Raw genomic sequence first — 115,343 nt, 5'->3', positions numbered from 1 at the left:
GTAGGTAGTCAAGGCGCGAATAATCAAACAAATAATTATGTGGAAACTAAGGAGTATAACGGTAAAAAAGTTTCTCAAAATGAAGGAGTCGGCACTACAGGAAAAGTGTTTAAAACTCAAAGTGAGGCGCTAGAATTTGGTAATAAGGAAATAGAAAGATTGGTAAAAGAAGACAAAAAACCAAGACAGTTTTCTATCAGTAAGGTTACCGCCGAAGATGGTACTCTTCTTGGTTGGACTGTGGATATTTTCGAAGATACAAGTAAGAAAAAAGATAACTAGTAACTTAAAAGGGGTGATACCACGATGAAGTTTCTAAGAGAAATGGAGTTGCAGGCAGATCATCCCTTTATTATATAGATTTATAGATTGACAGTTTAGTTTAAGAATCTAGGTAAAGGAGGTAAGAGATGAGAATAGGAATAATCGCGGAGTTTAACCCTCTTCACAGCGGACATAAATATTTAATTGAGCAAGCGCAAAATTTAATAGCTGCAAACGGCTCTGGTGGGGAAATAGTTTGTGTTATGAGTGAATATTTTACCCAAAGAGGTGAAGTAGCGATTACAGATGGCTATACACGTGCCAAGGAAGCGGTAAGAAGTGGTTGTAGTCTAGTTATCGCCTTACCTTATTTGGGAAGTGTTGCTTATAGTGATGATTTTGCGAGAAAGAGTATTGAGATTCTTGATGGGGCTGGTATAACGCATTTGATTTTTGGCACAGAAGAAATGGATATTGAAGTTTTTGGAGAAATATACAAAAAACAACAGGAAATATCTCCTGAAAAATATCGAGAGTTACTTAAGCAAGGATATAGTTTTGCCAAAATCAATGGTGAGTTGTATGGAATTTCCAACAATAACCCCAATTTCAGTCTAGCGTATAGCTATTACAAGATGATAAAAGAATTTGCACCGCATATACAATTAGTGCCGGTAAAAAGAACTGGGCAAAATCTTAATAATGAAAATTTAGAAATGGCACAACACCTTAGCGCTACTGCTATTAGAAAAAATATTATGTCAGAAGAGATAACAAGTTATATATCAAAAGAACTACTTGAGGATATTAGAGCTAGTAAAATACCAACGGAAGAAGATTTTTTCGGATTATTAAAGTATAAAATTATTTCTTTAGGAAAAGATGGATTAAAAAACATCTATGACATGAGAGAAGGTTTGGAAAATAGAATTTTCGAAGCTGCTCTTAGTGCGAAAAACTATAGAGAATTGGTAGAGTTAGTCATTACAAAAAGATATAGTAAAAAGAAAATCCAACGCTTGCTAATCCATGTTTTAACAAATACTACTCGTGATGATTATGAAGAGCTCTTCGGAACGACGGTATTTCGCGTGCTTGCGGTAAAAAGTGAGAAATCAGGGTTGATACGCAAAATTAACAAAGAAGAAAAGATAGCTTTAGTTTCGGTGTTAAACAGCTCTAACAGCATGTACTTTGTACAAGATATTAAGGTGGCTCGTATTTATAGTTTAATATCAGGGAAACCAGATATATTTAGAAAAAAAATAGAATTGGTATAAAAAAAGTGATGAAAAAAATTCATCACTTTTTCTTTTTATCCGCAATCCCAATTGTAAAGGACATCCTCGAAATAAAGGTTTTTTAGGTTTTCTTCTGAGATAAAGAAGTTCCCTACTCCGCAGTCTCCCCACATAATCTCAACATCACGACCCTTACTCCAGTCGGTTTCTACTTGAAGAAGCATTATATCATAAGGTGACTGTTCTCCCTCTTCAGAATTGTAACTACGTGGATCGTACTGCGTGAAGTTTGGATATCCACCAATAGCGTGACTTAATCCTCTTAATGAATCATAAAAATATTCATAAACATCATCATCTAAATCACAATAAAGATTTGACACTTCTTCATCTGGATATAATTCGTGAATAGCGTTTATTACTATATCTTCAAATCTATAATCTTCAGTAGTAATAGAAGAAACACCTTTTTCGAAAGTTAGTCCAAATTCAGCGTTTGATGGATTAAATGGAGAATATTGATCATAGTCTTCTGGATCAAGCGGGGTGTATTTAGTAAGAACTTCTTCTCTAGTAATAGTATTATCGATATTTTCAAAGTAAACTACTTTATAATCGTCTTCAAGACCCATAAGATCATCGCGACCAATCCAAAACTGAAGGATTCCGGTTTTAGGGTATAGATTATTTTCTGGTAGATCAGTGCAGTTTATTTGCGCAAGTAGAGCTAATTGTCCATTATCGTCAGATGTTCCATATGGTACTTCAAAGTTTTTAGGCAAATAAGGAATACCTCCAAACTTGCTATCGAATATACTTAGGTTAACACTCTTTTCTGGATAAATATGAATGCACTCTTTTTGATTTTCTTTAGTAATCTTCTCGATAACTTTTTCAATCATTTCTTTAGTAATCATAGAGTCCCTCCTTAATATTAAAATTTGCTTTTATTGTAACATAATTAGAAGAATTAAGAAAGGTAAAATAAAAAACTAGCGTTATTTTTGCTAGTTTTTATAGGGAGTTGTTAATAAAACTCTTTGAATTTCTGTTTGTGATAGCGTACTGCGAAAAAATATACTCCAAGTAAGAAAACTGCGGTGATCAACCAGTTAACAGAATCAGCAAGGCAAATCGCTAGGAAACCAAGTGAATCGGTGAAAAGAATAACGATAATAACTCGGTTAATAAGTTCTACAATACCTGCCATCATCGCCGTGATAGGAAAACCATAACCTTGTAAGATATTTCTAAACAAGATAAGAATAGCTAATGGTATATAAGCAAGGGTAACATTATTAAAATACATCAAGGCAGATTCGGTTAATTCAGTATTAGGTTCGGCGGTAAAGATAGAAATAAAGTAGATGCCTCCTAATCTAATAACAACCATACTGAATATAGCGGTTAGAATCGAAGTTATAGTCATATAGCGAATAGCTTTAGAAATACGATACATTTTTTTAGCTCCGATATTTTGGCTAGTAAAGGTTGAAATTGCTGTTCCAAGCGCTACGAAAATATACGCTACGATATTTTGAATACGTATAGCAACACTATAACCCGCGATATAGTTTGTTCCAAAACCATTAAGGTATTTTTGAACGATAATAAGTCCGATACCTGTAAAAGAAAATTGCATCCCCATAGGAGCTCCTTGGACAAGTAATTCTTTCATATTTTTAATATCGAGGACAGTATCATTCTTTGTTAAGCGTATGTTGGGGTATTTATATTGGATATAAAAATAGCAACACAGAGCAGAAGTTGTTTGGGCGATAATAGTACCAAAAGCGCTTCCGACAACGCCTAAATTCAGAATAGCTACAAAGATAAAAACAACGATACCGTTAATTACTACAGAAAGAAGTAAAAATAAAACGGGGGTAAGACTATTACCTATACTACGTAGTGTAGCTGCAAATAGGTTGTAAATTAGTGTAGAAGCACAACCTAAGTACAAAATTAATAAAAACTTGTGAGCTTCATTAAAAAGCTCGCTAGGAGTATTAATCAATTTTAAAAGATACTCATTGGCGAAAAATAATACTACTGTAAAGATAAATCCTAAAATAAGAGATAGGATAATAGAATTGAAAAAATACCTTCTAAACTGATTGAAGTCTCCAGCACCGAAACTTCTTGCCATAATTACCCCGAAACCATAAGCCGCACCTATTAAGAACCCCATTATAATAAAATTAATAGGGTTAGCTATTCCGACAACAGCGATACCACTTTCTCCGATATAGTGACCAAGAATAATCGAATCAATAATAAGATAAAGATTTTGCAAAAGGCCACCGATAAAGATGAAAATGGAAAAATATAAAATTTTTGATAAAATAGGACCTTTGGTCATATCATTCATAAAAACACCTCGAAAACAATAAAAGGTAGATTAAGTAATCCACCAAAAACTAAAAAATAATAAAGATAATATTTGTATATTAAATAAGTTTAAACTAAACTTTCAATAAAATCAACAGAAAACTTAAAATAGAGAAAAATAGAGACAAGTTATCAATAAAACATAAAAAAAGAAAAATAACCACATTATTTTATTTTAAAAAATTATTATTATTTACATAAAAACAAAAATACAAGAAAGCAGAAAAAACAAAGAAACTTTATTTTGTTGAGGTATACATAAAGTAAAAATAATTGTTAATATTTTAATTTTAGTTTAAAGAACGAAATATAAAACTACAGACGGTTATATAATAAACGAAATATTTTAACAAATAATTGTTGATTTATTATAAAAACTTTGATACACTTAATATAGAGATAAGAGAAAAACAGTAAATTTAAAAATTTTGAGTATTTTCAAAAGTTAATTAGAAGCACTAACTTTTTTATAAAAAACACCTTAACAAATCCCTTTACCTAAAGATTCTTGGCCGCTAAGGCGGACTCTATTGAATTATAATCTTTCATCAACATAATGTAGGGTTAATAATTGGTGGTCAGGGACCTTTAGGGGGTAAATATTAAAAAAGAAAGATAGGTAAGAGTATCTTTCTTTTTTGTTTTACAGGTTTATATATGAATTATTGTAAAAATCGTCCCCAGTTGCTTATTCTTTTTCCATTTTTACAAGCGCCGGTAGCAATATAATGGCGTTCGCCTTTGTAAGAAATATAACTAATCCAAATTAGACCTTCGTTAATAACATAACTATCATAAAAAACTTTTTCTCCAGTAGTGTAAGAGTCGACTTTTTGAGAAAAAATACTAGGTTTTGTTCGAACGTTAATTTCTGTTACTTCAACTATAAATCTTCCTTGTTCGGGTATTCTTGTCCAGTTTTCTCCGTTGTCATAAGGCGGACGGATAAAACCGACAAGATAAGTATCGTCACGCGCCATAATTTTTGCTGCACCACCACGCTCTGGAGTACCATCAACATTTTGCTCAACAGAAGTAATAATATTACTACGCACATCGATAACGATTCCAACGTGACCATATTTGTCCCATGAGCCCCAGTGCCATATTGCAATGTCTCCAGGAGCGATAGTAGCTTCTCCTTTACGATATCGACGCCATCCATTAGGAAGGGAGTTTGTCAAGTAGTCAATAGCGTTGCCTGATACACGAAAGTTTGCGAAGTTTTTGACATAAGCCATAATTAAGTCAACGCACTGTGCTCCATAAGCGCCATCCATATCTATCCATTTATAAATTTGATCTTTTGCCCAATTAACCATTGTTTGTTGTGTTGCCATAATAAGCCTCCTTAATAAATAATCTATTTGAATGAACTAACTCTATAAATTGACTATGTGTAAGAGTAAAAATTAGTCTTTAGTGTTAAGTTTTATTTTGATAATTTCGGTCAAATCATTGACACTTTTTCCGATATTTTGCAGAGTTTTATCTAGTTTTAATAAGAAAAAAACAGCAACAAAAATAGGGAAACCTACAGTGTTGATAAAATTCAAAATATCCATAAAAGACCCTCCTTAAAATTTATGATTTTTTCTTTAATACTTCTCTAAATAATAATGTGCGCATAAAAAAGGTGCGATAGATATCGCACCTTTTTTGCTTAATTATAGAATCTCGTTTTCTTCACGAGTTACATAAGTTGCTTTTTTGAAAGCAACAAGAGTATGTTTATCACTGTTAAAGCATTGTGCATCAATAATTTTTTGAGCGACACCTTGGACAACTTCTTTAGTTAAGCCATCTTTAGGATGAGCTAAAGAAATATGATAAGTTTTTTTATTTTTAGTTGTAAAAAAAATATTTAATGTTTTTTCCATAATAATTCTCCTCTATTAAATTAGTGATTTTGTATTAATTGTAGTATTATCAATGTTTTTAGATACTAATTTCGCGATTTCATCGGCTACTTCTTTAAGTTTAGTATCGTCAGTATCAGCGTTAACATTGAATGAATAACTTTTAACAACTTGTTTGTCGCCTTTCGGCTCTGAATAGTTTAAATGTAATGTTTTTTTAAGTAATTTTATAATAAAAATCTCCTTTATATTTATTTGTTATTTGTCTTTGGCCTCTGACATTAAACATATCGAAAAAATAGAGAGATTTTCTCATGAAAAATAAATTTTTAGGAAGAGATTTTATAGGTTAGTTTTAAATTAAACTTAATGTAGAAGTGTTAGGATTATATTAAGAAAATGGCGAAAAAAATAGTAGAAAATTTTTCAAAAGAGTATTATAATATTAATATAAAAAAACAAAGGATTGATAAAAAATGAAAGATAATAGATTACTAAAAGTATTATGGGGAATTGTTCTAGCGATATTTCTATGTAGTGCTTTATTTTTAGCGATTAGCTATTTCTCAGGCGGAGATAATGCAAGTAAGAAAAAAGACAACAACACGACGTCAACATCTAAATCAAAAGATAAAGAAAAAGAAGATAATGATGATAATGAAGATTCAAAATCATCAACATCTAAAGCTAAAAGTGATGAAGAAAAATATCGTGAAAGTCAAAACTCTAACAACTCTAACTCATCTGCAAATAGATCATCTAACAATAACGCTACATCAAATAATAGACGTGCAAATAATAGTAACAATAACAATTCAAGCGATAAGAAAGATGATAAAACACCTTCTACAACAACATCTGGAACATTCAAAACTTCAGAAGAAGCTAAAAAATATGCAGATGCAGAAATTGCTCGTTTAATAAAAGAGAACAAAAAAGGTTATTCATACACACTAGGACGTAATAGTAAAGGTGAAATAACTGTAAATATTACAGAGAAAAAATAATATCTGAAAATATATAAAACAATCTTGAGTATCTTAACTAACTGACAAGTTTTGGAAAAAATCTTGTTGATAAAGTCACGTGATATTTGAGATTGTTTTTTATTTTGTTGTGGTGACTAAAGGAGCGAATAACTAAAGAAATATTGCTTATAGTTTCATTTATTACTTGACAAGTGAGTGTTTACTCACTATACTAAAAGTAGAAGATAGATATAAGTTTTGATAACAAATTTAATTATTATTGAGAAGATATTTAAAATGATTTGATTTTAGAGTTATTAAAAAACTAAAGTCAAAAATTTTTTAAAACAAAGGTGAGTGTTTACTCACTAAAAAAGTTTGAATATAAATAAAGAAAGGGTGATTAATATGGATAGATTTATAGATATAACTCAGCTAAGCAAAAGTTTTGGTCAACAAAAGGTTTTGGATAATATAGATTTTCAGCTAAAAAAATCTGAGATAATAGGTTTAATAGGGCCGAGTGGTTCGGGGAAATCTACATTAATAAAAACTATGTTAGGGATGGAAAAAGCAGATACGGGAAAAGCGCTCGTTTTAGATAAAATAATGCCGGAACGAAAGATATTAGGGAATATAGGTTATATGGCGCAAAGTGACGCACTATATGAAGCGCTGACCGGCTATGAAAATTTAGAGTTTTTTGGACAGATGAAAAACCTTAAAGGAGAAAAATTAAAAGAAGAAATAGGTTATGTCGCAGAAGTGGTAGATTTATCGGCGGACTTGAAAAAGCAAGTAGAAAATTATTCTGGTGGGATGAAACGTCGCTTATCTCTGGCGATTGCATTGTTAGGAAAACCAAAGTTATTAGTATTAGATGAGCCAACCGTAGGTATAGATCCTGCTTTGCGTAGAAAGGTTTGGAGAGAGCTTTATAAACAACGTGACAATGGTGTAGGTATTTTGATTACTACTCATGTTATGGATGAAGCGGAACTTTGTAATAAGGTAGGTCTTCTTTTAGGTGGGAAAATAATTGCCTTTGATACTCCTAACAACCTAAAAGAAAAGAATAATGTAAATACTATTGAAGATGTATTTTTAACAGTGGAGGTAAAATAAAATGAGAACGATAGCTATTGCTAAAAAAGTTTTTAAAGAGTTGTTTAGGGATAAGAGAACTTTTGCGTTAATGTTTATTGCTCCGATACTTATAATGTGGCTGTTAAATATAGTTTTTTCAGCTGATACAACAGAAAATGTCCGCATTGGTGCGGTAGATGTACCGACAAAAGTAGAAGAGGTTATGAAAAATGTAGATAATGTTAGTTTAGAAGGTATAACTACAAAAGAAGAAGCGGAGAAAAAATTAAAAGATGGACAGCTTGATACGGTAATATATTATAAAGACAACAAGTACGAAGTAACATATGCAAATACTGATTCTGTAAAAACTACTCAAGCTCGACAAGTCTTAAAAGCTAGTCTAACCGGCGCAGAGATAAAAGGATTTATAGAAACTATACAAAAAGTTAATCCCAGTCTAGCGCTAACTAAACAAAAACCAGAAATAACCGAAAGTTATAACTATGGAAGTGAAGATACGACATTCTTCAATAAGATTGCACCGATATTAATCGGTTATATATCATTTTTCTTTGTATTTTTAATTTCTGGTATAGCTTTGCTAAAAGAACGAACTAGTGGAACATTAGATAGATTATTAGCGACACCGGTAAAAAGAAGTGAGATTATTTTCGGTTACACTATCTCTTATGGATTTCTTGCGATAATTCAGACTATTGTCATTACATTATCCGCTATTTATCTGTTAAATATAGAAGTTGCGGGAAGTCTAGTTTATGTGATAATTGTTAATATGCTGCTTGCTCTTGGAGCATTGGCACTAGGTATGCTTCTATCAACAGCTGCGAAGTCAGAGTTTCAAGTTATGCAGTTTATACCGTTGGTAATTATACCACAGATGTTCTTTACAGGTATTGTCCCTGTTGAAAGTATGGGGAAAGTGGCGGTGTACATAAGTAAAGTTTTACCTGTAACTTATAGCGGAGATGGTTTAAGTAAAATCATTTTGGAAGGTAAAAATCTTTTAGATATAAAAGGAGATATTATCGCCTTAACAATCTTTTTTGTAGTTTTAATTACGTTAAATATAATAGGATTAAAACGTTATAGAAAAGTGTAAAGAAGTAGAGTTAGGAGAAGTCGAGAGGAGAAGAAAATGGTAGAAAACATATTAAAGTCGTCCTTGGATTTGATGGCTAAAGGAGATATGCCACCTGGTAAGAAAAAAACATTAGAAGCGGCAATAATATTATTTGGTAAAAAAGGATACAATGGCACTTCAACGTTAGAAATAGCGAAAGCTGCAGGAGTAAGCCAGGCGACGGTATTCAAATACTTTCGGACAAAAGAAGATTTGCTTATTTCAATAATTGCCCCGATTTTACCAAGATTATTTTCAAATTTTTTAGGTAGGGTAAAAAATATTAATACTATAACTATCAAAGAAATTATTCATTATATAGTGAGAGATCGTTTTAGATTTATGAAAGAAAATAAAGATATTATAAAGATTATTTTCTCGGAAGTATTAACTAATGAGCAGTTAAAACAAAAGATAATTATAGGTGCAGAAGAAGTCTTTAAAGAAAGGAGATTGGATGAGTTTTTCGAGTATTTAAAACAGAATAATCCAGAAATCAATAAAGAATTGACATTACCTGAAATAATGAGACCTATTGCGGGAGCGTTAATTACATATTTTATTCAGAGATTCATCGTCTTTGATGGAGTTATCTGCGAAACAGAAGAACATGATTTAGATGTGATAGAGCGCCAAATATATAACTGTTGGACAATATAGATATAACTAAAAGGTATAGGGTAAAAAACCTATACCTTTTGTCTTATCCTAATTTAATTATTTTATCACAAATTGATAAAGTAGATTTGTTGTGTGAGATAATGATAGTAATCTTATCTTCTTTTTCTGCTTCTAACGCTTTTAAGACTTCGATTTCACTAAAAATATCAATGTTTGCTGTTGCCTCATCTAGTATTAAAAGTTTACTTTCGTTATAGAATGAACGAGCAACTGAAAGACGTTGTTTTTGTCCAGAGCTGATATTAGAACTACGCTCACCAACAATCTCATTTTCACGACGGCGTAGGCTATCGACGAAGTTTTTAAGGTTAGTGTGTTTAAGTGAATCAGCTAAACGCTCTTTGTAAATATCTTTGTCAAAGAAGCTGATATTATTCTTAATTGAAGTGTTGAATAGATAGCTGTCTTGTAAGATTATAGAACTATTTTCTCTAAAGAAGCGGTTGTCGATATCGCGTAGATTTATGTTATCAATAGTGATGTTACCGTGCATATTCTCATCAGAGATGAATTTCATAATAAGTTTAGCAACTGTTGATTTACCACAACCACTTGGGCCGCTAATACCGATGATTTCACCACGTTTTGCAGAAAAACTTAGATTTTCGACAACGTTAGAATCATTATAACTATAAGTAAGATTGTCTACTTTTAACTCTTTAAAATCAACGATTTGTCCAGTGTTTTCTGGTTCTTCTGGTGTGTTCATAAGTTCTAAAAATCTCTTTCCACTCGCCATAGTTTGACTTAGAGTAGAAGCAAGATTCCCCATATACAAGATAGGAATAAATGATACGATAAACATTGCACTAAGGGCGATAGTTGTATTAGGATTACCAAGCGTTGTAGCGAAGTAAATAAAACCAAGCACTCCAAAATTGTAAGTAATAACGTTTAAAGTATTTAAGTCTATTAGGAACTTATTCTTGATGTAAGAACTATGAGTTAATTCCTCTGTTTCCATGTGGATATTAGCTTTTTCTTCTTTGATTTTATCATATTGAAGAGCTTCAAAAATACCATAAGCTTGCTCAGAAGAATTGTTATTAACCGCAGTTAGTTTACGACGATAACCTTCACCAACTTCTTGTCCTTTATTACGAAAAGCAAGTGGGTAAACTAGCCCGATAATTATATAAACAAACAAAGCAACAAGGCCAAGTTTCACGCTGAAGAATAGTAAAAATATGCTAACAACTAAACTTTGAGCGATATAGATTAGAAATGGTGTAATAGTATGAGCGTAAAACACCTCTAATAGTTCTATATCGGTTGTAATCATCGTCATGTAATCCCCAGATGTATTTTTCGTAAAGCTGTCGATAGAAATACGCTTGAATTTATCTAATACTTTAATACGTAATGTGTGTAAAACTTTAAAAGCTACATAGTGATTTAGTAGTTGTTCTGTATAGCTAAACAGACCTTTCAGTATCGCTAGAATAAATATTAAAATAAATAAAATAGCCGCTACTGTTGTAATTTTTGTTATAAAGAACAATGCTATAAAGTAGGTAAATACTACTAAAGTAAGATGTCCTAGACTTCCGAACAATGTCGCACGTAAAAGTGGTCGCTTAAACTCTTTCGCAATCGCTAAAAGTTGTTTTAATTGTTTTAGTGATGTCATTACTCTACCTCCTTAGCTAAAAACTTCTCTTTTAATTGTTGTTGATCGTTAAATAATTTTTTGTATAGAGAAGGTTGGTCTATAAGTTGTTCATGAGTACCTTCTTCGATTATTTGCTGATCTTTCAATACATAAATATTATCAGAATTAGTAATGGTTTCTAAATCGTGAGAAATAACAACGATAATCTTTCCATTTTTAATTGAATCAAATGCATCATGAACAATTTTTTTACTGTAATCATCAATGTTAGAAACAGCCTCATCTAATATATAGATATAACTATCTTTCAAAATAGCTTTTGCAGCAAGTAAACGTTGCTTTTGACCACCAGAAAGATTGCTAGCACCACAGCTAAGTTGATAGTCAAGACCACCATTTTCAATTACAAAGTCTTTTAGATTAACTTTTTCAAGAGCATTGTACATATCTTCTTCTGTAATATGTTTATTGACAGAAAGGTGAGAGCGGATTGAACCTTGAACAAGATAGCTATCATTAGTAATAAGAGTAGCTATTTTAGACATTTTATTCGCCGGAATAGTGTCTATATCAAAAGTATCGTATTTAATACTTCCTGCGTAGTTAGAATTTAACCCTAGTATTAGTTTTATAATAGTAGATTTTCCACTACCACTTTCTCCAACAAGAGCAGTTTTTGTGCTAGGTTTGAAAATCATGTTAATATCTTTAAGTGTCGGTTCTTCGTTATAAGAAAAACTTACATTGCTTAAAACGATATTTTTTCCAGATGTTAGAGTAATATTATTGTCTTTTTCTTGTTCAGGATAATCAAGAAGTTTGTAGATATTATCTAACTCAACATTTCCCTTCATAGAAATATGGAATAATCCACCTAAAGCACGAAGCGGTTTGAAACACTCAAGAGTAGCAACAATAACGAAGACGATAAGTTTTTGGTCTTTCACGATAAAAATCGCAATAATAGATAAAACAAAAATCGAAACGTAAGTTATCGCATCCATTACATTAATCGAATTAAGTTGGTGGCGTAACAGAGCCATTGTTGATTTTCTATAACGCGCACTACGATTATCAACATCGCCAGCTACGTTATCTTCTTTTCCATAAATTTTTGCAGTAGTGAAACCAGATAATCTATCATAGAAAACTTCTGATAAACTAAGGAAATCACTAAAGTTTTGTTTGTTGGCTTTTTTTGATTTTTTAATAATAACCATAATAGATATAGGTATTAATGGATAAAGAACCAGCATTGCGATAAATAGCAGAATATGAATTTTACCATAAACAATAAACGAACTTAAGACGATGAACAACGTCGCGAACATCTGAGGAACGAATTTGTTGAAATAAAACTCAATATTAACTATTGAAGAAGAGTTCATAACAAGAAGGCTACCTGTATTAACAGCCTCCGTATAATTAAGTGATAACTTTTCAACTTTGTTGTAAATCTCTTCACGCAAAGTATTTCTAACTTGTTTAGAAATTTTGTGACTAAAGAAATTATCTCCAGTAGTAGCTAAGTAGTAAATAACCAAACTTAATGTTGTTCTAAAAGCAAAAGTTAAGATAAAACCAGATTTAGAATGGTTATCTAATAAATAGAAAAGTAAATCTACAAAATTGTAGATGAAAAATAAAGAACACCAAAAAGCAACAAGTTTACACAAAGCAACAAGGTAAACTTCTTTTTTAATATTAAAGAGCGCCATGGCTCTACCGTCTATCTTCATAATATCTCCTTTTAAATATATTTAGATCTATAAAACAACGAAAAAGTTTAAACAAATATAGTAAAGCTTAGCTGACTTATATTGCAAAATATAGTTTAAAAATTATAAATACCAGTATTTAAAATTTTAATTACATAGAATAAACTTATTTCGTATAGGGGATCTATGCCCTTATTTGATATTCACTATCAATTAATATCTAATTTATTATACTATATAGAAAAAGTAAAAGATATATAAATGTTCATTGTTACGAAAAAGTTCAAAAATATAGTGATATTCAAGAAAACGTGTTAAATGTTGTGAGATAATACATATGTGACAAGAATATACAAAAAAAGAAAGGTTTCTGATATAATGTAAGCCAACCAAAATCACATTAAGGAGAAGCCTTTCATATGAGTGATATATCAGAAATATACCGTGTTCGTCAACGGGCAATTGAGTATGCAATAAAACATAATAATTCAAAGGCAGCAGTGAAGTATAAGACATCACGTCAGCAGATAAAACGTTGGAGAGACAGATACGACGGTACAGTCCAGTCTCTTCTGCCAAAAAGCAGAAGACCTAAGAGCCACCCAAACCAGCACACGCAAGAAGAAATAGAACTGGTTATGAAAAAATACAGGAAATGTGGCTATGAAGAGCTGGCAGAAGTTTATGTCAAAGCAAGAAAGGAAGGCTACAGCCGTACATACGATTCAATGTGCAAGATAATAAAGAAAATAAAGGGCAATGCCAAAGAAAAGCTTAAAAAGCAGCATAAAAGAAAAAAGAAGGTTGAACAGGCTAAGTACCCTGAGGATAGAGTACGGGACAACCCGTCCATATTCGCCATGGGAGAATGGAAAAGTGGAAAGAAGCCACAGGCTTGACAGCAAGTACTATGCAGACAAGAAATTTAAAAGCAAGGAAGAACTGTTAAGGTCAATAAAGAAATACAATACAAGATACAACAACATATCAAGAAAAGTACTAGGCTTTAAGAGTCCAAATGAAGTATTAAAAGAGTGCAAGCAAAATCATTAGGTTAAAGCTACATTAGGAAAGAAATATTTTTTTAATGTATTTTTGTAACAAATGTTTGACATCTATACAAAAAAATACTTGACAAAAAACGATTACTGTTGTAAACTGTATAATACAAAACGATTACAAACGTAAACATTAAAGGAGGTAAGAATGTGAAAGAAAATTGCAGAATCGATAAAAAACAGCATATAACCGATGCAGAATGGGAAGTAATGCGAGTTGTGTGGGCAAATAGCGAAGTTACGAGCAAGTTTGTGGCAGAGGTGCTTTGTGAGAAAATGAACTGGAAACAGGCTACAATAAAGGCGCTATTGAATCGGCTGCTGGAAAAGAATATTTTGAAAAAGAGGGAAATTGGGAACAAGTATATTTATTCGACAGATTTTACAGAAAAGGAAGTTGCTAACAGTTATATATTAGAAACTTTTGATAAAATTTGTAAAACGAAAGTTGGAGAAATGATAGGAAAAGTTATTGAGAACAGTGAACTGAGTTTTGATGATTTGGATTTGATTTTAAAGGCTGTTGAGAAAAAGAGGAAAACGGCTGTGAAAGAAGTTTTGTGTGATTGTGTGGAGGGGCAGTGTAATTGCGAACATAGCGGACATAAGCATATTTAAGATATAGTGTACTAAATGAAGGAGGAAAAGATTATGGCAGAAAAAAACTATACAGTAACTGGAATGAGCTGTGCATCTTGTGCCAATGCTGTGGAAAAGGCACTTAATAAAAATAATGATATTAATGCTTCAGTTAATTTTGCAACTGAAAAATTGAATATTGAATATGATGAGAAGAAGTACAATTTTGATAAAATTAGGGAAATAGTGGAGTCGGCTGGGTATGGACTGGTTGAGGATATGATAGAAGATAAAAAGATGGAACTTTATCAAGAGAAAATAAAAAGCTTGAAAAATCGATTAATTTTGGCAATTATTTTTGTTGTTCCACTTTTGTATATTTCGATGGGGCATATGCTTGGGGCAGTACTTCCTGAATTTTTGAATCCTAAGGTAAATCCGCTTAATTTTGCGTTGGCACAGTTTGTGTTGACTTTGCCTATTATTTATGCTGGGAGAGATTTTTTTTTACATGGATTTAAAAATTTAGTAAGAAAATCTCCAACAATGGATTCATTAATTGCTATTGGGGCAACAGCGGCGGTACTCTATGGAATTTACGCAACTTTTAGAATTGTAACTGTAGACCCTGAAGCACATATGGATTTATATTATGAGACGGCTGGTACAATTATTACGTTAATCTTGTTTGGAAAACTGCTGGAGGCAAAAACAAAAGGTCAAACTTCATCGGCAATAAAAAAACTTATCGGACTTCAACCTAAAAAGGCTAAAATTATTGAAAATGGAGCGGAAAAGGAGGTTCTGATTGAAAACTTGAAAGTTGGAGATATTGTTATTGTGAAGCCGGGAGAAAAAATTGCGGTGGATGGAAGGATTGTGGAAGGGGCGACTTCGATTGATGAGTCAATGTTGACAGGAGAAAGTTTGCCAGTAAGCAAAAAAGTTGGAGATAAGGTTGTTGGAGGAAGTATAAATAAAAATGGAAGTATCAGATTTGAGGCGACTGAAATTGGTAAAAATACAGTTTTGTCACAAATTATAAAGCTGGTTGAGGAGGCACAGGGGTCAAAGGCTCCTATTTCTAGAATGGCAGATATTGTGTCGGCGTATTTTGTGCCAATTGTTATTGGGATTGCGATAATTACAGGGATTGCTTGGTTTCTAAGTGGAAGTGGATTGGTTACTGCATTGTCGTTTTTTATCGCTGTACTTGTAATTGCGTGTCCGTGTGCATTGGGACTTGCAACACCTACATCAATAATGGTTGGAACTGGAAAAGGGGCTGAGAACGGTATTCTTATAAAAAGCGGGGAAGCCCTTGAAAGAGCACATAAAATTAAAACTGTTGTCTTTGACAAGACTGGTACGATTACGAAAGGAAAGCCTGTACTGACTGATTTGATTGCTTATGGGAAATATAATGAAAATGAATTGTTAAAAATCGCTGCAAGTGTGGAAAATGATTCAGAGCATCCATTGGCAGAAGCAATCGTAAACAAGGCAAAAGAGAAAAATATTGAAATTAAGCCGTATGAAAAATTTAGGGCAATGCCAGGTTACGGTATTCGTGCAATATTTGAAGGCAAGGAAGTTCAAATTGGAAATAGAAAATTGATGGAAAATCGAAAAATCAATGTGGAAATTTCTCAAAAAGATTATGATATTTTGTCGAATGAAGGAAAAACGCCAATGTACATTTCGATTGATAACGAATTGGTGGGACTTGTTGCAGTTGCAGACGTTATCAAGGAAACAAGCAAGGAAGCTATAGAAAAACTGAAAAAAATGGGAATCAAGACAATAATGTTAACTGGAGATAACGAAAAAACTGCCAAATTTATCGCAAAACAAGTGGGAATAGATGATGTAATTTCAGAAGTGCTGCCTTATCAGAAATCTCAAAAAGTAAAGGAACTTCAGGAAAAAGATGAATTTGTTGCAATGGTTGGAGACGGAATTAACGATTCACCAGCACTGGCTCAGGCAAACGTTGGAATTGCGATAGGAAATGGAACAGATGTTGCGATAGAATCAGCTGATATTGTCTTAATTAGAAACGATTTGAGAGATGTTGCGGGTGCAATATCATTAAGTAAAGCGACAATCACAAATATAAAGGAAAATCTATTTTGGGCATTATTTTATAACGTACTTGGAATACCATTTGCCGCTGGAATATTTTATGCATTTTTCAATGGACCAAAATTGGATCCGATGATAGCGGCTTTTGCAATGTCATTTAGTTCAGTATCAGTTTTGGGGAATGCTTTAAGATTGAAATTTTTTAAAGTTAAATAGAATTTTAAAAAATAGGTTGAAGTTTACAATATTATAATTTATAAATAGAAAATGACTTAATACCTTTTAATAAATAGCAATTTACAAACTTGTAGAAATGATATAAAAAATCCTTATTCTTAGATTGAATAAGGTATTTTTTATTAAAAAACTTAAAAAGTCTATTCTAAGAAATGTTGTGAGATAATACATATGTGACAAGAATATACAAAAAAAGAAAGGTTTCTGATATAATGTAAGCCAACCAAAATCACATTAAGGAGAAGCCTTTCATATGAGTGATATATCAGAAATATACCGTGTTCGTCAACGGGCAATTGAGTATGCAATAAAACATAATAATTCAAAGGCAGCAGTGAAGTATAAGACATCACGTCAGCAGATAAAACGTTGGAGAGACAGATACGACGGTACAGTCCAGTCTCTTCTGCCAAAAAGCAGAAGACCTAAGAGCCACCCAAACCAGCACACGCAAGAAGAAATAGAACTGGTTATGAAAAAATACAGGAAATGTGGCTATGAAGAGCTGGCAGAAGTTTATGTCAAAGCAAGAAAGGAAGGCTACAGCCGTACATACGATTCAATGTGCAAGATAACAAAGAAAATAAAGGGCAATGCCAAAGAAAAGCTTAAAAAGCAGCATAAAAGAAAAAAGAAGGTTGAACAGGCTAAGTACCCTGGGGATAGAGTACAGATAGACATAAAATATGTTCCGGAAGAATGCATACAGTTTGGCACACGTGACCAGAAGTATTATCAAATAACGGCATTAGATGAATATACAAGAAAAAGAGTGTTAAGAATAGCAGATGAAAAAAGCACCTATCAGACTGCAAAGTTTCTAGAGAACTTGGAAAAGGAGCTGGGATTTGACATAAAGAAAGTTCAGACAGACAATGGGAAAGAGTTCACAAATTCTGAAAGTGATAAGAAAACGCTGTTTGAGCTGAAACTGGAGGAGAAGGGGATAGAGTATGGGACAACCCGTCCATATTCGCCATGGGAGAATGGAAAAGTGGAAAGAAGCCACAGGCTTGACAGCAAGTACTATGCAGACAAGAAATTTAAAAGCAAGGAAGAACTGTTAAGGTCAATAAAGAAATACAATACAAGATACAACAACATATCAAGAAAAGTACTAGGCTTTAAGAGTCCAAATGAAGTATTAAAAGAGTGCAAGCAAAATCATTAGGTTAAAGCTACATTAGGAAAGAAATATTTTTTTTAATGTATTTTTGTAACAAATGTTTAACATCTATACAGATATTCAAATAGAAAATGTGTTAAAAATATTGATTAGTATTTATTTTAGGTGTATAATTTTAGCGAAGAGAGTAAATATGTCAAAGCTAGCAAAGCAAGTAGTAGAATTTATAAACTTTATTTTAAGTTTCGGATATATAATAAGCTCACTAAAGTAGATAAATGAAAAATTATAAGTGTAAAAGTTATGGCGAGGAGGAGTTTGCTATGATAGAGTCATTAAATAGAATGTGGAATAATTTCCTTGAATTTCTAGAAAAAAAACAAATATATAAAGTTTATAATGGTGCAATGATTGCCGGTGTATGCAATGGACTTGGTGAGAGATTCGGAATAAGTGTAAGTTTGTTAAGAGCGTTATTCTTAATTGCAAGTATCTTTTCTTTTGGAAGTCCGATATTACTATATTTTTTATTAGTAATAGTTATGCCAAGTAAACCGATAAAACAAAATTATAAAAAATCAAGCTACGTTGAAGGACGCGCTTGGGAAAAATAAATAAATATGAGACTTTATTCTTATCAGTTAAGAGTAAAGTCTTTTTTGTTTGGATATGCTATTAAAAAGGAAGATTTTAGATGAGGTGATTTTTCAGGTGATAAAATATTTCGAATAAACTAAGCTCTATTTTTATGCAAAAAGAAAAATAAAAAGTATGCTATAATAAGGTGGATGGGAAATAGAAAGGAAGAAAGTCGTGAAAAAGAATATATTAGTTATATTAAGTGCGTTAATAATTATAATATTAGTTGGATGCTAAAAGAAAGAAGAAGTAAGTACATATGAACAAGATAGGGTAGTGCAATATATATTGGATAATGTAGAGCTGGTAGAAGGAAGCGAGATAAAGAAGGTAAAATTTTTGAGTTTTGAAAAACCAAATACAGCAGCACAAACTTGGCGGATAACAGTCGAGATAAATGACACTATAACTATGCACCTTAGTGAAAATAAGTTAGGAGATAAACTACGTTTTGGATTTCATAGAGGGGATGTGAAATTTAGAGAAGTCAAAAAAGAAAAAAGAAAGATTGAAATAATATATTTGAAGGAAAAGTAGATGACAGATAGAGATTATAGTAAAATAATCTAATTAGGTAATATATATATTAAAAGGGAAAGTAAGGTTGGATATAAGAGGACAGTATAGCGAGAAAGATAAAACATGTTTTTATTCGGTTTTAATAGAAGAGGAGACTACAGCACTTTATTTTTCAGAAAAGGTAGTAGAAGAAAGGTAGTAGTTCCGAATAAGGTATCAGAAAGAATATCATCAGGGATAAACAAAGAAGATATCCAAAGGTCATTAGAAGTGTTAGATAAATACGAGGTAAATTTAAGAATGTTGAGTAGATTTTTCAAAGTAACATTATTACTATTTATGGTAGTCCTAATAATAGTCGTTTTGTATGATGTATTAGAAGCTCCAAAAGTCTTAACTAGAGAAAACAATAAAGGTAATGAATTTGAATAATTAGACAGGTTGATGAATATAACAAAATACGCTGAACAAATAAGAAAAGCAGGCTATCAAGTAGATGATTATGATTTAAAAATGATGGATAGGATTCCAAAACTGGGAACCAAAGGAGAAACAAAATTCATTATTCAATTGCCTACAGATAGTAAAAAATATATGTATATATAAATGGGTATCGCAATCTCATAATTTTCGATAGGGATATGAGTATAATAGACAGCGTTATAGATCAAGGTAGAGATAAGGGTAGTAGGCTCGCAACAGAAGAAGAAAAGAATAAGTATGAAAAAGAGATAAAACAAGAAATAAACAAACTATTGGATGATGTTTATAAAACCGGAGAAAAATAGATTAAAAGACTTTATTATTACAAGTAGAAAGTATTATTTAGATGATTATTTTAATGAATATACCAAAGTAGCTAAAAATGATATACAATTTTTTGTGACTGATATGTGGGATAGTTATATTGTGTTAGCTAAAAAACACTTTCCACAAGCTAAGATAATAGTAGATAGATTTCATTTAATTAAGTTAGTGTCAACAGCGATTAATGCAATTAGAAATGAAGTACAAAAGAAATATAGTATTAATAGCAGAGAATATAAACTACTATACAAATCAAGAAATTTATTAAGAAAAAATTATGATAAAGTAAATAGATTAGAATTCAAGTACAAAAAATATAGGGTATATATAGGAATTAATACAGACTTTGAAGCTTTAAAAGAATGTTTGTCATATTCAAAAGATTTAGAATTAATGTACTATTTGTATCAAGATGTATTAAATATATTTAATGATAATGATGTAGCAGCATTTAGAAAATTGTTAAATAATAAAGAATATAGAACTACCAAAAGAACAAAATCCATATTAAAAAACATATACAAAATATCAAGAGTATATTATTAATGCATTGTTATATCCACAATATAATAATGCTAAAGTAGAAGCAAATAATCGTACTATTCAGAAAATAAAAAATAATGGTCGTGGGTATAAAAATTTTTACAATCTAAGAACACGTTTATTTATGAGATTTAATTATTTAAATAATATTAATACAGTAACAAGACAAAATTATAAAGTTAAGAAAAAGGACTTATATAATAATGAAAATACACAAATAAGGGCAGGTTAAATATTTGAAATTAAATATTTAAAAAGCCTACAAAAGGTTATCATTAGTCAATAAAAGTCAAAAACGATAATGGGTAGGCTTATTTAGTTATGTAAAGATAAATAAAAAAGGTTGTAAATGGTTGTTTTATAGCCTTTTTTGTGTTTTTAAAGTGAAAAAATATTTTTTTATAAATTTTTTTATCCACATCTATTGACAAAGAGCTAATATAGTAATACTCTTATTTTAAAGTTTTTAAGTTTCCTATAACCGAACGCTACTTGTTTTATTAATTTTAATTTATTATTGATATCCTCTAAATAACCATTTGTATATTTAGGGTATGATATCGTATTTTCAATATAACTAGAATACTTTCTAGATGTATTAAGTGACTTTCTTATACATATAGGTAATGTTCTTTCCTCATGTACTATTTCTTTAAATTTATCATAATCTTTTTTCTTTATGTTTTTCCTTATATCCTACACAAGATATTTTTAATCTATAGTTTTTTTACTAGTTCTAGTATAAATTGTTTTTGTATTATCATTTATATATTATATCGACTGGTAGTTCATCTGTGTCTTTTAATAGTAGCCACCAATGTTTTTTATATCATTTACAACTCATATTTTAAATAAATAACTTTTTATAGTTCTACAGGTAATTATTGTTAATAACAATAATTATTTTTTGTAAACAAACAAAAAATAAGAACTCTCTATTAAGAAGTTGAGGGTTCTTTTAAATATAAATTTATTGAAAAATAATAACTATAGAACGTATATTAAAAGACTTGTTTTTCAAAAATATTGTAGTGATTATTGAGAAGAATATTGTATTAATGAAAAAAGATAAACATTTTACTCTTTTTTATTCCATTAATTTCAGTTGTAGGTAGATTTTTTTTCTAAAAATGTTATAATTTATAGTGGGAAGTAGTCATTTTTTAATACAGAAATTGGGTCAGTCCGTATTTAAAAATTTGTTTTTCCAACTATTATAAAAGTAACTTTAAGGAGGATATTATATTTAATGAAGAAAAAGATAAATATTTTACTCAAAATGTTTATGGCTTTGAGCATTATTGTTTGGAGTATTGTAAGTAGTCTTGCTACCAGCAATACAGCTAAGGCAAAAGATGCCCATGCCCAGCAAAACAGAATAGAAAGAGTAAAGACAGATTTAGATTTGTCAAAATTACAATTGTATCAATTCTCACTTAAACAAGAGAATATGCAAATTATTAATAGAGGTGATTCAGTTATACAAGGTATTGTTGAGCCAAACACTGATTCAAGTGGAAGAAAATGGACTAAATCAACTGTATTTCTAATGAAAATTGATAAATCAAAAGGAAGACAGGAACAGGTATTTAGTAATCCACTTAAATTAAAATTTTTTAATGCAGGAACAGTAAATGGTAAATAGGTAGATGTTTATATTGATATTTTAGAAGCAAGATTTATTCGTTCATCTAATGATAACGGTGGTGGTGATGCTGCATTTAAAGATTCTAGCAAAACTGCAGTTCCGTTCTTAACAGTTGATGAAAACTGGGGACAAAAGTCTATCCAAATTCAAGATTATATTTGGCCTAATCACCCGAACCTTAAATATAGCCTTGAGCGTGCATTTAATATTAGCGTAGCAACAAAAGTAACATATAAATATGCAGATGGTACTCCTATGGATCTTAAAGTTGTTATGCAACCATCGGATATTGATGTAACAAACAGTAATACAGGCGTAAAAGAAAAATTCTGGCTTAGTCAACCTGAGACTAAAATAGATAAATTAGTTATGAATAATGCTAATAAGTTGACAGAATTACAAGAAGGTGGATGGACATATTGGGAACACAGTAGGAACATTACTACAGAAGAAAAATGGAAAGAACACAACGAAACAGGTTTTGCAGTTAGGTCAATTGACAATACTATTCAGTTTTCTTATACAAGTGCTGCTGTAAGTGGCGGATTGTTTGGTTTCTATACAGAGTTACCAGAAAAAGCACCTAAAAAAACTGTTGATCAAGAAACTATACCAGCTGAAAAAGATCAAGAAATCACTTATACTGGTAAATTCACATCGCCAAGGCCCGGAATTGATGTAATAGGTGATCTTCGTAGTCTAAAAATGTCCGATACATTTGATGAAAGACTTGATTTCAAAAGTTTAGATGTTAAACTTGAGGGACGAACACTAACTTTTGAGAAAGATTACTCTATAAGTAAAAATGGTCAAACGGTAGTTGTAGAAATTATTAATAAAGAACTATTAGGTCGATCATCACAAGGGAAGGAATATGAAATCAAATATCATACAAAAACAAATGATAAGATTAAAAATTCTGGAAAAGATATCCAAAACCGCGTTACAATGATTGTTGATAATGTGGAATTACATTCGAATTATGTGAAAACGGAGTTATTGTACAAACAAACTCATGAATTTAAGAGCTTAGTTCCTAATAAAGATTTACCAAAAGAAGTAATTGACTTAACGCCAGGGGCAGTAAAAGGACTTAAAAATGGAACAGTAGCAAAACCGGTTATGCCTACAAAAACAAGTGTTGTAACAACAGATGGTATTTGGGAATTTAAAAATTATGACCAAAACCAAAAAGTAGTAAAAGGGGCGGATGTTCACTTTATAGGATATTGGAATTTTACACCACATACACAACCTAAGAAAGAAGTCTATACAGGAAACACAACAACAAATATAGACGGACAAGAAGTAAAAGCGGGACAAGAATTAACATACGCGATTACATACAAAAACACAACAGGTGAAGACAGAGATGTAACTGTAACAGATAAGATACCGGTATATACAACATTTGTATCAGCAGAAGACGGTGGAAGAAACGAAAATGGAACAGTAACATGGAATAGAAATGTTAAAAATGGAGAAAGTTTCACATTCAAATTCAAAGTCAAAGTAAACGGAGATGTGAATGGAAATAAAGTGGATAATGTAGCGAAAGTAAACAACGGTAAAAACGAGTATACAACAAACGAAACGCACAATCCAACAAATCCAGAGCCTAAGAAAGAAGTCTATACAGGAAACACAACAACAAATATAGACGGACAAGAAGTAAAAGCGGGACAAGAATTAACATACGCGATTACATACAAAAACACAACAGGTGAAGACAGAGATGTAACTGTAACAGATAAGATACCGGCATATACAACATTTGTATCAGCAGAAGACGGTGGAAGAAACGAAAATGGAACAGTAACATGGAATAGAAATGTTAAAAATGGAGAAAGTTTCACATTCAAATTCAAAGTCAAAGTAAACGGAGATGTGAATGGAAACAAAGTGGATAATGTAGCGAAAGTAAACAACGGTAAAAACGAGTATACAACAAACGAAACGCACAATCCAACAAATCCAGAGCCTAAGAAAGAAGTCTATACAGGAAACACAACAACAAATATAGACGGACAAGAAGTAAAAGCGGGACAAGAATTAACATACGCGATTACATACAAAAACACAACAGGTGAAGACAGAGATGTAACTGTAACAGATAAGATACCGGCATATACAACATTTGTATCAGCAGAAGACGGTGGAAGAAACGAAAATGGAACAGTAACATGGAATAGAAATGTTAAAAATGGAGAAAGTTTCACATTCAAATTCAAAGTCAAAGTAAACGGAGATGTGAATGGAAACAAAGTGGATAATGTAGCGAAAGTAAACAACGGTAAAAACGAGTATACAACAAACGAAACGCACAATCCAACAAATCCAGAGCCTAAGAAAGAAGTCTATACAGGAAACACAACAACAAATATAGACGGACAAGAAGTAAAAGCGGGACAAGAATTAACATACGCGATTACATACAAAAACACAACAGGTGAAGACAGAGATGTAACTGTAACAGATAAGATACCGGCATATACAACATTTGTATCAGCAGAAGACGGTGGAAGAAACGAAAATGGAACAGTAACATGGAATAGAAATGTTAAAAATGGAGAAAGTTTCACATTCAAATTCAAAGTCAAAGTAAACGGAGATGTGAATGGAAACAAAGTGGATAATGTAGCGAAAGTAAACAACGGTAAAAACGAGTATACAACAAACGAAACGCACAATCCAATAAATCCGGAACCTAAGAAAGAAGTCTATACAGGAAACACAACAACAAATATAGACGGACAAGAAGTAAAAGCGGGACAAGAATTAACATACGCGATTACATACAAAAACACAACAGGTGAAGACAGAGATGTAACTGTAACAGATAAGATACCGGCATATACAACATTTGTATCAGCAGAAGACGGTGGAAGAAACGAAAATGGAACAGTAACATGGAATAGAAATGTTAAAAATGGAGAAAGTTTCACATTCAAATTCAAAGTCAAAGTAAACGGAGATGTGAATGGAAACAAAGTGGATAATGTAGCGAAAGTAAACAACGGTAAAAACGAGTATACAACAAACGAAACGCACAATCCAACAAATCCAGAGCCTAAGAAAGAAGTCTATACAGGAAACACAACAACAAATATAGACGGACAAGAAGTAAAAGCGGGACAAGAATTAACATACGCAATTACATACCAAAACACAACAGGTGAAGACAGAGATGTAACTGTAACAGATAAGATACCGGCATATACAACATTTGTATCAGCAGAAGACGGTGGAAGAAACGAAAATGGAACAGTAACATGGAATAGAAATGTTAAAAACGGAGAAAGTTTCACATTCAAATTCAAAGTCAAAGTAAACGATGACGTTAATGGACAACGAATTGACAATGTAGCGAAAGTAAATAATGGTAAAAATGAGTACACAACAAACGAAACTCATAATCCTACACCACCAACACCACCAGTTACACCACCAGATAATCCTTCTGTACCAAATGAGCCAAATAATAATTCTCCACTACCGAATACAGGATTAGCTGGAATAGATGTTACAGGTTTAGGAGTTGTACTAGCAGCTTTAGGAACAGTGTTGTATTATCGTAAAAGAAAAAATTAAAATAAAATATAACAATTTATTTTAATAATTTTGGTTCTTTGTCAAATTCGGTTGATGAAGAAAAATGGTTCTTTGTCAAATTCGGTTGATGAAGAAAAATAAGGAAGGAGCTATGCTATGCTAAATAGTATAGCTTTTTTCTTATTCTTACGTTTTACTTTTAATTCTTTCCTTTTATCAAGAATAGCTAAACGTTCTTCTTTAGAATATCTAGGTTTTTTATCAGTATTAGAAGAAGAAAATAGACTAAAAACAAGAAGAATTTTACCTCTAAAGTTACAAAAAGATCTATATCCATAAGAAATACGTTTAATAACTTTAATCTTATTATTAATCCCCTCCAAAGGGCCATTTGATAATCCATTATAATACATAGTATTTTTAATCTGTCTTTTATATTTTCTAAGAGTTTTAATAGCCGTAAACATATATCCAGGTAAAGTAGATTTATCATTAACCAAAGTATTAAACTTATTAAAATCATCTTTTTCAAGAGCTTCTCTAAGCTCTTGAACAAGCCAATAACATTTATAAAGTGCAGAATCTTGTTTAATCAAATAGTTCACAATATTATCTTCTAAGTAGAGTTATCTAGATCATCGTATTTCATAAGAAGATTTTTCCAATAGTATTTTAATTGCCTGTATAAGTCTTTATCTTTATCTTTAATGCTATTCATGTATGATATTCTATATTTATTAAAAGCTCTATTAACTAGTTGAACAATATGGAATCTATCGACAATGATTTTAGCGTTAGGGAAAAGTTCCCTAATAAGACACTTATAACCTGAATTCATATCAATGACTATAGCTTTAACATCACAACGTTCTTTGTAAGAATAGTACAAAAAGTAATTTTTTATAATATTATTTGTTCTACCTTGAAGTATGTTTTGTATTTGATGGTTCAATGCATCAGAATAGACAAAACTCATATTACTCACACTATCAGAAGTAGATGAAAGCTCATCAAAGCACATGTATGCAGGTAATGATGTAGGTCTATCCAGAGTTTTAGAGAGTTCACATTGTACTCTCCATACAGTATTAGTAGAGATAGCGTAGGATTTGGCTATTTGTTTCATAGTTAACTGATTAGACAGTTTTTTAATTATATATACCAGCTCTTAAATTTTTAGAAGTATTAGAATATTTTCTAACTTCGGTAGTCTGAGTTGCAAAGGACTTATTACGGACTTTACATATAAAACGTTGCTTATCTAGGAAAAGAATGACAGGTTTATCAGAGATAAAAGGCATTTTAAGCTTTACTCTTCTATGACCATTTTTTCTTATAAGGCAGGGAGAATTTTGATTACAATGAGGACAAGTTTTAGGAGAATGTGACAGTACACCATAATAAATAAGATATATTTGGTTATTAATTTTTACTTGATTTATTTTATCTAGAATATTTATATTTTCATCGGTTATTTGTAGAGTTATTTTATGATATTTGTTATAATTAGGCATATGAATGTAAAGTTCCTTTCGATTTTGTATGCACTTAAATTATATAGGAATTTTACATTCTTTTCTATATTCTTATAAAATTTAAATACGGTTGATTTTTTTTATCAACCGTATTTATTATAGAACCAGATTTTTTCTTTATTCATAATTCATATAACCAAATCAACATTTATTTTCTTTTCTTAAAATCTATAGTCTTACATTATATTTTTCATCTGCGACTACAAGACCTTTTCTTTTTACTCTATTTACCTGTCCTGATTGCTTTAATACTCTAAATATACATATATTTGTAGGATTAAACATTTTTAGTTATAGGGAAAACCCTAAATTCAAGTATCCTTTTAATCTTTAATTGTTAAGCTGTAGTATTTATAGTTTATATAAATTTTCACATATTCAAAGATATTTCCGTCAGAAAAATAAGTATATCTGTCGAACTCGAAACAAGGCTCACCTTCTTTTGCGATGAAGTCAGCAACTTTTTTCGGTGGATCAACTACAACTTTCATGTATTTTTTAGATTTTTCTTGGTGAATATCGATACGATATTTTTTTCTAATCATTGTTGCCAATTCTTTGAATCCATCTATATCAGCTATATTGATATCTGGTAAATATTTAAGTGGAATATAGTTAGTTTGATGAGCCCAACTAACATTTCCGATATATTTGATACGTACAACTTTCAGTAATTTTTGATTTTTAATTTTTAATTTCGCACAAAGTTCTTTATCCTGAATAATTTCCGCTTCTATAACGTCAGAATGTTCAGAAACAGATTCTTTAAAGTGTTTGTGGAAGTTGTTGTTTTCTGTCACGTAGACTTTTTTATTAACTAATGTTTTATTAACAAAACTTCCTTTACCTTGGATTCTAAAAATATATCCTGCAGTTTCCAACTCATTCAGAACTCGCACAGCAGTCGTACTACTTACGTTGTAAATTTCTTTGATTTCTTTTTCTGTATAAAGTTGTTCTCCCTCTTTAAACATACCAGTTTGTATTTTTAAAATAATGTCATTAATAATCTTTTCGTATTTTTTCAAAAGTAAACCTCCTAGTTAATAATATAAATAAAATCCCCTAAAATTTAATGTGTTAATTTAATTTTATAATATCATTTAAAGGAAATTTTGTAAAGATAAAATAGAAATTTTTAATAAAAATTTTTTGAGAAGATATAAAGAAATGTTGGTGTATTTAACAAAAGATTATTTGAAATGAGAAAAAGAGGAAGCTATAAGTATAAAAAGAAACCTAAATCTAGGATTTAAGTTTCTTCTTCAATTAATTTATTTTTTAACAAATGGGCTTATAGCACCGTATAGAGCTGCGTCGTTTCCAAGTGCAGCAGCTAAGAATTTAGTTTTGTTAATTTTTATCGGGTGTAGTTCTCTTACTTTTGCTTCAAGTTTGTTAAGAAGATAATCTCCTTGAGCAGAAACCGCACCACCGATGATAATATATTTTGGATCTAAAATACAAAGAAGATTAACAATACCACGAGCTACTTCGTATAACCACTCATTAAGAATTTTTAGGGCGTTAGTGTCTTCACGTTTACAAAGATCGAAAAATTCGATAACGCTAAGACCGTCGTACATTTCGGCTTTAATTTTGCGGTCAAGCGCGATAGTAGACGCACGTTGTTCATATGTTGTATCAGTTTCAACATCATATACAGATTGCCCGATTTCTCCAACACCGAAGTTAGAACCGAATGGTAAGCTGTTTAAGTAGTAAGCTCCACCGATACCTGTTCCTAATGCCATACAAAATACTTCATCAAGACCTTTTGCTCCACCTAACCATTGCTCACCAAGAAGCGCGCAGTTTACGTCGTTATCAACATAAACATCTACTCCTAGTCGATCTCCGAAATCTTTTTTGAAGTTTGTACCTACATAGTTTTTAATAGTTGGAGCGGCACGAATAACTTCCATGTGTATATTATCGATTACCCCAGCGGCTGAGATTCCAGCTGCGTTGAAGTTATAGCTTTCACGGATTTTGCTAGCGATTCTAAACATTTCGTCAGTGATTTTTACTGTTACATTATCAGGTGTTTTACAAGTTTCGTAATGGATAATTTTGTAATTATCATCAAAAACAGCAAATTTAATACTTGTTCCACCAATATCTATTCCTAAATACATATAATACCTACTTTCTTAATTTCAGAGCCTAAATAAATTGTTTATAAATAAGGACTTATAGCCAAAGACTCTTTATTATGTTTATTTTTAAAATGTTTTTCATTGATATATTAACATAAAAATAAAAAAATAGAAATAGTTTCTTTAGTTTTTGATTAAGGAAAGAAAAATCACTGATATAGAAGCCTAAATAAATCGTTAAAATATTAGAAGTCGTGTGTTTTAGTAAATAAGGGTAGAGACAGAATAGCTAATATAGTTTTTTTATGGTATTATATCAATGTGATGAAATATAGAGAATATTTATGGTAAGGAGATAGTTATGGATACAATAATATTTTTAGAACCTGTATTTGCTGAAAGAATATGGGGAGGAAGAAACCTAGAGAAATTCAACTACGATATTCCTGAAGGAAATATAGGTGAGGCATGGGTAATTGCTGCTCATGAAAATGGTAGCTCTTTAATAAAAAATGGTGAGTTAAAAGGTTTAACATTAAAAGAAGCCTACGAGAAAAGACCGGAACTTTTTACTAAGAAAAAATACGATAAATTTCCATTGTTGGTAAAAATTTTAGATGCAAGTGATTACCTATCTGTGCAAGTTCACCCAGAAGATGACTATGCACGTGTAAATGAAAATGGTGAATTAGGGAAAACAGAATGTTGGTATGTTCTTGATGCGAAAGAAAATGCAGAATTAATCTATGGTCATATAGCGAAAACGAAAGAAGAGTTCACTCGTGGTATCGATGAAGAAAAATGGGATGATTTATTTATTAGAGAAAAGGTAAAAAAAGGTGATTTCTTCTATATCCCAGCGGGAACTTTACATGCAATAGGTGCAGGGAACTTAATTTATGAAGTGCAACAAAATTCTGATACAACGTATAGAGTTTATGATTATGACCGTACGGATAAAGATGGTAACAAACGTGAACTACATATAGAAAAAACAAAAGATGTAACTGCGGTTCCTTTTGAAAAAGTCCAACTAGAGCAAGAAGTTTACGAAGTTGGAAATATAAAAGTAACGCAACTTGCAGAAGAAAGATATTTTGGTGTTTATAAAATCGAAGTATCAGGAGAGGCAGAGTTAACAAAGAACGATACAGGGAATTTATTCACAGTGTTAGAAGGTCAAGGTCGTATTAAGGTAGAAGATACTGTGTATGATATTAAAAAAGGAGATAGTTTTATTCTAACAACTCAATGTAGCGATTGTCGGTTAGATGGGGATATGCTGCTTATAGGAAGTTACGATAGATAAGTACCCTTAATCATAGAATAGAGAAAAGTGATGGCAAAGAGATGTTTGTCATTGCTTTTTATTATGCCTAATTAACGTCAGAGGGGGGATAGCTAAAAAGTATTTAAAGAGTTAAAGTGTTTTAATGTGTTAAATAATTAACTTCTATATTGCGATGAGAGATAAATACCTAAAAGGCAATTTATGGAAGTGAAGTAATAGTGGATACTACTTTATCAATATAAGGTGCTAAAGGGTTTTAAAAAAAATAAAAAATTAGAATTTTTGGCTTGACAAACAAAAGTAAACGTTTTACAATATAATTGTATTAAAATTTAATGTGTTAAATAAAAAGCTAAAAAGCAAATAACGGAGGTTTTTATAATGAAAGATTTAAAAGGGCTGTATTCAGCATTGCTTATCCCATTTGACGAAAATGGTGAGGTAAAAGAAGAGGGATTACGTCAAGTAATCGAGCACAATATCAACGTTAGTAAGGTTGATGGATTATATGTTAATGGAAGTAGTGGGGAAAACTTCTTATTAAACACTGCTCAAAAGAAACAAATTTTTAAATTTGTAAAAGAAGTAGTAGGGGATAGAGTAAATCTTATCGCTCAAGTTGGATCGTTAGACTTAAACGAAGCGGTAGAACTTGCTAAATATGCAACAGAATTAGGCTATGACTCATTATCAGCAGTTACTCCATTCTACTATCCATTATCATTCAACGAAATCAAACATTACTACAAAACAATTATTGATGCAACAGACAACAGCATGATTCTTTACTACATTCCTTTCTTAACAGGGGTTAAAATTAGTTTAGATCAATTTGCTGAATTATTTGAAGATGAAAAAGTTATCGGTGTTAAATACACAGCGGCTGACTTCTATCAACTTGAAAGATTTAGAAGAAGATTCCCAGATAAACTTATTTGGTCTGGATTTGATGAAATGCTAGTTCAAGCGGCTATTACAGGAGTAGATGGAGCTATCGGTTCTACTTACAACGTAAATGGACAAACAAGTAAAAAAATCTTTGAACTTGCTAAAGAAGGTAAAGTTGCAGAAGCTTATGAACTTCAACATCAAGCTAACGATGTAATTGAAAAAGTTTTAGAACTAGGATTATACCAAACTCTAAAAGAAATCTTAAAAGTAAAAGGTATCGATGCTGGTTACTGTAAACAACCTATGAAAGTATTCGACCCAGCAAAAGTAGCAGAGGTAGAAAAATTAGTTAAAGATTACAATCTTTAATTATTAATGCAGGAGTAAATAGGTTAAGGGGAAAATATAAGGCGAAGAGCCTGGAAGTAAATATGTTTTAAAAAATAGGAGGAAGGTACCATGGATAAAGTAGGATTTGGTACGTTAAACAGTATAGTTTTAGCAATATATTTACTAGCTATGCTAGGAGTAGGTATGTATTTCACTAAAAAAGCCGGGGAGAGTACAGAGGCGTTTTTCAAAGCTGGAGGGAAGGTTCCTTCTTGGGCAGTAGGATTTTCAATTTATGCAACAACGCTATCTGCCATTACATTTATGGCGACGCCGGAAAAAGCATTTAATGGAGACTGGACATATGCAGCAGGGAACGTTGCGATTATCGCGATTATTCCGATATTAATTTATTACTATGTTCCGTTCTTTAGAAAATTAGATGTAACGACAGCGTATGAATATTTAGAAGAACGTTTCAACCCAAGTATGCGTGTTATTGGAAGTGTTTTGTTCTCATTATTCCACATTGGGCGTATTGCGATTGTAGTTTATTTACCAACAGTTGCAATTACTTCAGTGTCAACAGTTAACCCATATTTAGTATGTGCGGCAATCGGTATACTTTGTGTTATCTACTCGTTTATGGGAGGTATTGAAGGGGTTATTTGGACAGATGTTATTCAAGGAATTATTTTACTTGGAGGAGCTATTCTTGTTATTATTCTTGGGGTATACCAAGTAGGTGGTTTTGGAAATGTTGCAACAGATGCTCTTGCTAACGGTAAAATCGTTACAGCACAAAAATTCAGCTGGTCATTTACAGCGTCAACTATTCCAATTATCTTTATAGGATCAATCTTTAATAACTTACAACAATATACAGCTTCTCAAGACGTTGTTCAACGTTATAGTACTACAGAGTCTATTAAAGAAACTAACAAATCAATTTGGACAAACGGATTATTAGCATTTATCACTATTCCGATTTTCTACGGAATGGGGACAGTTCTATACAGTTTCTACAAAGGGGCAAATGCTGTAACAAAATTACCGGATTTCATGAACGCGGAAGTAGTAGGAAAAGCAGCTAACACAACAGCTTTAGTACCTTACTTCATCTTAACTGCATTACCAGCAGGTGTTGCTGGATTAGTTATCGCAGCTATTTTAGCGGCAGCTCAATCAACAATTTCTTCAAGCTTAAACTCAATTTCAGCTTGTATCACTGTTGATATTAAACAACGTTTCTTCGGTACTAGTAAAGACGCTAAACAAGACGTTCTTTTAGCTCGTGTTATTATTATCATAGCAGGGGTATTAGGAACAATCGCAGCATTGTACTTCGTAAATACTAACCAAAAAGAAACTTGGGATTTATTCCTTAAATATACAGGTTTACTAGGGGTGCCTCTAGCAGGAACATTTGCATTAGGTATCTTTACTAAACGTGCAAATGGAGCTGGTGCATTATTAGGACTTATCGTAGCAGGATTAGTTTGTTACTATATCCAAGACTACACAACTTATGCAAAACAAAGCCCATTCATCTTCTCTGGATTCTCATTCTTAAGTTCATTAGTATTCGGATATATTTGTAGTTTCTTCTTCAAATCTACAAAAAATATCACAGGACTTACTATTCATACTAAAGATCAAGAATACATAAAAGAAGCAAAATAATAAATTAATTTGATTAAATAACAAACTTACACAATAAAAGGCAGCCCTAAAATATTTAGGGCTGTTTTTTATAAATTAGATATTGTGATATTTGTAAGAAGCGGTTATAATTTAATTGCAGAACGAAATAGAAAGGAGTTTTTATGGATATTACTGAATATTTAGGAAGTTGGAGTAGACCTCTGGATTTTGACAGTTATTGGGATAAAAAGCTAGAATTTATAAATAGTGTGCCATTGGATTATGAGCTAACAGAGGTCGAGTTTTCAAACTTCGATAATGTAAAATACTACGATTTGTATTTTACAAGTTTTGATGGAGCGCGTATTTATGCAAAATTTATAAAACCTGTGAGTAATGGTGAAATTCCAGCCTTGTTATATTTCCACGGTTATCCAGGATGTAATCGAAACTGGTTTGAAAAAACAGCGTATGCTTCGTTAGGTTATGCGGTTTTTGCGATGGACTTTCGAGGTCAAGGTGGAAAAAGTCAAGATATAGGTGGTATTCTTGGAACCACTGTTGCAGGGCATATAGTTGCTGGTATTGATGATGAGTTGGATAATATGATTTATGTTAAAAATATTCTTGATATGTGCTTGCTTATTCGTATTGCGAAAGATATTGAAGGGATAGATGCTAATAATATAAATTGTGCTGGTGGCTCACAAGGTGGGGGCTTTGCGACAATGTGCGCAGGTTTGAACGACATAAAAAAATGTATAATTCTTTATCCGTTTTTATCTGATATGAAAAAAGTTTATGATCTTGATCTAGATTTAGTCGCCTATGAGAGTATCCGTTATTATACACGCTGGTTCAGTTCAACAGGGGAAAATGATGAGAAACTATTCAATAGATTAGCGTATATAGATGCGAAAAACTTTGCGCCGAGAGTAAAGTCGAAAGTACTATTTGGAGCTAGCAATATCGATGTTATTTGTCCGATAGAAACACAGCTTGCAGTGTATAACAATTTGAATTGTGAAAAAGAGTTGGTTTTGTATAAAAAATACGGTCACGAAAACATACCGGACTTTAATACAAAAACGGCAAGATTTTTATTAGAAGACTAGCAAAGAGAACAAGTCTGCATGCTAGATTGTAGAAAATCTAAGAGGAGGATAAGAACTAGTGAAATTAGAAAAAAATAGACAATTTGAATATAATTTTAACAAAATTGCCGATAATCATCCAAGGTTGGATTACTATGAATTAACCTATACAGCAGTAGATAATTCAAAAATTTACGCAGAAGTAATGGTTCCTAAAGGACAAGTGCGAGGTTTATTTATAGAAATACCAGATTACAAAGCTTCCCCAAAAGATTATCTTAACCTGGGGAGATACGCAATACTTGATTATGCAGTAGCTTCATTACATGTTCGAGGACAAGTAGGGCGAAGTGAAAATAGACAACCAGCTTCAATTTATTTCCCATTTTTAAACAATCAAAATGATGAATTATATTATAATTTTGTTTATCAAGATGCAATAGATTTAGTAGCGGCGTTAAAAAAAGAATTTCCTGAATTAGAGATTAATGTTTTAGGAATAGGACAAGGAGCTAGTATGGGCTTAGTTGCAGCTGCAGTAACAAAAGATATAGCGAGATTATTTATCTCAAACGCCCAAAATATAGATTTTGAAACTATTTTTAAAACAAATGCAGATATAGGGATTTACGAAGCTATTCGAGATTATAATCGTAATTTCCCACAAAAAGAAGACTATATGTTAGATTGTTTAAGTGAAATAGATATTCTTAATTATGCAAAAGAAGTAGAAGCACAAGTTTATTATGGTTACTCACATCTTAACGTAAGAACACCGAAAAAATGCCAAGATAAATTATTGGAATTATTACCGAATAAAGAGATTATTCATTACCGAAAATTTGAACATGAAGTGCTTCAAGAACACTTCTTCGATGAGTTTGTTTTGAAAAAATTGAGCGTATTGTAAATGGAGTATAGTAAAATAGGGGAAAAACTGAAAAATATTTAATATAATAATGTTAAAAAACAAAGGTACTATCAAAAGGAGGTAGTATCTTATTTTTTATGATTAAATAAATGATTAAGATAAAAGTAAGGTATAATAGATAAAAATAAAAAGGAAAATAGTCAAAATAATGAAAAAGATATTAGCCACAATAGCAATAATAGTGCTGATGATAGTTGGAATGATACAAATCGATAAATATAGAGTAAAAAGTATAACGCATGGAGAAGAAGGGAAAGCAGCTATAGAAAAAATGTTGAAGGGACTAGACGAAAAAGCTCTAACATCAAAGGGTAAAATAAAAAGTTACAAAATAGATGATAATTATACTCATAGGAATCCAATGGGAGGAGTTAGTGTAAAAATAGTGATTAATGGAGATGAAAGTCTATATTTAGGAACTATATTAAATAAATATCCATCTAGTAAAGAATATGACTTAGGTGTTCTTAGTTTTTCTCCTGAGTTACGTAAACTAATATATAAATAATGCGATTAAGAGTTATAAGAAGAAGTTAAATAAACACTGGATAACTCCAAAAATAGTAAGTCGATTGTAGTAGACATTTTAATAATATATAAAAACCGTGAATCTAAAATAGCTAGATTCACGGTTTAATGTTATTTCATTTTCCCAAGTTCTTCAGTAAGTTTTTCTTCAGTTAATGAACCTGAGAATCTATTTGCTATAGTACCATCACTATTGATAAAAATATGAGATGGGAATGAGCGGATTCCGTAATTTATTAAGAAACGATCGTTAACATCAAATAACACTGGGTAAGTAAGGTTAAGTTCTTTAGCTTTTGCTAGGATAACATCTTTACTTTTATCGCTAGGATTTTGATTTTTGAAGACTTCATCGTTAGGAGAAGTAATAGATAAAAAGACAATATCTTCTCTAGCTTTTACTTTTTGATAAACTTTTTCGAGTTCTGGAATTTCGCGAAGGCACGGTCCGCACCAAGAAGCCCAAACATTGATATAAACTTTTTTACCTTTAAAGTCGCTAAGTTTAACTTCTTTTCCATCTTTATCCATTACAGTAAAGTTATAAGCCTGAGTTGTTGTTTTCTCTTCTTTTTTTTCTTGAGAAGAGTTTGATGTATCTTCTTTTTTAGGTTCTTCTTTTGAACAAGCTGTTAAAAGAAGTGAGCTACTAAGTAAAGCAGCGCCTAATAGTGATAATTTTTTCATAAGTTAGTCTCCTTTTTAATTAAAATATCTCATAAGTGATACAAAAGAACCACTTAGTATTAATATACCAATTATAATTAATATTATTCCTGAAATTATTTGTGTATATTTTAAAATATTAGTATGTTTCTTGAATATTCTCAATAACGTAGATGCGAAAAATGCTACAAAAATAAATGGTAAGATAAATCCTAAACAATATACTAATACCAAAATTATACTCATAATACCCGTATGGCTAGAAGCGTATAAAAATACACTCGCTAGGATAGGGCCAATACATGGAGTCCATGAAAAACTAAATGTAAAGCCCATTAGAAAGGCTAAAACTGGAGTAGTTTTGTTACCTTTTCTTTTTACTTTATCTTTAATGGAAAACTCTTGTTTTAAAAAACCGATTTTGAAAACTCCAAGTTGAAGTAATCCCATAAAAACAATAAGTATTCCACTAACTATTTGCAAAGTTTTAATATTTTCGTTTAAGAAAATACTAATAAAGCTTGTTGCAAATGCTAAAATGAAAAATGTCGAGCAAATACCTAAGACAAAGAATAATGTATTTGTAATGGTATTGCGTTTATTAAAAACCAATTCACCGTGTTCATTTTGCTCTTTTTTACCAGCCAGTATTCCGATATAGATAGGTAAAATCGGGATAACGCAAGGTGATAAAAATGACAACAGTCCTTCTAAAAATAAAAAGGATAATTTCACGAGTGAAACTGATGTGCTTAAATCTGTCATAAAGCCTCCCTTATTGGTGTAGTAGTAAGTGATATTAATAATTTTTTTCATTAAAAAACTTACACGATAACTATATAATAAAATATTTATTAGTGCAATTTTTATGCCTCAAATATAACTCAAAAATTACGACAGTAAAGCTTTGTGACAGGTTTTTATCACTATTGTTACAAAACTGTTACAAGTATTGAAAAAACTTTTTCTACATCATATAATGGTATTACGTCAAAATTAAAACGAAACTTAAAGCTGTTTAAATGGAGTTAAAGACGTATAGATATTAAAGTTTTGAAATAACAATTTAGAAAAAATAGAAATTTAGAAAATATTATTAGAGAGCGTTTAGCTCGAAATCAGAGTTTAAGGAGAAATTATTTTAGATGAGTAAATTACATAAATTAGTAGCAACAACAGCAATCGTATCAACAGTAGCTTTTGGTTTAGCACAAGTAGCTGACGCTGATACTTATACAGTAAAAAAAGGTGATACACTTTGGGATATCGCTATTAACAATGGAACAACTGTTGACCAACTTATGCACGATAACAACTTAACAAGTTCATTAATCTTCCCTGGAGATAAATTAACTTATAACACAACTGTTAACCAAGTAGCTCAAGCAAAACAAGAAGGATACTACTCAGTAGTTTTAGGAGATACTTTAGCGAAAATCTCTAGTAGATTTGGTGTATCAGTAGATGAACTTGTTAAATTAAACAATATCTCTAATCCAAACTTAATCTACGTTGGTGAAGTTTTAAGAATTGATGCAGCTGCAGCGGCTAAAACTCAAACAACAGCGGCTACAGTAGCAAAAGCATCTGTAACTCAAACTACATCTGCACAAACTGTAGTAAAAGTTGATCCAACAGCAACAGTAGCAGCGAAACCAGCAGCTACACCAGCTCCAGCTCCAGCGGCAACTCCAGCTCCGGCAGCGAAACCAGCAGCTACACCAGCTCCAGCTCCAGCTCCAAAAGCTGAAGTTAAACCAGCGGCTACACCGGCACCAGCAGCTACAACTCAAGTGGCGTCTTCAAACAAAGCGGCAGCAATTTATCAAGCAGCTATGGCTCAATTAGGAAGAATCCAAGATTGTACAATGCTTGTAACTAACTCTCTTAAAGCAGTAGGAATTAATTTCCACGACTGGCCAGCAGGATATATGAGTTTAGGAACTGTTGTTCCAGCATCTCAAGCTCAACCAGGAGACTTAGTATACTATGCTAACGGTGGTTTAGGATTTGCTCATATTGCTGTTTATGCAGGTAACGGACAAGCTATCCACGGTGGATGGAATGGTAACCAAACAGTAGTTAACAGTGTTAACGTTGGAAGTGGACCAGTATTTATCCGCGTAAGATAATTCGATAAAAAATAAAGCACTTTGAACATTTGTTCAAGGTGCTTTTATACTTTACTGGGAATGCTGTATAAAAATAAGTCCTAAGGTTTTCCTTAGGACTTATTAAGGTTTGATTTAAGAAAGTTCAGTTTGTAGTAATTCTTTAAAACAAAGTCCAGCATCGTGTAAATCTTTTTGATCAGGATGTGATTTTGATTCTTTCACCATATCTACCAAATCTGGTGTAACTTTGTGAATAAAATTAGGGTCTTTCCATGACAATATTTTAAAGACAATAAGTACCTTAGGGTCTATTTTCCCTTGGCAAATAAATGTTTTAAGGACGTCGTTACCACGTTCTTTCATAAAGTCTATATAATTGTTTATTGAGTCATCTGCATGGTAATGCTCTCGTGGAACACCACAAGTTAAAAAAAGCGCTACTTTTTTGTCTTTTATCTCTTGAATGTTTACAAAATCTTGCATTTTTTTGTTGGCAGTTGTTTTATCTGTCCAAGCACCTAAGATATACAGGTCATATTGTTCTTGTAGTTTTGTTTTTTGTCTTTTTATATCTAGTAAAGTTACATCTGCTAGGCTTTTTATCTCATTATAGATAGCCTCTGCCACTTTTTTTGTGTTTTTAGTTTTACTTGAGTAGGCTAGTAATATTTTCATAATTTACCTCCGAATTGTAGTAAACTTATTATAACAAAAAATAAAAGAAATATATAGTAGATTTTATAAATAATCTCTCGAAAAATGTTACTGATTATATTGAGAGAAAATTGCTTCGTAGGGGGTGGTTTTTTAGTCTTATAAAACGAGATTTATTAAGGGGATTAAAGGTTAACAATTGCTAGATTACGGGAAGTATAGTATTATAAAAATTATGATATGGAGGTAGAATTGATGGCGAAAATTTTTGATTTGACGAGTAATGCATCCTTTATCGTCTATAGGATAGAGACATTGACAAAAATGAAGACTTCAAAGAAGATGATTTATAATTATATTGAATTGGATAAAAAAACGGGAAGCTTTCCATCAGAGCTTGAGTTTGTAACGAGTTTCTATGATGAAAAAACGGGAAGTAGTGGAAGCTTATTTAAAAATACTAAATTAGATAATTATATTTTAGCTTATACGGGAACGAATTATTATTTTGATCGAGAAAAGGATTTGTATGCTGATGTTGTAGGTGTTTGCCTTGGACAAGGAGAACATTATCCACCGTGTTATAGGTTTTATAAGAGAATGGTAAAAAAGTATGGTGAAAATATTATTTTAACTGGCCATTCTTTAGGTGGGAATATCGCCATGCGTGTTGCTTTAGAATATAATGTTAAAGAAACAATAGTTTATAATGCAGCGCCGTTATATTTAAAAGATGGTGTTGATATTTTTATGACGCCAGATATGGGTGAAGCTTTATATTATGAGAGATTAGCCAGATATAATAGGAAAGTTAAGAAGATTGCTAAGAAAAAATTAGAATTTACAGGGTCTGTGAAGAGAATTGTTTCTGAAAGTGATATTTTCACGCGTATTTCGGAATTGTTGGGCATAGGCTGTTATTTAGGAGATGTTTATATAATAAAAGATGCAGGGATACATGGTATAAAGGGATTTTTAGGAGATAATCAAGAAACGATGGTAGCTCTTTTGGCAAATGGAGATGTTAATCATAAAAATATTGTTGCAGAGTATAAAGAATTTTCATTAGAAGATATTAAATTGTTAGGTATGTTATCGAATGATATTCTGACATCTTTGAGTGATCAGATTAACTCAACTTTGCAGAGTGAAACTGTCTTGAATAGTTTAAATAAAAATTCTTATAGTGTAACATTTAACAACTTTATACAGAGTGTGTTAGATGAAATTGAGAAGAAGAAAAAAACAAATGCAAAGTAAATATTTCATAGAGTAGATGATAAGGTAGGGTAAAGACAAGAGAGCTTTAAAATAGTTAAGAGATTGTTAATATACTTAATTATACGAATCTTCTACATATTAGGTGCTGAAAAAAAGAAAAAAAAATGATATAATATAGAAGAGTCTATGCGAAAAAGTAGAAAAATTAGACTATGAAATAATTTATAATTAAGGAGGAGCTCGGATGGCTGAATACAAAATTTTAGTAGTTGATGATGAGGAGCCGATTGCGAAAATTCTAGACTTTAATTTGAAAAAAGAAGGTTATGATGTAATTATAGCGAATGATGGAGAACGTGCGGTTGAACTTGCATTTAGCGAAAATCCTGATTTGATTTTACTAGATTTGATGTTACCTAAAAAAGATGGTATGGAAGTTTGTCGTGAAGTTCGTGCGAAGAAAAATATACCTATAATAATGCTAACTGCAAAAAATAGTGAGATTGATAAGGTGCTTGGATTAGAATTTGGGGCAGATGATTATGTAACTAAACCATTTTCTACAAGAGAGCTTATGGCTCGTGTTAAAGTAAATCTTCGTCGTGTTTTAAAACAACAAGAAGATGTAGAAGAGGAAAAAACAAGCGAGCTGGCGATAAAAGATATAGTTATTTATCCGGATGCATATGTTATTAAGAAAAATGGTAAAGAAATCGATCTTACGCGTCGTGAATTTGATTTGTTTTATTATTTAGCTCAACACCCAGGGCAAGTTTTAACTCGTGAAAACTTATTACAGACTGTATGGGGATATGATTATTTTGGAGATGTGCGTACAGTTGACGTTACGGTAAGACGTTTAAGAGAAAAGGTTGAAACTGATTCTTCACAACCAGAATATATTATGACACGTCGTGGTGTAGGATATTTCATAGGTGAAGAGTAATGAATTTATTTAATTACAAGAATGTTAATAGACGTTGGTTTTCGTCTATAAGGGTTAAGTTCGTTGTTGTCTATGTTCTTGTAAATATAATAGCTCTACAACTGATAGGGCTATTTTTTACAGCGCAACTTAGGACGTCTAATATAAATAACTTTGAACAAAATATTATTGAACAAGAAAAAATTCTGAATTACCATATTCGTGAAGAGTTAGATAAAGATGGTAAAAAAACTGATAATGAAGAGCAAGCAGGTAATGCATCAACGGATGGAGAAAGTATCAAAATAGAAGGAGATGTTGCTTCTGCTAATTCTAAGAGTGGTATTGCAAAACTTATTAGTGAATTTAATATACAAAAATTATTATCTGTTAGTATTATTGATAATAACTCTAAAGTTGTAGCTTCATCATCTAAAAATGGAAATGACGAATATTTAGCTAAAAGGTCATTTGATCCATTAGTTAGCCAAGTGTTAAAAACAGGAGAAAGTGCGAAAAAAATTCAGAATAATGTCGAATTAGGAAAGAGGGTTTGGATTTATGTCAGCCCTATAAAGCAAGGGGATAAAATCGTAGGTGTAGTATCATTAATGGCTGATATAGAAAGTGTTTATCAGGATGTTAATGGTATTACTAGAATCTTTATTATAGGGACAGTACTATCTATTTTAATTACGACAATCATAGGTTTCGTTGCCTCGAAGACAGTTACAAGTTCTATTGAAAAAATGAGTTCTCAAGTTAAAAAAATGGCGTCTGGGAACTATGGCACGGTTGTTGGGATTGATACTAATGATGAAATAGGAGACTTGGCAAAAGTATTTAATAAAATTTCTAAAAGGATAGAAGAGGAACAAGCGGTAACTGAGACAGAACGTAGAAAGCTAGCGACTATTATCGAAAGTATGATGGATGGTATTATTACGACTGACAATAATGGTCGAATAATCTTGATTAATACTTCTGCAGAAGATATGATTGGTGCTCGTGATGAGGAGATTTTTATCGGGAAAGATGCGTTGAAAATTTTGAATATTACAGAATATGAACATATCGGAGATATTATCGAGGCAGAAGATAGTTTACTTGTTAATACTTCAAAAACTGATGAAAGTTTGTTATTGCGTGCAGAGTTTTCAAAAATAGTTAAGGAAGAAAAAGAAGACCTGACGCAGATGTCAACGGAGTTAGAAGGATATATTATAGTTCTTTATGATGTAACGGATCAAGAACGTCAAGAAAAAGAACGTCGCGAGTTTGTTTCAACAGTATCTCACGAATTGCGTACGCCTTTAACAACGATGAATAGTTATATTGAAGCGTTGGAAGAAGGGGTTATAAACGATAAAGAACTAGCTCCACAGTTTATCGATACTATCCACAAAGAAACAAATCGTATGATTAGGATGGTTAATGAGTTAATGCAACTAGGGAAAATGGATATTAAAGAAGAGCATTATGAAAAAGAGTTTATAGATATTAATAAGTTGATTGAACAAATATCTAATAGATTTGAATTAACTCATCCGGAGAAGAATTTTATAAAACACACTTCAAAAACTCCTATTTTTGTTGAGGGTGATCAAGATAAACTTACTCAGGTGTTCGATAATATAATGAATAATGCCATAAAATATTCTCCAAATGGTAAAAATATAACGATTCGTGTGAGACAAAATTATAACCATAACAGGGTTAATATCTCAATAAAAGATGAAGGTGTCGGAATACCGCTAGTACATATTGATAAAATATTCAATAGATTTTATCGTGTTGATAAGAGTCGACAAAGAAGTATGGGAGGAACAGGTCTTGGACTTGCACTTGCTAAAAATATTATTGAGGCACATAAAGGTCGTATTTGGGCACAAAGTAGAGAAGGTTATGGGACAATTATTTTTGTAACCTTGCCTTGTGAACGAATAGATGATGAATGGTTATAAGGGGGCTCATATGAAAGGTATAAAAAGAGAACGATTTAAATCTGTTTTATTAGTATGTTTGGTATTTTCTAGTTTATTATTATCGTATTTAATAATAACTTATAAACCGGATTATGAGCTGTTCACTCGACGAAGTCAACAAAAATTACCAGAAGCTGATAAAAATAATTTAGTTGGATTTTTAATTCCGGATTCTGTGGTAAAAACATATCCAGGTATGCGAGAAGAGGCAATAGTTCCTAATTCTATCACCAAAATAGCAACTGTCGAGGCGGTAAAAGATAAGAAAGTTCTAAAAGAGTTGTTAATAGAACTAGCTAACAGTCAAAGTATCGAAGTCCGCGTGCGTAATCGTAATATAGAAGATATTACAACGAATAGTACTTCTGAAAAAATATCGATAAATTACCAGGAAACATTGGATTCGTCACTTGTTAAATCTCTTTTCTTTTCAGAAGAAAATTCTAATGTTAGTTTGGAATTTGATACTTTGGTAATGTTAAAGGATAGACCGAACATGTTGTATCTTTATAAAAAAGATGATAAAAACTATCTTCAAGTTACATTAAAAGAAGCAGTTTATGATAAAATAAATGAGAAATTCAATGAGAATAAAAAAGATTATTCAAAGTATAGTTTAAATAATAGGTTTATTTATTTAAAAGATGCTGACGAAGAAAAGGTAATTGATGAATATAATGCAGAAGAAGTTAGTATAACACGCCTTGCGAAAGATGTCTTTGAGAAAAAAGATGATGTTCGAGTTGGTGCTGATAATGAAATAACAGATGGCTATGCTATTTTGAAATCACAAAATCATAGAATAGTTTATACGAACCCTTCTAATGAAGGTGGAAAAGAGGTAGGAGCTACAGTCGCGATAAATAACACTATTAATTTCTTAGAATTAGGCTATACTAGTGATACTAATTACCAATTGACAACGTCCTTTGATGGAATAACTATTTTCCAAGAAACATATAAGGAGTCTATTGTTTTTAGTAAGGAAGGACACGCGGATATTGTTTCGGAAGATAATAGTAATGGTATATATCGCCTTACCTCTCCTAAGAGGTTGACAAAAACCTATTTATCTTCAAAAGAAGTAGGTCTTTTTGAAGTAGAAAAAACGGAATATGTTATTAACTACCTTTATAACAATACTAATTTAAAGAATGTAACGGACATAGTCTTAGGGTATGAAAAAACTTATAATAAAGAGAACAATAGTTTTAGTTATACACCTGCATGGTATGTAAAATATAATAATCGATATATAAGCTTTAAGAAAATAAAAGAGTTGGTAGCTGGAGGAGGAAAACTATGAATTGGGGCAAGATGAAAAGTCTATTTATTTATTTGTTCATTGTCTTAAACGCCGTGCTACTAGGTTCTTATATCTATACAATCCAAAAATATAAAACAGAAATAGTTCAAGAAAAAGAAATTATTGAAAAAGCTATGAAGAATGATAATATAACTGTAGAAGAAAGTACGAGTAAAAAGGAAAACTTAGGTTATGTCAATGTTACAATAGCTAGTTTTAAGGATTTTAAAAAAGAGAACTTGGGCTTGAATTATGATGTTGAAATTTCTGATAATGCATCTGTTTTAAAAGTTAGTACAGATACAGCTATAACAAATGTGTCTAAAGGGAATTATCGTGCGGAGCTAGATGCCTTTTTATTAGAAAAGTTCAAATTTGGTTCAGAATACACGTTTTCTAGTTATAGCGCAAAGAGAAACGAGATAATTTATGAGCAACAAATCGATGGTATTCGAGTTTTTGCGAATAAAAACGCTAGAATAGTATTTGACGTTGATTCAAATGGAGATGTAAAAAAATTCTCTCTAACTAGTGTTACTAATATAAAGAAAGATAAAAGTGAAACATTGGTAGCTCAGATGCAGGCAGTTAATAGGTTGTATCATGAAGACTTGATTCCCAAAAACTGTAATGTGAAAGCAACGTTAGGATATTATACTTATATTTCTCAAATAGAAAACCAAGTATTAATACCTACGTGGAGTGTTATCTTAACGACAGCTGATGGGAAAATAACTACGTATTATGTAGACGCAATAAATCTTAATATCTTAAATAGGCAAGGTGCAAATACCAAAAGCTAACTAATTATAAATAAAAAACTAGGTGTTAATAGATAAATCATATCCGAGTGGATAGATTATTTATTAACACCTAGTCTTTAATTTTTATAATTTAATTATTCAGAAAGATATGCTTTAAGCATCCAAATATTTTTTTCTAATTGAGTTTTAACACCAAGGGCAAAATCAGAAGTTCCTTGGTCACCTTCTTCTTCAGAAAGTTCCATAAGTTTAGAAAGATCTGCTTTTAATAATTCGAAGTCGTGGAAAACTGCAGCAACCATTTCTGAAGTAGTTTCTTTTTCAGTTGCTTCTTCGATAGTAGCTAGTTCTAATGCACCTTTAAGTGTAGAAACTGGGCGTCCACCGATTGCTAATAGTCTTTCAGCAGCTTCATCTAAAGTTGCTGTAGTGTAATCATAGTAATTTTCAAATACAGTATGTAGAGTATAAAAATTACGTCCATTTACATACCAGTGGAAGCTGTGTAGTTTTGTATAAAGTACTGTAAGATTTGCTACAAGTTTATTTAATTCGTTTATATGTTTCATTTTAAAATCTCCTTTATTTAATAATTATATTTACATTATAACATTCTGAATATGAGGTGTAAAGATTATTGCTCTCTAATAATTATTGAGAATTGTTATCAGTAAAATAATAGTTTCGTAAGTAAGTGCTATTAATAATAGATTTTTTTGGTGAAAGATAATTTCTAAAAAGTAAGTACATTATTTGAATGCGGAGGGATAATTTTGTTACAATAAGAATAAAGAAAGGAAGAAAAATGGCTAAGATTTGTATATTTTTAATTAACTTATATAGAAAATATATCTCCCCTTATACAAAACCTCGTTGCAGATTTTCTCCGACTTGCTCGATGTACGCGGTAGAAAGTTATAAGAGGTTTGGGTTTTTCTTAGGAACTTATTTAACGGTTAAAAGATTATTAAAGTGTCATCCGCTATATAAAGGGGAGTATTTTGATAATGTTCCGTTATTTAAAAAGGATATTTTCAAATATAATAGAAAAAAAGAAGACTAACACACTGTTCAAATTAAATTAGGTGTTAGTCTTTGTTTTTTTAGAAAACCGACAAAATTTGTTGTTTTGTCGGTTTAAAGGCGGAATTTTTGTTCTGGATAAATGGAGACTATGCAATCGAGAATCGCCGAGGTGGTCAATTTGAAATTAAGTTGCCCAACGATAATAACGGAATGCCCCTAAACTATAAGAGTATTTGTGATTAAGTCCTCATTATTATCCACAAATTCTAACTATAAGTGTTATTTTTCGACGCTATTTCCCGCATCTACCCATGCGGCAATTCCGCCCGGGAATCTATAAACATTTTTAAAGCCTGCTTCTTTAGCTATAACAGCACCAACATGACTACGTTCGCAACCTACAAAGCCGCAGTAAAGAACGATTTTTTTGTCTTTATTATCACCTAAAGCTTTTAAGAATGCTTCTTTTTCTTCAGGTTTTACATCTTCTATTTTTACAGGTAAAACAGCATTTACTGCAGATTTAATATGAGATTTCTCGAAACTTTTTGCTGGCATTGTATCAACAAGTACCATTTCTTCTTTTCCGTCAAGAGCTTTTTTTAGTTCTTCAGCGCTCATAAGGTTGTAATCCCCAGTTTTCACTGCTTTTACAAGTTTAATAGCAGCTTTTTCTACATCTGCTTCTTTTCCGTCTTTATAAGTACGTACAACTCCGTCGCCGCTAGAACTACATCCTGCAAGAGATGCCGCTAATAGAACGCTTGATAATGCAAGTGTAATTTTATTTGTTTTTTTCATAAGTAATATCCTCCTAATATCTTTACACTTTTATTATAACACACAAAGATTGATAAATAAAATATTTTTAGTAAAAAATTTCGTAAACAAGGATTTTTATTTCTGGTTTTATTGTTGTTTTATAAGAAATTATAGCGCAGATTATACAATAAATAATAAAAAATAAATTTATTTATTAATGATATATTTTTGACAGAATAAATATAAAAAAGCAATGTAATCGAAAAGATATGTATAAAAAATAAAAATACAAAATAGAATAGCCCTTAAAAAATAGGATAAAGTTTTTAGGAACAAATAAGTGTAGGAAAAAAGCTTCTTAAAATAGTTGAAAAAAAATTTAAAAAGGTATATTATATAAGTTAACAAAAAACAATGGAGATAAGGGATGAAGGAAATCTCCAATTGATATTTTATTGTGAGTAAGGAGGCTTGTTTTATGAGAAAAAGAATACTAGGAGCTTTGACTTTTATCGCTGCTGTTGGCGGGGTTATTTATATGAAAAATAATCCAAAATATAAAGAAATAATTCAAACTGTTAAGACCGCTGATGCACGCGGATTGTATGAAAAAATTATTTTTGAAAAAGATAAGTTGGCATTTACTACAAAATCAAAAATTAAAGATTATAAAATTGATTATGAAAGTATAAAGCAGGTTGGGGAAAAAATTTTTGCGCGACTAATAGTTAATAATGATGAGAAGTTAAGTATTGATACAGTAATCAATGAAGGCGAACCGCTTGTAGAAGAAGTAAAACATTCTGAAGAATTGGATGAGTTATTAAAAGAAGAATAGGGACTCATCAATTTTATTATAGGGATTAGGTATGTAAATATTACTTTCAAAGGACTTATTACTATATTAGATTTTATATTGATGTATTTATTTAGATAAAAGTTGGAAATAGTTTTGGACGGCTTTTATCTTTTTTTCAGGAATTATATAGTATTAAGTTAAAGATAAGGGATATAATAACATAGCTAAATAGTTGAAGGAGTTTATAGCTGTTAATACAAGGAATTATGCAGTTATCTAAAGTAAGGTTAAGAAGATGATTGAAATAATAGTAAATTCAAAACATAAAAAATCATTATTAGAGTTAGAAAAAATTGAAAATATCTTGAATCGAGAAAAAATTGAATATAGAGTTTTAAAAACGAGTGAAACAAAAAACGCGCAAAAGTTAATGGATGAGGTTTCTTCAAAGCAAATTATTGTAATTGGTGGAGACGGAACAATAAATGAAGTTATTAATAACTATCATGAAGAAGATATTATATACTTGGCGCAAGGATCAGGAAATGATTTAGCACGCTCATTACAATTAGAGAGGAGTTCCTCTTGTATAATAAAGTTGATAAATTCTAGTGATTTTAATGTATACGATGTAGGAGATGTGAATGGTAAAAAGTTCTGCTCAGGGTTTGATATTGGTTTTAATGCAGATGTTATAGAGCGAGTAGAAAAATCAAGACTAAAGAAATATTTCGGAAGTTATATTTATTTAGTTGAAGGAGTTATAACGATTTTAAAATTAAAAAAATACTATGCCAAAATTCAAGTAGGGGACAGTATTTTAGAGACAGATAAGTTACGTTTGTTAAATGTAATGATTCAATCATATGAAGGTGGTGGAATTAGATTTTCTAATACAGCTACAGGACGAGATGGGCAGTTTCATATTATGATAATGGCTGATATGTCTTGGTTTAGATTTGTTTATAATTACATTTGTTTGTTGTTAAATAAACATAATAAATTAAAAGGTATCAAAGTTTTAAAGGCTGATAGTTTATCGGTAGAAACATCGCAACCATATTACCAAATTGATGGTGAGTTAGTCGCAGAAAATAAAAAGATGCAACTTAAATGTATTAAAGAATTTTATAAGATTAAAAAAGAAGGAAGAAAATAATTATAGTTTTAGGAAATTAAAATGCTATAATTTGCTGAGGTAGTAAGTCTTTTTAGATTTACTACTTTTCTCTTTGTATACAAGATATATTGTCTATAATCTTTGACAACGAAATTTGCTAAAAAGATATAATTATAGAGTGGTCGGTGATTAGAGCCAATATTTATGATATAATTTTAATAAAGAGATAGGATTCATTAAAATATGTAGTATTGTGAGTAAAATTTGATTTTTTCTAAGTAGCAGAAAGGGACTATAATTTTATGAAAGGTGATATAAAAAAACATTATTTATACAAATATAATCAATATGTTTTTAATAAAAAATGGGCGAAGTACGAAGTTTTTCAAAACTTAAGTCAAGATGAAGTGGATGAGACTTGTGCAGAAGTTGCTCGAAAAACAAAAACACTAGCGTTAGTTTTTGGAATTTTATATCTTGTTATTATGTTTATGTTAACGATGTGGGTAATAATGAATCCTTATCAAAATAGTTTTACAAGTTGGTATTATAATACTTTAGAGGCTGTATCACCACTTATTAATGGGTATTGGGGTAGTGCACCTTATGAGAAAAAAGGAACTGTTCCGCTAATTTTTATAGAAGTATTACCTATCTTTATTCTTGATTTAATACCATTGTTATTATTTATTTTAATATTAGATTACATATTGTTAAAAAGAAAGTTAAATATTATAGCCAGATGTAAGGAGTATTAAGCTGGCAAGTCAGTATTTGAAGATTATTAATATTTCATGATGAGTGATTAAGGGGAAATCCGAAAAATTTCTAGTTAAATTGTAAGAAATATCTAATAAGGAGATGATTTTAATGATAGAATGGATTGAATATTTTTTAATAGGGCTTGAAGAAATGTGGAAGAATAGACTTTTTAGACACGCGACAATAACGCTTTTAGTAATATTTATGCTTATTATTTTTCGTAGATGTAGTATTGTTCGCCAAAGTAAAGGATCTTTTTTTGCACCTTATCATATAGCGGAAGGGAAGCTTTATATTCATAATGCATTTGTTATTAGAAAAAGAATTATTCCATTAAAAGAGATAAAATGTATTAGAATTTCTTGTTTTCGTGGAAGAAGTGGGGGAGGAAAGAGATATATGTTATACATCGATAATAAACAAGGTAAAACAACAGCCATTATTTTTGGAAAAGATAAGAAAAATGATAAGTTGATAGAGGAGTTAATTAAAGAAAGCAGAAGACATGGCGTTAAAATAACCAATATGTCTACATTTTTAAAGTTTTAGTTTGAAGAAGAATACCTTATTTTATAAGGTACTTAATAGAGTTAAAAAAGACAAGAAGGAGTTAGAAAAATTATGGGGAAATTTGAAGATTTTGATTGGGGAACTTTTTGGGATGATAGTGAATATGCTTTAGAATCTCATGTAGGAAAAGAACCGACTGATGAAGAAATAAAAGAGATTGAAGATGAGCTAGGGTATAAGTTGCCAGAGTCTTATATAGAATTAATAAAAAAACATAATGGAGGGATACCATTTGCTACAGTTTTTTCTACTAGAGAGACAGCTGTTCATATTGAAAGTATCTATGGTATTGATAAAACGAAACTGTACTCACTTTGTGGTGAATTAGGAAATGAGCTTTGGTTAAATGAATGGAAGTATCCAAATATAGGGATTGCTATAGCTGATACTATTTCAGCAGGACATCATATGGTATTTCTTGATTATAGAGAATGTGGGTGTGATGGTGAGCCTAAAGTGGTACTTGTAGATCAAGAAGATGATTATCGTATTTATCAACTGGCTGATAATTTCGAAGATTTTATAAGAGGTCTGCGAATTAACCCATATAATATTACAAATGAAGATTTCTTAAAGTGCAGCGAGAAACAAAGATTAGAAATTATAACAATATTAGATAAAGAAAATGATTATGAAAGTATTATAGAATTTCTGGAATATGTTGGAGTTCAAAACTTAAGTGCAGAGTTTATAGGAATACTAGCGAAAACATACAATAATGATAATAGGTTAGAGGATGCTATAAGGATACTGGATATGATTCCGGAAAAAGAACGTGATGCCACTTGGTATTATCGTTATGGGTATTCTTACTCACAACTATCATCAAATGATCGTTACAGGATTGAAGATGAGGTGTTGCAGGCTCTTACTATGCTGGAGAAATCTATAGAATTGTCAAAGGATAATCAGGTTATAGAGTGGTGTATGGAACTTGTTGAGTTTCATAAATTTAAAAATATACTCGAAAACAATGAAGAAAGATTTCCGCTTGCATATAAACATTACAAAGAATACAGAAATAATTTATTTAAATTAGAAGAAAAGAAAAAATATAAACAGATTACACTAGATGATGTGAAGAATTTTAAAGATATTTGGGATATTTTGGAGCCGATGTATTGGACGATAGATATATATAACTCTTATGAAAAATATCTACAATCAGCTGAGCTGTTTACCTTGGAACAAAGATATCTGAATGCAATAAACTGGTATTTTATAGAGGTTAATAACGGAGGGCATTTGCAATTTTTAAATAATTTAACAGGAATAGTTTGGGAAGATACGCTCAAAGGTTTTAGATTATTTGGTATGACGGAGTTAGCCGATAATTTTCAAAAAGTAGTCGATTTGTTTGGAGGAAGTATTCCTTTTGATAATGAGGAACGTTGGAATGCGTTGGAAAGTATGGATAATAACCTAGAGGAATTTTTAGAACAAGCGGATAACTTTGTTTATGACTATGAGGGGATTTTCGAAGATACCTATATTAGAAATCATCCGAAAAAATTTATTTTTAAGCAAGATTTAGAGTAAAAGATGGCTGTTTGCTCGTTGGTTAATCAGCTTTCTAAATTGTGGGAAATAATAATTTATGGAAAGCTGTGAATTAAGGTGAAGGAGAAAGTATGAAAGCTTATTATGTATGGATTGGGACATTTGAAGAAAGTGATTTTGAACAATATTGGGATAATGAGCTTTATGAAAATGAAATGGAACAATGGAAGCAAGGTGAGAGAACTAAGCCGAGCGAGAGCTTAAGGTGTGGTTTTTGCAGAGAAATGAGCTTAGAAGAATTAGATAAAAAAGATTTTTGGTTTTCTTTTAGGCCATCTTTATGCGATGTGTGTGAGCTAGGAAAAGACTATATTGCAGATTTAGATGAATTTCAGAGAAAATGTAAGGATAAAGGGATTTTAGAGGGAAATGTAATTTGGGCTGCTTCAGTAAAGGATTTTCTGGATTTAGAACCAGAGGTTTGCAGTAGTATGCAATATGTCGGAATGATAGAGGTGTAAATAAGCCGATACAAGATAGCAGAAAATAGTGTGATTTAGTGGAATAAAATTTGATTTTATGTAGTCAAGGAGTGAATCGACATCTATCTAAGTATTTTGAAGGGGAAATGAAGAGAAAAAATACGATATGCTTGTGATTTAGGAATCTATCGTAACGGAACATCTTCTAAAGATGTGGGATAAAGAATCACAAGCATATCTACAGAGGTGTAACAATTCATCTTTTAACAAATGGCACTCTTACACAAGCATATCAAAAGTAGTCGATTAAACAATTTATACAGATTATTGATATAATTTATATAAACCTGGTATTATACTCCATTGCTCTAGCTATTTTTGGTTTAGCAGGTTTATTAGTAATATCAAACTCTGTTAAAAGATTTTCAAAAGCTATTTTCCCTTTTTCAAAACTAGTCGCCTCAAATTCAAGTTCATAATCAACTATATCTTTTAGGAAGGTTGTTTTATCTAGTACCAATAACCCATCTTGAGTTTTTACTTCATAACGCTGTGTTTCAATTTTTTGAATTAGCATAGGCGTTTTTATTTTTAGATTAAGTCTTTCCAACTCGCTCATAATTTCGTTAGGTAAGGTTGGTAAAACAGTTGGTTCTTTCGGGAAACTCTCATCAAGAGGTACGTTGATTTCGATATTTTGTGTAGCCCCTTTGATTTTTAGAGTCATTTCCGTTTTGTTATTTGTATAGCGAATACGTAAGGCAGAATTTGCCTTTTTGAAGCTTTCGTTTGCATCATCATAATAAAAATTTTTGTTGATTATTTGCTCTTTATTCACTAGGTTAAAGGCAGCATATAACTTTTTATATTCTTCTTCGGTTAATAAATTTTTAAATTCTATTTCTATTTCGCGCATTACAGTTCCTTTCAGTTGGAATTTGATTTTTATATATTATTTTTCTTTTCTAAAGCAAGGACAAATGGTGCATTATTTTTTTGATTGATAAACTGATAGCTTAGTACTTCTACTTCTTTTTGATCAAGTTTTGTTAAATGGTTAAGCAAAGCTTCTTTTTCTACTTTTCCGTTCTCATGTCCCCAGTAAACAACAATCACGATACGTCCGTTAATTTCAAGGTTGGTAAGAAATTTATCTATTGCCAGTAAAGTTGTATCCGCAAGAGTAGTTATTGTGTGGTCTGCATTAGGTAGGTAACCAAGATTAAAGACAACAGCTTTAATCGGCTCGCTAATATAGTTATCAAAGTTGTTATGTGAATCTAAAATGACTTCACATTTTTCAAGGCAGTTGTTTATTTGTAGAAGCTTTAATGTAGAATCAATCGCTTGTTGCTGAATATCAAAAGCGTAAACTTTCTTTGCTGCACTTTGTGCTAAAAATAAGGTGTCATTGCCATTGCCACATGTTGCATCAACAACAATCGAGTTTTTATCTATTACTTCTTTCAAAATTTTCTTACTAAATGCGAGAACCTTATCCATTGTCTCTATCCTCTTTCATTTCATTAACAATATCGCTAAGTTCGTAGTAAGTGTCGCATGCGATAGTAAAATCTAGTGAAGTATTAATAATTTGAGCGAGTATTTTTGTGTTATCCGCTGTGTAGTCATCAGTACGGTCACTATTTTTCTTTAATTTTGATACTAGATTTTCAAGTTTGTTAATAAGGTTATCTTCAGTAATTTCATCTTCATCATTATATTCATTAGCGTAGTCTTTAATATTATAGCTTAGTGAATTTTTTAGCGGTGGGATATAAAGTGCGCGCAGGTTGTTTACTTGTTCGCCAACTTCAGCAGAAAGTTCTTGTAGTGTTGAGGTGTAAATATGTTCATCAAGAGCTCCAGCTTGCTCAATAATTGTAACAATGTGGTCATATGGATAAATTTCCATAAGTTCATAAGAAACAGTGGCAGCAGTTATATCATCGTAACATTGGGTAATAAGCAGATGATTATGAGGATTAACAGAGCTAAGGGTTTCAGGAGCTGTTGCATCAGCAAGGGTAAATCCTTCAACAGGATCAAACTGTGCAGCGTTGAAACAAGAATCTAGAAAACTCTCCCCACCGATAACTTTAACATTTTTACCGTTTTTAATAAGCAGTTGTGTAGTAAGTTCGGCAACCATAGGGTGCCCTGGAACAAGATACATAACATCATTTTCTTCTGCTTCCTCTAGTATATAATTAGCAATGTTGTTATAAGTATTTTCAAAATTATCACTTTCAGTATAAAATTTATCGCAAGTTTCAAATAAAATATTGTTCTGTTCTAAAAAATCAATCGCTGGATGTTCTTTTGTGCGTACGATAATTTTTGCCGAGGTATTGTTTAATAATAAGTTTTTAATATTTTCTTTAATGTTTGAACTATCATTAGGTCCAAGTCCGATAATATAAATCATAAGTTACTCCTTACTTGTTAATCTAATTGTTTAGTGGCTTAAAAATAACCGATATAATCAAATTTGCGTTATAATTACTTTATTATGCTTTAACATAGTTATTATAACATAAATAATCTTTTAGGTTCATTAAATTATAGTATTAGAATGAGATTGTTGATTAATTTACATATAATATTCAAGGTGTTATAATTAAGCTATAGCAAAATATAAAAAAGGAGGATTTAAATATGTCAATCAAATTATTAAAAGGTGCTAAAGCAGCATTAAAAACACCAGGAGTTTTTGCAGGAGGAGTAGCTTTTGGAACAGTAGGGCTTAAATTATTATCAAGCAAAGATGCCAAAAAAGGTTACTCAGTAGTTTTATCAAAATTATATAAAGCAAAAGATGAAGTAGAAGGAACTATTTCTAATATTAAACAACATGCTGATGATGTAGTTGCAGATGCTAAAGATTTATATGATAAAGAGAAGAAAGAAAGTAATTTATTAGAATTAGAGGAAAAATAACATGGAATTTAAAATATTGCATCTATCGAGCGGGAGAGCAAGAATTAGAGCGAATTTTCGCCTAACGCCAGATGTAAAAGCATATTTTAAAAAACAAGCGAAAAAGATTCAAAGCATAAACAAAATTGAGTTTTATCAAGATGAATATACTTTTGCTGTTATTTTCAAAACTAATCAAAATGAGTGTCTAAAGAAATTTTTAGAACTTATAGATGTAGAGCAAATTAGAGGTTGTTACGAAAATCCAGTTTTAAAAGCTGAGGATACACCTTATACGATAATAGCGGATGCGGTATTTTGGCGAACAGTATCAAAATTATTTATTCCACTCCCATTAAGAACAGTTTATATATGGTGGAAGGCGTCTAAATATTTTAGAGATACGTTAAAATTATTAGCTAAAAAACAAGTTACAATGGAGACGCTTGATTCAACGGCGATTTTTGTTTCATTAGTAACAGGAGCGCGTGAAACAGCTAGTTCAATTATGTTTATTTTAGAATTAGGGGAGTCTTTAAACAATTGGTCAGAGAAAAAATCCGTTAAAGAGCTAGAAAAAAGTTTAACTTCGTTTGATAAAGAAGTTTGGCTTGTAGAAGATGAAGGTAATAGGAAAATACCTAGCTCAGAGGTGAAAAAAGACGATGTTATTTTAATTTCTGAAGGAAATGAAATCTTATTTGATGGTGTTGTTGCTGGTGGTGGAGCAAGTGTTGATGAGAGTTCGTTGACAGGAGAAAGCTTCCCAGTAACTAAAAAAATAGGAGATAAAGTTTACTCCAATACTATAGTTGTTCATGGAGAAATTAAACTTAAGGTAGAAAATCCGCAAGTTAATGGACGAATCTATCATCTTATTCAATTGATGAAAGAATCAGAAAGTCGTGAAGATACATACCACTATAAGTATATAAAATTAGCTGATAGTATCGTGAAGTACAACTTTATAGCGATGGGACTGACATATCTTTTTACAAGATCGTTCGCTAAAGCAATTTCGTTTCTATTAGTAGATTATTCTTGTGCTTTGAAGTTATCTACACCTGTTGCTTACCTAACTACTATAAAAAATTTAATAGATAAAAAAATAGTGGTAAAAAACTCAGTAACGCTTGATAAATATGGAGACATAGATACTTTTGTTTTTGATAAAACAGGAACAATAACTGTGTCAAGACCGTATATTCGAGAGGTACTACCATTTTATGAATATTCATATGAGGAAGTTGTAAAAATAGGAGCTTGTTTAGAAGAACATATTTACCACCCTATCGCTAGTGCAGTTGTTAGTAAAGCCGAAGAAGATGGTATTGAACACGAGGAAATGCACACAGAACTATACCATATTGCCTCTAGAGGTATTATTTCACATATTGATGGAGAAAAGGTTGTTATAGGAAGTAGTCAGTTGATAAAAGATGAGAATATTCTAGTTACAGTTGACCAAGAGCGAATTATAGCTGAAAAACAAGAGCAATACAATTTGCTATTCTTAGGGTACAAAGGGAAATTGATTTCTATATTTTGTATAGATATTCCACTTAGGAATGAAGCAAACTCCGTGCTAGCTGAACTTAGAAATAAAGGGAAAAAGGTTGTCTTATTGACTGGAGATAACGACGTTAGAACCAATAAAATCTTAAAAGATATAACATTTGATGAAGTATATACTAATATGACACCTGTAACGAAGTTTGAATATATAAGAAAAGAAAAAGAACAAGGACGTCGTGTGTTAATGATAGGTGATGGACTGAATGATTCAGCAGCATTATCAGAAAGTGACATTAGTATTGTTATGAACGAAAGCGCCGATTTATCAAAACAGATAAGCGATGTAGTTTTACAATCAGATTCTCTTGATTCATTACTATTGTTGTCTGATGTTTCTAAAAAACTTCGTGCTCAAATGAGTAGTAATGTCAAAGGTACAGTTACTATAAATAGTTCATTAATATTTTTAGGACTTATAAATGTTCTATCACCTAATTTATTAGCGTTATTACATAACTTAACCACGTTTGGAATAGTTTTGAAAAATTTTAAAATAAAATAGAATATGAATAAAAGAATGAGAGGATTTGATGAAAAATCCTTTCATTCTTTTAATTTTCCAGAAGAAAATAAAATATAAGGAGTTTATCGCCTTAATATGCTATAATATTGTCATGAGTAAAAGCCGAAGAGTAAAGGGGTGATTAAATGGGTAATAAAGTTAGCGAAAATATCGGAAAAGAAATAAGTGCGAAAGTAACTAAGGTCGAAGCTAATGGCTTGTATTTTCAGTTAGAAAGTGGAGAACAAGCATTCTTGCCAAAGGAAAATATGCATGTAGGGAAGAAGAAAAAACTAGCGGAAATTTTTTCGGAAGGCTTTATAGTTAATGCAAAGATAAAAAATATCAAAAAAGATAAGGTTATTTTAACGCAAAAAGAAGAAAAAGTAGATAGCACCCCAAAAACAGTAGAAGCTACAAAAGCTAAACACAACAAAAAGAAACCCAAAAAGTTAAATCAAGATAGTGTTAAAAAAGATAAAGAATCGAAAATTAATGAACAACCTAAACAATCTAAACAATCCAAGCAAGAGGAAAATTTACAAGAAGAACCTAAACAAAAGACTCTAAAAGATTTGAAGAAGTTACAATATATAGGTAATATGAAAATCTCAGTAGGGCGTGGGAAAAAATCAAATTTAACGAAACTGACAGAAGAAAAAGAAGAAGTTATTGAACTACCGAAAGTTCCGGATGGCTTATTAGATGATATAATTACCTCTACAACTGAAGCGAGTGAAAAATTCTCAAAATTAGTTGAGGATTTAAAAGAACGAAGTTTGTTAGAAGAGGGAGGATGTTAAGATGAATAGTAATGTAGAACTAATTGAGAATTTTGATGTTCTATGGACTAAAGAAGATAGACTTGCCTTAGCTCTTTCTGGTGGAGTAGATTCGATTGTTCTTTTTCATCTTCTAGTAACAAAATACCGTCATACTTACAAAGAATTAGTCGTTTTTCATATAAATCATGGGCTTCGCAAAGAGTCTTATGAAGAAGCGGAGTTTGTAGAAAAATTTGTAAATAACTATGATATAAGATTCTATAAAAAAGAGTTGGAGATGAATTTTCTAGCGCGAGATAAACATATTTCCGAGGAAATGCTTGCACGAGAACTACGCTATAAAGCATTTAATGAAATGGCGGCTAAAGAAAATATTACTAAGATTTTAACCGCACATCATAAAAATGATCAGGTTGAAAATATTTTGATGCGCCTATTAACAGGTCGCAATATGGATTATAATTTGGCAATAGATAATAAAGGCAGATATGGGAACTTGACTATTTATCGTCCGCTATTAAATGTTTTAAAGGAAACTTTGGAACAGTATGCCCAAGCAAATAACTTGAAGTATTATACGGATGAAAGTAATTTTGACACAGATTATACGCGTAATAATATTCGCCATAATATTATTCCGTTATTGAATGATGTTAGTGCGGCGAGTTTTGATAATTTAATTAATTTTGCCAAGTATTATAAAAATATTAACGATGAGTTAAAAACTAGGTTACTAGCCAATAAAGATAATTATATTTTGGAAAAGAATCAAGAAAAAGTAGTATTGTCAAGAGCCGAAGTTTTAAGCCTAAGCGCTGAAGAAATATATTTTTTATTAAAAGATATTTTGATGGAAGATTTAGGTGTTTTTGATGTAACACAACGAGCACTTTTTAAAGTAGTTGAACAGTTGCTCAACAATTCCGGTAATAAAAGCTATGATTTGAAAAATAATTTAAAAATAGTTAGCGAATATAGGGTCATATATATTCATAAAATCGAAAAAAAATGTTATAATGATAAGATGGAATTGATTATAGATGAAGTTTGTGAAAATATGCTTTATAAATTTTATCAGAGTGAATTTCTAATAACGACAAATAATGAAGAAGCAGAGATAGGTTTTGATAAAGAAGACTTACCGCTGCTTATTACAACAAAACGCCAAGGTGATAGGCTTCAACGTGGTAATATTACGAAAAAACTTTCAAGATTTTTTATTGATGAAAAAGTTCCGAAAGACATTCGTAATCAGATTCCAGTTGTCCGTAGTGGAGAAAAAGTCCTTGGAATAATAAGTTTAGATACTAAGGTTAATAAAAACAAAAAATATGATTATTATATAAAAACGAAAGGATAGAACAGTGGAAAATTTATTAAAAGACATAGAAGAAGTTTTATTTAATCATGAAGAGATTGTGGCAGCTAGTAAAAGAGTTGCGAAACAAATAGAAGAGGATTATAGAGATAGAGATCAAGAGCCTGTTCTTATTTGTACATTAAAAGGAGCCTTACCTTTTATGGCAGAACTTATGAAGCATATAGATATTCATGTAGTTACTGACTTTATAGATGTTTCTAGTTATCATGGTGGAACTAGTTCTACAGGAACTGTAAAAATTAAGAAAGATATTGGTATGGACATCGAAGGTCGTGATGTAATTATCATTGAAGATATTGTTGATACTGGAAGAACTCTTAAAGCACTTATCGATAATTTAAACGAACGTAAAGTAGCATCAGTGACATGTGCATCTCTAATTGATAAACCGGAAACTCGTATTGTTGACGTTGAAGCAGACTATGTTGGTATAGTTTCACCGAATGTCTTTTTAGTTGGTTTTGGATTAGATTATGATGAAAAATATAGAAACTTACCATATGTTGGTATTTTGAAAAAAGAAATTTATTCATAAAAATGATATCTAATCTTAAGTAAGAAAACTATTAAAAACTTTTAGAATTAAAAGTCAAAAAAAGTCAAAAATTTTAGTTTGATTTAAAGTGCCGTATGGTAGAATTTAAGTTAAGTTAAAATATATTAAACTTAGATAAAAATATATTAAAATTAAGATACTTTTAGGAAAATAGGAGGACATTGTCTATTATGAACAATAAAAAAAGGCAAAACCCTTTCCTTGGTATGCTTGCCTTAATCGTTATTGCGATTGGATTGTTTGCTTATTGGCAGCAGGACTTACCAGGGACTACAGAAAAATTAGACTATGCTAAACTTGTTCAAAACATTAAAGATGACAAAATAAAAGAGATTAGTCTACAAAGAAAAGATGAAAACTATAATGTAAAAGGAACTTTATCAGATGGGAACAAGAACTTTGAAGCGTTAGTTCCAGCTTCTGATAATGAGGTCCAAAAACAAATAAATGAAAAAGCTAAAGATGGCAAACTAAGCGTAGTAGAATATAAACCAGCGGAAAAAACTGGCGCTATTCTATCATTCTTAGGAAATATTATTCCGTTTATTCTGATGATGGGATTACTTTTCTTCTTTATGTCACAAATGCAAGGTGGCGGTGGAGGTAAAGTAATGAACTTCCAAAAATCTAAAGCGAAAAAACTTGAAGGTGGAGAAACTAAAGTTACATTCAAAGATGTAGCTGGTGCTGATGAAGAAAAACAAGAGCTTGCAGAAATGGTTGAGTTCTTGAAAGACCACCGTAAGTTTACGAAAATGGGTGCGAAAATTCCTAAAGGTGTCCTATTAGAGGGACCTCCGGGAACAGGTAAAACATTATTAGCTCGTGCTGTTGCTGGTGAAGCAAAAGTACCATTCTTCTCAATTTCAGGTTCGGACTTCGTTGAGATGTTCGTAGGGGTTGGGGCAAGCCGTGTTCGTGACTTATTCAAAGAAGCGGAGAAAAATGCACCATGTATCATTTTCATCGATGAGATTGATGCAGTAGGACGTAAACGTGGAAGCGGAGTTGGAGGAGGAAACGATGAACGTGAACAAACTCTTAACCAACTTCTTGTAGAAATGGATGGATTCGATGGTGAAAAAGGTATTATCGTAATCGCAGCGACTAACCGTGCTGATGTTCTAGATAATGCACTTCGTCGTCCAGGACGTTTCGACAGACAAATTAAAGTGTCTACACCAGATGTACGCGGTCGTGAAGCTATCCTTAAAGTTCACGCTAAAAACAAACCATTAGCAAAAGATGTTGAACTTCGCTCATTAGCAGAAAAAACACCAGGATTCTCTGGGGCTGACCTTGCCAATATCTTGAATGAAGCTGCACTTCTTGCCGCTCGTGAAAATAAAAATAGTATAGAAAAAGCTGACTTAGATGAAGCTATGGACAGAGTAATTGGTGGACCAGCTAAACGTAGTCGTATCTACACACCAAAAGAAAAACGTTTAGTTGCTTATCATGAAGCAGGACACGCTATCGTAGGTATGGTTCTTGATAGTGCGGATAAAGTACAAAAAGTTACAATTATTCCACGTGGAGATGCCGGTGGATACAACCTTATGATTCCAGAAGAAGAGAAATACTTCCAAACACGTACAGACCTTATCGACAAGATTTGTGGATTACTTGGTGGACGTGCAGCGGAACAAATCTTCTTTAATGAGGTATCAACAGGAGCTCATAATGACTTCGAGCGCGTAACAGCAATCGCTCGTGCAATGGTTACTGAATATGGTATGAGTGAAGTTGTAGGACCAATGCAAGCTCCATTCCATGATCCATATGGTGGGCGCCAACTTTCAAGTATTGGTAACTACTCAGAAGAAATGTTAAAAGAAATCGATATCGAAGTTCGTAAAATTATTAATGAATGTTATACTAAAGTTCTTCATATTATCGAAACTCATAGAGAACAATTAGAACTAATTGCACAAACTCTTATCGAAGTTGAAACAATTGATAGAAAAGAAATTGTTGCTCTTTACCAATTTGGGAAAATGCCAAAAGACTTAGATGAGAAAGAAGCAGAACAACTAGATAAAGTAGTTAATAAAAAATACTACGAAGAACAAGCACGTCTAGCACAAGAAGAAGCTGCAAAAGAAGCTAAAGTAGCAGAAGAACAAGCTGAAACTACAGAAGAAGCAGAAGTTATAGATGTGGAAGCAAAAGAAATAGAATCAGAAGAAATACCGTCTGAAGAATAATAAAAGAGAATTCCCGTAGAGAAATCTGCGGGAACTTTTTATGTTTAAGCCAATAGTTCAAAAATATTTCTAACATTAACTCTGCTTAAGTTTATAGAGTTAGAATAGTATATGGAAAAATGATATAATAGATTTTATAGTGTTATCGTTTAGAGAACGGATTAGAAATTTTGAAATGATTTATAAAGATTAAAAGGAAGAAAGTTGAATATCGGAGGAGAAATGAAGTATTTAACAAGTGAAGAAGTAAAAACTTCAAAAAAGAATATTAGTGTAATAAAACCTTATAAAACAACTAGAGAGATTATTACTTCTAATATTTTTACTTTTTTTAATGCCATGAACTTGGTTTTAGGGCTTTTTATCGCCACGACTTTAAGATTTGAGAATATGTTATTTCTAGGAGTTATCGCAGTAAACACGGCTATTGGGATCTATCAAGAAGTTCGTGCAAAAAATGCTCTTGCAGAACTTAGTCTGTTAGGGCGTAGTAAGTATCGTGTTAATCGAGATAATAAAACGGTCGAAGTAGATTCGGAAGAAATAGTAGAGGGTGAGTACTTACACCTTAATCTTGGAGATCAAGTGCCTGTTGATGCTGAGGTCTTAAATGGTAGTATAGAGGTTGATGAATCTTTATTAACTGGGGAAAGTGATAATATTTTCAAGGCAGAAGGCGATAAACTTATGAGTGGTAGTAACGTAGTAAGTGGTAGTTGTCTTGTGAAAGTTCTTGCTGTTGGTGATGATAGTTATATTAATAAACTGGCAAAAAGAACAAAAGCATTCAAAAAATATCCATCAAAATTGCGTGATTATATGGATGGAATATTAAAGGTTATTTCTGTTTTATTAATACCAGTTGCTATTTTATTATATGTTCGAGGAGCAAGTCTAGGTCGTAGCTATGTGGACATCGTTTTGCGTAGTGCAGGAGCTCTTGTTGGGATGATTCCGGAAGGATTAATTCTTCTTGTTAGTGTTTCTTTGGCTGTTGCAGCGATGAAACTAGCACGTCGTAAAGTTCTTGTTCAAGAGTTATATTGTGTAGAAACACTTGCACGAGTAGACGTTCTTTGTTTTGATAAAACAGGAACAATCACAACTGGGAATATGAATGTAGTAGAAATAGATGGCGAAGTAGGAGAAAAACTTTCGAGCTACTTAGCGTATTTTGAAGATGAAAATGCAACATCAAGAGCACTTAAAAAATATTTAAACTGTGAGAAAAAATGGCAAGTGGCAGAACTAGGAGCATTTTCTAGTAAAAATAAATACTCATATATCAGACTTGAAGAAGGTGGAACATACTTTTTTGGAGCGTATGAGTTTTTAGGTTTTGACACTCCGATGACAGAGTACTATGAAAATCTAAAACAACAAGGATTTAGGATTTTATCATTAGCTTATACAAAAGATAACGTAGATAAGCCAACCAATATGGAGCTTATTGGGCATGTTGTCCTAAGTGATGAGATAAAAGCAAATACAAAAGAAACATTTAAGTATTTTGAGTCACAAGGTGTAGCGGTCAAGATTATTAGTGGAGATAATCATATCGCGGTTCTTGGAGTTGCCAAAAAGGCTGGGTTTAAAGAAGATGCAAGAGCTATTGATATGACAAAAGTATCAGAAGAAGATTTTGAAAGAGTAGTTTTGGAAAATGATATTTTTGGACGTGTAACACCAGAGCAAAAACAACATATGGTAGAAGTGCTTCAAAAACATAAGAAAACAGTAGCTATGAGCGGAGATGGTGTTAATGACGTGCTAGCACTTAAAAAAGCTGATATTAGTTTTGCGATGAATGGCGCAACGAGTGCGGCTAAAAGTGTTTCGAATATTGTCTTTTTAACAGATGATTTCGATGTGTTCTACGATATTCTTATGGAAGGTCGTCGTGTTATCAACAATATTCAAAAAGTAGCCTCACTATTTTTAACAAAAACATTTTTCTCGATTACTTTCTCAATATTAAGTGTAATTTTTGCATTAGAGTTTGCGTTTATTCCGATTCAATTTACTATAATTTCAGCAATAACAATAGGAATTCCATCGTTTTTCCTAACGTTTGAATCGAATAAAGATAAAGTCAGCGATCACTTTATGCGCGATATATTAACAAATGCTGTAATAGGAGGAGGAGTCCTGGTATTAAGCGTTCTGTTGACGAATTTTGTAATCCATAATCCAGCACAGGTAAAATTTGTTTGTTTCTTACTTGCCCTTATAAATGGATTGCTTATGGTAACGAAGGTTAGTTTACCGTTCAATAAATATAAAGTAGGCCTATTAGTAGCCTTAACATTTGCAGCAGTGGTGGGGATATTTGCCAATATATTTATTTTGAAAAATCATTTTAATCCCCTAACTATAGGACAGATAACCTATGTTGCTTTAGTTGCGATAGTTATCGCAACAATTCATTATATGACAAGAAGAAAAAGATTAGTATAGAGCTAATATAAATAGGTTAGTTATAGGAGAAATATATAAAAAATTCCCCGTTTAAGAGGTAAAGTTACTCTTGAGCGGGGATTAGTTAATATTATTCAATAAAAAATTTATTATTAAATTTAAAATTGATATTTAAACTAAGAAAAATAGTTTCTCAGAGAAAGTAGTAGAAGATAAGATAGGTGAGGAAAATGAAGAATAAAGAGTTATGGAGAAGTGCAACATAGTCAAGAAAATGGACACAGTTTTACAACAAGAGTTTAAGTGAAGGTAGATTTAAACGACTATATAACAGAAGAGCAGGTAGAGTACGTATATAAATTTATATATCATTGGAATTTTGAAGATAATGGTTATATAAGAAATGATAGTGATATACAAAAATTAACAGCTGTAGAAAAGATTGCGATATTAAATGCGAGAAAGAAAAATATAGTAAAAGAATTTAATGAGAAAGAAAAAGAGTGGTTTATATTGGGGAGAAAAGAAAAGCGAAAAATAAAAAAGAAGTGTATAATTAATAACATGTATCTTTTAATTATATCATAAAAAGATAATAAATTTTAGAAAATATCTTTTTCATGTTTTCTTAGAATTTTCATGTTGACAAAGATTAGAAAAAATGTTATTTCTTAATTGTAAGTGCACTTAAAATAATAAAGTTCAAGGATAATTATTAATAATTTATTAATAATAGTATATTTTTTATAATTATATAAGGAGATAAAACGATGAAAAAAAATTTGAAAAGCATAGGAATATTTTTGATGTTAAGTACAATATTTTCTTTTTCTTTAGGAGATTTCTATTTGAATAAAAATATAGTTAAGGCTGAAGGAGAAAAGAAAGTTGTTAATGTGGATAGAATTTATAAAGAGTTAAATGGTTATATTGATAAGAAAACAACAGAAAATTTAATTTATAAAGTTACAAATAATATAACTACAGAAGCTGATTTAGAGAAAACAGAACCATTATATACTATACATAGCAAGGAATATAATGTTAATGTTGTGAAAAAAATTTATAAAGATGGTTCTTTTATTAAAACAGGAATGAAAGATGGTTCTTTAGAAAATTTAGATTATAATTTATCTATGACGCCTACAAATTTGAGTGGCATTCATTGTGGTAATGGCTATTGTTATGCTACTAATGGTCATGCTTATAAATATGTAAATGGTTCAGAATTAGGATTTTATGCTAGTTTTGAGTATGGTAATGGAATTTATGGAAGATATGGTCATATTAATAGTGTTTGGTCTGGTTATATAAAAAGAGGTTATGGTTTGTCTGGACCATATAAATATGGGCCAAGCCAAGGAGTTTATTATGCTAGTGTAAGTGGTTTTTCTAATAATGGTGGACATTATATAGTAACGTTAGTTGTAGGGCCAGGTGGAGCATATGTATATTAGTAAAGTAAAAAAAATAGTTGTTTTAAGCTTATTTAGTATGATTTTTATTGTAGGAGGTATCGTAGGTTGTAGTAACAAAAAAGAAAGTAAATCTAGTGATAATAGTACATCAGAATTTTTTAATAATACGTTTTTTGATAAAGAACTTGATACTAATAAATTAAATGAGGCAGAAATTACTGATGTTTTAAAAATAAAAGAAAAAATTAGATTATACAAAATGGCAACTTATTATACCCCCGATAATATAGAATCTAATAATAAAAATGAGTATATACCTTTATTTTATGAAAATACTAAGGTAGATTTTCATAAAGAAAAAAATTCTTTATTTAGGAAAATTTTAAGAAGTAATATTGCTAATTTAGTAAAAATAGACATTAATATTATATCTATTTCAGAAAAATATGATAATATTGATAACATATTATTTGCTTATACTACAAACTATGTTAATCCTAAATTAGAAGTTGTTTATTTTAATGTAGATTTAATGAAAAATGATAATAACAAATTCGAATTATATGGTGAAATTAAATTAAAAAATGTTAATTTAGATGATAAGGAATTAAATTTTTTAAAGGAATATTCAAAACTTTATCCTAATGCTGTGAAATTTGAAGATGATAATAGTATTGTTGTAAATTATAATAAATCTTAGTTAGATATGTTAAGCAGGGATCGAACAGAAAATTTGAGTATGTCGTTAAGACGCACGCAAAATTTTTCTGGAAGATTTCCTGCTTAAATTTTGCTAAGGAAAAATTTTAATTCTTAAATCATAAATATTATAATAAATATTTTACAAAAAAGGAGAGACGAAAATTTTATTTTTCTTATCTTGATAATATGTATATCAACAATGTATATCAACACGAATATTTTTGATTTAGAAAAATCGTTGATATGAAAGTATTTATTTGAAATTTGACAACATAATTTAATCCTGATACAATGAGTTTATTAAACATTTTTCTCGATTACTTTTCAATCTTAAGTGTAATTTTTGCATTAGAGTTTACGTTTATTCCGATTCAATTTACGATAATTTCAGCAATAACAATAGGAATTCCATCGTTTTTCCTAACGTTTGAATCGAATAAAGATAAAGTCAGCAATCACTTTATGCGTGATATATTAACAAATGCTGTAATAGGAGGAGGAGTGCTGGTATTAAGCGTTCTGTTGACGAATTTTGTAATCCATAACCCAGCACAGGTAAAATTTATTTGTTTCTTACTGGCTCTTATAAATGGATTGCTTATGGTAACGAAAGTTAGTTTACCGTTCAATAAATATAAAGCAGTCCTATTAGTAGCCTTAACATTTGCAGCAGTGGTGGGGATATTTGCCAATATATTTATTTTGAAAAATCATTTTAATCCCCTAACTATAGGACAGATAACCTATGTTGCTTTAGTTGCGATAGTTATCGCAACAATTCATTATATGACAAGAAGAAAAAGATTAGTATAGAGCTAATATAAATAGGTTAGTTATAGGAGAAATATATAAAAAATTCCCCGTTTAAGAGGTAAAGTTACTCTTGAGCGGGGATTAGTTAATATTATTCAATAAAAAATTTATTATTAAATTTAAAATTAATGTTTAAACTAATGTAGATTTTGAGTAAAGGGGCTATCTTATCTAGTCCCAACTCTTATATTATATCATAGTTACATGTATTTTTTTAGAAAATGTCAGTTTCATCATTACATGCTATTTTCATATTGATTATATATAATTTATATGTTACATTCTAGGTGAGAGAGGATATTTATTTTTTGTAGGGAAGAGTAGCTGAGGATATTTCAGTTTGTTAGTAGGGATTAACTTATTATTTTTATTTAAATAGATAGTGGAGGGACAATTATGATAAAAAAATTAGCATACGCAACATTGATTACCTTATTTTTAATAACCTCTTATTTATACTTTTTTACAGATAATAAAAATATGACTATAATATTTGTGGTTATAACAGGTTTCCTTGGCAGTATAATATCTTATGTTTATGAATATAAGAAAAAGCCAAAGGGAAAATAGATTAACCTATTTAAAATTTAAGAGTTTATAATATATATTAATAGGGCAGACGGAAAAAATCCAAGAATAGTTTTAAAAACTTAGTTCTTGGATTTTATTATATTTTTATGTATATTCTTTTATTTTTTTTCTGTTCCACCAGCATCCTTTATTCTTTTTTCTATATTAGACAATTTACGCTCTTCCTCTAATGAATCTTTTAGCCCCAATATATCCTTTGCTTTATCAAAATCGATTTGTGTATAGTCAATTTCCCATTTCACAATAAGTTTTTCTTCTTTTTCTTCAAAGTTAACTATTACACCTTTAATATTAGAATATTGACTAGAGATTGCATCTTTATTCATTTTTCTAATATTTTCATCTTCGTTTTTTATTATGTGAGTAAGGGACAACTTATTTACAATATCCTTTTTATAATAAATAATAATTTGATTTTCTTCTCCATTTACTTTGTTGATATAGGTTTTAGTTTTTTCTCCTGAACAAGCGGTAAGTAGAAAGATAGATGCAACAAATGTTATAGTTAGTTTTAATAATTTCTTCATGTAGGATACTCCTTGTTTACTTAATACTTTAATATTTTATAGATTTTAATTTTACAAGAAATATAATAGTAAGTCAAGTTGTAGTAGCTTTAAAATAACAAACCTATTTGAAAGTGGGTGCTTGTTTAGCAGAAGATAGGGTGTTATGATAAAGATATAGTAGAAGTTAAAAAATACTGATAAGGTTGACTCTGAAATGGATAAAAAATGATTATATATCTTCGCGTGAATGGTACATTTGTAGAAATGCAATAATGACATAAAAAAAGAAGGTGGTTGGAATAGATAAATTAGATTATTTAAATAAGAACATTAAATGCTAATTAAGTAATTCCTCAAAACAAAAAACAAAAAACAAAAAGAATTCAAGGAAGCGTGGGAGAACTTTATAGAGAATATGATTTGTTTAAAGAAACAATAGAAAAAGAAAGTAAAGTAGAATATGTAAAAGGCGAAGGTTTAGTTTTAGAAAAACCAGAGTTAGAAGATAGTTTATTGTTTAAAAAATACTTCTTATTCCAAAAGTTAAAACTAAATAAAGATATATTGAAGAGATTGGAAGTAAAAGAAAAAAGTTTCAGTTTTGAAACGGGTAAGTACAATATAAAGTATTTACTTACAAACGAGGAGATAGATAATTATTTAGGAATAAACAAACAAAAGGTGAGTTTTGATATTATAGGGCAATATAGTGAAAAAATAGACGATATTTCCATTCATTAATTATAAAAGAAGAGGATACAAAGGAAGATAGTTTCTCAGAGAAAGTAGTGGAAGATAAGATAGGTGAGGAAAATGAAGAATAAAGAGTTATAGAGAAGTAATTCTTGTCTTCTTTAATAAAAATTAACTAATTTAACGTTCAGAGATAAAGAGTATTAGAGTAAGATTCTTGTTTGATTTATCGTAATTTCATTATACAGGAGCTATTTTTTATAATTTTGTCGCATATTAATTATAATACAATGCCAGAAGACCTATTTTTATAATTGAAAATCTATTGAAGCTCTAGGAGCTAGGATGGAAGAAATGGGAACTATGGCATCGCATATCACAGAAATAGTAGAGCAGTATTTTGGAGATAAATCATAATATAAATAAAAAAAGTAAAGAATATTCCCTTTACTTTTTTTTATTTATAAAATTTATTTCTGAATATTGCATTGATTTTTCTGATTTTTTACGTTAAAATATAGAAATGTAATAAAAAACAGGAGGAATTATAACATGAGATTTCCAAAGAAGACAGTAGCTAGCATAATGAGTTTATCTTTGCTACTAGGGAATGCAAATTTATTAACTAACAATGTTAACCTAAAAATAGTTCATGCAAAAACTGACTCAAATAAGCCGGTATTATCTAATGTTTCAAAGTCAGAAGAGCATAAATTTAAAAATGATGAAAAGGTGAAAATCATTGTCAAATTAAAAGGTGATATTAACCCTGATAAGCTGAAAACAAAAGAGGGAGTAAAAGAAGTAGGGGAATCTACAAAAGAACCTAGAAAAAAGGCGTTAAAAGAAATTAAAAATAAAGGTATTGATTATAAAAAGCTATTTGAGTATGATACCTTGATGAATGGCTTTGCATTAGAGACTACATTTTCAAATGCAAAAAAGATTCAAGAATTAGATTTTGTAGATACCGTTGAGATAAGTGTTAGCTATAACAAACCAGCAGATGAAGTAAATAAAGAGGAAAAGAAAGATGTTGAGGGTAATAATTTTTCAAAAGCTCTAGATAGTTATAATCTTATTAATATACAACCTCTTTGGGATAAAGGGTATCGAGGACAAGGAAGGGTAATTGCAGTGCTTGATTCGGGTCTTGATCCAAATCATCCAGTATTGAGACTTTCAGACAACTCTAGGTCTAAGTATAAAACTAAAGATGAAATAGAAAAAATAAAAAAAGAAGCAGGAATAGATTATGGGAAATGGTATAGTGAGAAATTACCATTTGCTTTTAACTATAATGATTGGAATAACGACATTAAACAAAGTGCTTATAAATCACATGGTATGCATGTTGCAGGAACGGCAGTAGGAAATCCAAAAGATAAATTTACAAATGGTGATTATGTAACAGGCGTTGCCCCAGAAGCACAGTTGATATTTATGCGTGTATTCTCAGAAACTAAAAACGCTGGAACAGAATCGTATATTTATACTAAAGCTATAGAGGATGCTATAAAACTAGGTGCAGACACAATAAACTTAAGTCTAGGGTCTCCAGCTGGTTCAGTAGTTGAAGTAGGTGATGGATTAGTTAAAGCTTTGGAAGTAGCGCAAAAAGCTGGTGTTAACGTTGTTGCGGCAGCAGGGAACAATGCATTTTTTGCTAGTGGGCAAACAAATCCTAGTGCATCTAATCCAGATTATGGAACTGTAGGAAGACCATCAGTTTCTGAAGATGCAATTTCAGTAGCTAATATTAGCAATAGTGTTTTAAATAGAGAGGTTGCAACTATTGAGCAACTAAAAGATAATAAGGATTTTAATAATGGTAAGATGCCAATTTTTAGTTATACAAAACAATTTGAGAAAAAAGCTTATGATTATGTATATGTAGGAGTAGGTAAAGCTGAAAATTATGCTAATAAAGATTTAATAGGCAAAATTGCTCTAATTCAACGTGGTGAGAATAGTTTTGAAGATAAGGTGAAAATAGCGAAACAACAAGGTGCAGCGGGGGCAGTAATTTACTTTAATGAAGGAGATACTATTTATAATTTGACGCTAAACGGTCAAGATAAAGACTTTCCTGTAGTCACAACTTATTATAAATTTGGTAATGAACTTTCTGGACATGAAGGTGAATACAAAATCAGTTTTAATGGTTTATGGGAAAAACAAGAAAATCCTAGAAAAGGTGAATTTGATGAATCTACAAGTTGGGGTATGAGTGTTGATGGATATTTAAAACCAGATATTACAGCTCCAGGAGGAGATATCTTATCTTCTTATAATGATGGTAGATATGGATTAGATAGTGGAACAAGTATGGCCTCACCACATGTCGCAGGTGCAGTGACTTTAGTTAAACAAGTTTTAAAAGAAAGATTTTCTAATTTAAGTGCTGATGAGATTCAAAGATTAGCTAAGAATTTAATAATGAGCACAGCGAATCCTATGGTCTATTCAGATTCGTACACTACATCTTACAAATCACCTCGTCTACAAGGTGCAGGTTTACTTGACGCTAACAAAGCTGCTTATGGAGATCTTTATGTTACAGGTGAAAACAATTATGGTAGTGTATCATTGGGAAATGTTGCTGATAAGTTTAGTTTTAAATTAGTATTACATAACTTGTCTGAAAAAGAGCAGACTTTACAGTATGCAGCTCATTTGACAACAGATAACTATTATGGGGAAGATGCAGGAGAAGACTGGAATGGAAAACTTACAATGACTCCTAAAAAGTTAACTACAACTGATTGGGCAACAGTGGCAGTTCCTGCAAAAGGCAAAAAAGAAGTAGAAATTACAGTAGATGCAACAAGTTTTAAAGAAGAATTAGAAAAAGTATTTACTAATGGATATTATTTAGAAGGGTTTGTAACTTTTTATGATGAAGAGAGTGCTTTAAAGGCAAATATACCTTTTGTAGGATTTAAAGGGCAGTTCCAAAATCTTCCTGTATTAGAAAAACCAATTTATTCTATGAAAAATGGAGAAAAACCAACTTATGAATATGGTTATTCTTCAAGCCCTAACAATTGGGATTCTCTAACAGAAATGAATTTTACAGGAGTGTTAACTACATATAAAGAGGATAAAAAAGATAAGAGAACATTAGCTGGAGCATATATTAATCCTAATACTGGTGAGAGATTTTTCACTGATAAGATATATTTCTCTCCAAATGGGGATGAAAACTATGATGAAATAGGTATGAGAGGAGTATTCTTACGTAATTTTGAGAATCTGAAACTATCGGTTTATGCAAAAGATGATGTAGCGCGTAAAAATCCTCTTTATGAAAATGGTAATGGTTCAGGTAATAAGAATTTCTTCAATAATACAAGTAGAAAATATACATCATTAACTATGACAAACTGGAAAGGTGTAGATAATAACGGTAATCCATTGCCAGATGGTGAGTATCAATATGTAGTTTCTTATAGTGCTGCTGTAAGTGGTGCGGATATGCAAGAAACAATATTTAATGTAGTGATAGATAGAAAAGCACCAAAAATTACAGGAGCTAATGGTGGATATTATGATGAAGCAACACGTAAATTTACACCATATCCAATAATTGAAGATGGAAGTGGAGTATTCTATAAAAAATTAAGTTATGGTAAAAATACTATTTCACCAAATAAAGATGGGAGTTATACAATACCAGAAGGTGTGGAATTAAAAGACCTTACATTTGAAGTGAAAGACTTTGCTGATAATAAAGATAGCATTAATTTATCGAATGTTGAAGGAAATGGGAAAGGAAGTTTAGAAGTTGAAGTTAAAAAAGGTGATGGGACAGGTAACAACTCACGCAGATTACGTTACAAAATTACTAATGAAAAAGGAGAAGTAGTTGGCGAGGACTTTACTAGAAATAAACGTACATACCAAGCACTACCATTTGGAAAATATAGTGTGGAAGTAGTAATGGTTGATGGGGAGTATAAACTTTTATCACCATCAAAAATTGATTTTGAAATAACTAAAGATAAACCAACAAAAGAGGTTGAATTTAGGGTGGATGAGATTAGTAGAAATGCTACGGAGGTTAGTTTTGATAAAAAAACACCTTCAGGAACAAAAGTTTATGCAATAGCTGAAGATGGAACAAAAGTAGAGCTTCGAGCGAGTTTATATGGGAAAAATGCTTTCCAGAAAAAGTTAGAAAATGGAAAATATGTCATCCAAATAGTAACACCAGAAGGATATACTCCATCAGAGAACAACTTCGAATTAGTAGTAAAAGATGGTCATAATAAGAAACAACTAGTCCTTAATGTTGCAGAAAAAGTAGCGCATTTAGAAACTACAGAAGAGTCTAAAACAAACGGTGCAGTAGACTTTAATGAAAATAAATTATATGGCAATTATAAATTTATTGTTGTAGAACCAAGTGATATTGAAAAAAACAATATTCAAAAAGAGCTAAAAGAAGGTAAAATTGATTTAAGTAAATATAATATTGAATATTTTGGTATCTATATAGCTGATGGTGTAGGGAAAGAAGTAAAAATTATAGGAGACAGAACTGTAACTTTAACTCTAGATAAAGCACCAGAAAGATTCTTCCATGAAAAAGATGGGAAATTAACAGCTGTAAGTAACGTTAATTATATAGACGGTAAGCTAACGTTCACTACTGATAGTTTTAGTAACTTTGTAGCATTAACACCAAAAAATGCTCCTACAGAGAAAAAAGTAGAAGTGAATAAAGTTGAACTTCAAAAAGTAATAGAGGCGGATAAGGCATTAGATGAAACTAAAGAGTATAAAAATGCAACTATTCAAGCTAAAGAGACATATAATAAAGCATTAGAAGCAGCTAAGAAAGTTCTTGAAAAAGAAGATGCAACTCAAGAAGAAGTAAATAAAGTAGTGCTTAGCTTAAATGAAGCCAAAGTTGCACTAGGTAATTCAAAACAACAAGTAAAAATAGAAGCGGATAAGTCTAAGTTAATAGAGCAATTAAAACAAGTTGAAAAACTTCAAATAGAGGATAAATTCAAATATTCAGAAAAAGATAAAAAAGATAGCTTGTTAAATGCTGCAAAAGAAGCAACAACAGTTTTAGATAACAAAGAAGCGACTACAGAAGAAGTAGAGAAGGCGTTAGAAAAATTAAAACAAGCTGCAAATGCTCTTGATGGACAAAAAACAACTATCTCAAAAATAGATGGAGATAAAAAACCTCAAGCAAATAAGAAACAACTAAATGAGCAACTAAGTAATCTTGCAGATGTAAAAGAGAAGGAAAGCTTTAAAAAAGCAAGTGAAGAAGATAAGCAGATGTATTTAGCAGCAGTCGCAAAAGCCCAAGAATTATTAGCTTCTACAATAGCTACCCAAGAGGAAGTAGATAAAGCATTAGAGAACTTAAAAGAGGCAGAGAAAAAAGTATCTAAGAAATCAGTGAAAGAACTAATAGGCGGTTTTGTGGGTGGAAAACAAAGCTATAAAAAGGAAAATAAGTTTAATGTAGATGAGGATTTTGGAAAAATTAAAAGATCAAATTTACTACTAGCAAAAACTGGATTAAATAGTAATGTTACAATTTTCTCTGGTATAGGAGTTCTAGGCTTAACAATATTAACGGTATATTTAAAACGACGTAAACAAAAATAAGAATAATAAAAAACCTTGGATATATCCAAGGCTTTTTATTATTAAAAATATACTTTTCTAAAAATTATTTTTTCTCTTCTGCGCCTAAATCTTTAGCTCTTTTTTCTGATGTTGATAATTTTCTCTCTTCTTCTAATGTGTCTTTCATTCCTAATTTGCGTTTTGCTTTGTCAAAATCAATTTTCGTATAATCGACTACCAGCTTCATAGTAAGTTGGTTATTTTTTTCTTCAAAGTTAACACTTACGCCATTAATATCAGAAGATTCTTCAGTGATTTTTGATTTTGCAATATTTCTAGACTTTTCATCTGGACTTTTTAGTGTATTAGTAATGACTAGTTTGTTCACAACATCATCTTTATAATAGATAGTAATTTCACTCTCTTCTCTATCCGTTTTGTGGATATAAGTTTTAGTTTTTTCTCCTGAACAAGCGGTAAGTAGAAAGATAGATGCAACAAATGTTATAGTTAGTTTTAATAATTTCTTCATACAAGGTTCTCCTTTTGATTTAATATCTATGTTTTCTTATAAAATATAAGATTATATTCTAGTTTTGTAATACTCTCCCCATTTTTGCATACTCTCAATTACAGGTTTTAGAGTAATTCCAAGATCTGTCAGAGAATATTCAACACGAGGAGGTACCTCTGGATAAACTTTTCTATGAATTATTCCTTTTTCTTCTAATGTTCGAAGATTTGCTGTTAAAACTTTTTGACTAACACCGCTAAGTGATTTTTTCAACTCTCCAAAGCGCTTAGTTCCGTCTAATAAATCACGTAATATTAGAATTGTCCATTTATTGCTAAGTAGAAGTAAAGTTGTTTCAACAGGGCAAGCGGGTAATTCTGTTGGTAATTTCTTATTTGTCATAGAAGTCTCCTTAATTGTTGATAAGTTAATACTTTCTTGGCTTTAATTTTACAAGAAATATAATAGTTAAGTCAAGAGGGTAGTTACTTTAAAGTAACTATCTGACTTTAAAGTGCGTACTTGTTTAGTAGATAGCGGGGTGTTATGATAAGGACATAAAGTTAAAAGAATGGGATGATAAAAAGTTATAAGTAAAGGACGGAATGCGAAGATGAATAGAATACTGGAAGCTAAAAAATTACTTCAAGAGGCTGATGTGGTGATTATTGGAGCAGGAGCAGGACTTTCTGCAGCAGCAGGTTTGACATATAATGGAGAGCGTTTTGAAACGAATTTTAACGAATATATAGCTAAATATGGATTGACTGATATGTATTCATCAGGGTTTTATCCATTTGAAACATCGGAAGAAAAATGGGCATATTGGAGTAAGCATGTATATTTAAATCGTTATGAAGATAATGGTTTGGAATTATATAAAGATTTATATGATATAGTAAAAAATAAAGATTACTTTGTTATTACCACTAACGTGGATAGTCAATTTGAGAAAACTGGTTTTGATAGAAATAAAATCTTTGAGGTTCAAGGTAATTACGGAGAATTTCAATGTAGTATTCCTTGTCATAACAAGGTTTACAAAAATAAAGAACAAATATTGGAGATGATAAAAGAACAAAGAGATTTAAAAATACCAACAAAATTAATTCCGAAATGTACAGTTTGTGGTGAAGAAATGGCTATGCATCTTCGCTCAGATGGTACATTTGTGGAAACTAAAGAATGGTATGAGCAAAGTGAGGCATACTATGACTTTTTGAACAAAAATCAAAATAAAAAAATCGTTTTGCTAGAGCTTGGTGTAGGCTTTAATACACCTACAATAATTAGATTTCCATTTGAAAAATTAAATAAAATTTTGCCTAAGACTTCATTAATCCGTGTTAATAAAGAAAATTTTGAAGTAGAAGGGGTTTTAACTATAACAAATCCAATGGAGGAAGTCTTTTCCGAATGGAAGAAGCAATTAACATAGGTAGGTAACTAAAATATTAAGGAAGAAGGTGGCTCGAATGGAAAAATTAGATTATCTAATAAAAACATTAAATTCTAATATAAGAGTTCCCCAAGATAAAAAAGAAAAAGAGGATTTACTTAGAACGCTAATGAACATTTGGGAAGTTGAGGAATTACCTGATGAATTTTACAGACTTCAAGATGAATATTTACAAGAAAAGTTAGCGCAAGAGAAGTTAACAAGTCTAGAAGAATTAACAGAAATAGAGAGAAATATTTACCTTTGGCAAGGTGATATAACAACGCTCAAAGTTGATGCAATAGTTAATGCAGCGAATAAAGCTTTACTTGGATGTTTTATTCCACATCATCGTTGTATAGATAACGCGATTCACTCTAAGGCAGGGTTGCAACTAAGACAAGAGTGTTTTGATATTATGCAAAATCAAGGGGAATATGAAAAAACAGGTCAAGCAAAACTAACAAGCGGTTATAATTTGCCAGCGAAGTACGTAGTGCATACGGTGGGACCGATAATTTATGATAAGGTAGAAGAACGTGATAAAGAATTGCTCGCATCATGTTATAGAAATTGTCTAGAACTTGCAGTAAAAAATGGTATAAAATCTATTACATTTTGTTGTATAAGTACTGGAGAATTTCGTTTTCCTAATGAGCTTGCAGCAGAAACAGCAGTGGCAACTGTAAGAACATTTTTTAAGAATAATCCAGAATGTAAAATCAAGGTAGTATTTAATGTTTTTAAAGATAGTGATTTTGATATTTATAGAAAGGTTTTAGTTAAGGAAGTTAGTAGCAAATAGGTAAATATAGAAAATGAATACTAAAAAGATTTACAAATTGTGAGTCTTTTTTCTTTGACAAAAAAGAAATTTAAATATAAAATAGTTCTAAATAGAACGATTAAGAGAGAGAAGAAAAATGAATTTTTGGGATCAACATAAAACAATCACTTGTTATTATGCAATGCTTACTAGAAATATTTGTGATAAGTTTGGTTTGACGCAGATGGAATATGCTATATTGATGTTTTTACATAATAATCCGCAGTACAATACGGCGGCCGATATAGTGAGGGGACGTAAAGCTACAAAGTCTCATGTATCAGCTGCGCTAAAGTTACTTGAAGATAATGGATTAGTTATGAAAAAACAAAGTGCGGATAATAAAAAACGAATAGAGATAGTTTTACTAGAGTCTGCACAAGAGATTATTCAAGAAGGTCTTAGTGTGCAAAAAGAATTTATCAAAAATATTTTCCAAGACTTAACAGATGAAGAAATGAGTATGTGGAAAGGTATTTTTACCAAAATATGTGGTAATGCTGAAAAATGTTTACAGGATAGATAAGAATGGAGATGAAACCATGTTTAGTGTAAAAAAGAGAACTCTTTTATTAATAGCAGGAATAGTATGGTTTATAGCGGGATTTAATGTAGCGAGATTAGGGTTTTTATCATATTTTATGATAAAATCTCAGTGGTATTTCTATATATTTTCTATAATAGTTTTTGTTTTATTTGCAAAAATATTTTTCAAAATGAGTATGAATCACACAAAAAGGATAGTTTCGTATGAAGACTATAGACCATTTTGGCATTTCTTTGATTTGAAGGCGTATATTATTATGACTTGTATGATGAGTATGGGAATAAGCTTTAGAATAATCGGAATTTTTCCAGATAACTTTGTAGCGTACTTTTATTCTGGACTTGGTTGTGCGTTAGCATTAGCTGGGGTGTTGTTCTTTAGAAATTATCTTTGTTATGCCGAAATAGTAGAAAAAGCAACTAAAACATTGAAATAAAATATATTTTAAGTCACATTTCTTGGTAAGATAATAATAGGAGTTTATAATAAACTCAAGTGAAATTAGAAGAATAGCTTTTATGTACTAAAATTTATCGTATATAAAGTCTATGACTAGAGAAAAGAAGAGAAATTGTGAGGATAAAATGAATGAGTGAAAATAAAATAAATATTAATCTTGTAATTGATGATGTTTACGAGTTTGAGAAATTATTAGTTGCTTTTGGAGAAATATTTGAAGAAGATATAGACTACCCTAGTAAAGAGTATCTTACTAAATTGTTAAGAAGTGAACAATTATTAGTGATTACAGCGAAAGTAGGAAATGAAGTAGTTGGAGGTCTGACAGCTTATGTTCTAGTGAACTATCAAGTGGAAGGAGCGAGTATTTATATCTATGATTTAGGTGTAAAGGAAAGCTTTAGAAATAATGGGATAGGGAAAAGTTTAATAAAGTTTTTAATAGACTATTCTAAACAAAATAATATTCAAGATATTTTTGTTGATACAGAACAAATTGATAATGAAGAGGCCATAGCTTTTTACAATAAAACAGGATTTAATACTGAAACAAAAGTATTACAATATACTTATAAAATTTAATTTTAAAAATTATAGTATAAATATAAGTTTAAAAAAGACTTGCAAATTTTTTGCAAGTCTTTTAATATTATTCATCTTTTGCGAAGAATTCTGTTGCACGAACAGCGCGCTTCCAACCTTTGTATAATTTTTCACGTTCATTTTTATCCATTGACGGAACAAATAACTTTCCAGCAGAGTTAAGATTTTTTATTTCTTCAAGGTTTTTCCAATAACCTGTTGCAAGTCCTGCGAAAAATGCAGCCCCAAGAGCTGTTGTTTCTAGATTCTCTGCGCGTGCAATTTTCACTCCTAATATGTCAGATTGGAATTGTAGAAGATAGTTGTTGTGTGCGGCACCTCCATCTACTTTTAGTAGCGGGATTTCAACGTTAGCGTCTATTTTCATTGTATCGATAATATCACGTACCTGATAAGCGATGGATTGCAGTGTTGCTTTTACTAAATCTTCTTTTGTTGTGGCACGAGTTAATCCGAAAATTGTACCGCGAGCTTCTGGATTCCAATATGGTGCTCCCAAGCCTGTAAATGCTGGGACAAGATAAACCTCATTGTTATTAGAAGAATTATAGGCTAATTCTTCAGTTTCTGATGATTTTTTTATAAGACGTAAACCATCTCGTAACCATTGGATAGCACTTCCTGCGATAAAGATTGAACCTTCTAATGCGTAGTAGACTTTTCCATTAATACCATAACCAATCGTTGTCAGTAGATTATTTTTTGAAAGTTGCATACTTTCACCAATATTCATAATTATAAATGAACCAGTACCGTATGTATTTTTAATCATACCTTTATCAAAGGCAAGTTGACCGAATAATGCTGCTTGTTGATCACCTGCTAGACCGCTGATTTTAACTTCACCACCATAAAAATGATAGTCGGTAGTAATCCCGTAAATTTCAGAATTAGATTTTACCTCAGGTAGCATAATTTCAGGAATGTTTAATAAGTCTAAAATTTCTTTATCCCAAGTCAAGTCTTGGATATTGAATAACATAGTACGAGCTGCATTAGTGTAGTCTGTAACATGAGTTTTTCCACCTGTAAGCTTCCAAACTAACCAGGTATCTATTGTCCCAAATAATAATTCTCCTTTTTCTGCGCGTTCCTGAGCTCCTCCTACATGTTCTAAAATCCAACGGACTTTTGTCGCAGAGAAGTACGCATCAACAACAAGTCCAGTTTTTTTATGTATTAAATCTTTATAACCATCTTTAACTAATTTTTCAGCAATAGGAGCACTTTGACGTGATTGCCAAACTATTGCATTGTAGATAGGCTCGCCAGTTTGTTTATCCCAAACAACAGTTGTTTCACGTTGGTTTGTAATACCAATACTATCAATTTGTGTAGGTTTAATCCCGCTTTCGATAAATACTTCAGCGATAACGGATTGAACGGAGTTCCAAATAGCATTTGCATCATGTTCTACCCAACCTGATTGTGGGAAAATCTGCGGGAATTCCTTTTGACTACTTGCAACTATTTCTGCTTGTTTATTAAATATTATCGCCCTTGAGCTTGTTGTACCTTGATCTATTGCCATTATATATTTTTTCATATCATACCTCGAAAATCTTTTTCATTCTAATTATATCATTTTTATAGAAAAAATCTCCAGTTTCTCAATAATAAATTCTACCCTAATCGTTTTTTAGCAAATAACTAGCGATTTTTCTTATTTTCTTATAAAATAGATAGTAATATTATAGAGGGCTTTTAAGGGCTGATATAAAGTTTGATTGAATCGAGAAAACACAAGGAGAAAAAATGAATTCTTTACACACATCATTAGCTAAGTTATTAGCGAAATTAGAAAGCAAGGAAGTTTTAACAAAAAGTAGTGCAAATATAGAAAAGTTTAAAGTAGAAGAATTGGCAAGGTATATTCGTGATCTTTTCGTAGAGGAATATCCGGAAATAGAAATAAGAAGACTATTAGAAAAAGTACATTATGCCAATACCTATGAGGATAAAGTGTTAAAAGAAATTGCGTTTTTAGTTGATGAAATTAGCGAATATATGTTTAAATTAGAGGTAGCTAATCGTGATTTTGTAGTAGGATATTTTAACACACTTATTATTGATCCAAAGATTGAACCAACAGAATATAATTTTGTTTTGATGGAAGTTGATAGTCTAATTGAAAATAGTTTTGTTGAAGTGCCTGAAGAGGAATAGAGATGAAGATTTTAATACCAACAGCGAAAGAATTAAATAAAAAAGCACAAGAAGTACCTGAAGAGCTTTTAGGTGAGAAAACAAAAAATATTATTGATGAATTTGCTGATAAAAAGCCAGAAGAACTTGCTAAAATATACAAAATAAAAGAAGAAAAAGCGCAGGAAGAGTATGTGCGTTGGCAAAATTTAGCAAACCACAGCGCAAAATCTTATAGAGTATTAGAGCTTTTTAATGGTTTAATGTATCGAAATATTAGCCGTGATAACTTTACTAAGGAAGATGCAGAGTATATAAAGAAAAATGTGTACATCACAACTGCTCTTTACGGGGTTATAAACGCCTATGAGGCAATTCATGAACATCGTCTTGATTTTCTACAAAATGTAAAAATTAAAGATAGTTCGTTGAAAAATTTTTGGCGCGAAGATTATGATAGAAGTGTAGAAAATGATGAAGTTATTATATCGTTATTATCAAGTGAATTTGAGGAAGTTTTTTCAAAAACTATACGCGAAAAATTCATTAAGATTAGTTTTATGGAAGAAAAAAATGGAGATTTAAAAATACATTCGACTATCTCTAAAAAGGCACGTGGTAAATTTTTAAGTGAGATAATAAAGCGAAAGATTACTAATATAAGAGAAGTAGAAACTATAAAATTTGATGATTTTGAGTACAAGCCTGAGCTTTCAACTGAGAATAATTTGGCGTTTGTAGCTAAAAGATAAAAGCGCAGATAAGGAGAAATTTGAATAGAAAGATAAGAATAGGTGAAAAACTTAATGAAACAAGAAATAGATACAAAGAAGCTTTACTATGGTTTTCCAGTTATTTTAATTGGTTATAAGGATCCTAAATGGCGTTATAATGTAACGACATCAAGTTCATCATATTCATTAGGAAATATGATAACTGTAGGGATTAGAACTAATAGTAATGCGGAGAAGAATATAAAAGAATATAAAGAATTTACGGTTAATATACCTTGTCAGGAAATTTTGAATAAGGTGGAGATTGCAGGCTTCCACCCAGGACAAAATAAAATAGGAATGGCAGATATAACGTATGATCCTGGAAAATATGTTGATGCACCAATATTAGATGAATGTATTTTATCTATTGAGTGTAAGGTTGAGCACATCGTTGAGTATGGAGGATATACTAACTTTATCGCTAGTATTAAACGTCGTGTAGTTGACGAAAGTGTTATCGATGAAGAAGGTAAACTAAAAGGAGTAGAGTTTAATCCTATTTACTTCGTTGGTGACGAACATCAAAGAGTATATCGATATTTCAATGAGGAGAGCAAGAAATTAGGAGATAATATAGGTTGTTCATCCGAAGATGATGGGCTGACATGCGGTTAATCATAAGTAATCTATAAATTTAGTTAAGGTTTTATTTATGATGCTAGAGCATAATAATTTTAGAAGAAAGGAGGATTTTTATGGTTTATTATAATTTGCAAGTTCATAGTGCGTATGATTTACTCAATAGTACGATAAAGTACAAAGAATTGTTTGAGAAGCTAAAGAGTGACAATCAAGATTCAGTAGTAATAGTCGATCCCAATATGTACGGAGCGATAAAAGCTTATAAAGAAGCTAAAAAGACTGGAATAAATTTAATTTCGGGATTAGAAGTTAAGTTGGGATATGGTATTAGTTTTTTAACTTTTAATATTTTATGTAAAAATGAAAGAATGTTCCATAAATTATTTGAGTTATCAACTCGCTTTTTGAACGAGGAAGAGTTATCGTTAGAAGCTTTTTTAGCGGAGATAAAAGATTTTAAGGATGATTTTGTTCTTATTGTTACTAGTGAATTAAGAGACAGTATAGAATTTAGTTATCTTCAAGAACAGTTAATCGGATATGATTTTTATTTTGGTTTTAATGAAAAATTTAATTACAGTATTTATACATATTATGATAATATCGTTTATACAAAACCAAGTTATTATTTAAATAAAGACCACTATCAACAAGTAGTTGTAGCGCGGGCTATAAGAGATAATACTAAGTTGAATATAAGAGAATTAACGACAACTATTGGAGATCATTTTGTACGTAGCGTACAAGATTTTTCTTTACTTTTAGAGTCAGATAATGAAGAGTATATTTTTATGTTTCAAAAATCTCTAGATAATCAGCAAAGAATAATAGATAAATGTCGTTATGAATTGGAATTTTCGGGTTATCATCTTCCTAAATATATTTACGGAGAGCATGAAGATGTTTTTGCGAAAATGTCTGCTAAGGACTATCTTCGATACTTAGTTCAAAAAGGAGCTAAGGAAAAACTTGTTGGGAAAGATTATTATGCATATAAAAAGCGTTATGAGTATGAGCTTAAGATTATTGATGATATGGGCTTTAACGACTACTTCTTGATTGTTTATGATTTTGTTAAATATGCAAAAGATAATGGGATTTTAGTTGGAGCAGGACGTGGTAGCGCAGCAGGAAGTTTGGTATGTTATTTACTAAATATTACTGAAGCTGATCCACTTGAATATAACTTGCTTTTCGAACGTTTCTTAAACAAAGAGCGTATTTCGATGCCGGATATCGATATTGACTTTCAGGATACACGTCGTGATGAAGTGATAAAATATGTGGAAGGAAAATACGGAGAAGATAAAGTTGCACAAATTATTACCTTTACAACATTTCAATCAAAGAGTGCTGCTAGAGAAACGGCAAGGATACTCCAGTTTAATGAAGAGGATTTGAAATTTATCAGCAGTAATGTAAGTTCTACAAGAACATTAACCGAATGCTATGAAGTATCAGAAAATCTTAGAAATTTTGTTAATAAAAGTGATTTGAATCGACGTTGGTTCTCTATTGCATTAAGTCTTGAAGAATTGCCGAAAAATCCTTCGGTTCACGCAGCGGGTATAGTAATAAGTGATGATAAACCTTTGATTAAACATACGCCATTGGCTGCTTCAAATGTAACAAAATATTTAACACAGTGGACTATGGATGATGTTGAAAGTGTTGGACTTTTGAAGATAGACTTTTTAGGGATTCGTTATTTAACGATGGTTTCAAATATAGTCGAGCAAATTAAAAAAGATAATCCTAGTTTTGATATAACGAAGATTAATTACGCTGATCAAAAAGTATATAATTTGTTTACACAAGGAAGAACGGAAGGTATTTTCCAGTTTGAATCAAGCGGAATGAAGGAAAAACTTCGTTTGCTTCGTCCGACAGAATTCAATGATATAGTTGCGATGAATGCTCTTTATCGCCCAGGACCTATGGCACAGATAGAGACTTACGTTCGTAGAAAACATGGTGAAGAAAAAGTTGTTTACCCGCATCCACATCTGGAAAAAATATTAAGGGATACTTATGGGGTTATCGTTTATCAAGAGCAAATTATGCTTATTGCGGTGAACTTTGCTCATATGTCACTGAATGAAGCTGATAATATGCGTAGAGCGGTGAGTAAAAAGAAAAAAGAAGATTTGGAATATTACGGACGAATTTTCATTGAGAAAAGTGTAGCTGCGGGATATGACCTTAATATCGCGAAAAAACTTTTTGACTTGATAGTAACATTTGCTAATTACGGATTTAACAAGAGTCACGCAGTTGTTTATAGTATGCTTGCTTATCGTTTGGCATACTTAAAAGTTTATTATACAAAGTATTTCATGACAGCTCTTCTAAATAACGTAATTAGTAGTGAGAAGAAAATTAATGAATATAAACAAGAATTGAATAATCTAGGGATTACCTTGGCTAAGCCAGACGTCAACGTTAGTTTAAGTGATTTTAGTGTTTATAAGCAGGATATTGTTTTTGCATTAACGGCGATAAAAAATGTTGGTTATCGCAGTAGTTATGAGATTGTTCAAGATAGACTTAATTTCGGGAAATATCAAGATATAGATGATTTCTTAAAACGTATGAATAAAAAAGTTGACTACCAAGCAGCGCAGTCATTAGTTAAGGCTGGAGCATTGGATACTTTTGGTTACAATCGTGCAACACTTATGAAAAAAGTTAAAGATTACTATGAAGATGACCGTAAGTATATAAATAATGTAAGAGTAGCCTTATCAGCAGAATCAGGCTTAACTTTGAAGGTTGAGGAGATAGAAGATTACCCGATTGCTGAAAAAATTCAAATGGAAAAAGAGGTCACAGGTACATATTTCTTGAAGCATCCAGTTCAAGTAGAAAAAGAAAAATATGCTTATTTACCTCTTCGATATATTGGGCGAGATGTAAGTGATAGCTACGTTGAGGTTATCACCAAAAAAGAGATAAAAACCAAGAAAGGTGAGTATATGGCCTTTCTAACTGTTAATGATGGCAAGAATGACTATGATGTTACGGTGTTTCCAAGTGTCTATAAATATGCGAGTGGTTTTATTAAGGTTGGAGAGTTTTCTGTTATGACTCTGAAAAAGCAAATTCGCAACAATCGAGAACAATATATTTTAGAGAAGATAGCGAGCTTAAAAAATTATAATGATTATTGCTTAAATAATATAAAAATAATTTACATTATAGAAAGTAAAGATGTTTTGGAATTATTACAAGAATATAAGGTAGAAGATTCTGGTGTAGAAGTGGTATTATTCCAAAATAATAATACAGATAAAGCGCGTAAATTCCACATAGAAAATGAACAATTATTTGTTCATAAATTTTTGAATAAATTCCCTGGAAAACGCATTAAAATAGAATATTCAAAGAAATAAGAAAAAAAGAAAACAAAAAACGCACAATACAATTTTTTCACTAGAAAAAAAGTATAAAATATGATATTGTTGATAAGTAAATTTAAAAATATTAATAATTAAATTGAAAGAAGGTAAAACTAAATGAAAAAAATCGCAGTTTTGACAAGTGGTGGAGATGCACCGGGAATGAACGCAGCGGTACGTGCGGTTGTAAGAACAGCAATCTATAATGGTTTAGAAGTTTACGGAGTATATCAAGGATACAAAGGTCTAGTAGAAAATAATATTAAAAAATTAGAAGTTGGGGATGTGGGTAACATCATTAACCGTGGTGGAACAATGCTTTATTCAGCACGTCTACCAGAGTTTGCTAATCCAGAAGTAAGAAAGATTGCTATTAAAAACTTAGAAGCATTAGGTATCGATGGTCTAGTGGTAATCGGTGGTGATGGGTCATACCGTGGGGCAATGGCCTTAAGTAATGAGATGAACATCAAGACAGTGGGTGTTCCGGGAACAATTGACAACGATATTTGTTGTACGGATTACACAATAGGATTTGATACAGCGCTTAACACAATTGTAGATGCAATAGACAAAGTTCGTGATACTGCATCAAGTCATGAGCGTGCGTTTATTATCGAGGTAATGGGGCGTAATGCAGGAGACTTAGCGTTATATGCTGGTATTGCAGGAGGAAGTGAGAGTCTACTTATTCCTGAGAAAAAAGAAGATCTTGAAGAAGTAGTTTCTCGTATTAAAGCAGGAGAAAGTCGTGGGAAAAGACACTCAATTATTGTCCTTGCTGAAGGAGTAATGGGTGGTCAAGAGTTAGCAGATAAACTTCAAGAACTTACTGGAGAAAAAGTTCGTGCGACTATTTTAGGGCACATTCAACGTGGTGGAACACCATCAGCACAAGATAGAGTACTAGCATCACGTTTTGGGAACTATGCAGTTCAACTTTTATTAGCGGGCGAGTCTGGACGTGCTGTAGGTATTCAAAATAATAAACTTGTGAGTACTAAGTTCCAAGACGTATTTAGTGATGTTCATAATGTTGATTTATCAATGTATGATGTATCAAAACAACTTTCAATCTAAGCATTTCTTTTGAAAACATTTTCTTTGCATGAAAACGTTGATATTTCAAGGAAAAGTTTGAAAATAAAATGAAAATACGTTAAAATAATAGGGTAAAGATAAAACTAAGAGGTAAATTAAACTATGATACAGAAAAAAACTAAAATAATTTGTACAATTGGACCTAAATCAGAATCAAAGGAAAGACTTACGGAAATGGTTGAGTTAGGAATGAACGTTTGTCGTCTTAACTTCTCGCATGGAGACTATTCTGAGCATGGTGCACGTATCCAAACGATTAAAGAAGTAAGAGAAGAGACTGGAACAAATTTAGCAATCTTATTAGATACTAAAGGGCCAGAAATCAGAACACACAACATGGAGAATGATGCGATTATCTTAGAAACAGGTAACGATGTTATCGTATCTATGACAGAAGTATTAGGAACTCCTGAAAAATTCTCTATTACTTACGGAGAATTAGTACATGATGTAAAAGCTGGAGATACTATTTTATTAGATGATGGTCTAATAGGATTAACAGTTAATTCTGTTGATACAGAAGCAGGATTAATCTACACTACTGTTCAAAATGGTGGAGTGCTTAAAAATAAAAAAGGAGTTAATGTTCCAGGTGTTTCTACTAAATTACCAGGTATTACTCCAAAAGATGAAGAAGATATTCGTTTTGGATGTAAACAAGACATCGACTTTGTTGCTGCATCATTCGTTCGTACTAAAGAAAATGTATTAGAAGTTCGCCGTATTCTTAAAGAAGAAGGATGCGAACATGTTCAAATCGTTCCTAAAATCGAATGTCAAGAAGCTATCGACAATATCGATGAAATTATTGAAGTATCAGATGGTATTATGATTGCTCGTGGGGACCTTGGGGTAGAAGTTCCAGCAGAAGAAGTACCTATTATGCAAAAATCTATTATTGCTAAATGTAATACAGCAGGTAAATTTGTAATTACGGCTACTCAAATGTTAGACTCTATGCAAAAAAATCCACGTCCAACACGTGCTGAAGTATCAGACGTAGCGAACGCAATTTATGATGGAACTGATGCAATCATGTTATCAGGAGAATCTGCAGCTGGAGCTTATCCAATAGAATCAGTTCGCACAATGGCTACAATAGCTAAACATACTGAAGAAATGCAAGATTACTCTCGTATTCTTAAAGATCGTTCTAGAAAAATTGTATCAAAAGATATTACAAATGCGATTGGAGTATCAGTTGGATACACTGCATTAAACTTAGATTTACACACTATCGTAACTTATACTGAGTCAGGACAAACAGCAAGATTAATTTCTAAATACCGTCCTAATGCTGCTATTTTAGCAGTAACTCCAAGTAAAAAGGTTGCTCGTGGGTTAAGTCTAGTTTGGGGTGTAGATGCAAAAGTTTCATCTCAAGTAACTTCAACTGACGAAATGTTAGACACGGCAAAAGAAATTGCTGAAACTTCAGGGTATGCTAAAAAAGGTGATGCTATCGTAATTACTGGTGGTATCCCAGTAAATACTTCAAGAAGTAATGTAGGTTCTACTAACTTCTTAAAAGTTTCTGTAGTAGACTAATAAAAAAGGCTAGAAAGTCAACTGACTTTCTAGCCTTTTAAAATTAAGAAAAAGTAGCCTTAAAGGCTACTTTTTCGTTATGTGGCACAAAATAAAATTTAGGGGAAATTATTATTTTGCACTAGACTAAAACTTGAATGCTTTAGTATTAAATTAAAAGTTTTATTTTGATATTTAGCGTCCAAAAAGAAATATATAACTATAACTAATATAGTTATAAGAATGGAAACTAAAAAATCAACAGTTATAAGAACAATCTGAAGGATTGTATGATTTATATAGATGTACCCTAATTATCTATATAAATCATATAATGATTATCATAGGTATTAGCAGATTACCAAGAATTTGTAATTTTTGTATAACTACTTTTTTGGTTATTTCAGCAATACATATTTTAGTAGTAATCTATATTAAATGTAACAAACAGTATAATTGGAAATAAATAAAAATAATATTAATTATACTAAAATATTTTAATGATAAGATTACCTTAGTAACTGTTTACAGTTTAATTGTATCAAAATGTTGGATATTGTCAAATGATAGCCGAAAAGCAACCTATATTTTATGAAATATTTTTCAAAAAAGAAGTAGAATAGATGTGTTTATTTGATAACGGTATAAAAAAATGGGATAGCATTGAGCATATCCCATTTTTTATATTTTCATTAATTATCTATTTACAACATTAGGTGAATCACCAGTAGATATTACTTCAGTTGCTGCATTTAGTGCGCCTTCTACAAGGTTTTTAACCGCTGTTTCTGTGTAAAAAGCAGTATGAGGAGTATAAATAATATCATCTCTATCGATTAATTCTTGCATCACTTTATCATCAAACTCTTTGTTTGAGAAATCTTTAGGTACATAGTTTCCTTCGTTTTCATACACATCAAGGCTTGCTCCTAATAGTTTTCCGCTATCTAAGGCACGGATAACAGCTTTAGTATCAACAAGAACTCCGCGAGCAGCGTTGGCAAAGATAGAGCCATCTTTCATTTTGCTGAAGAATTCATCGTTTACCATGTGAGTATATTCTTTAGTGGCAGGAACGTGGATAGTAACTACATCAGATTGAGCTAATAACTCATCGATGCCATCTACATACTCAAGTACTTCGCGAGCAGCGTCTGATGGATATAAGTCATAACCGATAACACGACAGCCTAAACCTTTGAATAATGTCGCTGATTGGCGTCCGATGTTTCCTGTACCAAGGACACCGACAGTAAGTGTTCTAAGTTCTCTTGAAATAATATTTTTGTTCCAAGTAAAATCGTGCTTCTCTACATTGTTAAGAATTTTTTTAATATTTCTACTAATATATAAAACCGTTGTAACTACGTGCTCTGCAATTGCATTAGGAGAGTAGCGTGGAACGTTTGTCATACTTATTCCTAATTCACGCATATATTTTATATCATGGATATCAAACCCAGCCATTCTGTTTGCTATTACTTTAACACCTTGTTCTTTAGCATAGTCATAAACTTCTTTAGCGAATGGTCTATTTTGGAACATGACGATACCTTGTTTGCCATCGATTAAATGTTTTGTTTCTAGTTGAAGCTCCCCTTCATGCAAGTCAACTTCTACATCTGGATGTTCTTTTAACCAAGCATCAACAAATGGTCTTTCGTCTTCTCTTAAATTGAATAGTGCTAATTTCATAATGTAAACTCCTTTTAATTTTATATTCTAGATGAATATTAGATTAGAATGCTGTAACAAATAGATAATTAAGAACATCTAATATTCAGCTAGCACATAATTCACTTAAAAAGTGCAACACGTTAAAACGCTTCCTTACAGCCTTTATTTTAACAGAAAAATCTATGGTGTCAACATGGAGAAAAATATAATACAGAAAATATATTTAATAAACAGAATACTCTATGAACACTTATATAAAGTAGACTGAATGAAAATATCTAATGAAAACTTAATATTTTTTAATTGTATATTGAGATGGATTATGCTAAATCATAAAGATAACTTAGAACTATATAAATATAATTTTACTTAATTAAAATATAAGTATAGAAATTAAATGATTGTTAATACAGCTGTAAGTGTGTAATATAAAATACTTTCGAGGTCTATTTAGAAAAATATCTAAATAGTTCTTGACTTAACTTATCAAAAGATGTATAATCTATTTAGAAGGATATCTAAATAGATTAATAATATAAAAGGGGTGATATACATGGGATGAGTGAGACTTTGAAAGCTATATCTGATCCAATTAGAAGAAATATATTAGAATTGCTAAAAGAAGAAAAGAAAAGTGCAGGAGATATTGCAGCAGAATTTCATTTAACAGGGGCGACAGTATCGTATCATTTATCTCAGTTAAAAAAAGCGGGATTAATTATGGAGAGTAAATATAAAAATTATATTTACTATGAACTTAACGCTTCTGTTTTTGAAGAAGTGCTAATGTGGATATATGAATTAGGAGGGCAAAAAAATGAAAAAAATAGATAAGAAAATGTTACTATTTGGAATTTTATTATGTTTATTGCCGATGTTGATAGGATTTTATTATTATGATTTACTGCCTGATAAAATAGCAATTCACTTTAATATGCAAGGCAATCCTGATAACTTTGTTTCCAAAACTTGGGGTATTGTAGGTCTTCCGCTAGTAATGGGAGCAGTATTTTTAGTTTTATCTATTGCTTTAGATATTCAAGAGACTGGGAAAAAAGGTGCGTCTTTGGTAAAAATGATAATACCTATTATGAGTATTTTACTGCAAGGAGCATTAATCTATTACGCTCTTGATAATAATTTTGATGTAGGGAAACTAACATTGTTTACTGTAGGAATAATTTTTATGGTTTTAGGGAATTATTTACCTAAAAAAGAATACTGGGGTAAATATAATTTTAATCTTTGCGGTTTAGAAAAAGGATTAGATGAGCAAAAATTTATCCGCATATATTCAAGATTTATGGTTGCAAGTGGAGTTTTGATTTTCCTTAGTGCATTTTTTGATAATCGACTTGGGATAAGTATAGTTATAATTTTTGCAATTCTATCAGCGATTTTACCATTTTATTTAGCTAAAAAGTATAGAATTAAAGATTAGGGAGAAATTTTTCATTTTTTAGAAGGTAGTAATATAAAGAGGGGATACAAAAAATGTTCCACTGAAGATTGTGCTAAAAGAATAATTTTATATACTTTAAAGATATAAAATATCAAGTTAACATAAAGTTTTAAGTAAATATTATGTAATTTTGCTATATTAGGAATGTTGCATAAAATAGGAAGGGGAACGGAATGTTACAATTAAAAAATATTATTAAAAAATATAAAACTGGCGGCAACGAAGTTGAAGTGTTAAAGTCAGTCAATATTAGTTTTCGTGAGAGTGAGTTTGTTTCAATCTTAGGTGCTAGCGGTAGTGGTAAGACTACGTTATTAAATATTATTGGAGGTTTGGATAAATATTCTTCTGGAGACATGCTTCTTCTGGGGCGTTCAACAACGGAGTTTAAAGATCGTGATTGGGATAGTTATCGTAATGGGACTATCGGTTTTGTTTTTCAAAGTTATAATTTGATTTCTCATCTAAGTGTTCTTGAGAATGTTAAATTAGCATTATCGATATCAGGAGAATCGAATAAAGAAAATTACGCAAAGGCGAAAAAAGTGCTAGAAGATGTTGGATTGGGTGATCACATTAATAAAAAACCAAATCAACTTTCTGGTGGGCAGATGCAGAGGGTAGCGATTGCGCGTGCTTTGGTAACAGAGCCGAAAATTATTCTAGCTGATGAACCAACAGGAGCACTTGATAGTAAAACAAGTGTTCAAATAATGGAACTTATTAAAGAAATAAGTAAAGAAAAATTAGTGATTATGGTTACACATAACCCAGAATTAGCTAAAACATATAGTGATAGAATCGTTCGTTTAAGAGATGGAGAAGTTATTGAAGATACAAATCCATTTGTAGAGGAAACTTCTAACAGTGATTATAGTCTTAAAAAGACAGCGATGGCATTTAGTAGTGCGATAAAATCGAGTTTTAAAAACTTGCTTACGAAAAAATTCCGTACATTGATGACGATTATTGCAAGTAGTATAGGAATTATAAGTATAGGGTTAGTACTTGCTATTTCGTCAGGGATGGATAAATATATCCAAACTATGCAAAATGAGAATCTATCAAATATGCCAATTATGATTAACGCAAATCAGATTAATTTTGGTTTAAGTACAGAAGATGATAGTTCTGAACAAGATGCTAAAGGTAATGAGTTGGTTCCTAAATCACGTCGTGATGTTCATAGAAACTTATATACTGCTGATGCGCTAGGGACTGGTGAAACATTTATCAACTACATTCAAAATAATGCTAAAGATTACTATTCATCTATTGATTTCGTTAAAGGGTATCAAGTTATGGCTCTTAAGAAGAATGCTAAAGGTGATGTGAGCTTGGTAAAAGATAATAAAAATATTTATAGTGGTGATAGTATTTTCGGAGTGCTACCAGAAGATAAAAATATGATTCTAAAGCAATACGAAGTTGTGAAATCTTCTGAAAGTAACTTTGAGTATCCTAAAGGCAACGAATTAGTGTTATTCACAGCGTACAATAATGAAATAGACAAAGATACGCTAAGAGCATTAGGGTTTGATGAAAATAGTAAAGTTAAGTATGACGATATTTTAGGAAAAGAATTTAGTATAGTTGATAATGATAGCTACTATAAAAAGATAGCGGATAGATTTATTCCGGCAGAAACAGATGATAAAATGTATGATGCAGGGACAAAAGTAAAAGTAGTTGCGATATTAAAAGCTAAAGATAATGTAACAAATCCAAATTTTACTTTAGGATATACACGTGAACTACAAAAAACAATGCTAGATAAAGAAGTTAAGTCGGATATTGTAGTTGCTCAACAAGCAGACAAAACTAAAAATATCATAACAGGTGAAAAAATGGATGCAGATACTGCAGAGCAGGTATTAGCTACATTAGGAGCAGATGTTGCACCAAGTTCAATTAATATTTATCCGAAAACATTTGCCGATCGTGATAAAATTGCAGAAGTAATTAACGACTTTAATAAAAAAGTTTCTGAGAAGTATGGAGCCAATAGTGCTGATTACCACAAATACAGTATTACTTACGCTGATATGGCAAAACAAATGACATCAATTATGTCTCAAATGATAAATACAATTTCATTAATTTTAACTGCGTTTGCGGGTATCTCACTAATCGTATCATCAATTATGATTGGTATTCTTACGTATGTATCTGTAGTTGAAAGGACAAAAGAGATTGGTATTTTACGAGCAATAGGGGCGCGTAAGAAAGATATTACTCGTATCTTTATTGCAGAGGCAGGGCTTATAGGATTTGCTTCGGGAGCGATAGGAGTTCTAGTTGCAATGGGGTTAGCGATACCTATTAGTAGCTCAATCGCAAATGCCCTTAAAATAGAGAGTTTCAGTGCGAATCTAGATGTAAAAGCAATAGTAGGATTAATCCTATTAAGTTTAGTATTAACGCTTATCGCAAGCATTATCCCATCAAGAATGGCTGCGAAAAAAGATCCAGTAGAGGCGCTGAGAACAGAGTAATAAGTGGTTTATATTCATTTAAAATGAAAAGTAACAGAAATTAGCCACAGATAAGAAAAAACACCTTAATGGTTGAACTTAAAAATTCTAACTTTTAGGGTGTTTTTTGATGGGGATTAGATATAAATATAATGGCTAGATTTAGATGATACACAAATTAAGAGTATTGTTAAAATAGATTGACACATATTTATTAACCCCTTATAATAAAATATTGTATTATAAATTAACCGATTTTTAACGGATTGGAGAGAGGAGGATTGGATGTCGATAGAATTAGGAGTTTTTATTATTTTTATTTTTTGGCTATTTATATTTTTATTTGTTTTATATAAAGATAGACGAAATTTATTTTTGGGAATCAGTTTTCTAGCGACCATACTTTTTCTTGCTTTATATCTAATGTTTATTGTTGTTAAGTATGCTAATGATTATCCTATTGTCTACTATATAGGTGTGATAGGTTTAATGGGTATATTGTTTATTGTAACGATTTTACCTCTTGCTGTAGTGTTGATGTTCTTCTATAATTCGTTTATGATTGTTCGGCGAGAAGGATTAAGACTGAGAAATCTTTTGAGTCTTGGAACGATAATTTTACTTATAGGTTACGTTGTCTGGTGGCCTAGCATTGGACGATATACATACGAAAGTATGACTTTAAATGGAATTTACATCTATATTACTTTAGTAGTATTATATTTTATTTGTATTGGAGTATCATATTTAGCAGCAAGTACCTTAAATATTATAAACTTACTTCCAAGAAAACTTGATTATGTTGTTGTTCTTGGAGCAGGACTAATAGGAGAGCGTGTAACACCGCTGCTTGCTAGTCGCATAATAAAAGGGATAAAGATTTATAGTAAACATCCAGGTAGTAAACTTATTATGTCCGGAGGGCAAGGTGCCGATGAAGTAGTATCTGAAGCATTTGCAATGAAAAATTATGCGCTTGAACAAGGGGTTTCTGAAGAAGATATAATTATGGAAGATAAGTCTACTAATACAGAAGAAAATATTAAATTTTCAAAAAGGCTTATGAAAGATGTTAACTCGCGTTTCGCCTTGGTCACTAATTATTATCATGTTTACCGAGCGTTAGTTCTTGCGAAAACTTTAGGTTTTAGGTGTATTGGTTATGGAGCGCCAACAAAATTCTATTTTACTCTTAATGCATTTATTCGTGAATTTATAGGGTATTTATATTTAAAAAGAAAAATACATGCTATAGTGATAGTTAGCTTAACGATATTATTTATATTAGCCATTGCTGTTGTTGAAATATATTATCGAGTTAATTTTGGTGGAGGACCAGCATTAAAAAATTAAAGAAATATAAAATTCTGAAACTAGAAATAGTTTTGGAATTTTTTTATGTTTATAGTATAATGAGATAAAGATTAGAAGCTAGTGCATAATGAGATAAGTGAGGATAAATATTTTGAAAGATCATAATTATTATATGGAGATGGCATTGGAAGAAGCACGGCGTGCCTATCAAAAAGGAGAAGTACCTGTAGGAGCGGTTTTAGTTATAGATGATGAAGTAGTCGCAAAGGCTCATAATACTCGAGAAGCTAGTCAACAAGCACTAAATCATGCGGAGATGTTGGTTATAAAAGGAGCGTGCGAGAAAATAGGTTTTTGGAGATTGGATAATAGTTATCTTTATACGACAGTAGAGCCCTGTGTCATGTGTAGTGGAGCGATTATTCAAGCTCGAGTAGAAAATGTGATATACGGTGCAGCTGATGTTAAATATGGTTGTTGTGGCAGTTGTATTGATTTAGTTGCGAATAATAAATTTAACCATCAAGCTCATATAATTTCAGGAGTATTAGAAGAAGAGTGCGCAGCACTTATGAAAGATTTCTTTAGGGAACTACGTGATAGGAAAAAATAAATAATATTTTTTCAGATGTATTCCTTAAAAGATTATAATTATAAAATAATAAAAAATAGTAATAAATAAATATAATAACGATAAATTTATTCTTAAATAAATTTATCGTTGTTTTTAATTTAAAGTCTATTAAAGTAAAGAAAATTAGATAATAAAAATAAAATATATTGTAAAACTAAAAAAACAAAAAATTATATCTTTATTTTATATTTTCACTATCTTTATTTTAAGAAATTTGATACAATGAGAGTAGAAAGTAAAAGAGGAATTTTGATGAAAATAGAGAATGTTATAAAGAAATTTAAAGACGAAGACATTTACCTTTGTCCGAAGTGTTTAAAGCAATCTAATATACAAAATATAAGTCTAGTTTGTGAAAATAATCATCAATATGATTTTTCGAAAAAGGGTTATATTCATCTTATAAATAATTATAAAGCGACAAAATATAGTATGGAATTATTTGAAGCCCGAAGTGTGATTTTTAAGGGGGAGTTTTACAAAGAGGTATTTCTTGAGTTAGGAAAACTTGTAGAAAAATATTCTAAGGATGTTTTAATAGATGCTGGATGCGGTGAAGGATATTATATTAGGCAACTAAAAGAGATATTTCCTGAGAAATATTTTTTCGGACTTGATAATAGCAAGGCGGCGATAGAGCTTGCGGTAAAAGAGGATAAATTAAATCCGTATATGTTAGCGAATATTGAACCACTACCTTTTCAAGATAATAGCGTGTCGTGTATTTTAAATATTCTTACACCTGCTAACTATAATGAGTTTTTTAGGGTGTTAGGAGAAGAAGGGTATTTAATCAAAATAATACCTAATACGGATTATTTAAGGGAAATCCGTGAGTTAATGGGAGTAAAGGAATATAAAAATACTGAAACAGTAAATCTTATTAAAGAAAACTGCACCATAATAGAACGTGTTAGGGTAAATAAAATGTACGAACTGGATGAGTATTTGGCGGAGAATTTTTTAAAGATGACACCATTAACATTTTCTAAAGATGTATCAAAAGAAGATATAAAAAAATTAAAGAAAATAACTATAGATTTAGAGATTTTAGTTTGTAAAAAATATAATGGACATTTTTATTAACAAAGGGGGAATTTTTTATGAATACTAAAGATTATGATCGAGTTGTTGAAGTGAAAAAATATGTAAAAAAACCATGGCCTACGAATTGTCTTGATTTTGCGTTAAGAGAAGGGGATATGTATCTTATGAGAGAGGCTAGTATTCGTCAGACGAATTATTACCTTTGCGAAAAAGATGGGAAAACGTATCTAATAGATAGTGATAAACACAAGGATGAAATAGATTGGGTAAATCTAGCTAAGTTTGTCGAAGTAGAAATAGATGATTCTGTGTACAGAAGATATAGAGTATTGAAGTAAATTGACAATTAAATAATTTCTGATGTAAAAGCGTGTAATGGCTCTAGAAGAAATAGTCTAGAGATTTAAAGGAGAAAAATCATGTACGTAGCATACGATAGTAAAGATGAAGTTTGGAACGCCTTAGATGATAAGATAGAAAAAGAAAAAGAGTATCATTGCCCAATCTGTGGAGGAAAGGTTATTTTTAAACAAGGTAAAAAAATTCAGTCTCATTTTGCTCATGCTAAAAATTGCTCATGCCAATATGAAACGTATAAAAAAGAGAGTAAGGAGCATTTAGAGACGAAAAGAGATCTTTACGAGCATTTTATGAAAAAATATCGCAATGTAGAAGTGGAACATATTTTTAAAGTAGGTGAAAATACTATCCAAATAGCAGATGTATTTATAAAGGATAAGAATATCGCTTTTGAATATCAGCGCTCCGTAATACCTTATGAAGCGATAAAAGAACGTACAAAAGGTTATGAAAAAGCAGGATTGCGTCTGATTTGGTTAATAGATACAAATAAGTTTGTAAAAACACTTAAAACATATGACGGTATTAGTTATATACGCTATGCACCGTTTGTGGATACTTTTCTAAATTATTATCAAGGTAAGATATTTTTCTACGGTTGGGATAATCTCAATAAAAAGTTTGAATTCTATCAAATTTGGGCACATAATCTTAAAAAAAGAAATGCTATTTGTATAAAGACCAGCTTTGATATTGATGAATTTGATATACCTTTAGATTTAAAGTTACTTGATAAAGATTTGACATCTAAATTGTATCCTGAAGATATTGAAAATTACGTATATGAACAGATTAAATACGATAAAACTGTAAAAAATAAAATTCTAAGTATGTTTTATAATCAGCATATAGAGTTAAATAATATTCCGAATGTTATTGGGATAAATATGCTTGAACAAATACTTATAAAAACACCGCTTATCTATTGGCAAGGGATGATGTATAAATTTTTTAAAGAAGGAAAAACTTATCCTGAACTTATACGCATAATGAGTAATATTATTGAGTTTAAAGATAATATTTATATAAACAATATTCAACAGGGAGAGATTTTCTTGAAAGTATTTAAACAATACTATAGAGAATTAGTTGCGAAAGAGAATTAAGGGGAATATATTATGGAAGAGTCTTGTGGGAAACTATCAGATATAGAAAAAAAGATACTATTGTCGTTATTAGCGATAGAAAAAGTTACTACTTTGAAAATACATAAAATACTTAAAGACTTAGGCTGTATAGAAAAATTCTCGGAGTTGTCCTTAGAGGGGTTTAAGGTCTATTTTGGAGATAATGCAGAAGAAGTCTATGAGAAATTTAATAATAATATGAAATTTGACTTTGTTAGTTACTTTGATTTCTATAATGTGAAATGTATCTTTTGTGATGATGTTTATTATCCGCAAGATTTTTTCAGACTATATGACTATCCGTTTGTTATTTTTTATAGAGGAAACAAAGATTTATTATTATTTAAAAGAAAAATGTCAATTGTGGGCAGTAGAAATAATACTTCATATTCAGATACTGCGTTAAAAATTATTGTGCCACATTTGATAGATAATAATTTTGTTATAGTTAGTGGCTTGGCATCGGGAGTTGATAGTTTGGCTCATCAAGCAGCTGTAAAAAGCAAGGGATACACAATAGGAGTAATAGCTCAAGGGCATAATATTGTTTATCCTGAACAAAGTAGAGAGTTATACAGACAATTAGAGGCTAATCATCTTATAATATCGGAGTATTTTCCGACTTCTCCGATAAGGAAATACAAATTTTTGGAAAGAAATAGGCTTGTAGCGGGGCTTTCAAAAGCACTTTTGGTAACAGAAGCGGCACAAAGAAGTGGTACGCAACGAACGATAGATTTTGCTTTAGACTTAGGAAATTCTGTATTTTGTTTACCGGGAAGATTTGGTGATAAGATGAGTTGGTCGATGAATGAATATATAAAAGAGGGGGCGATATTAGTTAATAAATTAGAGGATTTTGGTAGTGAGCTAGGATTTTAGTAAAAATATTTGAGAGGATGATTCAAATGACAGATATTTTATTTATTAATCCACTAGGTTGGGATAATATTATCTGGGCGAGAGTCACAGAGCAAATTCCAAACAAAACCTTTGATTTTATTGAATTTACAGAAGAGAGTTTTAAATCTATATCAAAAAAAGAAATTGAACAGGTTCTATTGAATAAAATGACAAGAGTAAAAAGAGGGGGCTATATAGTAGCGGCTTCTTATGGTACGGTTGTTTTGCTTAATGGGTTGGAAATTTTTAGTGAATACCTTGATGGGGTTAATCTTATTGTCATCGAGGGGCTAGAACCTATACCTCCGAAATCAGTTTTAAAAACATATTTTGAACCAGAGATAAAGTTTACTAGTAAAGAAGAATATTTATCAAAGACACTTAGTGAAAAAGAAATGCAAGACGGTTTTTTGGTTGAGCTGCTTTTAAGGAAGCTCAAAAAAGAAGGTAGTAAATATGTTATGAAACCAGGGATAAAAATAGAGTATGATTATTTATCTTTATACGCTGGAATAAATAATTTGGAGTTGCTAAAAAAATGTAGATTGATTTTCCATAAAATTACTATATTTTCATATTTCAAATTAGTAGCTGTAAATTATATACAAATAGAGGAGGATGATCACCTGCTAATGGTGACAAAACCGCAGATGATTTTAAGGATTTTATTAGGGAATTAGAAAATTATGTTAAAGAAAGTAGATAGAAAGATTTTTCCGAGAAGAGTTATTAAAAGAAAGGAATATATACTTCTTGAGAAATATAAGGAAATATAGTAAAAGGTAGTTAATTAATAAGATTAGCTACTTTTTACTATATGAAGTTTCTGAATAATGTAATTAGGAGGGGACTATGAAAAAGATATTGTTATATATATTGAGTATAGTAAGTTTGTGTGGAGTTATTTTTCTTGGTATTTATTATTTAACGTTAGGAGATAAAGAGGGGGGAGTTCTAGAAAGTAAAAAGAAAAATCCAAATGTGAAAACTGCTCGCGTGGTAGCTAATGGCGATATTCTTTGTCATGATGCACTTTATTATACTGCGAAAAAGGGTGATGGGAGTTATGATTTTAATCAATTTTTTGAGTACGTTAAACCATGGATAGAGGAAGCTGATTTAGCGATAGGAGATTTTGAGGGGACTATTAGCGATAAGCATCCGCTAGCTGGATATCCTTTGTTTAATGCTCCTATCGAAATAGCAGATACAATAAAAGATTTAGGGTATGATGTTGTCGATTTAGCTCATAATCATATATTAGATTCGGGGTTATATGGTGTGAAATATACAGCAAAAACCTTTAAAGATAGGGGGTTAGATGTTGTAGGTGTTCATGTTGATAAAAAGCGTTCAGAAGATAGAGTACTGATAAAAGAAGTTAATGGTATTAAAATAGCTATTTTGGCGTATTCTTATGGATATAATGGTATGGACGCAAATCTGACGAGGGAAGAACGAAATAATTATTTGGCAGACCTTGATGAAGAAAAAATGAAAGAAGAGATACAACGAGCTGAAAAAGAAGCGGATGTCACTATAGTAATGCCTCAGATGGGGATTGAGTATGAATTGCAGCCTACAGAAGAACAAAAAGTTCTTTATCGTAAGATGATAGATTGGGGAGCGGATGTAATTTTTGGAGGGCATCCTCATGTTGTTGAACCTGCAGAAGTTCTTGAAAAAGATGGGGATAAAAAATTTATAATTTATTCTATGGGGAATTTTATTTCTAATCAACGTATGGAGAGAATGGATAATAAATGGCCGGAGCGAGGGTTGTTAATGGATGTTACATTTGAAAAGTCTAATGATAAAACGATAATAAAAACTGTAAAAGCTCATCCAACGTTAGTTTATTCAAAACTTAATGGTAGATGTATAAATAGTATAGCTTTATATGATTATAAAGTTATGATATTAGAAGATTTTATTGTGGGTGGCAAGCATCGTGATAAGTTGGATGAAAAGATGAAGAAAAAAGTAGATATTGCTTATAAAGAGATGATGGAGCACGTGAATTTGAAGTGGTAAAACTCTTTTGTCGAAAGTCTTTTGTTTGATAATAGTTCTCAAATATAGTAAAATTATCTACCTAATGACTTATAGAAGGAGAAGATTTGATGACAGAGTTTTTTGATGTAATTAGAAATAGAAGATCGGTGAAATACTTTGATAGTAGTGTAAAAATAGAGCGTGAAGAAATTTTAGAAATGTTAGATGAGGCTAATATTTCTCCATCATCGTGTAATTTTCAACCGTGGAGATATATTGTAGTTGATACGCCTGAAGGAAAAGAAAAGCTAGCTAATGCAAACTATAATTTAACACAAAATGAAACATCAGCAGCGATGATTATAGTCTTAGGTGATTTAAACTATTTTGATAAATTTGATACTATATATAATGAAGAAGTAAAACAAGGTCATATGACTGAGGAAATAAAAGAATCATTTAAACAAGGTATGGGCAAAATGGTTGAAAGTTTACCGCAAGACGTAAAAAGAGAATTAGTTTACTTTGATTGCGGAATTTGGACAATGCAATTTTCTAATATCGCCCACGCTAAAGGATATGACACTAATATCATCGGTGGATTTAAAAGAGATAAAGTTTCAGAATTGTTTGATTTAGATAAAAATCTAGTACCGGTAATGTTAATTGCTCTGGGTAAAAAAGAAAGAGATGGACGTCCGTCTACGCGTATGAGCGCTAAAGATTTAGTAAGATTTGAATAATAAAAAGAGTTGCTTAAATTCTATATTGGTTGAGAAGATTGTACTTTTGTGCTAATAAGTGTTAAGCAACTTTTTACTATATTACCGGCATATTATTTTGAAAAAATGAATTAACATTATAAAATATATAGTATATGATTGGAAGGAGAACTATATTGAAAAAACTAGAAGCGGTAATTTTTGATTTTGATGGGACAATAGTAGATACAGAAAAAGTCTACTTTGAGAATATGCGTGATTTAACGAGTGAGATGCTAGGGGAAACTCTTGATAAAATGGATTATATCGAAAATGTTTCGGGGACTAATGAAGAAACAAGTAGAAGATATTATAATAAACGATTTGGTATGTCAGACGATGATTATGATAAGTTTGAAGAGGAAATTACTAGACGTATTATAAAAAATTATCATAATGCACCTGTTTTGCCAGGTATAGCTGAAGTCATGGAATATTTACATGAGATAGGCGTTAAAATGGCAGTAGCATCTAATGGTAAGGAAGAACACATTAGAACAGGGTTGCAAAAAAAGGGGTTTGAGAAGTATATTGGGGCGATTGCTACGAGAGAAGAAGTAGAGAACCCAAAACCTGCGTCAGATGTGTATCTATTGGCTGCTAGAAAATTAGGTGTAAAAATAGAAAACTCAATAGCTATTGAAGATTCTAAACCAGGAGCATTAGGAGCAAGTAGATCTGGGGCAACATTAATTTTACAGACTAATGAAATTACAAAGTATATGGACTTTAGTGAAGTTCAATATGCGTATAAAGATGTTGATTTATTAGAAACTATAAAAAATGTAGTAGAAGATAAGTAATATAGAAGAAATTTATAAAAAGATGCGACGGAGGTATTTTTAATGTATATATCGAATCTAAAAATTAAAGAAGGGTTTACTGCTAATGCTACGACCCCTCTTGGTGGGAAGTATTCTATGAGAATAGAAGAAGAGTTTGATGGGCCAATGGAAATTTTCACTGTTGCTTACAACGGTTGTATAAGTATGTGTGCTAAAGGATATTTTGTCAGAGCCTATGGTCTAACGGACTTGTCGGTGGAGACAGAATTAAAGGTAGACTACGATAATAAAATAATTATAGCTGATGTTTATGTTGATAGAACGGAAGAAGAATTAAGTTTAAAAGATAGAGAAGGTATATTGGAAAATATTAAATTAAGATGTAAAGTTTCACATCTTTTATCTAGCGAACTAAAAATTCAATATAATATATTACCTTTTAAAAAATAGATTTTTTTAGAAAAAACTTAGAGTGGAAATTCTAGGTTTTTTATTATATCTATGAAAAAAGTTTGTTATGCTTTGTGTGAGAAGTTTAAAAATAAAAAGCTATAATAGATTTTTTTCTTCTATATTAATGTAATATTTCTGAGGTGAAAAATTTCAAGAGGAAAAGCTCTAAAAAATAGAAAACACATTCATTAATTTTTTTTTAATTTTTTTCGTCAAAACTCTTGCAATATCTAGAATAACAATGTATAATAATGAATGTTGGTCTGTAAAAGACTTGCGTTGAAGCGAAAGGTTACTGACACGCCCGGCCGCTTTGCCATGGCATGGCGTGCTGGAGAACTTTCGTGGAGAAGTTGCTACTAGATAGCAGCGAATAAATGTATAGGAGGAGAAATGATGGCAAAACAAAAAATTCGTATTCGTCTAAAAGGATATGATCACAGATTAGTGGATCAAAGTGCAGAGAAAATTGTTGAAACTGCAAAACGTTCTGGAGCAAAAGTTTCTGGGCCAATCCCATTACCAACAGAAAAAGCAGTATACACAATTTTACGTTCAGTTCGCATTTACAAAGATAGCCGTGAACAATTCGAACAACGTACACACAAACGCCTAATCGATATTATTGAACCAACACAAAAAACAGTTGACGCTTTAATCAGCTTAAACTTACCATCAGGTGTTGACATCGAATTAAAATTATAATTATAGGAGGTGACTTTCGATGACCAAAGGTATCTTAGGAAGAAAAGTAGGTATGACTCAAATCTTCGCTGAAAATGGAGAATTAATTCCAGTAACAGTAGTTGAAGCGAAAGGTAACGTCGTATTACAAAAGAAAACAGAAGAAGTTGAAGGATACAACGCAATCCAATTAGGATTTGATGATAAACGTCCTTACGATAAAGAACGTAAAGATCGTTTAGTAAAAGTTGCGAACAAACCTGAACAAGGTCACGCAGATAAAGCTAACACTGCTCCAAAACGTTTCGTACGTGAAATCAGAGATGCAGATGTAGCTAGTTATGAAGTAGGTCAAGAAGTCCAAGTTGATATTTTTGCAGCAGGGGACTTAGTTGACGTAACAGGAGTAAGTAAAGGTAAAGGATTCCAAGGGGCGATTAAACGTCATGGACAAAGTCGTGGACCAATGGCTCACGGTTCTCGTTACCACCGCCGTCCTGGGTCAATGGGACCTGTAGCACCTAACCGTGTATTCAAAGGTAAAGCATTACCAGGTCAAATGGGTGGAGTTACAGTTACTACTCAAAACTTAGAAATCGTAAGCGTAGACGTAGAAAACGGACTAATCCTAGTTAAAGGATGTATTCCAGGATCTAAGAAAAGCTTCGTAAAAATCCAATCAGCAGTTAAATCTGGTAAATAATCGGAAAATATACGGAAGGAGGAAATTAGATAATGCCACAATTAGATTTATTTAAACAAGACGGTACTAAAGTTGGTGCAGTTGAAGCTAATGATGCAGTATTCGGAATCGAACCAAATCAACACGTTTTATTCCAAGCTGTAACTTTACAAAGAGCATCACTTCGTCAAGGTACACACAAAACAAAAGGACGTTCTGAAGTTTCAGGTGGTGGTCGCAAACCATGGCGTCAAAAAGGAACAGGTCGTGCTCGTCAAGGATCTATCCGTTCACCACAATGGCGTGGAGGTGGAATTGTATTCGGACCTACACCACGTAGCTATAGCTTCAAAATGCCACGTAAAATGCGTCGTTTAGCATTACGTTCTGCTTTATCTTCTAAAGTAGCGGCTAACGAAGTATTTGCATTAGAAACATTAACATTTGATTCAATCAAAACTAAAAACTTTAAAGAAATGTTATCAAACCTTAGCCTAGAGAAAAAAGTATTATTCGTAGTTACTGAACTAGAAGAAAATACTGTTTTATCAGGAAGAAATATTCCAGGAGTTGAATTCGTAGAAACTACTGGACTTAACGTATTAGACATCTTAGGAAGCAACAAAGTTGTATTCACTAAGGATGCATTAGAAAAAGTTGGGGAGGTATTAGCATAATGGAAGCACGCGATATTATCAAACGCCCAGTATTAACTGAAAAAAGTTATTTATTAATGCAAGAAAATAAATACACTTTCCTAGTAGACACACGCGCTCACAAAACTCAAATTAAACAAGCTATCGAAGAAATCTTCGGAGTTAAAGTTGAGAAAGTAAACGTAATGAACTACAAACCAAAATTCCGTCGTGTTGGAAGATACGGTGGATACACTAACAAACGTAGAAAAGCTATCGTTAAGTTAGCAGCAGGACAAACAATCGAAGGATTATTCGCATAGGATAATCGTTAAAACCACTAAGGAGGAAAAATGACAAATGGCAATTAAAGTATACAAAGCTATTACTAATGGTCGTCGTAACATGACTTCATTAGACTTTGCAGAAATTACAACTAACAAACCAGAAAAGTCATTATTAGCGCCGCTACCGAAAAAAGCGGGAAGAAATAACCAAGGTAAAATTACTGTTCGTCACCACGGTGGAGGACATAAAAAACAATACCGTATTATTGACTTCAAGAGAAATAAAGACAATGTACCAGCGAAAGTTGCTACAATCGAGTATGATCCAAACCGTTCAGCAAACATCGCTCTATTACACTATGTAGATGGAGAAAAAAGATACATCATTGCTCCTAAAGAATTACAAGTAGGACAAATCTTAGTATCAGGTGAAGGTGCTGATATCAAAGTTGGTAATGCATTACCATTAGCAAACATCCCTGTAGGGACATTAATCCACAACATCGAACTTAAACCTGGGAAAGGTGGACAATTAGTACGTTCAGCTGGAGCAAGTGCTCAAGTACTTGGTAAAGAAGGTAAATACGTACTTGTACGTCTTAAATCAGGAGAAGTAAGAATGATCTTAGCAACTTGCCGTGCTACAATCGGAGAAGTTGGTAACGAACAACACGGACTAGTTAATATCGGTAAAGCCGGTAGAACTCGTTGGTTAGGTAAAAGACCTACTGTACGTGGATCTGTAATGAACCCGAACGATCACCCACACGGTGGTGGTGAAGGACGTACTTCAATCGGACGTAAATCACCAATGTCACCATGGGGTAAACCTACACTTGGTAAGAAAACTCGTTCTAAAAAAGCTCGTTCAAACAAATTCATCGTACGTGCTAGAAACAAATAATAAAACGAAACAAAGGTCGGCTGGTGAGGAGCAAGTGCTCTTTACCACAACCTTAAGTATGCAAAGTATCGGAAAGGAGATAACACAATGGCTCGTAGTTTAAAAAAAGGACCATTCGCTGATCACCACTTATTAGCAAAAGTTGAAAAAATGAGCGAACAAGAGAAAAAACAAGTAATCAAAACTTGGTCTCGTCGTTCAACAATCTTCCCAACATTCATAGGACTTACTTTTGCAGTATATGACGGAAGAAAACATGTACCTGTATATGTGACTGAAGATATGGTAGGACACAAATTAGGTGAATTCGCACCAACAAGAACTTACAAAGGTCACGCAGCAGACGACAGAAAAACAAGAAGATAATAATTTAGAAATAAAAATCAAGGAGGCACATTCATGGAGTCAAAAGCAATCGCTAAGACAGTCCGCATTGCTCCTCGTAAAGTAAGACTAGTATTAGACTTAGTACGTGGAAAAAAAGTGGGCGAAGCATTAGGAATTTTAGAATTCACAACTAAATCAGCTTCTTTACCAGTAGCTAAAGTAATTAAATCAGCTGCTGCTAACGCTGAACATAACTATGGAATGAATGTAGAAGACTTAGTAGTATCACAAGCATTTGCAAATGAAGGACCAACTCTTAAAAGATTCCGTCCAAGAGCAAAAGGTGCTGCAAGTTCAATTAACAAAAGAACAAGTCACATCACTATCGTTTTAAGTGACAACAAATAATAAAAATTAAGAATTATAAGCTAAACTAATTAAAGGAGGCTACAAACTGTGGGTCAAAAAGTACATCCAATAGGCTTACGTGTTGGAGTTATTCGTGATTGGGATTCAAAATGGTATGCTGAAAAAGATTTCGCAACTAACCTACACGAAGATTTCAAAATCCGTGAGTTCATCAGTAAACAATTAAAAGATGCTTCAGTTTCTAAAGTTGAAATTGAAAGATTTGATAAGAAAGTAAATATTTCAGTACACACTGGTAAACCAGGTATGGTAATCGGTAAAGGTGGATCTGAAATCGATAAATTAAGATTAGAATTAAACAAATTAACTGGAAAAAGAGTACACATTAATGTAGTTGAAATCAAAAAAGTTGATATCGACGCTAAATTAGTAGCTGAAAACATTGCTCGTCAATTAGAAGCTCGTGTATCATTCCGTCGTGCTCAAAAACAAGCTATCCAAAGAGCTATGAGAGCAGGAGCTAAAGGAATCAAAACTCAAGTATCAGGTCGTCTAGGTGGAGCAGATATCGCTCGTGCAGAACACTACTCAGAAGGTTCAGTGCCTCTACACACATTAAGAGCAGACATCGACTACGCTCACGAAGAAGCAGATACAACTTATGGTAAACTTGGAGTTAAAGTTTGGATTAACCGTGGTGAAGTATTACCAACTAAGAAATCTGAAAAAGGAGGTAACTAATTTATGTTAATGCCTAAACGTGTTAAATATCGTCGTCAACACAGACAATCAACAAAAGGTAAATCTAAAGGCGGAAATGTAGTAGATTTCGGTGAATATGGTTTACAAGCTACTACTGCAGCAAGAGTTACTTCTCGCCAAATTGAAGCTGCGCGTATAGCGATGACTCGTTATATGAAACGTGGTGGTAAAGTTTGGATCAAGATCTTCCCTCACATGCCTTACACTAAAAAACCATTAGAAGTTCGTATGGGATCTGGTAAAGGTGCAGTTGAAGGATGGGTTGCAATCGTTAAACCAGGTAGAGTGATGTTCGAAGTTGCTGGAGTAAGTGAAGAAGTTGCACGTGAAGCTCTAAGACTTGCATCTCACAAGTTACCTGTTAAATGTAAATTTGTAAAACGTGAAGAAACAGGTGGTGAAGCATAATGAAAACAAATGAATTCAAATCAATGATTAGAGAATTAACTTCACAAGAGTTAGAAACAAAAATCAAAGAATTAAAAGAAGAGCTTTTCAACTTACGCTTCCAATTGGCAACTGGTCAATTAGAAAATACAGCTCGTATTAGTCAAGTTAGAAAATCAATCGCTCGTATGAAAACTGTTATTCGCGAAAGAGAATTAGCGAATAAATAATATAGGAGGCAAACATGACTGAGAGAAATGATAGAAAAGTTTACGTTGGAAAAGTAGTTTCAGATAAAATGGATAAAACTATCACAGTTTTAGTTGAAACTTACAAAAAACACCCTCTATACGGTAAACGTGTAAAATATTCTAAAAAATTCAAAGCACATGATGAAAACAATGTTGCTAAATTAAATGATATCGTTAAAATAATGGAAACTCGTCCATTATCTGCAACTAAAAACTTCCGTTTAGTAGAAGTAGTAGAAGAAGCAGTTATAATCTAAGAAAACTAGGATAAACCCTAAGAAGGAGGCAAAAAGCGCATGATTCAACAAGAAACACGCTTAAAAGTGGCTGATAACTCAGGAGCAAAAGAAGTTTTAACAATTAAAGTTCTAGGTGGTTCAGGACGTAAAGTTGCTAACATTGGTGACGTAATTGTATGTTCTGTTAAGAAAGCAACACCAGGTGGAGTTGTTAAAAAAGGTGAAGTAGTTAAAGCCGTAATCGTTCGTACAAAAACAGGAGCTCGTCGTAACGACGGTTCATATATTAAATTTGATGAAAATGCTTGTGTAATTATCCGTGATGATAAGAGCCCACGTGGTACACGTATTTTCGGACCAGTTGCTCGTGAATTAAGAGACGGTAACTACATGAAAATCGTATCACTAGCTCCAGAAGTATTATAATAAAAAAGTACAGTAAAGAAGGAGGTTAACAAGAAATGTTCATTAAAAAAGGTGATAAAGTTGTAGTAATTACTGGTAAAGACAAAGGTAAAGTTGGAACAGTAATCGAAGCACAACCTAAAAAAGATCGTATTGTTGTAGAAGGTGTTAACATCATTAAAAAACACGTTAAAAATTCACAAGATGCACCTCAAGGTGGAATCGTTGAGAAAGAAGCAGCAATTCACGTATCAAACGTAATGTTACAAGATCCTGAAACTGGAAAAGCAACAAGAGTACGTTTCGAAGAAAAAGATGGTAAGAAAGTACGTATCGCTGTAAAATCAGGAAAAGAAATATAATAATAGTTGAAGAAAGGAGGCACTATTTTAGATGGCTCGTTTAGAAGATAAATTTAAATCTGAGATAACAAAAGAATTAATGACAAAATTTGAGTACAGCAGTGTAATGCAAGTACCAAAAATTGAAAAAATCGTAATTAACATGGGTGTAGGTGACGCAGTTCAAAACTCTAAAGCCCTAGACAATGCAGTAGCTGAATTAGCTTTAATTTCTGGTCAAAAACCATTAGTAACAAGAGCTAAAAAATCAATCGCTACTTACAGACTTCGTGAAGGTATGCCTATCGGTGCAAAAGTTACTTTACGTGGAGAAAGAATGTATGAATTCTTTGATAAATTAGTAACAGTAGCACTTCCACGTGTACGTGACTTCCACGGTGTTTCTAAAAAAGCATTCGATGGTCGTGGTAACTACACATTAGGTGTTAAAGAACAATTAATTTTCCCTGAAATTGATTATGATAAAGTAAGTAAAGTACGTGGTATGGACATCGTAATAGTAACTACAGCTAACACAGATGAGGAAGCTCGTGAGTTATTAGCACAATGTGGAATGCCATTCGCAAAATAAGAAAGGTGAGGTAACTAACACATGGCTAAAAAAGCAATGGTAGAGCGTGAATTAAAACGCCAAAAATTAGTTGATAAATATGCAGCTAAAAGAGCGGAATTAAAAGCTAAAGGTGATTACATCGGACTTAGCAAACTTCCTAAAAACTCAGCTCCAGCTCGTTTACACAATCGTTGTAGCATAACTGGACGTCCTCACGGATACATTGGGAAATTTGGTATCAGCCGTATTAAATTCCGTGAATTAGCTTATAAAGGACAAATTCCTGGAGTTAAAAAAGCAAGTTGGTAATATATTAGTAGAAGAAAGGAGGATTTATCCTAATGACAATGACAGATCCTATCGCAGATATGCTAACACGTATTCGTAATGCTAACATGGTTAAGCACGAATCATTAGAACTACCTGCGTCAAATATTAAAAAGCAAATTGCAGAAATATTAAAACAAGAAGGTTTTATCAGCGATGTAGAATACATTGAAGATAACAAACAAGGAAAATTAAAACTTACTCTTAAATACTCAAAAGGTGAAAGAGTTATTAAAGGAATTAAAAGAATTTCTAAACCTGGATTACGTGTTTATGCTAAAGCAGATGAACTACCAAGAGTATTAAACGGTCTAGGAATAGCAATCGTGTCAACTTCAAACGGAGTTGTAACAGATAAAGTTGCTCGTAAAAACAATACAGGTGGAGAAGTATTAGCTTACATCTGGTAATATTATAAGGAGGTGCCAATTAAATGTCACGTATAGGTAATAAAGTTATTACAATACCTGCAGGTGTTGAAGTTAACTTAGATGATAACTTCGCAACAGTAAAAGGACCTAAAGGTGAATTAAAACAACAATTTGATAAAGACATGACTTTCAACGTTGAAGGTAACGAAATCACAGTAGTACGTCCATCAGACTCTAAACGTCACCGTACAGTACATGGAACAACTCGTGCTATCTTAGCAAACATGATCGAAGGTGTTTCAGCTGGATTCAAAAAAGAACTTGAATTAATCGGGGTTGGATACCGTGCTCAAATGCAAGGTAAAAAATTAGTACTAAGTGTTGGATATTCTCACCCAGTTGAATTTGAAGAAATCGAAGGAATTACATTAGGTGTTGAAGGAAACACTAAAGTTAGTATCGAAGGTATTAACAAAGAAGTAGTAGGACAATATGCAGCTAAAGTTCGTGCAGTACGTCCTCCAGAACCTTATAAAGGTAAAGGTATTCGCTACGTTGGTGAATATGTACGCCGTAAAGAAGGAAAAACTGGTAAATAATAGATAACAGAAAGGAGTGTTTCAAATATGATTACGAAACTTGATAAAAATAAAGTTCGTAAAAAAAGACACGCAAGAGTACGTGTTAAAGTTCAAGGGACTCCAGAAGTTCCACGTTTAAACGTATACCGTTCAAACACAAACATTTACGCACAAATTATTGATGACACTAAAGGTGTTACATTAGCACAAGCTTCTTCATTAAAACTTGAAAATGTTTCTAAATCAAGTGTAGAAGCAGCTAAAGAAGTTGGTAAATTAATCGCAGAAGTAGCTAAAGAAAAAGGAATTGAGAAAGTTGTTTTCGACCGTGGAGGATACTTATATCACGGACGTGTTAAAGCATTAGCTGAAGCAGCACGTGAAAACGGACTTGTATTCTAATAAAGGAGGGAAATAAGTAGATGCGTCAAGAAGAAATCAAAAAAGAATTTGAAGAACGCGTAGTTGCCATTCGTCGTGTAGCTAAAGTTGTTAAAGGTGGACGTCGTTTCCGTTTCTCTGCTTTAGTAGTAGTAGGTGACAAAAATGGTCGCGTAGGAGTTGGTACTGGTAAAGCTCAAGAGGTACCAGATGCAATCAAAAAAGCAGTAGAAGCTGCAAAACACAACTTAATTACTGTACCAGTAGTTAATGGAACAATACCTCACGAAATCATCGGACAATTCGGAGCAGGTTCAGTATTAATTAAACCAGCTGCACCTGGTACAGGGGTTATCGCTGGTGGTCCAGTTCGTGCCGTATTAGAATTAGCAGGTATTTCAAATATCTTATCAAAATCTCTAGGTTCAAACACACCAGTAAACATGGTTCGTGCTACACTTGAAGGATTAACAAGATTACAAACAGTTGAACACGTAGCAGCTTTACGTGGTAAATCTGTAGAAGAATTATTAGGATAAGAGGAGGGAAAAGAACATGACATTAAAAGTAACCCTAACTCGTAGTACTATTGGTCGTCCAAAGAATCAAAGAAAAGTTGTTGAAGCTCTTGGTCTTAAAAAAATGAACCAAACAGTAGAACACAAAGATAACGCTGCGATTCGTGGAATGATTAATAAAGTTTCACACTTAGTAACAGTAGAAGAAAAATAATTATTAATACAAGGAGGTGCTAGTCTAAATGAAATTACATGAATTACAACCAGTTGAAGGTTCTCGTAAAGAACGTAACAGAGTAGGTCGTGGGATTGGATCAGGAAATGGTAAAACTTCAGGACGTGGTCAAAAAGGACAAAAAGCACGTAGTGGTGGTGGAGTTCGCCCAGGATTTGAAGGTGGACAAAACCCATTATTCAGACGTATTCCAAAACGTGGATTTAACAACGTAAATAGAAAAGAATTTGCAGTTGTAAATCTTACTGATTTAAACAAATTCGAAGATGGTACAGTAGTATCACCTGCTCTATTAGTAGAAACAAAAGTTATTAAAAAAGAACTTTCAGGTGTTAAAGTATTAGCTAACGGTAAATTAGAGAAAAAATTAACTGTTCAAGCTCATAAATTCTCATCTTCAGCAAAAGAAGCTATTGAAGCCGCTGGAGGAGTTTGCGAGGTGCTATAATGTTTAGTGCAACGCTTAATCTATTTCGAGTAAAAGAAACTCGTAACAAAATATTATTTACCTTATTTGGAATATTCTTATTCCGTGTAGGTTCATATTTACCGATACCAGGGGTAGATGCAGATGTGCTAAAAGCACAAGATTCAGCTGGTTTATTCGGAATATTTAATACATTTGCAGGAGGAGCATTACAACAGTTTTCTGTATTTGCTATGGGTATTATGCCATACATTACAGCTTCTATCGTAATTCAACTTATGCAAATGGATGTTATTCCTACATTAACTGAGTGGTCAAAACAAGGTGAAGTAGGACAAAAGAAAACACAAAAACTAACAAGAGTATTAGCAATTATATTAGCATTTATTCAATCATTAGTTATGTCTTATGGATTTAATAATGCTTATAAAGGATTAATTAAAGATACTTCAGTTCTTGGATTTATAACAGTAGCCATCGTATTAACAGCAGGGACTGCATTATTACTTTGGTTAGGGGATCAAATTTCACAGTATGGTGTAGGTAATGGTGTATCAATTATTATCTTAGCGGGTATTATTGCTCGTATGCCAACGGAATTCTTCCAAATTTATGAATCACAAATTAAAGATGCAGAAAACTTAACTTTAGCTATTTTAAAAATAGTTATAGTAGGAATTATTGTTATAGGCATTGTGGCTGCAGTTGTATATATGCAAGAAGCTATTCGTAAAATTCCTATTCAATACTCACAAGCAAGAGCTGGACGTAGAATGTTAGGAGCTCGTTCAACATTCTTACCATTGCGAGTTAATAGCGCAGGGGTAATTCCGGTAATCTTCGCTATCGCATTCTTGCAATTACCAAGAACAATTGCGATATTCGCGCCAAATAACGAAAAACTACAAAAAATTGTAGCGTATTTTGATTTCAGTCATTGGATTGGGTTAACTTTATACGTAGCATTGATTATAGCATTCTGTTATTTCTATGTAATGGTACAAGTAAATCCTGAAAAAATGGCAGATAACTTAAGAAAACAAGGAAGTTTTGTTCCAGGGGTTAGACCAGGTAAAAAAACTGAACAATACATTACAGGTATTTTATACAGACTAACGTTTGTAGGTTCAATATTCCTAGCAGCTGTTTCGGTTCTTCCAACAATATTCACAAATTTAGCTAAATTACCAGCATCTGTTCACATTGGTGGTACAAGTTTAATAATTGTTGTCAGTGTAGCGCTAGAGACAGTTAAACAACTTAATACACAATTAACAGAAAGAAACTATAGAAGTTTTATAACTGGAAAAAAAGGTGGTAAATAA

General features: G+C 31.5%; 126 protein-coding genes and 1 pseudogene (1 of these 127 running past the window's edge). 100 read left to right on the top strand and 27 right to left on the bottom strand.

Annotated features, from left to right (window positions below; all coding sequences use genetic code 11):
• Together DQN46_RS08300 and DQN46_RS08295 are read left to right on the top strand one after the other, a co-directional pair.
• On the top strand, window positions 1–282 hold the 3' portion of the coding sequence (locus DQN46_RS08300; protein ID WP_111743684.1) for a sarcalumenin. It extends 228 nt beyond the left edge of the window; 282 of the gene's 510 nt are visible here — the last part of the coding sequence; its start codon lies beyond the left edge, outside the window; the stop codon is at window positions 280–282.
• Window positions 283–410: 128 nt separating this feature from the next.
• Complete coding sequence (locus DQN46_RS08295; protein ID WP_111743683.1) at window positions 411–1,544, top strand: tRNA(Met) cytidine acetate ligase; 1,134 nt, start codon at window positions 411–413, stop codon at window positions 1,542–1,544.
• Window positions 1,545–1,579: 35 nt separating this feature from the next.
• Here DQN46_RS08295 and DQN46_RS08290 read toward each other — a convergent pair whose 3' ends face one another.
• From DQN46_RS08290 to DQN46_RS08950, 6 genes are all read right to left on the bottom strand, one after another.
• Window positions 1,580–2,422, bottom strand: coding sequence for a YwqG family protein (locus DQN46_RS08290; RefSeq protein WP_111743682.1), 843 nt, complete (start codon window positions 2,420–2,422; stop codon window positions 1,580–1,582).
• Window positions 2,423–2,532: 110 nt separating this feature from the next.
• Window positions 2,533–3,876 (bottom strand): MATE family efflux transporter, encoded by a 1,344-nt coding sequence (locus DQN46_RS08285; RefSeq protein WP_111743681.1) that lies wholly within the window; start codon window positions 3,874–3,876, stop codon window positions 2,533–2,535.
• A 682-nt stretch (window positions 3,877–4,558) separates the two neighbouring features.
• The gene (locus DQN46_RS08280) at window positions 4,559–5,236 is read right to left on the bottom strand and encodes a CHAP domain-containing protein (protein WP_111743680.1); all 678 of its coding nucleotides are present in this window, start codon (window positions 5,234–5,236) and stop codon (window positions 4,559–4,561) included.
• Window positions 5,237–5,308: 72 nt separating this feature from the next.
• On the bottom strand, window positions 5,309–5,461 hold the full coding sequence (locus DQN46_RS08275; RefSeq protein WP_004633781.1) for a YvrJ family protein: 153 nt from the start codon (window positions 5,459–5,461) through the stop codon (window positions 5,309–5,311).
• A 102-nt stretch (window positions 5,462–5,563) separates the two neighbouring features.
• Window positions 5,564–5,776, bottom strand: a complete 213-nt coding sequence (locus DQN46_RS08270; protein WP_111743679.1) for a DUF2922 domain-containing protein — start codon at window positions 5,774–5,776, stop codon at window positions 5,564–5,566.
• Between the two features lie 15 nt (window positions 5,777–5,791).
• On the bottom strand, window positions 5,792–5,986 hold the full coding sequence (locus DQN46_RS08950) for a DUF1659 domain-containing protein (RefSeq protein ID WP_111743747.1): 195 nt from the start codon (window positions 5,984–5,986) through the stop codon (window positions 5,792–5,794).
• Window positions 5,987–6,231: 245 nt separating this feature from the next.
• Between DQN46_RS08950 and DQN46_RS08260 the strand changes: the two genes are divergently transcribed.
• From DQN46_RS08260 to DQN46_RS08245, 4 genes are all read left to right on the top strand, one after another.
• Entirely contained in the window at window positions 6,232–6,762 is a 531-nt protein-coding gene (locus DQN46_RS08260; protein WP_111743678.1) for a hypothetical protein, read from the top strand.
• A gap of 369 nt (window positions 6,763–7,131) precedes the next feature.
• Window positions 7,132–7,848 (top strand): ABC transporter ATP-binding protein, encoded by a 717-nt coding sequence (locus DQN46_RS08255; protein ID WP_004633773.1) that lies wholly within the window; start codon window positions 7,132–7,134, stop codon window positions 7,846–7,848.
• Window position 7,849: 1 nt separating this feature from the next.
• Complete coding sequence (locus DQN46_RS08250; protein ID WP_111743677.1) at window positions 7,850–8,932, top strand: ABC transporter permease; 1,083 nt, start codon at window positions 7,850–7,852, stop codon at window positions 8,930–8,932.
• A 36-nt stretch (window positions 8,933–8,968) separates the two neighbouring features.
• Window positions 8,969–9,613: a TetR/AcrR family transcriptional regulator gene (locus DQN46_RS08245; RefSeq protein ID WP_111743676.1), complete on the top strand. Its 645-nt coding sequence runs from the start codon at window positions 8,969–8,971 to the stop codon at window positions 9,611–9,613.
• Window positions 9,614–9,656: 43 nt separating this feature from the next.
• On the opposite strand, the gene DQN46_RS08240 is transcribed toward DQN46_RS08245, so the two are convergent.
• Both DQN46_RS08240 and DQN46_RS08235 read right to left on the bottom strand, forming a co-directional pair.
• Window positions 9,657–11,264: an ABC transporter ATP-binding protein gene (locus DQN46_RS08240; RefSeq protein WP_111743675.1), complete on the bottom strand. Its 1,608-nt coding sequence runs from the start codon at window positions 11,262–11,264 to the stop codon at window positions 9,657–9,659.
• Window positions 11,264–12,985, bottom strand: coding sequence for an ABC transporter ATP-binding protein/permease (locus DQN46_RS08235; protein WP_111743674.1), 1,722 nt, complete (start codon window positions 12,983–12,985; stop codon window positions 11,264–11,266). The genes DQN46_RS08240 and DQN46_RS08235 overlap by 1 nt, the downstream gene beginning before the upstream one ends.
• A gap of 398 nt (window positions 12,986–13,383) precedes the next feature.
• Between DQN46_RS08235 and DQN46_RS08230 the strand changes: the two genes are divergently transcribed.
• The 12 genes from DQN46_RS08230 to DQN46_RS08870 all read left to right on the top strand — a co-directional run bounded on the left by DQN46_RS08230 (window position 13,384) and on the right by DQN46_RS08870 (window position 20,789).
• Window positions 13,384–13,863 (top strand): helix-turn-helix domain-containing protein, encoded by a 480-nt coding sequence (locus DQN46_RS08230; RefSeq protein WP_197712502.1) that lies wholly within the window; start codon window positions 13,384–13,386, stop codon window positions 13,861–13,863.
• Complete coding sequence (locus DQN46_RS08895; RefSeq protein WP_317988047.1) at window positions 13,841–14,017, top strand: hypothetical protein; 177 nt, start codon at window positions 13,841–13,843, stop codon at window positions 14,015–14,017. The genes DQN46_RS08230 and DQN46_RS08895 overlap by 23 nt, the downstream gene beginning before the upstream one ends.
• 155 nt (window positions 14,018–14,172) lie before the next feature.
• Complete coding sequence (locus DQN46_RS08225) at window positions 14,173–14,640, top strand: CopY/TcrY family copper transport repressor (RefSeq protein WP_004633763.1); 468 nt, start codon at window positions 14,173–14,175, stop codon at window positions 14,638–14,640.
• A gap of 15 nt (window positions 14,641–14,655) precedes the next feature.
• Window positions 14,656–16,902, top strand: coding sequence for a heavy metal translocating P-type ATPase (locus DQN46_RS08220; RefSeq protein WP_224207416.1), 2,247 nt, complete (start codon window positions 14,656–14,658; stop codon window positions 16,900–16,902).
• A gap of 274 nt (window positions 16,903–17,176) precedes the next feature.
• Entirely contained in the window at window positions 17,177–18,094 is a 918-nt protein-coding gene (locus tag DQN46_RS08215) for a DDE-type integrase/transposase/recombinase (RefSeq protein WP_111743672.1), read from the top strand.
• 278 nt (window positions 18,095–18,372) lie between these two features.
• Window positions 18,373–18,663, top strand: coding sequence for a PspC domain-containing protein (locus tag DQN46_RS08210; RefSeq protein ID WP_004633756.1), 291 nt, complete (start codon window positions 18,373–18,375; stop codon window positions 18,661–18,663).
• Between the two features lie 301 nt (window positions 18,664–18,964).
• Window positions 18,965–19,225 carry a hypothetical protein gene (locus tag DQN46_RS08205; protein WP_004633753.1) on the top strand — a complete coding sequence of 87 codons (261 nt, stop codon included), beginning with the start codon at window positions 18,965–18,967 and terminating at the stop codon, window positions 19,223–19,225.
• A 105-nt stretch (window positions 19,226–19,330) separates the two neighbouring features.
• Window positions 19,331–19,639 carry a hypothetical protein gene (locus tag DQN46_RS08805; RefSeq protein WP_224207415.1) on the top strand — a complete coding sequence of 103 codons (309 nt, stop codon included), beginning with the start codon at window positions 19,331–19,333 and terminating at the stop codon, window positions 19,637–19,639.
• 9 nt (window positions 19,640–19,648) lie between these two features.
• On the top strand, window positions 19,649–19,813 hold the full coding sequence (locus DQN46_RS08800; protein WP_231120318.1) for a hypothetical protein: 165 nt from the start codon (window positions 19,649–19,651) through the stop codon (window positions 19,811–19,813).
• A 35-nt stretch (window positions 19,814–19,848) separates the two neighbouring features.
• Window positions 19,849–19,995, top strand: a complete 147-nt coding sequence (locus DQN46_RS08795) for a hypothetical protein (RefSeq protein ID WP_224207414.1) — start codon at window positions 19,849–19,851, stop codon at window positions 19,993–19,995.
• Complete coding sequence (locus DQN46_RS08195) at window positions 19,967–20,560, top strand: transposase (RefSeq protein ID WP_111743671.1); 594 nt, start codon at window positions 19,967–19,969, stop codon at window positions 20,558–20,560. Before DQN46_RS08795 ends, DQN46_RS08195 begins: the two co-directional genes overlap by 29 nt.
• 4 nt (window positions 20,561–20,564) lie before the next feature.
• On the top strand, window positions 20,565–20,789 hold the full coding sequence (locus tag DQN46_RS08870) for a transposase (protein WP_050782404.1): 225 nt from the start codon (window positions 20,565–20,567) through the stop codon (window positions 20,787–20,789).
• A 203-nt stretch (window positions 20,790–20,992) separates the two neighbouring features.
• Here DQN46_RS08870 and DQN46_RS08920 read toward each other — a convergent pair whose 3' ends face one another.
• Entirely contained in the window at window positions 20,993–21,172 is a 180-nt protein-coding gene (locus tag DQN46_RS08920) for a transposase (protein ID WP_425250635.1), read from the bottom strand.
• A gap of 634 nt (window positions 21,173–21,806) precedes the next feature.
• Here DQN46_RS08920 and DQN46_RS08890 point away from each other — a divergent pair.
• Window positions 21,807–23,141, top strand: a pseudogene (locus tag DQN46_RS08890) (Sgo0707 family adhesin); the annotation flags it as partial.
• 12 nt (window positions 23,142–23,153) lie between these two features.
• On the top strand, window positions 23,154–25,796 hold the full coding sequence (locus DQN46_RS08175; RefSeq protein ID WP_224207450.1) for an SHIRT domain-containing protein: 2,643 nt from the start codon (window positions 23,154–23,156) through the stop codon (window positions 25,794–25,796).
• 110 nt (window positions 25,797–25,906) lie between these two features.
• Here the strand turns inward: DQN46_RS08175 and DQN46_RS08865 are convergent, their stop codons facing one another.
• The 5 genes from DQN46_RS08865 to DQN46_RS08150 form a co-directional block, all read right to left on the bottom strand.
• Entirely contained in the window at window positions 25,907–26,362 is a 456-nt protein-coding gene (locus tag DQN46_RS08865) for a transposase (protein WP_170120644.1), read from the bottom strand.
• Between the two features lie 11 nt (window positions 26,363–26,373).
• Entirely contained in the window at window positions 26,374–26,883 is a 510-nt protein-coding gene (locus DQN46_RS08860; RefSeq protein ID WP_111743667.1) for a transposase, read from the bottom strand.
• Between the two features lie 22 nt (window positions 26,884–26,905).
• Complete coding sequence (locus tag DQN46_RS08160; RefSeq protein ID WP_111743666.1) at window positions 26,906–27,271, bottom strand: transposase family protein; 366 nt, start codon at window positions 27,269–27,271, stop codon at window positions 26,906–26,908.
• 344 nt (window positions 27,272–27,615) lie between these two features.
• Entirely contained in the window at window positions 27,616–28,320 is a 705-nt protein-coding gene (locus DQN46_RS08155) for a GntR family transcriptional regulator (RefSeq protein ID WP_111743665.1), read from the bottom strand.
• A gap of 246 nt (window positions 28,321–28,566) precedes the next feature.
• The gene (locus DQN46_RS08150) at window positions 28,567–29,430 is read right to left on the bottom strand and encodes an ROK family protein (protein WP_111743664.1); all 864 of its coding nucleotides are present in this window, start codon (window positions 29,428–29,430) and stop codon (window positions 28,567–28,569) included.
• Window positions 29,431–29,752: 322 nt separating this feature from the next.
• Here DQN46_RS08150 and manA point away from each other — a divergent pair, with 322 nt between their 5' ends.
• From manA to DQN46_RS08120, 6 genes are all read left to right on the top strand, one after another.
• On the top strand, window positions 29,753–30,700 hold the full coding sequence (gene manA, locus DQN46_RS08145; RefSeq protein WP_111743663.1) for a mannose-6-phosphate isomerase, class I: 948 nt from the start codon (window positions 29,753–29,755) through the stop codon (window positions 30,698–30,700).
• Between the two features lie 363 nt (window positions 30,701–31,063).
• Window positions 31,064–31,942: an N-acetylneuraminate lyase gene (locus DQN46_RS08140; protein WP_004633735.1), complete on the top strand. Its 879-nt coding sequence runs from the start codon at window positions 31,064–31,066 to the stop codon at window positions 31,940–31,942.
• 90 nt (window positions 31,943–32,032) lie between these two features.
• On the top strand, window positions 32,033–33,586 hold the full coding sequence (locus tag DQN46_RS08135) for a sodium:solute symporter family protein (RefSeq protein WP_111743662.1): 1,554 nt from the start codon (window positions 32,033–32,035) through the stop codon (window positions 33,584–33,586).
• Between the two features lie 143 nt (window positions 33,587–33,729).
• Window positions 33,730–34,662, top strand: a complete 933-nt coding sequence (locus DQN46_RS08130) for an acetylxylan esterase (RefSeq protein ID WP_111743661.1) — start codon at window positions 33,730–33,732, stop codon at window positions 34,660–34,662.
• Window positions 34,663–34,720: 58 nt separating this feature from the next.
• Window positions 34,721–35,551, top strand: coding sequence for an acetylxylan esterase (locus DQN46_RS08125; RefSeq protein ID WP_111743660.1), 831 nt, complete (start codon window positions 34,721–34,723; stop codon window positions 35,549–35,551).
• A gap of 169 nt (window positions 35,552–35,720) precedes the next feature.
• On the top strand, window positions 35,721–36,080 hold the full coding sequence (locus DQN46_RS08120; protein ID WP_004633726.1) for a DUF1310 family protein: 360 nt from the start codon (window positions 35,721–35,723) through the stop codon (window positions 36,078–36,080).
• Window positions 36,081–36,211: 131 nt separating this feature from the next.
• On the opposite strand, the gene DQN46_RS08115 is transcribed toward DQN46_RS08120, so the two are convergent.
• Both DQN46_RS08115 and DQN46_RS08110 read right to left on the bottom strand, forming a co-directional pair.
• On the bottom strand, window positions 36,212–36,787 hold the full coding sequence (locus DQN46_RS08115; protein WP_004633725.1) for a TlpA family protein disulfide reductase: 576 nt from the start codon (window positions 36,785–36,787) through the stop codon (window positions 36,212–36,214).
• A 15-nt stretch (window positions 36,788–36,802) separates the two neighbouring features.
• Complete coding sequence (locus DQN46_RS08110) at window positions 36,803–37,531, bottom strand: cytochrome c biogenesis CcdA family protein (RefSeq protein ID WP_040461818.1); 729 nt, start codon at window positions 37,529–37,531, stop codon at window positions 36,803–36,805.
• A 380-nt stretch (window positions 37,532–37,911) separates the two neighbouring features.
• Here DQN46_RS08110 and DQN46_RS08105 point away from each other — a divergent pair, with 380 nt between their 5' ends.
• Window positions 37,912–38,898, top strand: coding sequence for a LysM peptidoglycan-binding domain-containing protein (locus tag DQN46_RS08105; RefSeq protein ID WP_111743658.1), 987 nt, complete (start codon window positions 37,912–37,914; stop codon window positions 38,896–38,898).
• Window positions 38,899–39,012: 114 nt separating this feature from the next.
• On the opposite strand, the gene DQN46_RS08100 is transcribed toward DQN46_RS08105, so the two are convergent.
• Complete coding sequence (locus DQN46_RS08100) at window positions 39,013–39,555, bottom strand: flavodoxin family protein (protein ID WP_111743657.1); 543 nt, start codon at window positions 39,553–39,555, stop codon at window positions 39,013–39,015.
• Window positions 39,556–39,789: 234 nt separating this feature from the next.
• On the opposite strand from DQN46_RS08100, the gene DQN46_RS08095 reads away from it, so the two are divergent.
• From DQN46_RS08095 to yycI, 5 genes are all read left to right on the top strand, one after another.
• The gene (locus DQN46_RS08095) at window positions 39,790–40,794 is read left to right on the top strand and encodes a Tle-like phospholipase domain-containing protein (RefSeq protein WP_004633717.1); all 1,005 of its coding nucleotides are present in this window, start codon (window positions 39,790–39,792) and stop codon (window positions 40,792–40,794) included.
• 205 nt (window positions 40,795–40,999) lie between these two features.
• Entirely contained in the window at window positions 41,000–41,701 is a 702-nt protein-coding gene (gene yycF, locus DQN46_RS08090) for a response regulator YycF (protein WP_004633715.1), read from the top strand.
• The gene (locus DQN46_RS08085; RefSeq protein ID WP_004633714.1) at window positions 41,701–43,644 is read left to right on the top strand and encodes an ATP-binding protein; all 1,944 of its coding nucleotides are present in this window, start codon (window positions 41,701–41,703) and stop codon (window positions 43,642–43,644) included. Before yycF ends, DQN46_RS08085 begins: the two co-directional genes overlap by 1 nt.
• Before the next feature lie 10 nt (window positions 43,645–43,654).
• Window positions 43,655–44,971 (top strand): two-component system activity regulator YycH, encoded by a 1,317-nt coding sequence (gene yycH, locus DQN46_RS08080; protein ID WP_111743656.1) that lies wholly within the window; start codon window positions 43,655–43,657, stop codon window positions 44,969–44,971.
• Window positions 44,968–45,774, top strand: coding sequence for a two-component system regulatory protein YycI (yycI, locus tag DQN46_RS08075; protein ID WP_111743655.1), 807 nt, complete (start codon window positions 44,968–44,970; stop codon window positions 45,772–45,774). Before yycH ends, yycI begins: the two co-directional genes overlap by 4 nt.
• 95 nt (window positions 45,775–45,869) lie before the next feature.
• On the opposite strand, the gene DQN46_RS08070 is transcribed toward yycI, so the two are convergent.
• Window positions 45,870–46,304: a Dps family protein gene (locus DQN46_RS08070; protein ID WP_111743654.1), complete on the bottom strand. Its 435-nt coding sequence runs from the start codon at window positions 46,302–46,304 to the stop codon at window positions 45,870–45,872.
• Between the two features lie 188 nt (window positions 46,305–46,492).
• Between DQN46_RS08070 and yidD the strand changes: the two genes are divergently transcribed.
• Window positions 46,493–46,798, top strand: a complete 306-nt coding sequence (gene yidD / locus DQN46_RS08065) for a membrane protein insertion efficiency factor YidD (RefSeq protein WP_425250631.1) — start codon at window positions 46,493–46,495, stop codon at window positions 46,796–46,798.
• 242 nt (window positions 46,799–47,040) lie between these two features.
• Here the strand turns inward: yidD and DQN46_RS08060 are convergent, their stop codons facing one another.
• Window positions 47,041–47,562, bottom strand: coding sequence for a rhodanese-like domain-containing protein (locus tag DQN46_RS08060; protein ID WP_111743652.1), 522 nt, complete (start codon window positions 47,560–47,562; stop codon window positions 47,041–47,043).
• Window positions 47,563–48,001: 439 nt separating this feature from the next.
• Here DQN46_RS08060 and DQN46_RS08055 point away from each other — a divergent pair, with 439 nt between their 5' ends.
• The 6 genes from DQN46_RS08055 (at window position 48,002) to DQN46_RS08025 (ending at window position 52,795) form a co-directional block, all read left to right on the top strand.
• Window positions 48,002–48,361, top strand: coding sequence for a DUF1310 family protein (locus DQN46_RS08055; protein ID WP_004633700.1), 360 nt, complete (start codon window positions 48,002–48,004; stop codon window positions 48,359–48,361).
• A gap of 256 nt (window positions 48,362–48,617) precedes the next feature.
• Window positions 48,618–49,481, top strand: a complete 864-nt coding sequence (locus DQN46_RS08050; protein ID WP_111743651.1) for a diacylglycerol/lipid kinase family protein — start codon at window positions 48,618–48,620, stop codon at window positions 49,479–49,481.
• 263 nt (window positions 49,482–49,744) lie between these two features.
• Window positions 49,745–50,200: a hypothetical protein gene (locus DQN46_RS08045; protein WP_111743650.1), complete on the top strand. Its 456-nt coding sequence runs from the start codon at window positions 49,745–49,747 to the stop codon at window positions 50,198–50,200.
• Between the two features lie 112 nt (window positions 50,201–50,312).
• Window positions 50,313–50,753 (top strand): hypothetical protein, encoded by a 441-nt coding sequence (locus DQN46_RS08040; RefSeq protein WP_111743649.1) that lies wholly within the window; start codon window positions 50,313–50,315, stop codon window positions 50,751–50,753.
• A 72-nt stretch (window positions 50,754–50,825) separates the two neighbouring features.
• Window positions 50,826–52,313, top strand: a complete 1,488-nt coding sequence (locus DQN46_RS08030) for an SMI1/KNR4 family protein (protein ID WP_197712501.1) — start codon at window positions 50,826–50,828, stop codon at window positions 52,311–52,313.
• Window positions 52,314–52,405: 92 nt separating this feature from the next.
• The gene (locus DQN46_RS08025) at window positions 52,406–52,795 is read left to right on the top strand and encodes an immunity 22 family protein (protein ID WP_111743648.1); all 390 of its coding nucleotides are present in this window, start codon (window positions 52,406–52,408) and stop codon (window positions 52,793–52,795) included.
• A 298-nt stretch (window positions 52,796–53,093) separates the two neighbouring features.
• On the opposite strand, the gene DQN46_RS08020 is transcribed toward DQN46_RS08025, so the two are convergent.
• Genes DQN46_RS08020 through DQN46_RS08010 form a run of 3 tightly spaced genes read right to left on the bottom strand, consistent with a single transcriptional unit; the run spans window position 53,094 to window position 55,184 of the window.
• Complete coding sequence (locus tag DQN46_RS08020; RefSeq protein ID WP_111743647.1) at window positions 53,094–53,672, bottom strand: CYTH domain-containing protein; 579 nt, start codon at window positions 53,670–53,672, stop codon at window positions 53,094–53,096.
• A gap of 29 nt (window positions 53,673–53,701) precedes the next feature.
• Entirely contained in the window at window positions 53,702–54,259 is a 558-nt protein-coding gene (mnmM, locus tag DQN46_RS08015) for a tRNA 5-(aminomethyl)-2-thiouridylate-methyltransferase MnmM (protein WP_111743646.1), read from the bottom strand.
• The gene (locus tag DQN46_RS08010) at window positions 54,252–55,184 is read right to left on the bottom strand and encodes an SAM-dependent methyltransferase (RefSeq protein WP_111743645.1); all 933 of its coding nucleotides are present in this window, start codon (window positions 55,182–55,184) and stop codon (window positions 54,252–54,254) included. Before DQN46_RS08010 ends, mnmM begins: the two co-directional genes overlap by 8 nt.
• Before the next feature lie 230 nt (window positions 55,185–55,414).
• On the opposite strand from DQN46_RS08010, the gene DQN46_RS08005 reads away from it, so the two are divergent.
• From DQN46_RS08005 to DQN46_RS08585, 12 genes are all read left to right on the top strand, one after another.
• Complete coding sequence (locus tag DQN46_RS08005; RefSeq protein WP_111743644.1) at window positions 55,415–55,696, top strand: DUF6110 family protein; 282 nt, start codon at window positions 55,415–55,417, stop codon at window positions 55,694–55,696.
• 1 nt (window position 55,697) lies between these two features.
• Entirely contained in the window at window positions 55,698–57,752 is a 2,055-nt protein-coding gene (locus DQN46_RS08000; RefSeq protein ID WP_111743643.1) for a heavy metal translocating P-type ATPase, read from the top strand.
• A 146-nt stretch (window positions 57,753–57,898) separates the two neighbouring features.
• Window positions 57,899–58,555 (top strand): S1 RNA-binding domain-containing protein, encoded by a 657-nt coding sequence (locus DQN46_RS07995; RefSeq protein ID WP_111743642.1) that lies wholly within the window; start codon window positions 57,899–57,901, stop codon window positions 58,553–58,555.
• Between the two features lies 1 nt (window position 58,556).
• Window positions 58,557–59,897 (top strand): tRNA lysidine(34) synthetase TilS, encoded by a 1,341-nt coding sequence (gene tilS / locus DQN46_RS07990; protein ID WP_111743641.1) that lies wholly within the window; start codon window positions 58,557–58,559, stop codon window positions 59,895–59,897.
• Between the two features lie 4 nt (window positions 59,898–59,901).
• Window positions 59,902–60,453, top strand: coding sequence for a hypoxanthine phosphoribosyltransferase (gene hpt / locus DQN46_RS07985; RefSeq protein ID WP_111743640.1), 552 nt, complete (start codon window positions 59,902–59,904; stop codon window positions 60,451–60,453).
• Between the two features lie 191 nt (window positions 60,454–60,644).
• The gene (gene ftsH, locus DQN46_RS07980) at window positions 60,645–62,681 is read left to right on the top strand and encodes an ATP-dependent zinc metalloprotease FtsH (protein ID WP_111743639.1); all 2,037 of its coding nucleotides are present in this window, start codon (window positions 60,645–60,647) and stop codon (window positions 62,679–62,681) included.
• A 222-nt stretch (window positions 62,682–62,903) separates the two neighbouring features.
• Entirely contained in the window at window positions 62,904–65,138 is a 2,235-nt protein-coding gene (locus DQN46_RS07975; protein ID WP_111743638.1) for an HAD-IC family P-type ATPase, read from the top strand.
• A 264-nt stretch (window positions 65,139–65,402) separates the two neighbouring features.
• A complete protein-coding gene (locus DQN46_RS07970) occupies window positions 65,403–65,687 on the top strand; it encodes a hypothetical protein (RefSeq protein ID WP_111743637.1) in 285 nt (94 codons plus the stop codon).
• Window positions 65,688–65,869: 182 nt separating this feature from the next.
• Entirely contained in the window at window positions 65,870–66,556 is a 687-nt protein-coding gene (locus DQN46_RS07965) for a hypothetical protein (RefSeq protein WP_111743636.1), read from the top strand.
• Window positions 66,546–67,217 (top strand): hypothetical protein, encoded by a 672-nt coding sequence (locus tag DQN46_RS07960; RefSeq protein ID WP_111743635.1) that lies wholly within the window; start codon window positions 66,546–66,548, stop codon window positions 67,215–67,217. The genes DQN46_RS07965 and DQN46_RS07960 overlap by 11 nt, the downstream gene beginning before the upstream one ends.
• 293 nt (window positions 67,218–67,510) lie before the next feature.
• A complete protein-coding gene (locus DQN46_RS07955) occupies window positions 67,511–68,032 on the top strand; it encodes a hypothetical protein (RefSeq protein WP_224207413.1) in 522 nt (173 codons plus the stop codon).
• A 396-nt stretch (window positions 68,033–68,428) separates the two neighbouring features.
• Window positions 68,429–68,602 (top strand): hypothetical protein, encoded by a 174-nt coding sequence (locus tag DQN46_RS08585; RefSeq protein WP_170120643.1) that lies wholly within the window; start codon window positions 68,429–68,431, stop codon window positions 68,600–68,602.
• Window positions 68,603–68,721: 119 nt separating this feature from the next.
• On the opposite strand, the gene DQN46_RS07950 is transcribed toward DQN46_RS08585, so the two are convergent.
• Window positions 68,722–69,150: a DUF1307 domain-containing protein gene (locus tag DQN46_RS07950; RefSeq protein ID WP_111743634.1), complete on the bottom strand. Its 429-nt coding sequence runs from the start codon at window positions 69,148–69,150 to the stop codon at window positions 68,722–68,724.
• 402 nt (window positions 69,151–69,552) lie between these two features.
• Between DQN46_RS07950 and DQN46_RS07945 the strand changes: the two genes are divergently transcribed.
• Both DQN46_RS07945 and DQN46_RS07940 read left to right on the top strand, forming a co-directional pair.
• A complete protein-coding gene (locus DQN46_RS07945) occupies window positions 69,553–69,873 on the top strand; it encodes a hypothetical protein (protein WP_170120642.1) in 321 nt (106 codons plus the stop codon).
• A 504-nt stretch (window positions 69,874–70,377) separates the two neighbouring features.
• Window positions 70,378–75,462: a S8 family serine peptidase gene (locus DQN46_RS07940; RefSeq protein WP_111743632.1), complete on the top strand. Its 5,085-nt coding sequence runs from the start codon at window positions 70,378–70,380 to the stop codon at window positions 75,460–75,462.
• Window positions 75,463–75,526: 64 nt separating this feature from the next.
• Here DQN46_RS07940 and DQN46_RS07935 read toward each other — a convergent pair whose 3' ends face one another.
• Both DQN46_RS07935 and DQN46_RS07930 read right to left on the bottom strand, forming a co-directional pair.
• The gene (locus tag DQN46_RS07935; RefSeq protein ID WP_004633653.1) at window positions 75,527–75,955 is read right to left on the bottom strand and encodes a DUF1307 domain-containing protein; all 429 of its coding nucleotides are present in this window, start codon (window positions 75,953–75,955) and stop codon (window positions 75,527–75,529) included.
• A 51-nt stretch (window positions 75,956–76,006) separates the two neighbouring features.
• Window positions 76,007–76,339 carry a winged helix-turn-helix transcriptional regulator gene (locus DQN46_RS07930; RefSeq protein ID WP_111743631.1) on the bottom strand — a complete coding sequence of 111 codons (333 nt, stop codon included), beginning with the start codon at window positions 76,337–76,339 and terminating at the stop codon, window positions 76,007–76,009.
• A gap of 211 nt (window positions 76,340–76,550) precedes the next feature.
• Here DQN46_RS07930 and DQN46_RS07925 point away from each other — a divergent pair, with 211 nt between their 5' ends.
• The 5 genes from DQN46_RS07925 (at window position 76,551) to DQN46_RS07905 (ending at window position 79,789) form a co-directional block, all read left to right on the top strand.
• Window positions 76,551–77,375, top strand: a complete 825-nt coding sequence (locus tag DQN46_RS07925; RefSeq protein WP_111743630.1) for a Sir2 family NAD-dependent protein deacetylase — start codon at window positions 76,551–76,553, stop codon at window positions 77,373–77,375.
• Between the two features lie 37 nt (window positions 77,376–77,412).
• Window positions 77,413–78,180: a protein-ADP-ribose hydrolase gene (locus DQN46_RS07920; protein WP_111743629.1), complete on the top strand. Its 768-nt coding sequence runs from the start codon at window positions 77,413–77,415 to the stop codon at window positions 78,178–78,180.
• A 118-nt stretch (window positions 78,181–78,298) separates the two neighbouring features.
• Window positions 78,299–78,727 carry a MarR family transcriptional regulator gene (locus DQN46_RS07915; RefSeq protein WP_111743628.1) on the top strand — a complete coding sequence of 143 codons (429 nt, stop codon included), beginning with the start codon at window positions 78,299–78,301 and terminating at the stop codon, window positions 78,725–78,727.
• A gap of 16 nt (window positions 78,728–78,743) precedes the next feature.
• Window positions 78,744–79,184: a hypothetical protein gene (locus tag DQN46_RS07910; protein WP_111743627.1), complete on the top strand. Its 441-nt coding sequence runs from the start codon at window positions 78,744–78,746 to the stop codon at window positions 79,182–79,184.
• A gap of 152 nt (window positions 79,185–79,336) precedes the next feature.
• The gene (locus DQN46_RS07905) at window positions 79,337–79,789 is read left to right on the top strand and encodes a GNAT family N-acetyltransferase (RefSeq protein ID WP_004633650.1); all 453 of its coding nucleotides are present in this window, start codon (window positions 79,337–79,339) and stop codon (window positions 79,787–79,789) included.
• Between the two features lie 67 nt (window positions 79,790–79,856).
• On the opposite strand, the gene glpK is transcribed toward DQN46_RS07905, so the two are convergent.
• Window positions 79,857–81,356, bottom strand: coding sequence for a glycerol kinase GlpK (glpK, locus tag DQN46_RS07900; RefSeq protein ID WP_111743626.1), 1,500 nt, complete (start codon window positions 81,354–81,356; stop codon window positions 79,857–79,859).
• 209 nt (window positions 81,357–81,565) lie between these two features.
• On the opposite strand from glpK, the gene DQN46_RS07895 reads away from it, so the two are divergent.
• The 6 genes from DQN46_RS07895 to pyk all read left to right on the top strand — a co-directional run bounded on the left by DQN46_RS07895 (window position 81,566) and on the right by pyk (window position 89,360).
• A complete protein-coding gene (locus tag DQN46_RS07895) occupies window positions 81,566–81,976 on the top strand; it encodes a hypothetical protein (RefSeq protein WP_004633647.1) in 411 nt (136 codons plus the stop codon).
• A gap of 2 nt (window positions 81,977–81,978) precedes the next feature.
• On the top strand, window positions 81,979–82,707 hold the full coding sequence (gene yaaA / locus DQN46_RS07890) for a peroxide stress protein YaaA (RefSeq protein WP_111743625.1): 729 nt from the start codon (window positions 81,979–81,981) through the stop codon (window positions 82,705–82,707).
• 54 nt (window positions 82,708–82,761) lie between these two features.
• Entirely contained in the window at window positions 82,762–83,346 is a 585-nt protein-coding gene (locus DQN46_RS07885) for a flavin reductase family protein (RefSeq protein ID WP_111743624.1), read from the top strand.
• A gap of 80 nt (window positions 83,347–83,426) precedes the next feature.
• Entirely contained in the window at window positions 83,427–86,705 is a 3,279-nt protein-coding gene (locus DQN46_RS07880; protein WP_111743623.1) for a DNA polymerase III subunit alpha, read from the top strand.
• 123 nt (window positions 86,706–86,828) lie between these two features.
• On the top strand, window positions 86,829–87,791 hold the full coding sequence (gene pfkA, locus DQN46_RS07875; protein WP_004633642.1) for a 6-phosphofructokinase: 963 nt from the start codon (window positions 86,829–86,831) through the stop codon (window positions 87,789–87,791).
• A 123-nt stretch (window positions 87,792–87,914) separates the two neighbouring features.
• Entirely contained in the window at window positions 87,915–89,360 is a 1,446-nt protein-coding gene (gene pyk / locus DQN46_RS07870; protein WP_111743622.1) for a pyruvate kinase, read from the top strand.
• Between the two features lie 675 nt (window positions 89,361–90,035).
• Here the strand turns inward: pyk and DQN46_RS07865 are convergent.
• The gene (locus DQN46_RS07865) at window positions 90,036–91,034 is read right to left on the bottom strand and encodes a D-2-hydroxyacid dehydrogenase (RefSeq protein ID WP_111743621.1); all 999 of its coding nucleotides are present in this window, start codon (window positions 91,032–91,034) and stop codon (window positions 90,036–90,038) included.
• Between the two features lie 540 nt (window positions 91,035–91,574).
• Between DQN46_RS07865 and DQN46_RS07860 the strand changes: the two genes are divergently transcribed.
• From DQN46_RS07860 to secY, 36 genes are all read left to right on the top strand, one after another.
• Window positions 91,575–91,850, top strand: coding sequence for an autorepressor SdpR family transcription factor (locus DQN46_RS07860; protein ID WP_111743620.1), 276 nt, complete (start codon window positions 91,575–91,577; stop codon window positions 91,848–91,850).
• Window positions 91,834–92,457 carry a DUF1648 domain-containing protein gene (locus tag DQN46_RS07855; RefSeq protein ID WP_111743619.1) on the top strand — a complete coding sequence of 208 codons (624 nt, stop codon included), beginning with the start codon at window positions 91,834–91,836 and terminating at the stop codon, window positions 92,455–92,457. The genes DQN46_RS07860 and DQN46_RS07855 overlap by 17 nt, the downstream gene beginning before the upstream one ends.
• Window positions 92,458–92,651: 194 nt before the next feature.
• Complete coding sequence (locus DQN46_RS07850) at window positions 92,652–94,973, top strand: ABC transporter ATP-binding protein/permease (protein ID WP_111743618.1); 2,322 nt, start codon at window positions 92,652–92,654, stop codon at window positions 94,971–94,973.
• Window positions 94,974–95,237: 264 nt separating this feature from the next.
• Window positions 95,238–96,305: a YdcF family protein gene (locus DQN46_RS07845; protein WP_111743617.1), complete on the top strand. Its 1,068-nt coding sequence runs from the start codon at window positions 95,238–95,240 to the stop codon at window positions 96,303–96,305.
• A 112-nt stretch (window positions 96,306–96,417) separates the two neighbouring features.
• The gene (gene tadA / locus DQN46_RS07840; RefSeq protein WP_111743616.1) at window positions 96,418–96,879 is read left to right on the top strand and encodes a tRNA adenosine(34) deaminase TadA; all 462 of its coding nucleotides are present in this window, start codon (window positions 96,418–96,420) and stop codon (window positions 96,877–96,879) included.
• Window positions 96,880–97,152: 273 nt separating this feature from the next.
• Window positions 97,153–97,986 (top strand): methyltransferase domain-containing protein, encoded by an 834-nt coding sequence (locus DQN46_RS07835; protein WP_111743615.1) that lies wholly within the window; start codon window positions 97,153–97,155, stop codon window positions 97,984–97,986.
• 17 nt (window positions 97,987–98,003) lie between these two features.
• Window positions 98,004–98,285, top strand: coding sequence for a hypothetical protein (locus DQN46_RS07830; protein ID WP_004633626.1), 282 nt, complete (start codon window positions 98,004–98,006; stop codon window positions 98,283–98,285).
• An 81-nt stretch (window positions 98,286–98,366) separates the two neighbouring features.
• Entirely contained in the window at window positions 98,367–99,413 is a 1,047-nt protein-coding gene (locus tag DQN46_RS07825; protein WP_111743614.1) for a competence protein CoiA, read from the top strand.
• Window positions 99,414–99,425: 12 nt separating this feature from the next.
• On the top strand, window positions 99,426–100,316 hold the full coding sequence (dprA, locus tag DQN46_RS07820) for a DNA-processing protein DprA (protein ID WP_111743613.1): 891 nt from the start codon (window positions 99,426–99,428) through the stop codon (window positions 100,314–100,316).
• A gap of 26 nt (window positions 100,317–100,342) precedes the next feature.
• Window positions 100,343–101,017: a hypothetical protein gene (locus tag DQN46_RS07815; RefSeq protein ID WP_111743612.1), complete on the top strand. Its 675-nt coding sequence runs from the start codon at window positions 100,343–100,345 to the stop codon at window positions 101,015–101,017.
• A 172-nt stretch (window positions 101,018–101,189) separates the two neighbouring features.
• A complete protein-coding gene (locus tag DQN46_RS07810; protein WP_111743611.1) occupies window positions 101,190–102,371 on the top strand; it encodes a CapA family protein in 1,182 nt (393 codons plus the stop codon).
• 89 nt (window positions 102,372–102,460) lie between these two features.
• Window positions 102,461–103,075 carry a nitroreductase family protein gene (locus tag DQN46_RS07805; protein ID WP_111743610.1) on the top strand — a complete coding sequence of 205 codons (615 nt, stop codon included), beginning with the start codon at window positions 102,461–102,463 and terminating at the stop codon, window positions 103,073–103,075.
• A gap of 155 nt (window positions 103,076–103,230) precedes the next feature.
• On the top strand, window positions 103,231–103,896 hold the full coding sequence (locus DQN46_RS07800) for an HAD family hydrolase (protein ID WP_111743609.1): 666 nt from the start codon (window positions 103,231–103,233) through the stop codon (window positions 103,894–103,896).
• 42 nt (window positions 103,897–103,938) lie between these two features.
• Window positions 103,939–104,328 (top strand): OsmC family protein, encoded by a 390-nt coding sequence (locus DQN46_RS07795; protein WP_111743608.1) that lies wholly within the window; start codon window positions 103,939–103,941, stop codon window positions 104,326–104,328.
• A gap of 399 nt (window positions 104,329–104,727) precedes the next feature.
• Window positions 104,728–105,036 carry a 30S ribosomal protein S10 gene (rpsJ, locus tag DQN46_RS07790; RefSeq protein ID WP_111743607.1) on the top strand — a complete coding sequence of 103 codons (309 nt, stop codon included), beginning with the start codon at window positions 104,728–104,730 and terminating at the stop codon, window positions 105,034–105,036.
• A 19-nt stretch (window positions 105,037–105,055) separates the two neighbouring features.
• Window positions 105,056–105,718: a 50S ribosomal protein L3 gene (gene rplC, locus DQN46_RS07785; RefSeq protein ID WP_004633609.1), complete on the top strand. Its 663-nt coding sequence runs from the start codon at window positions 105,056–105,058 to the stop codon at window positions 105,716–105,718.
• A gap of 32 nt (window positions 105,719–105,750) precedes the next feature.
• Window positions 105,751–106,374 (top strand): 50S ribosomal protein L4, encoded by a 624-nt coding sequence (gene rplD, locus DQN46_RS07780; protein ID WP_004633608.1) that lies wholly within the window; start codon window positions 105,751–105,753, stop codon window positions 106,372–106,374.
• Complete coding sequence (gene rplW / locus DQN46_RS07775) at window positions 106,374–106,655, top strand: 50S ribosomal protein L23 (RefSeq protein WP_004633605.1); 282 nt, start codon at window positions 106,374–106,376, stop codon at window positions 106,653–106,655. The genes rplD and rplW overlap by 1 nt, the downstream gene beginning before the upstream one ends.
• Window positions 106,656–106,692: 37 nt before the next feature.
• A complete protein-coding gene (gene rplB, locus DQN46_RS07770; protein WP_004633604.1) occupies window positions 106,693–107,523 on the top strand; it encodes a 50S ribosomal protein L2 in 831 nt (276 codons plus the stop codon).
• Between the two features lie 87 nt (window positions 107,524–107,610).
• Window positions 107,611–107,889, top strand: a complete 279-nt coding sequence (gene rpsS / locus DQN46_RS07765) for a 30S ribosomal protein S19 (protein ID WP_004633602.1) — start codon at window positions 107,611–107,613, stop codon at window positions 107,887–107,889.
• Window positions 107,890–107,922: 33 nt separating this feature from the next.
• A complete protein-coding gene (gene rplV / locus DQN46_RS07760; RefSeq protein WP_003144105.1) occupies window positions 107,923–108,258 on the top strand; it encodes a 50S ribosomal protein L22 in 336 nt (111 codons plus the stop codon).
• 48 nt (window positions 108,259–108,306) lie between these two features.
• A complete protein-coding gene (rpsC, locus tag DQN46_RS07755) occupies window positions 108,307–108,960 on the top strand; it encodes a 30S ribosomal protein S3 (RefSeq protein WP_004633600.1) in 654 nt (217 codons plus the stop codon).
• A 3-nt stretch (window positions 108,961–108,963) separates the two neighbouring features.
• Complete coding sequence (rplP, locus tag DQN46_RS07750) at window positions 108,964–109,389, top strand: 50S ribosomal protein L16 (protein WP_003147629.1); 426 nt, start codon at window positions 108,964–108,966, stop codon at window positions 109,387–109,389.
• Window positions 109,389–109,598 carry a 50S ribosomal protein L29 gene (gene rpmC / locus DQN46_RS07745; RefSeq protein WP_003144404.1) on the top strand — a complete coding sequence of 70 codons (210 nt, stop codon included), beginning with the start codon at window positions 109,389–109,391 and terminating at the stop codon, window positions 109,596–109,598. The genes rplP and rpmC overlap by 1 nt, the downstream gene beginning before the upstream one ends.
• Window positions 109,599–109,612: 14 nt before the next feature.
• On the top strand, window positions 109,613–109,876 hold the full coding sequence (gene rpsQ, locus DQN46_RS07740) for a 30S ribosomal protein S17 (protein WP_003144356.1): 264 nt from the start codon (window positions 109,613–109,615) through the stop codon (window positions 109,874–109,876).
• Between the two features lie 39 nt (window positions 109,877–109,915).
• Window positions 109,916–110,284 carry a 50S ribosomal protein L14 gene (gene rplN, locus DQN46_RS07735; RefSeq protein ID WP_003144098.1) on the top strand — a complete coding sequence of 123 codons (369 nt, stop codon included), beginning with the start codon at window positions 109,916–109,918 and terminating at the stop codon, window positions 110,282–110,284.
• 35 nt (window positions 110,285–110,319) lie between these two features.
• Window positions 110,320–110,625, top strand: a complete 306-nt coding sequence (gene rplX / locus DQN46_RS07730; RefSeq protein WP_111743606.1) for a 50S ribosomal protein L24 — start codon at window positions 110,320–110,322, stop codon at window positions 110,623–110,625.
• Between the two features lie 31 nt (window positions 110,626–110,656).
• Window positions 110,657–111,196: a 50S ribosomal protein L5 gene (gene rplE, locus DQN46_RS07725; RefSeq protein ID WP_004633597.1), complete on the top strand. Its 540-nt coding sequence runs from the start codon at window positions 110,657–110,659 to the stop codon at window positions 111,194–111,196.
• Between the two features lie 21 nt (window positions 111,197–111,217).
• Window positions 111,218–111,487, top strand: a complete 270-nt coding sequence (gene rpsN, locus DQN46_RS07720; protein WP_003144337.1) for a 30S ribosomal protein S14 — start codon at window positions 111,218–111,220, stop codon at window positions 111,485–111,487.
• 32 nt (window positions 111,488–111,519) lie between these two features.
• Window positions 111,520–111,915 carry a 30S ribosomal protein S8 gene (gene rpsH, locus DQN46_RS07715; protein WP_004633596.1) on the top strand — a complete coding sequence of 132 codons (396 nt, stop codon included), beginning with the start codon at window positions 111,520–111,522 and terminating at the stop codon, window positions 111,913–111,915.
• Window positions 111,916–111,938: 23 nt separating this feature from the next.
• Window positions 111,939–112,475, top strand: coding sequence for a 50S ribosomal protein L6 (gene rplF / locus DQN46_RS07710; protein WP_111743605.1), 537 nt, complete (start codon window positions 111,939–111,941; stop codon window positions 112,473–112,475).
• 27 nt (window positions 112,476–112,502) lie between these two features.
• Window positions 112,503–112,859: a 50S ribosomal protein L18 gene (gene rplR, locus DQN46_RS07705; RefSeq protein WP_004633592.1), complete on the top strand. Its 357-nt coding sequence runs from the start codon at window positions 112,503–112,505 to the stop codon at window positions 112,857–112,859.
• 20 nt (window positions 112,860–112,879) lie between these two features.
• The gene (gene rpsE, locus DQN46_RS07700) at window positions 112,880–113,377 is read left to right on the top strand and encodes a 30S ribosomal protein S5 (RefSeq protein ID WP_004633591.1); all 498 of its coding nucleotides are present in this window, start codon (window positions 112,880–112,882) and stop codon (window positions 113,375–113,377) included.
• A gap of 16 nt (window positions 113,378–113,393) precedes the next feature.
• Window positions 113,394–113,570 (top strand): 50S ribosomal protein L30, encoded by a 177-nt coding sequence (rpmD, locus tag DQN46_RS07695; RefSeq protein WP_004633590.1) that lies wholly within the window; start codon window positions 113,394–113,396, stop codon window positions 113,568–113,570.
• A gap of 28 nt (window positions 113,571–113,598) precedes the next feature.
• Complete coding sequence (rplO, locus tag DQN46_RS07690; RefSeq protein ID WP_004633589.1) at window positions 113,599–114,039, top strand: 50S ribosomal protein L15; 441 nt, start codon at window positions 113,599–113,601, stop codon at window positions 114,037–114,039.
• Window positions 114,039–115,343 carry a preprotein translocase subunit SecY gene (gene secY, locus DQN46_RS07685; RefSeq protein ID WP_111743604.1) on the top strand — a complete coding sequence of 435 codons (1,305 nt, stop codon included), beginning with the start codon at window positions 114,039–114,041 and terminating at the stop codon, window positions 115,341–115,343. The genes rplO and secY overlap by 1 nt, the downstream gene beginning before the upstream one ends.

Origin of the sequence: Gemella morbillorum, assembly GCF_900476045.1 — a bacterium.
In the GTDB taxonomy this organism is placed as follows: Bacteria; Bacillota; Bacilli; order Staphylococcales; family Gemellaceae; genus Gemella; species Gemella morbillorum.
The sequence above is the reverse complement of the archived record's forward strand: the minus strand, read 5'-3'. Positions and strand labels throughout refer to the sequence as shown.

Excerpts from the sequence above, each read along its gene's own strand:
- DQN46_RS07810 (WP_111743611.1), top strand. The coding sequence starts at position 101,190 with ATGAAAAAGATATTGTTATATATATTGAGTATAGTAAGTTTGTGTGGA.
- DQN46_RS08210 (WP_004633756.1), top strand. The coding sequence starts at position 18,373 with ATGATAGAGTCATTAAATAGAATGTGGAATAATTTCCTTGAATTTCTA.
- rplV (WP_003144105.1), top strand. The coding sequence starts at position 107,923 with ATGGAGTCAAAAGCAATCGCTAAGACAGTCCGCATTGCTCCTCGTAAA.
- DQN46_RS08110 (WP_040461818.1), bottom strand. The coding sequence starts at position 37,531 with ATGACAGATTTAAGCACATCAGTTTCACTCGTGAAATTATCCTTTTTA.
- DQN46_RS08060 (WP_111743652.1), bottom strand. The coding sequence starts at position 47,562 with ATGAAAAAAACAAATAAAATTACACTTGCATTATCAAGCGTTCTATTA.
- DQN46_RS08000 (WP_111743643.1), top strand. The coding sequence starts at position 55,698 with ATGGAATTTAAAATATTGCATCTATCGAGCGGGAGAGCAAGAATTAGA.
- DQN46_RS08005 (WP_111743644.1), top strand. The coding sequence starts at position 55,415 with ATGTCAATCAAATTATTAAAAGGTGCTAAAGCAGCATTAAAAACACCA.
- DQN46_RS07835 (WP_111743615.1), top strand. The coding sequence starts at position 97,153 with ATGAAAATAGAGAATGTTATAAAGAAATTTAAAGACGAAGACATTTAC.
- DQN46_RS08045 (WP_111743650.1), top strand. The coding sequence starts at position 49,745 with ATGAAAGGTGATATAAAAAAACATTATTTATACAAATATAATCAATAT.
- DQN46_RS07920 (WP_111743629.1), top strand. The coding sequence starts at position 77,413 with ATGGAAAAATTAGATTATCTAATAAAAACATTAAATTCTAATATAAGA.
- yaaA (WP_111743625.1), top strand. The coding sequence starts at position 81,979 with ATGAAGATTTTAATACCAACAGCGAAAGAATTAAATAAAAAAGCACAA.
- DQN46_RS08295 (WP_111743683.1), top strand. The coding sequence starts at position 411 with ATGAGAATAGGAATAATCGCGGAGTTTAACCCTCTTCACAGCGGACAT.
- rplO (WP_004633589.1), top strand. The coding sequence starts at position 113,599 with ATGAAATTACATGAATTACAACCAGTTGAAGGTTCTCGTAAAGAACGT.
- DQN46_RS08010 (WP_111743645.1), bottom strand. The coding sequence starts at position 55,184 with ATGATTTATATTATCGGACTTGGACCTAATGATAGTTCAAACATTAAA.
- DQN46_RS07935 (WP_004633653.1), bottom strand. The coding sequence starts at position 75,955 with ATGAAGAAATTATTAAAACTAACTATAACATTTGTTGCATCTATCTTT.
- glpK (WP_111743626.1), bottom strand. The coding sequence starts at position 81,356 with ATGAAAAAATATATAATGGCAATAGATCAAGGTACAACAAGCTCAAGG.
- DQN46_RS08070 (WP_111743654.1), bottom strand. The coding sequence starts at position 46,304 with ATGAAACATATAAACGAATTAAATAAACTTGTAGCAAATCTTACAGTA.
- DQN46_RS08050 (WP_111743651.1), top strand. The coding sequence starts at position 48,618 with ATGATTGAAATAATAGTAAATTCAAAACATAAAAAATCATTATTAGAG.
- yidD (WP_425250631.1), top strand. The coding sequence starts at position 46,493 with ATGCGGAGGGATAATTTTGTTACAATAAGAATAAAGAAAGGAAGAAAA.
- DQN46_RS08245 (WP_111743676.1), top strand. The coding sequence starts at position 8,969 with ATGGTAGAAAACATATTAAAGTCGTCCTTGGATTTGATGGCTAAAGGA.
- rplX (WP_111743606.1), top strand. The coding sequence starts at position 110,320 with ATGTTCATTAAAAAAGGTGATAAAGTTGTAGTAATTACTGGTAAAGAC.
- DQN46_RS07960 (WP_111743635.1), top strand. The coding sequence starts at position 66,546 with ATGTATATTAGTAAAGTAAAAAAAATAGTTGTTTTAAGCTTATTTAGT.
- DQN46_RS08030 (WP_197712501.1), top strand. The coding sequence starts at position 50,826 with ATGGGGAAATTTGAAGATTTTGATTGGGGAACTTTTTGGGATGATAGT.
- rpsJ (WP_111743607.1), top strand. The coding sequence starts at position 104,728 with ATGGCAAAACAAAAAATTCGTATTCGTCTAAAAGGATATGATCACAGA.
- DQN46_RS08805 (WP_224207415.1), top strand. The coding sequence starts at position 19,331 with ATGTTTTTATTCGGTTTTAATAGAAGAGGAGACTACAGCACTTTATTT.
- rpsE (WP_004633591.1), top strand. The coding sequence starts at position 112,880 with ATGCGTCAAGAAGAAATCAAAAAAGAATTTGAAGAACGCGTAGTTGCC.
- rplN (WP_003144098.1), top strand. The coding sequence starts at position 109,916 with ATGATTCAACAAGAAACACGCTTAAAAGTGGCTGATAACTCAGGAGCA.
- DQN46_RS08055 (WP_004633700.1), top strand. The coding sequence starts at position 48,002 with ATGAGAAAAAGAATACTAGGAGCTTTGACTTTTATCGCTGCTGTTGGC.
- rplF (WP_111743605.1), top strand. The coding sequence starts at position 111,939 with ATGTCACGTATAGGTAATAAAGTTATTACAATACCTGCAGGTGTTGAA.
- rplW (WP_004633605.1), top strand. The coding sequence starts at position 106,374 with ATGGAAGCACGCGATATTATCAAACGCCCAGTATTAACTGAAAAAAGT.
- DQN46_RS08025 (WP_111743648.1), top strand. The coding sequence starts at position 52,406 with ATGAAAGCTTATTATGTATGGATTGGGACATTTGAAGAAAGTGATTTT.
- DQN46_RS07905 (WP_004633650.1), top strand. The coding sequence starts at position 79,337 with ATGAGTGAAAATAAAATAAATATTAATCTTGTAATTGATGATGTTTAC.
- DQN46_RS08255 (WP_004633773.1), top strand. The coding sequence starts at position 7,132 with ATGGATAGATTTATAGATATAACTCAGCTAAGCAAAAGTTTTGGTCAA.
- DQN46_RS08130 (WP_111743661.1), top strand. The coding sequence starts at position 33,730 with ATGGATATTACTGAATATTTAGGAAGTTGGAGTAGACCTCTGGATTTT.
- DQN46_RS07845 (WP_111743617.1), top strand. The coding sequence starts at position 95,238 with ATGTCGATAGAATTAGGAGTTTTTATTATTTTTATTTTTTGGCTATTT.
- rpsQ (WP_003144356.1), top strand. The coding sequence starts at position 109,613 with ATGACTGAGAGAAATGATAGAAAAGTTTACGTTGGAAAAGTAGTTTCA.
- DQN46_RS07830 (WP_004633626.1), top strand. The coding sequence starts at position 98,004 with ATGAATACTAAAGATTATGATCGAGTTGTTGAAGTGAAAAAATATGTA.
- DQN46_RS07885 (WP_111743624.1), top strand. The coding sequence starts at position 82,762 with ATGAAACAAGAAATAGATACAAAGAAGCTTTACTATGGTTTTCCAGTT.
- DQN46_RS07910 (WP_111743627.1), top strand. The coding sequence starts at position 78,744 with ATGTTTAGTGTAAAAAAGAGAACTCTTTTATTAATAGCAGGAATAGTA.
- DQN46_RS08105 (WP_111743658.1), top strand. The coding sequence starts at position 37,912 with ATGAGTAAATTACATAAATTAGTAGCAACAACAGCAATCGTATCAACA.
- pyk (WP_111743622.1), top strand. The coding sequence starts at position 87,915 with ATGATACAGAAAAAAACTAAAATAATTTGTACAATTGGACCTAAATCA.
- DQN46_RS07930 (WP_111743631.1), bottom strand. The coding sequence starts at position 76,339 with ATGACAAATAAGAAATTACCAACAGAATTACCCGCTTGCCCTGTTGAA.
- DQN46_RS07915 (WP_111743628.1), top strand. The coding sequence starts at position 78,299 with ATGAATTTTTGGGATCAACATAAAACAATCACTTGTTATTATGCAATG.
- DQN46_RS08230 (WP_197712502.1), top strand. The coding sequence starts at position 13,384 with ATGAGTGATATATCAGAAATATACCGTGTTCGTCAACGGGCAATTGAG.
- yycF (WP_004633715.1), top strand. The coding sequence starts at position 41,000 with ATGGCTGAATACAAAATTTTAGTAGTTGATGATGAGGAGCCGATTGCG.
- DQN46_RS07825 (WP_111743614.1), top strand. The coding sequence starts at position 98,367 with ATGTACGTAGCATACGATAGTAAAGATGAAGTTTGGAACGCCTTAGAT.
- DQN46_RS08795 (WP_224207414.1), top strand. The coding sequence starts at position 19,849 with ATGAGTATAATAGACAGCGTTATAGATCAAGGTAGAGATAAGGGTAGT.
- DQN46_RS08235 (WP_111743674.1), bottom strand. The coding sequence starts at position 12,985 with ATGAAGATAGACGGTAGAGCCATGGCGCTCTTTAATATTAAAAAAGAA.
- DQN46_RS08020 (WP_111743647.1), bottom strand. The coding sequence starts at position 53,672 with ATGCGCGAAATAGAAATAGAATTTAAAAATTTATTAACCGAAGAAGAA.
- rpsS (WP_004633602.1), top strand. The coding sequence starts at position 107,611 with ATGGCTCGTAGTTTAAAAAAAGGACCATTCGCTGATCACCACTTATTA.
- DQN46_RS07850 (WP_111743618.1), top strand. The coding sequence starts at position 92,652 with ATGTTACAATTAAAAAATATTATTAAAAAATATAAAACTGGCGGCAAC.
- DQN46_RS08120 (WP_004633726.1), top strand. The coding sequence starts at position 35,721 with ATGAAAAAGATATTAGCCACAATAGCAATAATAGTGCTGATGATAGTT.
- manA (WP_111743663.1), top strand. The coding sequence starts at position 29,753 with ATGGATACAATAATATTTTTAGAACCTGTATTTGCTGAAAGAATATGG.
- DQN46_RS07895 (WP_004633647.1), top strand. The coding sequence starts at position 81,566 with ATGAATTCTTTACACACATCATTAGCTAAGTTATTAGCGAAATTAGAA.
- yycI (WP_111743655.1), top strand. The coding sequence starts at position 44,968 with ATGAATTGGGGCAAGATGAAAAGTCTATTTATTTATTTGTTCATTGTC.
- rplE (WP_004633597.1), top strand. The coding sequence starts at position 110,657 with ATGGCTCGTTTAGAAGATAAATTTAAATCTGAGATAACAAAAGAATTA.
- DQN46_RS08220 (WP_224207416.1), top strand. The coding sequence starts at position 14,656 with ATGAAGGAGGAAAAGATTATGGCAGAAAAAAACTATACAGTAACTGGA.
- rplR (WP_004633592.1), top strand. The coding sequence starts at position 112,503 with ATGATTACGAAACTTGATAAAAATAAAGTTCGTAAAAAAAGACACGCA.
- mnmM (WP_111743646.1), bottom strand. The coding sequence starts at position 54,259 with ATGGATAAGGTTCTCGCATTTAGTAAGAAAATTTTGAAAGAAGTAATA.
- yycH (WP_111743656.1), top strand. The coding sequence starts at position 43,655 with ATGAAAGGTATAAAAAGAGAACGATTTAAATCTGTTTTATTAGTATGT.
- DQN46_RS07795 (WP_111743608.1), top strand. The coding sequence starts at position 103,939 with ATGTATATATCGAATCTAAAAATTAAAGAAGGGTTTACTGCTAATGCT.
- DQN46_RS07955 (WP_224207413.1), top strand. The coding sequence starts at position 67,511 with ATGAGTTTATTAAACATTTTTCTCGATTACTTTTCAATCTTAAGTGTA.
- DQN46_RS08100 (WP_111743657.1), bottom strand. The coding sequence starts at position 39,555 with ATGAAAATATTACTAGCCTACTCAAGTAAAACTAAAAACACAAAAAAA.
- rplB (WP_004633604.1), top strand. The coding sequence starts at position 106,693 with ATGGCAATTAAAGTATACAAAGCTATTACTAATGGTCGTCGTAACATG.
- DQN46_RS07965 (WP_111743636.1), top strand. The coding sequence starts at position 65,870 with ATGAAAAAAAATTTGAAAAGCATAGGAATATTTTTGATGTTAAGTACA.
- DQN46_RS08115 (WP_004633725.1), bottom strand. The coding sequence starts at position 36,787 with ATGAAAAAATTATCACTATTAGGCGCTGCTTTACTTAGTAGCTCACTT.
- DQN46_RS08215 (WP_111743672.1), top strand. The coding sequence starts at position 17,177 with ATGAGTGATATATCAGAAATATACCGTGTTCGTCAACGGGCAATTGAG.
- DQN46_RS08270 (WP_111743679.1), bottom strand. The coding sequence starts at position 5,776 with ATGGAAAAAACATTAAATATTTTTTTTACAACTAAAAATAAAAAAACT.
- DQN46_RS08260 (WP_111743678.1), top strand. The coding sequence starts at position 6,232 with ATGAAAGATAATAGATTACTAAAAGTATTATGGGGAATTGTTCTAGCG.
- rpmD (WP_004633590.1), top strand. The coding sequence starts at position 113,394 with ATGACATTAAAAGTAACCCTAACTCGTAGTACTATTGGTCGTCCAAAG.
- DQN46_RS08285 (WP_111743681.1), bottom strand. The coding sequence starts at position 3,876 with ATGAATGATATGACCAAAGGTCCTATTTTATCAAAAATTTTATATTTT.
- DQN46_RS07860 (WP_111743620.1), top strand. The coding sequence starts at position 91,575 with ATGAGTGAGACTTTGAAAGCTATATCTGATCCAATTAGAAGAAATATA.
- DQN46_RS08150 (WP_111743664.1), bottom strand. The coding sequence starts at position 29,430 with ATGTATTTAGGAATAGATATTGGTGGAACAAGTATTAAATTTGCTGTT.
- rpsH (WP_004633596.1), top strand. The coding sequence starts at position 111,520 with ATGACAATGACAGATCCTATCGCAGATATGCTAACACGTATTCGTAAT.
- DQN46_RS08275 (WP_004633781.1), bottom strand. The coding sequence starts at position 5,461 with ATGGATATTTTGAATTTTATCAACACTGTAGGTTTCCCTATTTTTGTT.
- DQN46_RS08140 (WP_004633735.1), top strand. The coding sequence starts at position 31,064 with ATGAAAGATTTAAAAGGGCTGTATTCAGCATTGCTTATCCCATTTGAC.
- rpmC (WP_003144404.1), top strand. The coding sequence starts at position 109,389 with ATGAAAACAAATGAATTCAAATCAATGATTAGAGAATTAACTTCACAA.
- DQN46_RS08290 (WP_111743682.1), bottom strand. The coding sequence starts at position 2,422 with ATGATTACTAAAGAAATGATTGAAAAAGTTATCGAGAAGATTACTAAA.
- DQN46_RS07855 (WP_111743619.1), top strand. The coding sequence starts at position 91,834 with ATGAAAAAAATAGATAAGAAAATGTTACTATTTGGAATTTTATTATGT.
- DQN46_RS07950 (WP_111743634.1), bottom strand. The coding sequence starts at position 69,150 with ATGAAGAAATTATTAAAACTAACTATAACATTTGTTGCATCTATCTTT.
- DQN46_RS07815 (WP_111743612.1), top strand. The coding sequence starts at position 100,343 with ATGACAGATATTTTATTTATTAATCCACTAGGTTGGGATAATATTATC.
- DQN46_RS08175 (WP_224207450.1), top strand. The coding sequence starts at position 23,154 with ATGATTGTTGATAATGTGGAATTACATTCGAATTATGTGAAAACGGAG.
- pfkA (WP_004633642.1), top strand. The coding sequence starts at position 86,829 with ATGAAAAAAATCGCAGTTTTGACAAGTGGTGGAGATGCACCGGGAATG.
- DQN46_RS08195 (WP_111743671.1), top strand. The coding sequence starts at position 19,967 with ATGATGTTTATAAAACCGGAGAAAAATAGATTAAAAGACTTTATTATT.
- rplC (WP_004633609.1), top strand. The coding sequence starts at position 105,056 with ATGACCAAAGGTATCTTAGGAAGAAAAGTAGGTATGACTCAAATCTTC.
- dprA (WP_111743613.1), top strand. The coding sequence starts at position 99,426 with ATGGAAGAGTCTTGTGGGAAACTATCAGATATAGAAAAAAAGATACTA.
- DQN46_RS08095 (WP_004633717.1), top strand. The coding sequence starts at position 39,790 with ATGGCGAAAATTTTTGATTTGACGAGTAATGCATCCTTTATCGTCTAT.
- DQN46_RS07940 (WP_111743632.1), top strand. The coding sequence starts at position 70,378 with ATGAGATTTCCAAAGAAGACAGTAGCTAGCATAATGAGTTTATCTTTG.
- DQN46_RS07880 (WP_111743623.1), top strand. The coding sequence starts at position 83,427 with ATGGTTTATTATAATTTGCAAGTTCATAGTGCGTATGATTTACTCAAT.
- tilS (WP_111743641.1), top strand. The coding sequence starts at position 58,557 with ATGAATAGTAATGTAGAACTAATTGAGAATTTTGATGTTCTATGGACT.
- rplD (WP_004633608.1), top strand. The coding sequence starts at position 105,751 with ATGCCACAATTAGATTTATTTAAACAAGACGGTACTAAAGTTGGTGCA.
- DQN46_RS07805 (WP_111743610.1), top strand. The coding sequence starts at position 102,461 with ATGACAGAGTTTTTTGATGTAATTAGAAATAGAAGATCGGTGAAATAC.
- DQN46_RS08160 (WP_111743666.1), bottom strand. The coding sequence starts at position 27,271 with ATGCCTAATTATAACAAATATCATAAAATAACTCTACAAATAACCGAT.
- DQN46_RS08250 (WP_111743677.1), top strand. The coding sequence starts at position 7,850 with ATGAGAACGATAGCTATTGCTAAAAAAGTTTTTAAAGAGTTGTTTAGG.
- DQN46_RS08085 (WP_004633714.1), top strand. The coding sequence starts at position 41,701 with ATGAATTTATTTAATTACAAGAATGTTAATAGACGTTGGTTTTCGTCT.
- DQN46_RS07975 (WP_111743638.1), top strand. The coding sequence starts at position 62,904 with ATGAAGTATTTAACAAGTGAAGAAGTAAAAACTTCAAAAAAGAATATT.
- DQN46_RS07995 (WP_111743642.1), top strand. The coding sequence starts at position 57,899 with ATGGGTAATAAAGTTAGCGAAAATATCGGAAAAGAAATAAGTGCGAAA.
- DQN46_RS08280 (WP_111743680.1), bottom strand. The coding sequence starts at position 5,236 with ATGGCAACACAACAAACAATGGTTAATTGGGCAAAAGATCAAATTTAT.
- DQN46_RS07925 (WP_111743630.1), top strand. The coding sequence starts at position 76,551 with ATGAATAGAATACTGGAAGCTAAAAAATTACTTCAAGAGGCTGATGTG.
- rpsN (WP_003144337.1), top strand. The coding sequence starts at position 111,218 with ATGGCTAAAAAAGCAATGGTAGAGCGTGAATTAAAACGCCAAAAATTA.
- ftsH (WP_111743639.1), top strand. The coding sequence starts at position 60,645 with ATGAACAATAAAAAAAGGCAAAACCCTTTCCTTGGTATGCTTGCCTTA.
- rplP (WP_003147629.1), top strand. The coding sequence starts at position 108,964 with ATGTTAATGCCTAAACGTGTTAAATATCGTCGTCAACACAGACAATCA.
- DQN46_RS08040 (WP_111743649.1), top strand. The coding sequence starts at position 50,313 with ATGATAGAATGGATTGAATATTTTTTAATAGGGCTTGAAGAAATGTGG.
- DQN46_RS08860 (WP_111743667.1), bottom strand. The coding sequence starts at position 26,883 with ATGAAACAAATAGCCAAATCCTACGCTATCTCTACTAATACTGTATGG.
- DQN46_RS08135 (WP_111743662.1), top strand. The coding sequence starts at position 32,033 with ATGGATAAAGTAGGATTTGGTACGTTAAACAGTATAGTTTTAGCAATA.
- secY (WP_111743604.1), top strand. The coding sequence starts at position 114,039 with ATGTTTAGTGCAACGCTTAATCTATTTCGAGTAAAAGAAACTCGTAAC.
- DQN46_RS08585 (WP_170120643.1), top strand. The coding sequence starts at position 68,429 with ATGATAAAAAAATTAGCATACGCAACATTGATTACCTTATTTTTAATA.
- DQN46_RS07865 (WP_111743621.1), bottom strand. The coding sequence starts at position 91,034 with ATGAAATTAGCACTATTCAATTTAAGAGAAGACGAAAGACCATTTGTT.
- DQN46_RS08240 (WP_111743675.1), bottom strand. The coding sequence starts at position 11,264 with ATGACATCACTAAAACAATTAAAACAACTTTTAGCGATTGCGAAAGAG.